Here is a 115,343-nt window from a genome sequence, read left to right as displayed (position 1 = left end):
ATTCGAACAAATAAAAGAAGCTGAGCGAAATGCTGAAAACCAAGATTTTCCTGCAATGGAAAAAGTATGGTCGCGCTTAGAAGAGAAACTAGACAAAAAAGAAGCTAAAAAAACTATCGCTTTATGGAAAAAAATCGCCGTAGCCGCATCGCTTTTATTGGTGCTTTCGATTGGCTTTCAGTTTTTGAATTCGCCCAGACCGAAAAGTATTCAAGAAGCTCCAAAGGTGGTTACTACAACCACAAAAAACAATCCATCGGCGATTGAAACTAACGAAAACATAACCAACAGTACTCCTGTCATCGTACCTAAAGCTGAAGCTGAAGCAATCATCAACAATAGTATTGGGCAAGAAGTTGCGGTTCATAACACGCAATCCAATGACACGATAATGAGTAGTGCAACAAATGCTATTAGTATTCCTGAAATCGCTACAGCAAGGGCAAGTTCGGAAGTAGCGGATGAAAAGGATGCTGAATCGAATGCAATAGAACAAAAATTGGCGGCTCCTGCTTCAGTAGCCAAAGAGAAAGCCAGTTACAAAATGGCTTTTGCTGAAAAAAGTCAAGAGCGTGCTAAAAAAAGTAGTCCATTGGTCGTGATTGACAACACTGCACTTTCAGACAGTAATGCCTCAAAAAGAGAACGCATTATGCAAGAAGAACTTTCTAATTTTAAACCTGAGAACTTAGAATCGGTGATAGTTTTAAATAATCCACTTTATATCATTGATGGGCATTACTTTTCGGAGGATGATTTATTTGGTCCACAGCCTAAAAGTCCTTATGCGCCTCTCAATCATCAAGACATTAAGACCATTGTCATTCTTAAAGACACTGATGCCGTTTCAAAATATGGCGAAAAAGGTAAAAAAGGTGTCGTAATTATCACTACAAAAACAGGAAAACCCGCAGTCCAAAAATAGGAATCCCCTAACACTAATCTTAAAAAAACACGATTATGAAAAACGTAAAACTTATTTCATTAGGTCTTGCTATGCTTATATGTTTCGTAACAAAAGCACAAGAAAAAACGATTACTGGAATCGTTTCTGACGCCTCTGCCCCGCTTCCTGGAGTGACCATTGTCAACAAAAATTCAAAAGCGAATGCTAGTACAAATTTTGATGGCAAGTATACCATTCAAGCGCAAAAAGGAGACCAATTGGTGTTTAGTTACATTGGTTATAAACCGCAAACTAAAAAAGTGGGAGAACAAAACATCATTAATGTAAAACTAGTGGCAGACCAAATGTCACTAAGTGAAGTAGTCGTAGTAGGCTACGGTAGTAACGTCGATTATGAATCGGATAATGCTTTCTATGAAAAAAAGAAAGCCTCGACCGCTGCATCCGTTCAAAAGCTCGAAGGTCGTGTCGCAGGATTGACCATTTCGTCTAACACTAACGCCATTGCCAACGCTCCGCAAAGCATCGTCATTAGAGGTACGAATAGTATTTCTTCTAAAAATGAACCGCTGTATATCATCGATGGTGTGCCTGTAAAATCGAATGCTCTAGCTAAAATCAACCCGAATGATATTCAGGATGTAAAAGTACTCAAAGACAGTGCTGCCACTTCTCTATACGGAGCAAGAGCCGCAAATGGTGTAGTTATCATCAACTCGAAAAATGAAATCTATAAAAACTTAAGCGAGAAAGAAATAAACAAAAGACTACAACAACTCCATCCTTATCAACCAGAACCAATCAATGATGAAGATTACGAAAGTTTTGTAGAAAATGCATTTGAAAGTCCTAAAACAGCACCGCTTTCCACTTTTTCTATTGATGTTGATAATGCCTCTTATACCAATGTAAGACGTATGATTAACAACGGACAAAAAGTACCTAAAGATGCGGTTCGTGTAGAGGAAATGGTTAATTTTTTCAAATACAATTACGCACAACCTAATGACCAAAATCCGTTTGCTATTCAAAATGAATTGAGTCACAGTCCGTGGAATACCGATACTAAAATTTTGAAAATTGGATTGCAAGGAAAAAACATTCCAACCCTTGATTTGCCAGCCTCGAATTTGGTTTTCTTGATTGATGTTTCAGGGTCTATGAGTGCTGCAAATAAGTTACCCTTACTAAAACAATCTATGAAAATTTTGGTAAATGAGTTGAGAGCCAAAGACAAAGTATCGATTGTAGTGTATGCCGGAGCCGCTGGTCTAGTATTACCTCCAACCTCTGGAGATGAAAAAGAAACCATAAATACTGCATTAGAAAAACTCAACGCAGGAGGAAGTACCGCAGGTGGCGAAGGCATTACGCTTGCCTATAAAATTGCAGCAGAAAACTTCATAAAAGGAGGCAACAACAGAGTGATTTTGGCCACTGATGGCGACTTTAATGTAGGAAGTTCTTCTAATGCTGATATGGAAAACCTTATCGAAGAAAAAAGAAAATCTGGTGTATTCTTAACTTGTTTAGGCTACGGAATGGGAAATTACAAAGACAGTAAAATGGAAATATTGGCTAACAAAGGTAACGGCAATTATGCTTACATTGATACCATTCAAGAAGCGAATCGATTTCTGGGTAAAGAATTTAAAGGGTCGATGTTTGCAATTGCTAAAGATGTAAAAATTCAAATTGAATTCAATCCCAACCAAGTGAAAGCCTACCGATTAATTGGGTATGAAAACCGAAAACTAAGACCTGAAGATTTTAAAAATGATGCCATTGATGCGGGAGAATTAGGCAGTAATCATTCGGTGACGGCTTTGTATGAAATTATACCAGCGGGCAGCAAAAGTAAATTTTATACAGAAGCAGATGAACTAAAATACACCACTACTACTCCAACAGAAAATAAATACACTAACGAGTTAGCGACCATAAAATTCCGTTACAAAAAACCAGATGGTGACCAAAGCATCGAAATGGTTCAAACCATAGAAAACAAAAGTATCTTGCTACAAAACACCAGCGATGATTTTAAATTTAGTAATGCCGTAGCTTGGTTTGGTTTAAAATTGAGAGATTCAAAACTGATTGCGAATTCTTCTTCAAAAGACATTATTGCTTTGGCTAAACAAGGCTTAACTAATGACTCAGAAGGATACAAAGCCGAATTCATCCGCTTGGTAGAAGCTGCAAATTAAAAGTTGCTTTTAGTTTCTAATAGCAGTTAGAAATAAAATAAAAAAGCGAGTAAGAATTCAATCTTACTCGCTTAATACTATTATAAATAAGTGTTTAACAATTACACTTCTACATTCAAAAACTCCATACGAACACTCCCGTCTTCGTCAATTCGGGTCAATTGCACCTCGTGTAAAGTATTCACTAAGGCTGGGTCCCAAGGGGTTTTCACTTTTACATAATTTTCGGTAAAGCCATGAATATATCCTTCTTTATTTTCGCCCTCAAACAAAACTGTTCTTTGGGTGCCCAATTGACTTTCGTAAAAAGCACGGCGTTTCTTCACCGATAAACCACGTAACATTTTGCTTCGTTTGGCGCGAACATTATTAGGAACCACGCCGTCCATCACAGCCGCCTCGGTATTATCGCGCTCTGAATAGGTAAAAACGTGTAAATAAGAAATATCCAAATCATTCAAAAAATGATAGGTTTCCAAGAAATGTTCGTCGGTTTCTCCAGGAAATCCTACGATAACATCCACTCCAATACAAGCGTGTGGCATTACTTTACGTATATTGGTTACTCTATCGGTATACACTTCACGTTGGTAACGACGTTTCATTAACTTTAAAATATCGTTACTCCCAGATTGCAAAGGAATATGAAAATGTGGGACAAATGTTCGGCTTTTGGAAACAAAATCAATGGTTTCGTTTTTCAACAAATTAGGTTCGATAGATGAAATACGAAGACGTTCAATACCATCCACTTCGTCAAGCGCTTTTACCAAATCAAGGAAAGTATGTTCGTGTTTTTTGTTCCCGAACTCTCCTTTTCCGTAATCGCCAATATTGACACCCGTAAGTACTATTTCTTTGATTCCTTGTTGCGAAATTTCGGCAGCATTTTGCAATACATTTTCTAAAGCATCACTTCTAGAAATTCCTCTTGCTAGTGGAATCGTACAGTAGGTACACTTGTAATCACAACCATCTTGCACTTTCAAAAAAGCTCTCGTTCTGTCGCCAATAGAATAACTGCCTACATAAAAATCGGCTTCGGCGATTTCACAAGAATGTACTTGACCAAAATCGTTTTTGGATAAATCGTTAATATAATCTGCTAGTTTGAATTTTTCGGTGGCGCCCAGAACCAAATCTACACCGTCAACATCTGCGAGTTCTTCTGGCTTTAATTGTGCATAACAACCCACAGCGGCTACAAAGGCTTTGTCGTTTAGCTTCATTGCTTTACGCACAACTTGCTTGAATTGTTTATCTGCATTTTCTGTAACAGAACACGTATTGATAACATACATATCGGCTACTTCTTCAAAATCCACTCTTTCAAAGCCTTCTTCCTGAAGATTTCTCGCTATGGTTGATGTTTCTGAAAAGTTCAGTTTACAACCTAGCGTATAGAAGGCAACTCGTTTTTTATTTTCCATAAGATAGCTCAATTAATGAAATCGTTGTCAAAAAATTGAGGGTGCAAATTTACATATAAATTCTAAGAATTAAAAATGAAGCAGTTAGATATTTTAAAGGGGATACCACTAAAAATATCCGATTTTTTCATTGTACTAGATGAAAATTATCGGATATTTTTAATTCTAATTAAACTAAAGAGGTTTTCTTAACTCAAAATATAGCGTTCAATCACTTCAGCCACGCCATGATCATTATTCGAAGCTACAATAACATCTCCAAAACCTCTCAATTCAGGAGTTACATTGTCTACCCAAACGCCTAATCCCGCATATTGAATCATAGTCAAATCGTTTCCAGCATTACCTACTGCAATGATTTCTTTTTGATCAATGCCCAATCTTTTGGCCAAAAACTGAATACTAGCCGCTTTATCGATGCCATTTGGTGCGACTTCCAAAAAGAATGGTTTCGACATCGAAACACTCAAATCTGGCATTGCTTGTTTCAAATCACTTTCTACCGTTTTCAAATAAGAAGGGTCTTCAAGTAAAATACATTTTACTGCATTAGAAGTCACAGCCGCTTTAAAATCAGCAACTAGTTCGTGCGGCATACCTGTTATGCTTCGCTCTACTTCAATAAATTCAGAGTGGGTTTCGCTTACAATAGTATCATTAATATACGTAATGATATGCGTTTTCGACTTCAAACTATAATCATGTAGTTCATGAATTTGCTCTTTGGTCAAGGATTGTTCAAAAATTACCGCATCGTTTTTTAAATCGGTAACTACAGCTCCATTAAACGAAATCATGTAATTGTTTTGCAAATCATTCGCAAAATGCGTCATGGCTGGCGTAGGTCTTCCTGATGCCAAAACCACTTCGACTCCTTTTGCTTGTGCCATTGTAATCATGGCTCTATTTTCTTCAGAAATGGTATGATCGTCTGTCAGCAGCGTGTCATCCATATCTAAAACTAGCATTTTATATTTCATTGCTTTTTTTATTTCATTTTTTTTTAAAAAATATTCATTAAAAAAACCGCTCTTAAGAAGCGGTCATTGTACTATTTTTTCAATCTTTTTTTTATTCTTTGAAAACTTTGTTTTTGAGCCAAAACTCCAACAACCACAACTATTCTTAATTCTTCTTCAATTAAATAATAAATCGTGTATGGAAATCTGTCAACAAAGGCTTGTCGTATTTCCTTATATCGTTTCTGGTAATGGGCTGGATATTTTCTGATGTAATCGAACTCTTCGTTTACTTTCAATTTAAAATCTTCACCTAATGATTTATTTATTTCCAAATACCATTTTCTTGCTTTTCTTAAATCCTGATAAACAACGGGTACTAACTTTAATTTATAAATCATTACCAAACTTTCTTAAAATCTTCCCAGTCCAGTAAATCTTGAGGATTTTTTCTGTAAAGTTCTAATCTTAAATCCAACTCTTTTTGATGTTCTGCTGGAATCTCTAATAAACTTAATTTATAGTTTTTCAAAATTCTTTCTACTGCTTTCAAAGTATCGGCTAAACTTTCGAATTCCTCATTTCCTCTACTGTTTTTAAATGCGCTAGATTCACTTGGTTCTTCTAAACTATTGAAGTTATCTACTTTGACAGAGGAATACCCAACGACTTCTTTATCCAACACAGCTTTAAGTGCTAAAAACTCATTTAATTTACTTTCATCAGTACTATGAAGTAACCAATTTATTAGATCTAATTTTTTAGCAGCTATATTCATCTCACAGAAGTATTTGAACAGCAAATATACAAAATCTAAATACTCATTCTAAAATTCTCGATAACTGGATTCGCCTTCGCAAAATCTGTTTCTTGAATAAAAATTTCAATGGCCAAATCGGAACCACCAAATCCACCCAAACGAGCCGATTGAATATTGTCTTTTTTTACGGTATCGATTCCCGCTGTTTCTAATTTTTCTTGTAAGGCTAGTGCTAATATTTCACTGCCTGAAAACACTTTCATTAATCCCATACTGTTTTATGTTTGTTGTTGAACTTAACCGCAAAGTCCCCAAGGAATTACGGAAAGAAGCGCAACGATTTTAATGTTTATTATCAATTCAAAATCTAACTTCAAAAATCTACTCTCTAAATTTCTTCTTCATCGTCCCCTTCTTCTTCTTCATCAAAATCAAATTCAAAAGGCTCGATTAACATTTTTTCGATCAAAACATCAACTCTATCCGTTAATTGTTCAGCAAAAACGATGCGTTGCGTTTTGGCAATACTGTTTGAAATACGCATGATCTTAGTTTCGTGACGCAATTTCAATATAGGATCCGTGTCATCAATGATGAACATTTTTAAACGATTCACATTGTAACCTGCAGAAGAAAACATTTCACTCAAACGGTTAGGCGTGCCAATCAGAACATCGATTCCAGTTGATATATAATTTTTGTCATAATCCATATCGCCTTTATCGTGTACACCATACACCTCTAACTTGGTGTATCGATTGTATTTATCAAAAAGCTCTTCCATTGCTAACACCTTAGCTTTGTCTTCTACTACGATAAGTGCTCTTGGAGATTCTTCATTGGAACCCGCCAAACGCTGAATTACATTGATTACAATAGTCGTTGTTTTTCCGCTTGCCTTTGGTGAAATAATCAAACAATCTGCACCACTTTTTAGCGTAGAAAAAGTCTCCTGTTGCATAGCATTGGCCTCTACTAAATCATTTTCTATCAATGCCTTTTGAAGATTCTCGTTTATTTTTTTTAATTTCATATGCCTATTTAAATTTTAGGTTTTAGGCTTTTTAATTCAAAAACCTATTAAATCAAAACTATTTATTTTGATTTATGCCAATTTATAATTCACCCTTCGGGCGGTTAGATTCGCTATTTACTAGCAAATAACTTCACATCCGTTTCAGATATTTCACTTCCTCCCAGAATTATTAAGCGTTCCACTACATTGCGTAATTCTCGTATGTTTCCAGTCCAATCGTATTCTTGCAGTAAGCTAATGGCAGCTTCCGAGAATTTTTTCACAGCATTTCCTTGTTCTGAAGCAATTTTCTCTGCGAAATGTGTAACCAACATCGGAATATCGGTGCGACGTTCATTCAACGCAGGAACTTTGATTAAAATAACGGCCAAACGGTGGTACAAATCTTCTCTAAAACGACCTTCGGTAATCTCTTGTTTCAAATCTTTGTTAGTTGCAGCAACCACACGAACATCCACTTTAATGTCTTTATCTGCTCCCACTCTCGTAATCATACTTTCTTGCAACGCACGCAACACTTTGGCTTGAGCCGAAAGACTCATATCGCCAATCTCGTCCAAGAAAATAGTGCCTTTATCTGCTGCTTCAAACTTGCCTGCACGGTCTTTTACAGCCGAGGTAAAGGCGCCTTTGACGTGTCCAAACAACTCACTTTCTATCAATTCTGATGGAATAGCAGCACAGTTCACTTCGATTAAAGGAAAACTTGCGCGTTCGCTTTTCTCGTGCAATTGATGGGCTACTAATTCTTTTCCAGTTCCGTTAGGTCCCGTGATTAATACTCTGGCTTCGGTAGGAGCGACTTTATCAATCATCATTTTTATATGATTAATGGCTTCGCTCTCTCCAATCATTTCGTAGTTTTTGCTGACTTTTTTCTTTAGAATTTTATTTTCAACTACTAATTTTTTTCGGTCTAAGGCATTGCGAACCGTATTCAACAATCGGTTCAAATCGGGTGGTTTTGAGATGTAATCAAAAGCTCCCAAACGCATTGTATTGATGGCTGTTTCCATATCGCCGTGTCCTGAAATCATCACCATTGGAATCTCAGGTTTGATTTTTTTGACAGCTTCTAATACTTCAACCCCGTCTAATTTTGGCATTTTGATATCGCAAAGCACCAAATCGTAATCGGTATTTTTTATTTTCTCTAAACCTACAGCGCCGTCTTCTGCTTCGTCTACCTGATAGGTATCATTCTCTTCTGAAAGAATCTTGACCAAAACTCTACGAATCGCTGCTTCGTCTTCTATAATTAATATTTTACTCATTCTTAACAATTTTCAAATTTTAAAAATTCCAAATTCCAATAGTTGGATTTTGGGATTTACTTTTTGGAATTTAATACTTCAACCACTTATACAATTCTTTCCAACTTGTTTTTTTGCCGTACATCAAAATGCCCACGCGATAAATTTTGGAAGCAAACCAAACCACCAACAAAAACGTTCCGAATAAAAGTACCATCGAAAGCAAAATTTGCCACAAAGGTACGCCAAAAGGAATACGCATTAGCATCACGATTGGCGATGTCAAAGGCACAATCGAGAAAATGGTAGCTACCGTGCCGTGAGGGTCATTGATTACCGTAAAAAATCCGATGTAAACGCCCAAAATCAAAGGCATAATAATCGGTAGCAAAAACTGTTGCGAATCGGTTTCATTGTCAACAGCTGCACCTATGGCAGCATAAAAGGAACTGTACAAAAAATAGCCTCCAATGAAATAAATCACAAAACAAGTCAGTAAAGTTCCAATCGGAAGATTCCATAATTCGGCTATATACAATTGGGCCGTACTAGCTATTTCGTGTTGCGCTGCTTGCATTACTTCGGGTGGAACTTTAGAAGTAGGTCCTAAATTGACACCGAAAAACAGCGAAGCACCCAAAAACAACCCTAAACCTATAATCGCCCAAATTAAAAACTGAAGAATACCTGCCAACGAAGTTCCAATAATTTTACCCATCATCAACTGAAAAGGTTTTACCGATGAAATAATGATTTCGATGATACGATTAGTTTTTTCTTCGATTACGCTTCGCATCACCATATTGCCATAAATCACAATAAACATCATAATCAAATACCCAAAGGCACCGCCAATGGCAATTTTAATTTCATTCAATCCTTTCAAACTTTCCTCTCCCGAGGCTTTACTTAAACTGATGTTGATATTGGACTGCGCTTTATGTATTGCCACCGTATCTAATTTTGCGGATTGAAAATTGAGTTGGGTAATTTTTTTATCCAAAATATCCTGAACTTCCTCAATAAAAGTAATACTTGGACTATCATTGGAAATGAATTGAATCTTCTTATCTAACTCGGCAATAGATGCCGTTTTAGGAATTTGCAACACACCTTCAAAACGCTCTTGCGTGATGCTATCTTTGAGGGCTTTCACGTCCAAAACCGACAAATCCAAATACTGATATTCGCTATCCTTTTTATTTTTAGCCATAAAATCGGCAACAAACAAACCTGTTTCGTCGTGAACCGCAATTTGCTTGGTATCGGCTTTCATAGACGCCAAATAGCTAACAAAAACAGCAATTCCAACAAACAATAACGGACTCAAAAAAGTCATTACGATAAAGGATTTGTTGCGCACCTTGGCGATAAATTCTCTTTTTATAATCAACGAGATCATACTCATATTATTTAGTTTTATAGGTCTTACTCTCAATCGTGTGGTTTTAAAATTAAAATTTTTATTTTCTTTGAACCATTAAGTAATTAAGTTTCATTAAGCAATCGTAACCTTAATTTTCTTAATCTCTTAATGGTAAAAAAACTTTTTCCTTACCCACACAATTCATGGTAGTACTTGTTTAAAAATTTAAAACTTAAATTCCAATATTTTTGATATTTGGAATTTTAAAATTTCAAAAGATTATTTTTCAGTTACAGTTTTAATAAAGATATCGTTCACACTTGGAATTTTTTCCACAAAATGCGTCACTTGACCACGTTGCGTAAGGACTTGCAACAACTCATTTGGTGTACCTGTACCTAGCTGAATTTCTAATTTTAGTTCTTGGTTCAAAGACTTGAAATGGGCTGGACCCACGGTAAACTTTTGTGTCAAATCATACATCAAGCCTTCGACATTATCCGTCAAAATGCCAACTTCAAAACTATTTGAGCGGTATTGTCGTTTTACTTCTTCCAATTTGCCCTCAATGAGTTTATTCGATTTATGAATCAAAGCGATATGATCACATAATTCCTCCACACTTTCCATTCTATGGGTTGAGAAAATAATGGTCGTACCTTTTTCCTTTAAGCCTAAAATTTCATCTTTGATAATATTCGCATTCACAGGGTCAAAACCTGAAAACGGCTCATCAAAAATCAACAATTTGGGTTGGTGCAACACACACACCACAAACTGAATCTTTTGCGCCATTCCTTTGGACAACTCCTCGATTTTCTTGTTCCACCAGCCTTTGATGTCTAATTTTTCAAACCAATAGTCCAACTGAATTTTAGCCTCTTTTTTAGAAAGCCCTTTCAGTTGTGCCAAATACAAACACTGCTCGCCCACTTTCATCGATTTGTACAAACCTCTCTCTTCGGGTAGATAGCCGATTTGCTGAATGTGATGGGGTTGTAATTTTTCGCCATCCAAAAGCACTTCGCCACTATCGGGCAACGTAATCTGATTGATGATACGAATTAAAGAGGTTTTTCCGGCACCATTAGGCCCTAATAAACCATAAATACTGCCTTTGGGTATCGAAAGCGAAACGGAATTAAGGGCAACATAATCGCCATATTGCTTCACTACATTTTTTACCTCGAGAATACTACTCATAGCTTGATTTTTAGAATTGCAAAAATAGGTAATTAGTAGTCAACAACGCCCAATTGTTAAAGAAAATGCGGCTTTTTACAGCAATAAAACTAGACGAACTTCAACTCTAAACTTGAAGTCGTTTCCTATTTTTTGGGAGCAGCACGAGTCGATATTTCAATCACGAGTCGTCCCGCTTTCCGCTACAATCTTTGCTGCCGAACCCCGGCATCAAAGGATTTCCACTGCAATCGGGGCTAAAAAGTACGTTTTACTATTTCAATTACCTTTTTAATGCCAACCAGATTTGAACCGCAAATTCGCAAATTATCACAACTGTAAACACTTTCAAAATTTGCGAATCTGCGGTAATCAAAAAATACACTTTAAAAAAAATAATTTGCGAATTTGCGGTAATCCAATTTTCAAAAACTAAACGAAAAAAAAATCCCCGTGCTACAAAAAACACAGGGATAAATATAAAATGAGATTAAAAAAATTAAGAAAACATATCTTTAACTTTCTCAAAGAATGATTTGTCTGATTTTTCAGGATGTGGCGTGAAATTATCGTCGTTCAACGCATTTTCAAAGAATTGTTTTTGTTCTTTGTTTAATGTTTTTGGTGTCCAAACATTCACGTGAACCAATAAATCGCCACTTCCGTAACCATTGATACTTGGAATTCCTTTTCCTTTCAAACGCAATATTTTTCCAGATTGGATTCCTTCTTCTAATTTGATACGCACTTTACCGTTTACTGCTTCGATATCTTTGGAAACACCTAAAACCGCTTCAGCAAAACTAATGTACAAATCGTAGTGTAAATTTTCACCTTCACGTTTCAAGAACTCGTGCTCTAACTCTTCAATCGCAACGATCAAATCGCCAGGAATACTATTTCCTGGAGCGTCGTTTCCTTTTCCTGAAACTTTTAATTGCATCCCATCTACAACACCTGCTGGAATTTTGATAGAAACGGTTTCGTCTTCCAAAATCATTCCTTGTGCATCGGCATTATTTGGTTTTTTATCCAAAATTTGCCCTGAACCACCACAAGACGGACAAGTAGACGCCGATTGCATACGACCCAAAATAGTATTGGTCACACGCATCACTTGACCTTGACCATTACAAGTAGAACACGTTTTGTAAGAAACGCCAGGCGCTTGTACCTTACGTTTTACTTTTACTTTTTTCTCAACACCATTGGCAATTTCTTCGAGTGTCAATTTGACCTTAATTCGCATATTGCTTCCTTTGGCACGACGAGCACCTCCGCCTCCGCCTCCAAAACCACCAAAGCCACCTCCGAAAATATCTCCAAATTGACTAAAAATATCATCCATATTCATACCGCCGTGACCACCACCGAATCCGCCAGCTCCATCAAAAGCTTGGTGACCGTATTGATCGTATTTGGCTTTCTTTTGAGGATCGCTTAATACTTCATACGCTTCGGCAGCCAATTTGAATTGCTCCTCGGCTGCAGGATTGTCAGGGTTTTTGTCAGGGTGAAATTCTATGGCTTTTTTTCGGTAAGCCTTTTTGATTTCAGCCTCCGAAGCACTTTTAGATACGCCTAATATTTCGTAAAAATCTTTTTTCATTTTTAAATTGTGCTATTATATTCAGCTACAAATGTGCTAACTTGAATGTTGATTTATTGTCCTATAACCACTTTTGGAAAACGAATAATTTTATCGCCTAATTTGTATCCTTTTTCCAATACATCCACGATTTTTCCTTTTAAATCGTCAGATGGTGCTGGGATTTGAGTAATAGCCTCAGCAAAATCAGCGTTAAAAGCGTCACCTGCATTTACATCCACTACTTCTAATCCTTTGGTCACCAAAGTTCCTTTCAACTTCTCGTGAATCAATTCCACTCCTTTAGCTAATAATTCATCCTCAGATTTGTTGATTTCTACCATAGCACGATCAAAATCGTCCAAAACAGGCAACAAAGCCAATAAAACTTCTTGATTAGCCGTCTTGAATAACTCAATACGCTCCTTTGTAGTACGTCTTTTGTAGTTTTCAAACTCAGCGAACAAGCGCAAAAATTTATCTTTTTCTTTGGCTAAATCTTGTGCCAATTGTTCTTCAACACTTAATTCTTCAATGATAAGTTGCTCTCCATTTGCATTATTCTCTAACGTTGCGTCATCTATTTCTTGATCGAACTCTGTATTTTCAGTAGTCATATTGCTTTTATTTTTAAAAAATTTTTTAAACATCCTTTTTGATTCTCTTCATTCATTCTCAAAAGTATTGCCAAAACTGGCAAAATGTCAAATTGTCATACTCAAGAACATTATGAAAGATAGAGAAATGGAAAATATTATGTTATTGATGTTATGAATACCTATACCTTATGCCAAGACCTGAAATTGAACTGCAAAAACTCAAAAGTACTAAGAATACAAACCATAATGCTTAAAAAAAATCGACAACAAATTTGTTGTTCAAAATGGTACAAATAAAAACAGTTACACCGTACATTATGAACTTGATAAAAATTTAATATAATTTTAAGACAATCACGAAATAGTTTGCCTAAATTTGCCAATCTATTATTTTACATATAATTTATATATACCAGTATTATATCCGTTTTTAGTTAATTATTAATTCAGCATTGTTTATAATAAAAAAAGCTTCGTTTATCAAAACGAAGCTTTTTTTTGTAATGACTATCAACTATTGTAGTCGTTGTTGTAAGCCATTATAATCCAAAACGACTTGTTCTCCTGTGACGAGGTTCTTCAAAGCAAAAGTGCTCGATTCCAGTTCTTGTGTTCCAATAATGACCGCAAACGGAATGCCTCTCTTATCAGCATATTGCAATTGTTTTCCCATTTTGACAGCATCAGGATATAATTCTACTTTAATGCCTTCGGCTCTAAGTTTTTGAATAGTCTGCATAGCAACAAAAGCTTCGGTTTCGCCATAGTTCACAAACAATGCTTTCGAAGTCGCCGCCACGGTATCTGGGAACAATCCCAATTCTTCGATTACCAAATAAATACGATCCAAGCCGAAAGAAATCCCCACACCACTCATGTTTTTCAAACCAAAAATACCCGTTAAGTCGTCATATCTTCCTCCGCCGCCAATGGAGCCCATAGCAACAGTTTTAGGTGGGGCAATTTCAAAAATAGCTCCGGTATAATAATTCAATCCTCTTGCCAAAGTCACGTCCAAATCCAACTGTGCAGTAGCTAGTCCGAGTTGGGTTACTTTTTCGCAAATGAATTGCAATTCTTCAACACCTTTCATCCCTTCTACTGAAACAGAAAGCAATTGCGACAATTGATTGATTTTCTCAGCAATCGTTCCTGTAAAACTAAACAAAGGTTGCACTTTAGCAATCGCTTCTTCAGAAATGCCTTTTTCAATCATTTCTTTCTTCACACCGTCTTCGCCAATTTTATCTAGTTTATCCAATGCCACGGTAAAATCAATCAACTTATCCGAAGCGCCAATTACCTCAGCAATTCCTGATAAAATTTTACGATTATTGATTTTGATAGTCACTCCTGCTAATCCTAAAGCAGTAAAAACGGTGTCATACAATTGTACCAACTCTACTTCTTGCCACAATGATTTGGAACCAACTACATCAGCATCGCATTGAAAAAACTCTCTGAAACGTCCTTTTTGCGGACGGTCAGCGCGCCACACGGGCTGAATTTGATATCTTTTGAATGGAAACTCGATTTCACTTTGATGCTGTACCACGTAACGCGCAAAAGGCACGGTCAAATCATAACGCAAGGCTTTCTCTGAAATGCTAGCGGTCAATTTTAAACTGTCTTTGTTCTCTAAATGCGTCGCATTGGCTTTTGATAAATAATCGCCCGAATTCAAGATTTTAAAAATCAAGCGGTCGCCTTCCTCACCATATTTTCCCATCAAAGTATCTGAATTCTCGAAGGATGGAGTTTCTATAGGTTGAAAGCCAAATTTTTCAAAATTGCTTTTTATCGTTTGAATAATGTATTGTCTTTTGGCCACTTCGGCTGGCGAAAAATCGCGCGTTCCTTTGGGTATACTGGGTTTTGAAGCCATTGTAAAATGAATTTTCAATTAGGTTTGCAAATATCTTACTTTTTAAAAGAAATCCTATCCAAAAAAAGTGGGTTTTATTATTATACAACAAACCAATCTTATTTTTGAACCATATAAGGCATTTAAGCTCATATAAGTTTGTTTAATTGCTGAACTTATTTCTTATATACCTTTTTATTATCATTACCGTTTGGGTGAAATTATTTTTTACCACATAGGATAAACATAGAATTTATAGTCTTTAAAAGAAAAAGATAGACGTTTTACTATTCACATAGCGATACTATGTGTAAAATAGGGCTATTTCTATTTATTCTTTGCCTAGTTAGTGTAATCTATGATGCTCCTATGTGGTTGCTTTTAATGTGATTACCAAAACAGTTGAAGGTAGAACTTAAATCAAAGAATGCGTTTTCTTTTGAACCAAAAATAGATGACCAACGCAATTACCACCATCACGCCCAAGGTCATAAAATAACCCAAAGGCCATTGTAGTTCGGGCATGTTTTCAAAGTTCATTCCATAGATACCTGCAATAAATGTTAAGGGTAAAAAGAAAGCCGAAAAGATGGTCAACAATTTCATCACATCATTGCTTTTTTGTGCGTTGACCGAAAGATAGGTATTCAGTAAATTGTTGGCATTTTCAAGCACTTCGTCATAATTGAGCAGCAAACTCAGCAGCTTGTCTTTGATGTCTTGCAAAGCGGTTTTGGAGGACTCGCTCACTTCGAGTTGATGAATGACATTTTGAAAAATCTGCAATAGTTTTTTGGTGATACGGGTTTGCGCTTTCAAGAAATACAGTTCTTCCAGTGATATTTTGGAATAGTCTTGCAGGAAAATCGTCTTTTCGATTTGAATGATTTTTTCATCTAAGTCGTTTAAAGGCACTTGATAAGTTTCTACCATTTTGTGGATGAGATAAATCAAAATCTCCTCCGGCGTTTTGTGGTCTTTTTTTACGGTTTCCAAAAACGCAAACGGACTGCGATGAATCGTGATGATTTTGTGTCCGTTGTAAAAAAAGGCGATTTTATGCGACAATTCATTGATGGTAGTCGCTTTACTGGCCATTCTCGGCGTAAAAGCTCTCAGAATTAAAAAATTATAATTGGGCTGTTTTTCAAATTTAGGCAAATGGCCTCGCTCCAAACTATCTTTAATTTGAAAATAATCCAACTGGTATTCTTGGGCGATTTTATCTAGATTTTCCTTGTTGGGTTGGCAAATGTCTATCCAAACAAAGTTGTCGAATTGTATTTTTGTGAGGGTTGGTTGTGTCATTATAATTGGGTGTGAATAGATGCGCTCATCGATAAATCCACTTTTTGAGCATTTATATTTGACTTTTAAAAATGTAAATCTAATAAATGATGGGAGTTCTTAAAAATCTCAATTAGCTTTTAATTATCTAAATAAATGCCTGTAGAGTTGGGATTATCAACTTTAATTTCCTCAAAAAGCAACTTTAAATTATCATATTGAGAGTCTAGACTTTTTATGTAGTCTTTAACAGAATTTTCGTGAATTTCTACAACTTTTACAGCTTCACATTGCGCATCTGAATACTCTTCCTCGGAAACCTTTTTAATTGTTTCATAATACTGTCTATTTGTAATACTTGAATCCGCAAATGCAGGAGAATTCCATTTATTGTTTATGTCACAGTAATTTTTATAAATCTTTTTGAAATTTTCTACTAATTCTAAATTTCTAAAAAACTTTTCAGTAAGAATTTCACGTTCTGAATTAGTTTCACAAGAACTTTTCGGTACAGAAAGCACTTTGTTATTCGATTCTTTCAAAAACATTTTTTTTATGAATTTTATCATTAGGTAGGATTAAAAATTATCTTTTGATTAATAACTTATTGGAAGATTATTTTACTCTTGATTTAAGACAATTACTCAAATGAATAGTAGTGTAAGTAACCATTAGTTTATTACATTCTACTAAGTATTGTAAAAGTAAAATCTCTCTCTTTCATTCTATTTTGAACTTCTTCAATCGTTGCAGCGATATCTTTATAGGTATCAACACTAGGCATCTCAATAATTTTTTTTTCATAGATATCAATCTCCTTATTAAATTCTTCTAATACTTCTTTAAGTTCTTTAGCAAAACGTTTTTTAAATATGTCGTGAATACATTTTATCGTACTAAATAACATTCTGTCTTCTTGAATTGTTGTTGAAAATCTTTTCCCATGTAATGCTTTCCACCAAGGATTAAAAGTTTTACTTTGGTCTCTATTTAGATGTGCCAATAGTTTATTTCTTTTAACCTTTAAGGAATCAAATTGTTTTAGGTAATCAATCAAAGGAACTATTACATATAAGGTATCTGATAAGTAAAAGTTATCTTGTTTATGTACAAATTTTTCAAAAACAACAAGCTCATCTAATAATGAACATACATAAATAGTTAACAATCTTTCAATATCAGTATAAATCTGTTTATGTTCACCAAAATCAATTTTTTTAATTTGTGTTCTTGAGCAAGAAATATGTGAACATAAATGATTTACGTTAAATAAAATTTGTTTTAGTTTTTCAATCTCCATTTATATTTGATATATTATTTCTTTACTTTTTGTTCTAAATCGTTCGAAAACAAATCCCTTCTTCATCTTTTAGCAATATTCACTGCAAATAAACAAGCCTAATTTTTGCAGTAAGAATCCAAATATAACACTAATCCCTTACAAAAAAAGCTAAAAGTAGTTTCTTTTCAACTTACAACTCCAACCAAACGTTTTGGTGTTCCTACTGCCCTAGCCCCGATTGTAATGGAAAGCCCGGAGCGCCAAAAGCCAATTTTTCTTGACCTAAAAGAGCGACCAACGGAAGCTCCTTTTGGGGCGTAGAAAAATGGCTTGGGGTGCGAGGACTTGTAATGAAAAGCGGGAATAGCTTCTGAAAATTAAAACATATAAGTCATTGGAGTTTTTTTGAAGATTTTTTGTGAACCATATAACACATAAGGCTGTACAATTTAACCGCAAGGAACGCAAAGTTTTACGCAAGGTTCGCAAAACTGTTAAAAATATAAGTCATTGGAGTTTTTTGAAGATTTTTTGTGAACCCTATAAGGAATAAGGCTGTACAATTTAACCGCAATGAACGCTAAGTTTTACGCAAGGTTCGCAAAGCTATCAAACATATAATCATAGAAGTTTTTATTGAAGCTGTGAAATTCAACTGCAAAAGACACAAAGATGTCAGCCAAGTTCAAAAAGAAAAACTTAAATGTCCTTGTATGGTTTTAAAAAAAATAGAAGGTTTGTGGATTTGAAATTTAGTGTTTTTTGAAAACCAAACTTGTAACAAAAATTGTATTTTCGTGACAAACTTATATGATGCTAAAATTATTCAAAGAAAATATTAAAATTGCGTTGGGTTCAATCAAAACGCAATTGCTTCGTACCATTCTTACGGTACTGATTATTGCTATTGGAATCACAGCTTTGGTGGGGATTTTGACCGTGGTGGCGGCCTTAGAAAATCAAATTTCGTCTGATTTTGCCTCGATGGGTGCCAATACTTTCAACATCAATCAATACGAAAATACAACGCGAAACCGCGGCGGCGGCGAACGAGAAATCATCAACCCGATTATCTCCTACCCAGATGCCGTGGCGTTTAGAAACAAATACAAATATCCTTTTACCGAGACTTCGATTTCGTTTACCGCAAGCTCTGCTGCCGAAGTGAAATACCTGAACACCAAAACAGACCCCGAAAACAAAATCGTGGGCGTGGACGAAATGTATGCGGTGAATTCGGGATTGGATTTTAGTGCGGGACGAAATTTTACAAGTTTTGACATTGCCAACAATGCCTTTGTGTGTATCGTTGGTTCGGATTTTGAGAAAGGACTTTTGAAAGACGTCAATCCTATCGACAAAATCATTTCGATTCGCGGAGCCAAATTTAGAGTCATTGGCGTGCTCAAAGAAAAGGGTTCCACTTTTGGCAACAGTCAGGATTTGCGCGTGTTGATTCCGATTCAAGTAGCGCGTTCGCTCTTTAGTGCCCCGAACATCAATTACAGTTTGAGCGTAATGGTGGGCAAAAAAGAATTACTAGACCAAGCCGTAGACAACGCCACTAGCGTAATGCGTCGCGTGCGAAAATTAAGCCCAGTAAAAGACAACAACTTTGGCGTAGTGCGCAGCGATGATTTAATCAACCGTATTTTAGGCATCACTCAGTATTTAGGTTTAGCAGCTTGGCTCATTGGGGTGATTACCATTTTTGGTTCCTCGATTGCTTTGATGAATATTATGATAGTTTCGGTAACCGAAAGAACCCGAGAAATTGGCGTTCGAAAAGCCTTAGGCGCCAAGAAATCGACCGTGGCGATTCAGTTTTTTATCGAAACCTTACTCATTGGTCAAATCGGCGGACTCGTCGGAATCTTTTTCGGAATCTTAATCGGTTTTGGTATCGCGAGCGCAATGGATTTTGCTTTCGTTATTCCGTGGGGCGCCATCTTAGCCGCTTTTGCTACTAGTTTTATGGTGGCCATTGTTTCTGGATTATATCCTGCTGTAAAAGCTTCGAAACTCGACCCAATTGAAGCATTGCGATACGAATAAATATTTGGGCGTGACCCCATAAAAAAAAAGGGACCTACTCAGCAATCGTGCTAGTCGGTCCCTTTTTTTTATGCGGTCGGGCTATACGCACTACTTCGGTAGTTAGCTCCTATCCCTCACGCAAAACAACGAGTTAAGATTTCAGATTTGATACCAAAAACCATCAATCAACAATCAAATCCGTATTTCTTTTTGTACAAAAACTAGATTAAAATACTCTAGAAGTACTGTCAAATCGAGCGCAGTCGAGATTCACGAACTGTTCTCGACTGCGCTCGAACTGACAAAGGACAATAGATTGAAAATTAGTTCAACAACTCCCTTACAAAGAAGCCAAAATCATCCTGTCATTCCCGTAAATGTCTTTTCGTAATTCAACATTTTGAAAACCTAAATCTTTTAATAAATCAACCGTTTCTTTACCGAGATACTGATTGATTTCAAAAAACAATTTCCCGTTGGGACGCAAACTTTTCAATGCCAACTCACCTATTTTTCTATAAAAAATCAAAGCATTATCATCGGCTACAAACAAAGCCAAATGCGGTTCATATTCCAATACATTGTTCTTGATTTCTTGCTTTTCTAAATTGCGAACATAGGGCGGATTCGAAACAATGACGTCATAACTTTCCAACAAATCGGTTGTTTCCAAAATGTTTTGCAATATAAAATGCACTTCCACTCCATTTAACTTCGCATTGCCTTTAGCCACTTCCAAAGCCTTTTCCGAAACATCAATAGCCGAAACTTTGGCCATTGGCAACTGTTGTTTCAAACTAATCGGAATGCAGCCACTTCCCGTTCCGATATCGAGAATAGAGAAGTTATTTGTCATTTCTCTTTTGGAACAATCTTGCAGCATCCATTCGACCAACTCTTCGGTTTCGGGTCTTGGAATCAACACGTTTTCATTGACTTCAAAATCCAATCCATAAAAACTGGTTTTTCCTAAAAGATACTGAATCGGGATTTCTTTTTTTAAATCTTCTAAAATACTGTTCCAAACCACGAGTTCCACCTCCGAAAAGGTCAAATCGGGTTGTAACGCCAAATCGATTCTTTTGAGCTGGTGCTTGGCTTCTAAAATCAAATAGAAAAAACTTTCGGCCTCGCCCTCTCCATAAAGCGAAGAAAGTTCTTGAATAAAAAAAGTTCTGTATGTTTTTATAGTCATGATTATTAGTAATATTTATCGACTCCCATCGAATTAATTGGAGAGCTTACAAATCTTTCAACATCCAAACTGGACAACTGCTATGACCTGTATTTCCCATAGCACTGCACAAATACTCAAAGCCCGTTTTCTTATACAACTTTTGAGCGGAATGCATAAACGGCATCGTTTCGAGGTAACATTGCTCAAACCCAAATTCTTTGGCAGCTTGCAAACAAATAGCCATCATTTCACTACCAATTCCTTTTCCGCGAGTGGCTGGTAAAAAGTACATTTTTTGCAATTCACAAATGGTTTCTTTTTCATTGGCCAAAGGCGCAATACCTGCACAACCAACTACTTCGCCCTCTTGCTCCACCACAAAATAAACAGAACGTGGCTTGCTGTATTCCTCGAACATCAAATCCAAATAGGGGTCTTCATAGGCGGTGCCTACTTTTGGAATTTCCAATTCATCAAAAACAGCTCTAATTAGCTTTGCTACGGCTGGATTGTCCTTCTTTTCAATTTTTCTAATAGTCCAAGGTGTCATTCTATTTTATCTAATTTGGTTAGTCTGACAAAAATAGCATTGTTAATTGACAAATTAGCGAAATCTAACGCCCAAAAAATAGTACTTTTGCACAGTGAACACACATGAAACTTATATAAAACGTTGCATCGAACTAGCCAAAAATGGCTTAGGCACTACGTATCCTAACCCTATGGTGGGCAGCGTGATTGTAGCTAACGGAAAAATAATTGGTGAAGGTTGGCACAAAAAAGCAGGAGAACCTCACGCTGAAGTGCACGCCATTAATTCGGTAAAAGACAAATCACAATTAAAAGAAGCTACTATATATGTAAGTCTTGAACCTTGCAGTCATTTTGGGAAAACACCACCTTGTGCCGACTTGATTGTCCGAAGTAAAATTCCAAAAGTAGTTATCGGAACGGTTGATCCCAACATTCAAGTGGCGGGTAAAGGCATAGAACGTTTGCAAAAGTCTAGTATTCAAGTAACTATTGGTGTCCTCGAAAAAGAATGTCAAGAACTCAACAAACGCTTTTTTACATTTCACAACCAAAAACGTCCCTACATTATCCTAAAATGGGCCGAAAGTCAAGATGGTTTTATCGCTCCATCACCAAATCCAACTTACGAACGATCCCCGATTTGGATTACCAATCCCTACTCTCGACAATTGGTACATAAATGGCGTAGCGAAGAACAGGCAATTTTGGTGGGAACACAAACGGTACTTTCTGATAATCCAAAGTTAGACACTAGAGATTGGTACGGACAAAATCCTACTCGCGTAATAATAGACCGAGAAGGACGCATACCCGAAGAAAGTTTTGTTTTGGATCAAAATGTTCCTACACTGATTTTTACCTCAAAAAAACACAATGAAAACAAGAAGAATTGTTATTTTGAAGCGATTGATTTTGAAAAAAATACAGTATCTCAACTTTTAGATAAGTTATACGAGCACCGTCTTCAATCTGTTATTATTGAAGGTGGCACCACTACCATTCAGCATTTTATCGATTTGAATATGTGGGATGAAGCACGGATTTTTATTGGAGCAATTTCTTTTCATTCTGGAATAAAAGCACCGATACTTCCCAAAAAGAATCCAAATAAATCAACTATTGCAACTGACGAACTTTTACTACTTAGCAATTATGATTAATGCCATCATTTTTGATTTTGGAGATGTATTTATCAATCTAGACAAGCAAGCCACACAAGACAAGTTACAAGCATTGGGTCTCAAGGCTTGGAATGAAGAATTGGACGCTCTAAACATAGCTTTTGAAAAAGGCGATTGTACACGAGAGGCTTTTTTAAACGGTTTTCAAAAACAAATACCCAATGCGAGTCACGAAGAAATTCTTGCAGCTTGGAATGCGGTTTTACTTGATTTTCCCTTGTATCGTTTAGAATTTTTGCAATTATTGTCACAAAAATACCGCTTGTTCTTGTTGAGCAATACTGATGCGATTCATATTGACACTTTTGAGCAAAAAACAGGAAGTTCGTTTTATGGGGCTTTTTACCAATGTTTTGAAAAAGTGTATTTTTCTTTTGAAGTAGGCATGCGAAAACCCAATGCAGAAATTTATTTACACGTTTTGCAACAAAATGAGTTGTCACCCAAAAGAACCTTGTTTGTAGACGATAAAAAAGAAAACACGGATGCGGCACAAGCTCTCGGACTTCAGGTCTGGAACCTGCAAGTCGGTAAAGAGGATGTAGTGGATTTATTTGAAAAGAACAACTTGGGGTAAAACTTTTAAAATGTATCCAAAAAAGCCAACTGCTGATCCTTTAGCCCCGATTGCTTCGCCAGTTCGCTTCGCTCGTGTGCAGCGGCATCCTTTGCCTCCTGAAAATGCCTTGGGTTGGGCTCCAAAAAAAACTACTTTTGCATCAAAAAACATCCCTTTTGGAGAAGTACACCTAATGAAAGACACCTATCAAACCATTGCTGCACCTAACGAACCCATACTGTTTAAGGAGAAAAACAGTAAGTTTTTTGGCTACACTTTTCCGATTAGCAGCGAGGAAGAAGTAAAACCCATTATTGAAATACTCAAAAAAGAACATCCGCATGCGGTGCATTATTGCTATGCGTATCAAATTGGGACCGAATCGGTGGTTTTTAGAGCTAATGACGATGGGGAACCGAGCAATACGGCCGGGACGCCAATTTATGGACAAATTCAATCGTTTGGTCTAACGAATATATTGATTGTGGTGGTTCGCATCTTTGGCGGCACCAAATTAGGAGTGGGCGGATTGATTGCGGCCTACAAAACCACAGCTCAATTAGCGATAGAAGCGAGTGAAATTGTAGAGAAAACCATTGATGTTTTTTTCGAAATCACTTTCGATTATAAAAACATGAACAAAGTCATGCGCGTTATTAAAGAAAAGCAACTTCAAATTGTAAATCAAGAAATGGAAATCGATGCCGAAACAAATTTACCGATTGGCAAAATTGAGTGTTGTATTCGAAAAAAAAATGCCGAAATGGTATTCGACATTTTTGAAAATATGTTTGAAATACAAATCGTAAAAAAAGAATAAAATAATGCTTTTAATCGATGATTTTTGTCGTTAATCGATGGTTTTCAATAATTCCAAAATATAATCTGGAGGAGCGACTGGACGGCCCGTTTTTAAGGACACAAAAACCAACACAAATTCGGCAGTTGTTAATAACTCTTGTGCTTCGTTATAAATTGCGCAATCAAATTCTATCTTCACAGACGTCTGACTTTTGAAACGAGTGTGTACCGTCAGCAAATCATCATAGCGCGCCGATTTTTTATAATTAATATTCATAGAAACAATGGGAAGCGCAATTCCGTTTTCTTCCATCACTTTATACGAAACCCCTTTATTTCTAAGCCATTCCACGCGTCCTATCTCAAAATAAGGGATGTAATTGCCGTGATAAACGACTCCCATTTGGTCGGTTTCTGAATAACGAACACGTACTTCTACTTGGTGATCTTTCATTAGTTATGCTTTAAAAAATTTAAATTTTGAAATGCCCCTTACGACATTTTTTTCTAAAATAATTGTTCAATATATTTTTTTATACAAAAAATTATTCACACTTTTGTTAACCTGAAAAATGCAAAAAATAGACACGTTTTTTTGCTCAAAATTACAACTAAAGTTAAAATAATTTCGCCAAATCTATGAATAAAACTGCACAATCGGTATGGGAAAACTGTTTATCTTTTATAAAGGACAACATCCAAGAGCAAGCATACAAAACTTGGTTTGAGCCTATTAAATCAGTTGAGCTAACCGACAATGCTTTATACATTCAGGTACCTAGTAAATTTTTCTACGAATGGCTAGAAGAACACTATGTGAAATTGCTAAAAGTTGCCCTTACCAAAGAACTTGGTAAGAACGCCAAATTGCTTTACAAAATCAAAATGGAGAACACTTATGGTAACAAACAACCGTTTACAGAACAGTTACCAAGTGCCAATCGAGTGGTCATGAAACCACAGGAAGTGGACGCTCCTATCAAAAATTTGAATCCAGAATTAAAAAATCCTTTTGTGATTCCTGGTATTCGTAATTTAAAAATCGAATCTCAATTAAATCCAAACTACAGCTTCGACAATTTCCTAGAAGGAGACTCTAATAGATTGGCTCGTTCTGCGGGTATGGCTGTTGCCAACAAACCGGGCGGAACATCTTTCAATCCGTTATTAATTTTTGGTGGCGTTGGATTAGGAAAAACGCACTTAGCTCACGCTATTGGCGTAGAGATTAAAGACAAATATCCTGAAAAAACGGTTTTATACATTTCAGCTGAAATTTTCACACAACAATACATCGACTCGGTTAAGAAAAACAACCGTAACGATTTCATTCACTTCTATCAATTAATCGATGTGTTAATTATAGATGATGTTCAGTTTTTATCTGGAAAATCAGGAACTCAGGATGTGTTTTTCCACATCTTCAATTATTTGCACCAAAACGGTAAGCAAGTAATTTTGACCTCGGACAAAGCTCCTGTAGACATGCAAGATATTGAGCAACGTTTGTTGTCTCGTTTCAAATGGGGATTATCTGCAGAATTACACCAACCAGATTACGAAACTAGAATTTCAATTCTTAAAAATATTTTGTATCGTGACGGTGTTGACATTCCTGATGACATCATTGAGTATGTTGCTAGAAATATCAAATCAAACGTTCGTGAATTAGAAGGCGCTATCATTTCGTTAATCGCACAATCTTCTTTCAACAAAAAAGAAGTAACCATCGAGTTGGCTAAAAGTGTGGTAGAGAAATTTGTCAAAAACGTCAAAAGAGAAATCTCTATCGATTACATACAAAAAATTGTTTCGGATTATTTCCAACTGGATCTAGAAACCCTACAATCTAAAACCAGAAAAAGACACGTGGTTCAAGCCCGCCAATTAGCAATGTTTTTTGCCAAAAAATTCACTAAAGCCTCACTAGCGAATATTGGTTCACAAATAGGCGATCGCGATCACGCTACAGTTTTACACGCTTGTAAAACAGTAGACAACTTAGTAGCGACAGACAAACAATTCAAAAAATTTGTTGACGATATCAATTCAAAATTAACGCTATAAACGCGGATTATGCCTGTAAAGATTTTAATGGTATGTCTAGGCAATATTTGCCGTTCTCCCTTGGCAGAAGGAATATTAGCCTCAAAACTACCAGAGGATCAATTCCTTGTTGATTCTGCCGGAACAGGCTCTTGGCACATAGGCCATTCGCCAGACAAACGCTCCATTGCAGTAGCAGAGCACCATAATCTTTCGATTGCTCACCAAAAAGGGAGACAATTTAGCACAAAAGATTTCGACACCTTCGATTATATCTACGTAATGGATGCCTCCAATTATGATACTGTGATTGAAATGGCCAAAAACGACACCCAGAAAAACAAAGTTCAAATGATTTTGAACGAACTATTTCCAGGAGAAAATGTCGATGTACCGGATCCTTACTACGGATTAGCCAATGGTTTTGAAAATGTATACCAAATGCTAGACGAAGCTTGTGAAGTAATTGCCAAAAAAGTCATTGAGAAGCATTCTTAAATACAACAAGAATTCCTGCTTATCTATAAAGTATAAAACTTCACATATTTATTGAACATAAGAGGTTAAAAACACAATTGTTATTATTGCTCAATTGCAAAAAACCATAGACAAGTTCAGATAGTTTTATAACTTTGTGAAAAACACAGCATATGTCAGTAGTAAAAAATTTTTCAGACTTAGATTTGACAAAAACCTACACCTATTCCGATTACTTGCTATGGCAATTTTCAGAGCGAGTGGAGCTAATCAAAGGATTTATCCGTAAAATGAGCCCTGCCCCAAGCCGAAAACATCAAACAATAAGTTATAATTTAACATTGAGCATAGGGAAGTTTTTTCAAAATCATCCTTGCAGTGTTTTTGTAGCCCCTTTTGACGTTAGACTTCCGATTGCATCTTCAAAAAAAGACACTACTGTGGTACAACCTGATTTGTGTATTATTTGTGATGAAAACAAATTAGACGACAAAGGCTGCAACGGTGCACCAGATTTAATTGTAGAAATATTATCACCCAACAACAGCAAGCATGATGTAGATACCAAATTCAATTTATACCAAGAAAGTGGCGTAAAAGAATATTGGATAGTAGAACCCGAAGAACGTTTTGTTTTAGTGTACACCTTACAAAACGAAGAATACATCGGATTAAAACCCTTTTCTGAAGGGCAAATAATTAAAAGTCCACTGTTTTCAGAAATGCAAATTACAGTTGACGAGGTATTCAAAAGAATAAACAAAGAAAACCACTAAATGAAACCAACTCTTTCGCTAGGAAAATTATACTTAATTCCAACCACCATGGGCGATTGCGACCCAATGGATGTTTTGCCGCAAACCATCAAAAGAAGCATCGATTTTATTGACCATTACATCGTAGAAAACGAAAAAACGGCCAGAAAATCAATCAAAATAGTACAGCCTGAAAAAAAGCAATCCGAGTTGGTGCTTTTTACCCTAAACAAGCATACCGAAAACAAAGAGCATTTGGCCATGATTCAACCCTTGCTTGAGGGAAAAAATATGGGATTAATGAGCGAAGCCGGTTGCCCTGGCGTAGCCGATCCCGGAGCGGTCATTGTAAAAATCGCACACGACAAAGGCATACAAGTCATTCCGTTGGTTGGCCCTTCCTCTATTCTCTTAGCCCTTATGGCTTCTGGGATGAACGGACAAAGCTTTACCTTCAACGGCTACTTACCTATCGAAAAAGAAGAAAAAAAATCGGCTTTGAAGTTTTTAGAAAAATTATCTTTCGACAAAAACCAATCGCAAATTTTTATCGAAACCCCGTATCGTAACAACAAACTACTCGAAGATTTAATTCATATCCTGCATCCCGAAACCCATCTTTGTGTAGCCACCGATATCACTTTGCCCACCGAATACATCAAAACAAAAAAAATAGCCGCTTGGAAAAAAGAAAAAGTAGACTTACACAAGCGTCCTACCATTTTTATTTTGCATAAAATGTAACATTATTTGTTTTTTTATTATATTAGCAACATTAACTAATACAATAACTAATGAAAATTACCAAGCGCGATGTGTTCGTATTTATCTTCGGAATGTTAACATGGATGGCAGTTGAAATCATTTATGACTGGGAAGGCTTCAAAACGGATGTTCAAAAAGGCTATCAAGACGCCAAAAATACTGCGGAGTAAATTAAAAATACAAAACCTGTAATTACAACTTACAGGTTTTTTTATTGCCAAAAATAGAAGCAGGAACAATTGGCTATTCAGGCTACATCGTCCCGTGATCCGCTCTATCTTTACTGCCGAACCCCGGCAGCAAAGGATGCCACTCCTCCCGGGGCTAAAAGTCAAAAAAAGGCATTCTTGCAAGCAGTAAAAAAACACTCTTTCACAATTTATTTCCTAATCATTTAATTAGCAAGTCTTTCAAAAATAGTCCGCAAAAACAAATAGGTATCTCTTTTAATTCTTATTTTTGTAACAAAATTTAAAAGTAAAGTTAGTATGCTCATCATAGGAATTGCGGGAGGAACCGGAAGTGGAAAAACAACAGTAGTACATCAAATCATGAATGAACTACCCGATGCCGAAGTAGGCATCATCTCTCAAGATTCTTATTACAAAGAAAACAAAAACTTGAGCTATGAAGAACGTTCCAATATCAATTTTGACCATCCTAGAGCCATCGATTTCGAACTCTTAGTAGCACATTTAAAAGAACTAAAACAAGGCAACATCATTGATCAACCTGTTTACTCTTTCATCAAACACAACAGAACCGACGATGTAATCATCACACACCCTAGAAAAGTGATGATTGTAGAAGGTATTTTAATATTTACCAATCCTGAATTACGTGATTTATTTGACATCAAAGTCTATGTACACGCAGATTCTGACGAACGACTAATTCGTAGATTGCGCAGAGATATTTCTGAGAGAGGTCGTGATATGGAAGAAGTTTTGACCCGTTATCAACACACGCTCAAACCTATGCACGAACAATTTATCGAACCAACCAAAGCCTATGCCGACATCATTATCCCAAATGACAAGTTCAACACAGTAGCCATTGATGTGGTTCGTGCCGTAATTAACCAACGCATTTTGTAAACCTACAATTTCTTATTCCTACTATCTAGCAATGAAAAATCCCTATAAAGATAAAAAGTGGTTCAAATTACTCAGTAACAAATACATCTGGGTATCCTTGTCTTTTATCGTTTGGATGACTTTCCTAGACAATTATTCTTATTTCGATCACCGAATTCTAAACAAGGACATTGAGGAATTGAAAGAAAATAAAAAATACTACGAAGAAGAAATAAAAAAGGATAAACAACATATCCAACAATTACATAATTCCGAACAAATAGAAAAATATGCTCGCGAGAAATACTATATGAAAAAAGATAGCGAAGACATCTATATCATAGAATTTGAAGGAGATAGCATTTCTAAAAACGACCCAAACTAACACAAATACAATGGCGCAAAATCTATTTGAAGATTTCAATGCTGTTTCGGCTAAACAGTGGAAGCAAAAAATCCAATTTGAACTCAAAGGTGCCGATTATAACGAAACGGTAATTTGGAATTCCCCAGAGGAAATAAAAGTAAAACCATTCTACGACAAAGAAGATTTAAAAGCTAAAGTAGGTAGCAACACCCAAGCAACAGCGTTTACTATTTGTCAAAACATCTTTGTACACGACATAGATAAATCTATAGAAAGAGCTTTAGATACCATTCAACGTGGTGCAACTAGCCTCCGCTTTACAATTCCAAATGAAAACATCGCTATAGAAAAATTACTTGCAGCACTTCCTTTAGCTACAACAACCCTATATTTTCATTTCCAATTCCTTTCAATCGATTTCGTTAAAAAAATCGACCAAATTGCCAAAGAAAAAGAGGCCACTATTTTTTGTTTATTGGATCCTATAGGTCAATTGGCCCAAGATGGCAATTGGTTCTCAACCCCTGAAAAAGACAATTTCGAAACCCTCAAATCGCTTTTTGAAAGTACCCAAAATTGTTCTTTATTGAGTATCAATATGGGCTTGTATCAAAATGCAGGAGCCAATATGGTTCAGGAAATCGCTTATGGTTTAGCCCAAGCCAACGAATACTTCAACCATATTCCAAATTGTAAAAAAAGTGTAGTGTTTCAAGTCGCTGTAGGAAGCAACTACTTTTTTGAAATTGCAAAATTAAGAGCTATTCGCCAACTTTTTGAAATCGTATCCACTGCCTATGAATTGGATATCGATTGTCATATTCTAGCCACTCCAACTAAAAGAAACAAAACGATTTACGACTACAATGTCAATATGCTACGAACCACAACAGAATGCATGAGCGCCATTTTGGGAGGAGCTGATGCAGTGGCTAATTTACCTTATGACGCCTTGTACCACAAAGACAACGAATTTGGAGACCGTATTGCTAGAAATCAATTGTTGATTCTGAAAAACGAATCGTATTTCGACAAAGTCAACAATCCAGCTGACGGAAGTTATTATATAGAAAGCATCACACAACAATTAGCGGAAAAAGCACTTCAATTGTTTAAAGACATCGAAAAAAATGGTGGTTTCTTAAAGCAATTGAAAGATGGCATTGTCAAAAGAAAAATCCAAGAAAGCGCCGACAAGGAACAAGCTTTATTTGATGCTGGTAAAAAAATATTATTGGGAACCAACAAACACCCCAACCCAACCGATCGGATGAAACACGATTTGGAATTATTTCCTTTTGTAAAAATCAATCCACGAAAAACACTGATTACCCCGATAATTGAAAAACGTTTGGCCGAAAAAATCGAACAAGAACGACTCGCCACAGAGTAAACTTATTCCATCCAAAACGTTTCACCATTACTATTCAGACATGAAAAGAAAAGACCTTCAAAATATTACCATAAATCATTCCGCAAAAAGTGCTAGTATTCCTAGTCCCGAACCTTTCCTAACAGCGGAAGGCATTACGATTCCGCCTACCTATTCTGAAAAAGATATTGAAACCTTAGAGCATTTGGACTTTGGCGCTGGTTTTGCACCCAACCTGCGTGGACCATATGCGACGATGTATGTTCGTAGACCGTGGACGATTCGCCAATATGCGGGCTTTTCTACTGCCGAAGAGAGCAATGCTTTCTACCGACGCAATTTAGCCGCGGGTCAAAAAGGACTTTCAATTGCTTTTGATCTTCCAACGCACAGAGGCTATGATTCCGATCACGAACGTGTGGTTGGAGACGTTGGAAAAGCGGGTGTAGCCATTGACTCCGTGGAAGATATGAAGGTGTTATTTGACCAAATTCCACTACAAGAAATGTCGGTATCCATGACTATGAATGGAGCCGTTTTGCCTATTATGGCTTTTTATATTGTAGCAGCAGAAGAACAAGGCGTAGCTCCAGAGCAACTTTCGGGAACGATACAAAATGATATTTTAAAGGAGTTCATGGTACGAAATACCTACATCTATCCTCCTACTCCTTCTATGAAAATTATTGCTGATATTTTTGAATTTACCAGCAAGAAAATGCCAAAGTTTAACTCGATTTCCATCTCTGGTTACCACATGCAAGAAGCGGGAGCTACCGCAGATATTGAGTTGGCTTACACCCTAGCCGATGGGTTAGAGTACATTCGAACGGGTTTAGCAACCGGAATGAAAATCGATGAATTTGCGCCAAGATTATCTTTTTTCTGGGCCATTGGAATGAATCATTTTATGGAAATTGCTAAAATGCGTGCGGGCAGAATGCTCTGGGCCAAATTACTCAAAGAATTCAACCCTGCAGATGAAAAATCATTGGCCTTGAGAACGCATTGTCAAACTTCTGGCTGGAGTTTAACCGAACAAGATCCTTTTAATAACGTAGCACGAACCGTAGTCGAAGCGGCTGCAGCTGCTTTTGGAGGAACTCAATCGCTACATACTAACGCACTAGATGAAGCCATTGCATTACCAACCGATTTCTCAGCGAGAATTGCAAGAAATACCCAGATCTATTTACAAGAAGAAACCCAAATTACCAAGACTGTTGACCCTTGGGGAGGCAGTTATTATGTAGAAAGTCTTACGAATGAAATTGCCGAAAAAGCTTGGCAATTGATTCAAGAAGTAGAAGCCTTAGGCGGAATGACCAAAGCCATTGAAGCTGGTATTCCAAAGTTAAGAATTGAAGAAGCTGCCGCTAGAAAACAAGCGCGAATCGACAGCGGACAAGATATTATTGTAGGGGTCAATCAATACCGATTAGAGAAAGAAGATCCTTTGCAGATTTTGGATGTAGACAACCAAATGGTTCGTAAACAACAATTGGCGCAATTGGAAAAAATCAAAGCCAACAGAGACTCCCAAAAAGTAAAAAACAGTCTCGAAAAATTGATTCATTGTGCCAAAACCAATGAAGGCAATTTGTTAGAAATAGCCGTAGAAGCCGCAAGAAACCGAGCAACCCTTGGCGAAATAAGCGATGCCTTAGAAACGGTTTTTGGACGTTACAAAGCACAAATTAAATCCTTTAGTGGCGTGTATAGCAAAGAAATTAAAGACGACAAAAGTTTTGAAAAAGCCAAGCAACTAGCTGATGCTTTTGCCAAACAAGACGGAAGAAGACCCCGAATCATGATTGCCAAAATGGGGCAAGATGGACACGACCGTGGAGCCAAAGTAGTAGCCACAGGTTATGCTGATGTAGGTTTTGACGTAGACATTGGCCCCTTATTTCAAACACCAGAAGAAGCGGCCAAACAAGCTGTAGAAAACGATGTGCATGTTCTTGGTGTCTCTTCTTTGGCGGCAGGTCACAAAACCTTAGTTCCACAAGTGATTGAAGAACTCAAAAAATACGGTCGCGAAGATATTATGGTCGTAGTAGGTGGCGTCATCCCAGTGCAAGACTACCAATTCCTGTTTGATGCTGGAGCCGTTGCCGTTTTTGGTCCTGGTACCAAAATTAGCGAGGCGGCAATTAGTATTTTGGAGGTATTGATGGAGGAATAGATATACAACACATTTTGTAAATAAACACCAGCAGCAATGTTGGTGTTTTTTGTTACCAAAAGAAATAATAGAAATAATTAATTTACTAAATTTGTAAAAATCGATTTATAAAAAAATGCCTGAAAGTTTAAATTTTATTGACTTATTTGCAGGAGCATCAGGTATGTCCGAAGGCTTTGTTAAGGCTGGCTTCTCTCCAATTTCTCACATTGAGATGAACAAAGAAGCTTGCGATACAATTTCAACAAGGTCTGCTTACCATTTCCTGAAATCCGAAAACTACATTGAATTATATTACAGATACATACAAGGTAAAATAACAAAAGAAAAATTCTTTTCTAATTTGCCACCAGAAATTTCAAAATCTACTATCAATATTGAAATTAATGATAAAACTATAAAACCACTTTTTGAAGAAATTAAAAAATCAAAAAAAGAAATAGATTTAATCATAGGCGGACCACCATGCCAAGCGTACTCATTACTGGGAAGACATCAAGACGATATTGAACAAGACCCTAGAAATAAATTATACATACAATACGGTAGATTTTTAAAAGAATTTCAACCTAAAGCATTTGTTTTTGAAAATGTCCCAGGTATGCTAAGTGCAAACAAAGGACAACATTTTAAAAACTTAAAAACCTATTTTAAAAAATTAGGTTATGAAGTATATCACGATACTTTAAATGCTTCCGATTATGGTGTAGTACAAGCAAGAAAAAGAATAATTATTGTAGGCTGGAAAAAAGAAAATGATTTTGGATTTCCTGATTTTGAAAAAACAGATTTAAAATTTACAGTTAATGATGCTTTTGCTGATTTAAAAAAATTAACTCCAGGTGAAGTACATCAAGTTAGTTCTTACACTAAAAGAAAGAATAGTTATTTAGAACAATTTGAATTGAGAAATGGAGTAAATTTTGTAACACAACATATCTCAAGACCTCATAATGATAGAGATTTAGCAATTTACAAAACAGCTATTGAAAAATGGAATAAAGACCAAGAAAGGTTAAAATATCCTGATTTACCAGAAGAATTAAAAACACATAAAAACGAATCTTCATTCATTGACCGATATAAAGTTGTGAACGGAAAAGGAGTATCGCACACTGTTGTTGCGCACATTGCAAAAGACGGTCATTATTACATTCATCCTGATATTGAACAATGCCGCTCTATCTCAGTAAGAGAAGCTGCAAGATTGCAATCATTTCCAGATGATTTTTATTTTGAAGGCTCTCGCTCCGCAGCATTTAAACAAATAGGCAACGCAGTACCTCCATTAATGGCTAATGCGATTGCTAAAAAAATGAAAGAATTATTATGTCAATAACTAAACATAATATTAAAGCTAAAAGTCATATTTTAACTTTATTAGGTGAAGAACTTATAGGAAACGATGGTTTAGCAATCTTTGAATTAGTAAAAAATTCTTACGATGCTGATGCAACAGAAATAAAAGTAACTTTTGTTGACTTAAACACTCCAAATCAAAAAATTATTATTGAAGATGATGGTCATGGAATGTCGCCAAACATTATTGAAAATGTTTGGTTAACAATAGGTACTGATTTTAAAAGAGGAAAAAACAGAAAAGTAAGTAAAAAATTTAATCGAGTTTCTCTTGGAAACAAAGGTGTTGGTAGATTAGCTGTACACAAATTAGCAAAAGAAATAAATGTTGAAACTCAAGTTGAAGGAGATTTGTTTTCTAGCCAATTTTACATTAACTGGAATAATTTAATAAAATCAAAAGAATATATACAGGATTTAGAAGTTGAAATTGAAAATGTTCCAAATACACTTTTTGAAAAAGGTCATGGAACAAGAATAATTTTATCTGGTTTAGTAAATAAAAATTGGACAAAGTTATTACTAAGAGATTTAGTAAGAAAAATTGAAAACATTAAAAATCCATTTGTTAAATTTCCTAATTTTAATATTGAAATTACAGCAAATGACCACCATCAAAATTGGTTAGAAGGAATCAAAACTTCATCAGAAATATTAAAAGATAGTCTTTATCAATTTGATTTTGAAATAAAAAAATGGACTCCAAATAGTAATGATTTACCTAATGATGATCATTTAGCAGAATATCTATGGTCTTATAATTTCAATTCTCATCCACATATGAAAATTGAAGAAAAAGAAATAAAATCTAGACCAATAATGAGAAAAGAGCATTTCAAAAGTTATGATGAACATATCATAAATAATGTTTTAGAAATAGGAGATAAACTAGATTTCATTGATGAGAAAGGAAGAAAAAAGCTTCTTCTTAACTCTGACTTAAATAATATTGGAACAATCAAAGGAAAATTTTATGTTTTTAATTTAACAAAAGATATTTCAAATTTATTTTTTGGAGGTCAAATAAATGCTGTAAAGGAGTTTATTCGTCTTAATTATGGAATAAAAATCTTTAGAGACGGTATAAGGGTATATAATTACGGAGAACAAACTGATGATTGGTTAGAATTAGATTACAGTAAAATTCAACATGCTGGTAGTCACTTTGCAAGAAAAATAACAATTGGAGCTATCGAGTTAAATTTAGATGAAAGTGAAAATGGTATAACAGAAAAAACAAATAGAGAAGGTTTTAATGAAAACTATTATTTTTTTAAGTTAAAAGCAATTGTAAAAGAAGTCTTTTCAAAATTCGAAAATGAATCTAAATCTGACAAAGAAAAAGTACAAGAGTATATAGACAAATTTAAACCCGTTAAACACTCAGGACTATCAGAAACTATTAAAGAACTAAGCTTAAGTATAAAAGATAAAAATCTTGAAAAAGAACTTTCACCCTTAATTAAAAGGGTTGAAAAAGATTATACAGAAATGCGTGATGTGATGGTTAGTTCTGGGATGACAGGATTGAATCTTGGAGTTGTTTTTCACGAGATTGACAGAGAAATGAGATTCATCAATGTTGACATAAACAAGAATGAATTTGATATAGAAAATGTTAGAATAAGAGTTAAAAATTTAATCCAAGTATTAGAAAATTTTTCACCAATACTTAAGCAAAATCAAAAAATTAATATTAAAGCCAGTGAACTCGTAAATAAAGCCAAAAATATAAATATAAATAGATTTGGGTTTCATAATGTTGTTTTTTCTTCTCCTCTTTTGTCTAATGAAAATCCAGATTTTAATATTTTTGGAGAAGGTAACTTATTGATTAGTGCTATTTCAAATATCATTGACAATTCCATTTACTGGGTAGGTAATCAAAAAGATATTAATGATAAAAATTTTAAAGGAGGAATATATATAGGAACCGACTTAAAAAGTTTTAATGGTAATGCAATAATAATAGCTGATAATGGATCTGGATTTAAACTTGAAACAGAAGAATTAATTAGAGCATTCGTCACATCTAAACCAGGTGGGATGGGTTTAGGACTTTATTATGTAAATTTGGTTATGGAAATGTTAGGTGGTAAAATAATTTTTCCAGACAATAGTGATTTGGATATACCACAAGTTTATAATGGAGCGTGTATTGCTTTAGTTTTTCCAAAAAAATAATATTATGTTTAGAAGTAATAGTAATGTAATTATTGTGGACAATAACCCAGATCACATTAAAATATTGAACCAAGTTTTTATAGATAATTATATTAATTGTAAAACATTTGTATATGATTATTATAATAAAAATGAAGAGCCATTAAAAGATGTAAAAATTGCTTTTTTTGATGTTAATCTTCCTGATACATCTACATCAAATAAAAAAGTAATATTTAATGATTTAGCAAATGCATTAAACGAGTTTATTTCTCAAGAAAATGGTTTATACGCATTAGTTTTTTGGACACAAAACAAAGATTTAGTTCATGAATTTATTGCCTACATTAATGAAAGAAGACCAGAAACACCAAAGCCTTTTAATGTTTCAGTAATTGATAAACATGAATTCCTTGTTGAGGCAGGTAATGATTTGTTTGGAGTTTTAAATACTATTTTAAATCAACCTTGTATTAATCTTTTGTTTGATTTTGAAAACCACGTGAAAAATACTGCCACTAAAACTATAAATGAATTATATAACATTATTCCAAATAATTCATGGGGAGATAATCAAACTTTTAATGAAAACTTTGATTCAATTTTTTCAAAAATTGCAATTGGATCTTTAGGATATGAACATGCAAAAGAGAAACCTGATAATGCAATTTATGAAGCTTTAATGCCTTTGGTATCAAATAACGCTATTAACTCAAACGATTCAAAGTTATGGGAGCAGACTTTAACAAAATTAAAGAATTCTAATAAAAATTCTCAACCTAGTTATCCGTTAAATTTTGAACATTCGATATTGAACTCAATTTTTCATGTTGATAAACTAAACATATTACAAAAAGATAAAAGAGGATTAGTTTTGGAATACTGTTTTATGCCTAATGACATAAAAAACACTTTGAATTATTTTAACCATTTAGAAGAAGAATGTATAAATCTGTTTAATAAATTCATCGTTTTTAATAATGATATAACAACAGCTGAACAAAGAGGAAATATTAGAGGAAAATCAAAGTTTGTTGCTATTGAGATTAGTGCTTCATGTGATTATTCGCAAAAAAAACCTAGAAACAACAAATATATTTTAGGTTTAATGACTCCAAAAATAAATCAATCTTTTATCCAATTTAATTCTATTTCAGAATCTATTTTTCACAAAGATATCCCAACTATTAATTTTGAAAAAGAAAATTATCAATTTTGGTTAAACTTAAATTATTCTTTTAGTGATTTTGAAATCAGTAGAAATATAGGAAAACCACTTTTCTCGTTTAAAAAAGAAATGACAGATATGATTGGTAATCGATATGCAAACCATATCTCAAGAATTGGAATAACTAGTTTTTAAGTTCAAAAAAACAGCCCAGCTTAGTTTTTTTTATTTACAATTTCTCACTAAAACAAAAACAACCTTATTCCCAACTCAAACCCACTCTTTAGCTTCGACATGCGATTCACTAATATAACTTAGGTATTGCACCATACGTGATGAAGTACCGTAATTTGGAGTTGCACAATGTGGCAGGGCTTGATGCCAAATCACCATGTCGCCAGCAGAAGCCGCAATCGCTTGTGGTTGCAATGTTGCTAAAGCATGAGCTCTTGGATGCACACCATCAGGAACATGTTCCATCCATTCAGTAATTTTATTATGAAAACCAGGCACACAATGAAAAGCGCCATCTTGTGGTCCACAATCAGATAAATAAATCAAGCCTTGCAATCGGAACGGAATGGGCAATTGCAAACTCACATCCCAATGTAAATCACTACCCTTAAAAGAATAATTCTGAGTCACTGGTGGATTAAAACTTACTTTATCTATGGTTTTATAAATAGCTTCGGACTGATACAGCTGTTCGAAAGCTTTCTTGATTTTGGACGAAGCTCTGTTTTTTTCTAACAAGGGATGGTCAAAAAAATTAACCATCATTCCACGTTGTTCGGGATGGCTTTGGTACCAAGTTTCGGGTTGTTCTGGATGCATTCCCAAAAACTCCCAAATGACCTGTTGAGTCGCAGCACAATCCGCCTTTGAAATCGCATTTGGCAAAATAAGATACCCATTGGTTTCAAAAAAAGTAAGTTCCTCATCATTTAAAACGCTACCAACTTCTGCAACTGATGGAACTAGTTTAGTTTCTTTTTCACTGACCCAATGCTCAAATTCTTCAATAGATGGTTTTTCAAAGTACAAATAATGCAAGGCTTCATCAATTCCGACTCCTCTTTTGTACAAAAATTCTATTTCATGTGTCCAGTTTGAGGTCGTTTCTTTGACTCCTAAAGCTCTATTTCTGAAAGTAACAAGTAAGCGATTGGTGTTCATAAGTAAATCATTAACGGTATATCAAATATAACAAATGCAAAAAGCATTATAATCTAAGATGCTCTAAAGTCCCAGTTTTTAGTTATGAAATCTGATTTTACTGTTTGAATCATAAAAAAACCAGCTCTAAAGCTGGTTCTCTCATTTCTTCTTGACAATTTTATCCGATTTCTTCTTCTTCGATTTTTTCTTTGGCTTTTGCAAGTCCTTTTTGGCTTTTAACCGCTTAGTTACTTCATCAATTTCGAAAGAATCGTTTGCAAAAGAAACTAATCTTACTTCCTTCATTACTTTTATCGCCTCTTTTATCTTGTGTTGACGTTCCAACAATTGCACTTTTTTTAATAAAATTGCCATTTTGTTAATCCCTTTAATCGTTAAGGCAAAATCAATTAATTTAGAAGCCTCTTCATAATCTTCATTCAAAAGCAAAGTTTCTATATAATACGGATAAACTGCTACAGCATCTATATTAATGGCCAATGCTTCTTGAAAATAGGTTTTTGCTTCTTCATAATTTTGCAATTGCTCCGTTTGAATTCTTCCATACAAACACAAAGCTGTTGTGTTTTTCTCATCGTAAGACAAGGCATAATCCAAAGCTTCTGAAGTTCCTTCCAACCAATACGGATAATTATCCAAGGCTTGAAATAAGTATTTATCAGTATTTTTCATTTTTTAATTCGTTTTTTAATTGCTGTCGTACAGCTTTAAATTTCTTCTCTTTTTTGAGTTTTTTAAAATCAGAACCTTCAAACGTACGAATTGGATTCCCTCGTTCCACGGCTAATTGATTCGTCCATTGACTTTGAAATTGTTGTTTCAAAAGATGCAATTGGGCTTCATTTAGTTTAAGCAACAAACGCTCCGTAGCCAATTTTTTATTCTGATGTTGTGAACGTGAATCCATGCTTACCACACTAATTCCCGTTGGTACATGTGTCGCTCGAATAGCCGAACTCACTTTATTCACATGTTGACCGCCTGCTCCCGAGCTTCGCATGGCTTGGTACTGAATGTCTTTTTCAGAAAAATTACGAGATGGAATTGCGTCTACTTCGAAAATTCCAATAAACCAATTGCTGCGTTTGTGAAATTTTCTAAACGTACTTTTTCCAATCCATTGAATGGTGCCTACCCATGAATCCGAAAATTCAGTCGCATCTTTTCCAATAATTTGGACCATTGCCGAAGCTACTGTTCCATTTTCGGAACCTGCTTCGTGTTGCAAAACAGTTGCTTTCATTTGTAAAGCTTCCGCTTCTTGCAACACTTTTTTCAGTACTTGAGCCACAACCCAAGTACATTCTGCTGGTCCTCTTCCCGATGTTATTTGTATAATCTTTTCCATGTTATCGGTCCATTCTAACAATTTTTGGTGTAAAAGTGCCTAACACATCCACCAATTCCGTTTGTAAATTCATCACCGTATGAATGTTTTTATACGCCATTGGTGCTTCGTCAATATTGCCTCCGATTAAAGAAACATCGTTGTCAGCCAAAACTTTTTTAATCTGACTTTGTGTAAAAGTAGCTTTGCATTTCGCTCTCGAAAACAAACGTCCCGCTCCGTGCGAAGCCGATTGCAAACTTTCTTCGTTACCTTTACCCATTACAATAAATCCTGGCGCCGTCATCGAACCTGGAATAATTCCCAATTGTCCTTTAGCAGCTGGCGTGGCTCCTTTTCGGTGCACAATACATTCTTTCCCATCCACCATTTCTTTCCAAGCAAAATTGTGATGATTTTCGATGGTTACCACAATGCGTTTCCCTAGCGCTTTAGCCAATCTTCTGTGAATATCTTCATGACAAGCTTTCGCATAATCGCCTGCTAAATTCATAGCCAACCAATATTCTTGTCCGTCGTGTGTATTCAAATCCAACCAAGCCAAATGCTGAACATTTTTAGGTAACGGACATTGTTTACTTGCCAAATAGGTGTAATGTTTAGCGATATTGGCGCCCAAGCCGCGTGAACCGCTATGCGATAAAACCGCCACGTATTCTTTGGCTTCCAACTTCCATTCAGGTAAGGGATTGTCTAATTTTACAATTCCGAATTCCACAAAGTGATTTCCTCCACCAGATGAACCTAATTGCTTGTAGGCTTTGTCTAACAACTGTTTCACAACTGGAATGGTTTTGAATTCGTCTCGGTAAAAGACTTCGTGATCGGCTTTAATTTTATGCGTTTCACTCATTCCAAATTTGGTGTTGTCTTTCAAAATGGCTTGCAATTGATGGTCTTTCCCTTTTAGAAAAGACGCAGGCAAATCGAAAATCGATAAGCTCATTCTGCAACCAATATCTACTCCTACACCATACGGAATTACCGCATTATCTGTGGCTAATACACCACCTATTGGCAATCCGTAACCAGAATGGGCATCGGGCATTAAAGCCCCTTTTACCGAAATAGGCAATTTTAAAGCGTCGTACAATTGAAACTTTGCTTGTTCGTCAATTTCGTTTTCCCCAAAGATGGAAAAAGGGGCTCGAGTCGTTTTCAATTGATTGAATTTTACTTGAACGGGATTGACTAAACCTTCAGCTACTTTTCCCCAAGTACCGTCTCCTTTGAATTTTTCTGGATATAGCAACACTTGTTTAGCTTCGGTTAAAATACTTTCCTTTTTCTCTTTTTTTCGATATCTGTTAATTTGCCCTAAGGCAATATTTATGGCATTATTTTTTGGGAAGCCTAACTTAATTAAGTCTTTCCCGGATAGTTTATTTCCCATGATTATTTTAAAAATGATTCATAACAATGCGCAAAAACTTACCAAGAAGGCAGAGCAATAGCACATTGCATTTTTTTTGAATACGTTTCGGGAAAATTTTTGAAGGTTCTAGAATAAACAAAAAAAAGCCCGAAACTAAATATCTTCGGGCTTTTTCATATATGTTATTTTATCTATGATTGTGTGAAGCCGCGAAGAAAAGCCACACCAGTTCCAACTGATGCAATGCTTTGAGGTAATGATTTAAATACAAACATTTTCTTCGCTGTTAAAAGGTTACTAATTTTCTGCCACAAAGATTTATTTTAATTTTTTAATTTTCCTAATTAATTTTACATTTTTTTTAAATAAATCGTGCAAAAAACTAATAATCAACACTTTAAATTTATAAAATAAATTATAAATATTGTTTAAAAATGGTTCTAAACAAAAAAAGCTATGAATTAAATCACAGCTTTTTTAAAAAATAATAGTAAAATTTTTAAATAGAATGCACTGTTGCATTATTGTTTGCCACAATAATTGAAGTGTCATAACCTCCAAAAGCTTTTAAATAACTTCGCAATGAAGTTCCATAAGCATCCCGGAAATACTTTTTACCATTATACCTAAAAAATTTCTTTACAGATCCTGCACCAGCTAAATGAGCTGCTGCCAATATGCCCGACTCGGTAATTAGGATTCCATCGATAACACTTCCTTCGTGTTTTTCGATAACATCTTCAAGAAGATGTTTGTTTTTGGATAGAAGTGCAACAAAAGCTTTCTCTTGTAATTCTGGGCTGTTTAAAAACTTTTTAGGGCTTTTAACTCCGACTGCTTTTAGGGTTTGCACTCCAAATTGATATTTTCCCAAATATCCCAAAGAATTTACTTTTTTATATTTACCTCGAGATTCTTTGTGAGCTACTGCTTCTTTAAAGCCAATGAACTCATATTTGGTAAAGGCAATGTCTGAAATAGACGTTTCGGTGGAAGGAAAAGCTGTTGTTGTAGTTTCCTTTTCTACAGGTTGAGCCACTGGACTGAGGCTCTTTTTTTCGTTTTTGAAACTTAAGCTTAAAAATGTTATAATACCTATTAAACCTAAGAAAAAATACCATCTCTTTATCATAAATTGAATTTCTTCACACGCTGTCACCCTGTGAAATTTCTATGCGCAAAGATACCACTTAAAAAAACGAGACTGAAAAACAGCGAGTTAAAAAATGTTAAAAGTAAAAGGAGTGTGCCTTAAAACCAGTGTGAGTGCTATATGACAAAGTTGGAGCAGGTACTTTTATGGTGTTAAAAACCGAAAAAATGGTCTTCAAAAAACGATATTTAGTAGGTATTTTCGTTAAATCAACATCAACACTGAGATAAAACTGTCGTTGTCGCTGATCTTTTGCATCAATTCCAGATAACATTCCATCACCACCATATCCTAAAGCTAGATTGAGCCATTTTGGTATTTTAGATCCTTTAAAAAAAGAATGCATATTAATCGATAACCAGTATGTCTGTCCGTTATAATCTTTCAGTAGTTGTTCTGAAAAAGTACTTCCCAATTTATTGGGATTTTGTTCAGCAAATGAAGTAGTATGAAAAGAAAATTTAGGTGTAATTCGTTGTTCTTTCCAAAGCAATTCTTGCGAAACATAAAGCCCTGTTCCAATCCCATTGGCTAAAATATCACCAGAAGAAGCTCCCCATTCAGCAGAAAAGCCATCCATTACCTCTACTATAGACAAAAAGGCAAATCCTAAAGTAGCGCCATAAATCAGTTGATCTTGTTTCCGAACGCCACTCCAATGTAAAGCTTCGGCACCAAAACGCCCCAAATGATAAGCAGAATACAAATGCCCTATTTTGTCCATCTGCAACCACTCGGCATTATCATTAATAAAATGAAAATTTGATTTAGGATAATCCGCATACCAAAGTTGATTCAAGCCTAACAAAGTCGCTCCACCCAATACTGATTCGGTAATGATAACGGCGTTTCTTCTTTGAATATTTAAAGAATCGGATGGGGTAAAAAAAAAGTTTGGAGCCTCTTGTGCAAAAAGCCCAAAAGTGCTCCAAAAAAAAAGTAGCAATCGAAACATAGTATTTCGAAAGGAGATAATTATCGTTTCACACCTTGATTGTTGATCCAATCTGAATATCTTTTGGCATTAATATTATGTTCTGGTAAAGTAGCTGCAAACTCGTGGTACCCAAAACGATCAACACTAGCACAAAAATAAAGGTAATTGTGTTTTTCGGGTGCCAAAACTGCTTCGAGTGCCGTGATATCAGGCATAGCAATTGGACCTGGAGGCAAGCCAATATTCTTATAGGTATTGTAAGGCGAATTCAAGAACAAATCGTTGTAAAACACGCGTTTTATTACTTGATTAAAATCATTGCTTTTCTTTTTTAAGGCAAAAATCACTGTAGGATCTGCTTGTAGAGGCATCTCTTGTTTCAAACGGTTCAAATACACACCTGCAATTCGAGGTCTTTCGTCTTTTTTTACGGATTCTTTGTGCACAATAGAAGCCAAAATAGTGGCTGTAACAGGCGTCAAACCTTGTTGAGCCGCTTGTTGTATTCTTTTTTCGTTCCAAAAAGTTCGGTATTCTTTGATCATTTTATCACGGAACTTTTCGGCTGTAATGTTCCAATATACTTCATAAGTATTGGCAATAAACATGACAAAAACATTATCCTCTGTAAAACCATTTTCCTTAAGAAAAGTCGAATCTTTGAAGGTTGTCAATAACGACAAGCTATCTGGCTCGATTTGAGATCCTACACGTCCGGCTAAATTTTCTAAACGCTCTTGGTTGTTGAATGCCAATTTTACGGGATCATTACTACGCATGGTTTTTACCAAATCATAACTGCTCATTCCTTTTTTTAGCAAAAAACGACCTGACTTCACATTTTCCGGATAACTTGTTTTTCCAGCTACCATTTCAAATCGCTGCATGTCTTCAACATAAGGCTCAATCAGCTTTTTTATTGCTTCATAATCAGAACCAGTAGGAACATATACATATACTTTTTCCTCATTAAATTTGGTATTGGCACTAAAGATTTGACGAATTAATACGAAACCGTACACTAATAATACAGAAGCTACAACGACAGCTCCGATTGAAATGATTTTTTTTACGTTCAAAATAAAAATTTTAAAATTTATGATTAATTAACTGAAAGATAGCCTCGTCTTTGTACGTACCATTTACTAAAATCCAATCTTTTTTTGTTCCAATTTTTTCGAAGCCAAATTTAGTAAAAAGAGCAATACTAGCGTTGTTTTCTGTACCAATATTTGCGTAGAGCTGGTGCAAATTCAAGTCATAAAATGAATACCGAATCAAAAGTTCTAGCGCTTCGGAACCAATTTGTTGGTTACGATTGGAGCTATTTTGAATAACAATCCCCACTCCTGCTTTATTGTTTTTTGGATCGAACTCAAATAAATCGATTAAACCGATTGCTGGAAAATCTTTTTCCTGGCAAATGGCCAAACGCAATTGCTTAGCTTCGTAAATATCTTGCTGCGCATTTTCTAAATATTGCTTCACCAAGAAGCGACTGTAGGGTGTTTGCGTATTGCTTACTTCCCAGATGCTTTGGTCATTTTCCATAGCATATACAAACTCCAAGTCATTGGGTTCTAAAGCACGGAGATAAATGGTTTTCCCTTTTAATGTATTCATCAAGATTTTAGAATAATTAGATTTCGATTTGACCTTTGAAAACGAATTGAGCAGGTCCTTTTAAGAATACATTGGTATACTGACTTCCTAATTTATCAAAAGATACTTCTAATTTCCCTCCTTCAACATTCAAATGAAGGGCTTTGGCAGAGGTCACTCCCGTTGCATTCATTGCGATTGCAACTGCTGTCACGCCTGTACCACAAGCCAAGGTTTCGTCTTCTACGCCACGTTCGTAGGTACGAACTGCAAACGTATCTTCGTTTATTTGAGACACAAAATTGATGTTGCTTCCCGCTTTGCCATACAATTCACTATATCGGATTGCCGCACCCTTTTCTTTGACATTATAATGTTCAAGATCATTTACAATCTGCACATGATGTGGTGAACCCGTATTCAAAAAAGTGTATTCAGGAGTAATTGTAAGTTTATCAACATCTATCATCTGCAAAGAAACCAAACCATTTGCCCCAACAGTTGCATGATGCAAACCATCTGTAGCAATAAAAGTTGTAGTTTTATCAATAACGTTCAATTGTTTAGCAAATGCCACCAAGCAACGCCCTCCATTACCACACATCGAACTTTCATTTCCATCAGAATTATAATAAACCATACGAAAATCCGTATCCTTATCATTTTCAAGTAAAATCAAACCATCGGCACCAATTCCAAATCGTCTATCGCATAACCGTTCAATTAGCGCGACATCATCTTTTGGAAAAAAAAGAGAGCGATTATCAATCATTACAAAATCGTTCCCTGTTCCTTGGTATTTATAAAAATCTATCACCATTTTTCATACTTTTAGAACACAAAAGTACAATTAATAATGAAAAGTTAAACACTGTTAAAGTGCGTTAAACTACTTTTTGGAAATTATATTATCTATTAAATTTGTGACCAATTAACTAATAAAACTAAATTGTATCATGAAAAAATTTTCATCCTTATTTTTGGTGTCATTGTTAAGTGGTGCTACCACTTTGGGTGCTTACAAGCTTTTGTTTGAGAGCAATGGGTATTTTTCAAATGACAAAAAAGGTATTGTAACAGTCGCCTCAGAAAATTACGGAAGAAATGTAGGCCTTTCGGCAGAAGCAGTAGATTTTACCGAAGCAGCTGATAAAGCCGTTCATTCAGTGGTTCACGTAAAAAATGTATCGCGTAGAACGGTAAGTAATCCTATCATGGAATTCTTTTACGGTTATGGAGGCGGACAATTACAAGAACAAGTAGGTACCGGTTCGGGAGTAATTATCTCTGAAGATGGCTATATCGTAACGAATAATCACGTAATAAAAGACGCTTCCGAAATCGAAATCACACTGAACAATAAAAAAACCTATCCTGCCAAATTAATCGGAACCGATTCAAAAATGGATATCGCTTTGTTGAAAATCAATGCCGATGAAAAATTGCCCTATACTGTTTTTGCTAACTCCGATAACGTAAAAGTTGGCGAGTGGGTTTTGGCTGTGGGTAACCCTTACAACTTAAACTCGACAGTAACCGCAGGAATTGTTTCGGCAAAAGCTAGAAATTTAGATGCAAGAGGCATACAATCGTTTATTCAAACGGATGCCGCGGTAAACCCAGGAAACTCTGGTGGCGCGCTGGTAAATGCTAGAGGAGAATTAATCGGAATCAATACGATGATTTCTTCTCCAACAGGAAGTTATACAGGATATTCTTTTGCAGTACCTTCTAATAATGCTAGAAAAATCATTGAAGATTTAATGGAATTTGGAAACGTTCAGCGAGGCATTCTTGGAGTAGAAGGTAGAGAATTGAATAGTCCTGCTTCTAAAGATTTAGGAATAAAGGAAACGGAAGGTTTTTACATCAATAAAGTAAGTAAAAATTCTGGAGCTGAAAAAGCAGGTTTACAAAAAGGAGACATCATCGTAAAAATTGATAATCAAAACATAGCTTCTTTTGCAGACTTGTCGGGATACATTAGTACCAAACGTCCTAACGACAAAGTAGAAGTCAATTACATTCGCGAAGGTAAAAACAAAGCAACAACAGTAACCTTGAGTAAAAATGATTATTTCAGTTCAGAATTCAAAGGAATTGAAGTAGAAAATATTGATGCTGCAGACAAAAAGAAATTCAAAATTGACTATGGTGTAAAAATCAAAGCCATAACGAATGAACGTTATTTACAATATGCTGATGAATTACAAGGCAATATCATTTTGAGTATTGACAATGTCAAAGCTACCAATGTAGAAACTGTTTCAAAAATCATGAAAAACAAGGAAGAGCAACAAAGCATCCGAATTGAAATGATTAACCGAAATGGAGAAATTTTTAGAATAATCATTTAACGAGACATCAGAAGAAACTAATAGCCATCATGCTTTAATGCGTGATGGCTTTTTTTTTATAAAAAAAATCACAAAACAGTTTACGAAATCGATTGAAATAAGATACTTTTGCAAAAAATTTAAAAAAACACAACTTTATTTTTTACAAAATTTCAACATGAGTACAACCCATTTATACGAAAAAGAAGTTACGTTACAAGCCGACAGAAGACGATCGGGAGTAGAATTAATCAAAATTATTAGCGATTTGTGGTATGACAAATCCATCGAATTGGTTTTATTCAGAAACCATTTGATTGACAGAAATGTAAGCGAAATTCTAAACTTGCATGAGTACGCAGGAGAATTTGTGGGTAAACCCATTTCGATTTCTGATTCTGTAGAAATCGCAAGTGTAATTCTTTCTTTAGACTTACCGCCTTCTAAATTAGATATTGGGAAACTGACCTACGAATACGGTCTTTTGGACGAAAAATATCCAGATGCTAGACATTTTGTCATTGACAAATTAAAAGAAGCCAAAACAAGTGATGAAATTCAACCAAAAGATGTGGTATTATATGGTTTTGGAAGAATTGGACGTTTATTGGCTCGTGAGTTGATGTCTAAAACAGGTAAAGGTGACCAAATGCGTTTAAGAGCGATTGTAACTCGAGATAAAAACGATGCTTCTAGCTTAGAAAAAAGAGCTTCTTTATTGCGTTACGATTCCATTCATGGCGATTTTAATGGTTCTGTTATTGCAGATCCAGCCAACAATGCATTAATCATCAACGGGACTACCGTTCATATGATTACTGCCAACACTCCAGAAGAAATTGATTATACTGCTTACAATATTGACAATGCCTTAGTAATCGACAATACTGGAGCATTCACTACTCAAGAAGCTTTGAGTCGTCACTTAACTTCAAAAGGAACCGATAAAGTATTGCTTACTGCTCCAGGAAAAGGCGTTCCAAACATCGTACACGGGGTAAACCAAAACGAATACAATCCAGACGAAGTATCTATTTTCTCAGCGGCTTCTTGTACAACTAATGCCATCACTCCAATTTTGAAAGCTATCGAAGATACTTTGGGTGTTGTAAAAGGACATTTAGAAACCATCCACGCTTACACCAACGATCAGAATTTGGTCGACAACATGCATAAAAAATACCGTCGTGGTAGAGCTGCTGCTCTAAATATGGTAATTACCGAAACAGGTGCTGGAAGTGCGGTTGCCAAAGCCTTACCGTCATTAGAAGGAAAACTAACTTCAAACGCGATTCGTGTTCCTGTTCCAAATGGTTCATTAGTGGTTTTGAATCTTGAAGTGAACAAAGCAACTTCTGTCGAAGGCATTAACAACATTATGAAAAAATACGCTTTAGAAGGCGAATTGGTAGAGCAAATCAAATATTCTTTGAACAACGAATTGGTTTCTTCAGATATTGTGGGAACTACAGCTCCTTCAATCTATGATAGCAACGCTACTATTGTTTCTAAAGACGGAAAAAACATAGTATTGTACATTTGGTACGACAACGAATACGGCTACAGTCATCAAGTTATTCGTTTGGCCAAATACATTTCGAAAGTAAGACGCTATACTTACTATTAGTAGATAGTATTCATACTAATCCGTTGATTAAAATCAAACAGTAAAAAAAATTTAACCATATACAAGATAATAGATTGTAAAGAACATAAAAAAATGAATAGAAATAGCACTATTTTACACATAGTATAACTATGTGAATAGTAAAACGTCTATTGTACTCTTTTAAAAACTAAAACTCTATGATTCTCCTATGTGGTAAAAAAAACAACGGATAATGTTAATTATAATTCAACAAACCATCAAGAGGCAACTTTTGATGGTTTTTTTTAAATCGGTAACACCGTTGTGCTTTTCACTTCAGAAATAATAAAGAAACTATTGATCAAACTAACCTCGGGCAAGACCGATAACTTCTTTTGATGAAAATGGTGGTAACTTTCCATATCAGGCAAAACCACTTTTAGCAAATAATCAAAACTCCCCGAAACAAAATCACATTCCACTACTTCAGGCAAATTCAGAATCGCTTCATTAAAAGCCTCAGAAATATCAAAAGTTTGTTTTACCAAAGTAACTTGGCAAAAAACGGTTAAGTTCTTGCCTAACTTTTTCTTATTGAGCACTGTGACATATCTATCTATAACTCCTTCTTTTTCAAGACGTTTCACTCGATCATGAACAGGTGTCAAGGATAAATTGATTTGATTCGCAATGTCTTTTAGCGTCAAATGCGCGTTCGCTTGCAAAAGCCGTAAGATTTTTTTGTCGGTTTCATCTATATTCATAATGAAGGTATTTTTTCTAGATGGGATTCTTTAGATAATTTTTCTTTTTCAATCCAAAAAAACGATTTCGTAAAGAAATATTTTAGGCTAATTTACTTAAATAAATTAATTTTTACCTATTTAATGATACTATGTAAAAACTTTTTCTTTTTAAATTACTTTTATCCTTTCAAACAAGTAGTAACTTAAAACTCTCTCATATGATTATTGGTGTTCCAAAAGAAATCAAAAATAACGAAAACCGAGTAGCTCTTACACCTGCTGGTGTAGCCGAATTCAAAAAACAAGGGCATACTGTATATGTACAAACCAATGCTGGAATCAACAGTGGTTTTGGGGATCAATCTTATATAGATGCAGGAGCATCCATTCTTCCAACTATCGAAGCAGTGTATGACATTGCCGAAATGATCATTAAAGTAAAAGAGCCAATCGCTTCTGAATATCCTTTGATTAAAAAAGACCAATTATTATTCACCTATTTCCACTTTGCTTCTTCTGAGCCATTAACACACGCAATGTTAGAGCGCGGAGCCGTTTGTTTGGCTTACGAAACGGTAGAAAAAGCAGATCGTAGCTTGCCTTTATTGGTGCCAATGTCTGAAGTAGCGGGACGTATGTCTATCCAAGAAGGAGCTAAATATTTAGAAAAACCAATGAAAGGAAAAGGAATCCTTTTAGGTGGTGTACCAGGTGTTCCTCCAGCAAACGTAGTAGTTTTAGGTGGTGGAATCGTAGGAACACAAGCAGCTAGAATGGCCGCTGGATTCGGAGCTAGAGTAACCATTATGGACGTAAGCTTACCACGTTTGAGATATTTGTCTGATGTAATGCCAGCTAACGTAGTAACTCAAATGTCAAATCATTACAACATTTGCGAAGCGATCAAAACTGCCGATTTAGTAATTGGTGGTGTGTTGATTCCTGGAGCCAAAGCGCCTCACTTAATCACTCGCGATATGCTAAAATTAATGAGCCCTGGAACCGTAGTAGTAGACGTAGCCGTTGACCAAGGAGGTTGTATCGAAACTTGTAAACCAACCACTCACGAAGATCCAACGTTCATCATTGATGATATTGTTCACTATTGTGTGGCCAATATGCCGGGTGCGGTGCCTTACACTTCAACTTTGGCGTTGACCAATGCGACTTTGCCATACGCATTACAATTGGCCAACAAAGGATGGAGAAAAGCCTGCGAAGAAAACAAAGAATTAAAATTAGGATTGAACGTAGCCAACGGAAAAGTTGTATACCGTGGCGTTGCCGAAGCTTGGGATTTACCTTTGCACGAAGTAGAAAGCGTTCTAGCAGAAGAAGCTGTTTGCTAATTCTTAGAGTTAATACCAATAACTTATTTAAAATAGTCCATTTTGTCAGTTCGAGCGCAGTCGAGAACCCTCGTCACATCTCGACTGCGCTCGATATGACAAGAATACAATTGGACTATATTGAAATAGTGTTTGTTATAACATACAAAATCCGTCTCGTTGCAAAACCAGACGGATTTTTTTATGCTTTTTTGGAGCGGAAAGAATGGGCACTTTTGTGAGCATCGTCCTGCTCTCCGCTCTATCTTTGCTTTTTAACCCAAAAAGCAAAGGATGCCGCTGCGATCAGGGCTAAAAGCTGAGAAATGGCTTTCTTGGAGGTATTGAAAAAAATTAGCTTTTATTATCTAGATACTTTACTACTTTCTTATAAAGTTTTACGACAAAATATACAATTGTAATTAGCAAAACTAAAACAAACAATTGCCATAAAAACAAACCTATACTTAAATCATTTATAGTTTTTTCCATTTTTTTAATCTACTTTTAGAACAGATAGTACTGCTCATTTTTAATATTGTTCTTTGTTCGACGATAATAAAAAAAATGTTGATTCATTTTTTCCTAGATCTCCTGAACTAGTCCATTACTACTCCTTCAACACTTTACGCTGCGTAACATAATACACTGGAATACCCGTAAGCATAATCAGTACGCCCCAACCACAAGTAGAAAATTTGGTAAACAATAACGAGATACAAATTGCCGAAGCAATTACGATATACAAACCTGGCAAAAATGGATAGCCAAACGCTTTGTATGGACGCTCGGCATCGGGCATTTTTTTACGTAAAATAAAAATGCCGTAAATGGTCAAAATGTAAAAAATCAATACAATGATGATTACAAAATCCAATAAATCGCCGTACTTACCCGTCAAACACAAAGCTGAAGCCCAAAAACACTGTGCCCAAAGCGCCCATCCTGGTACGCTTTTTTGATTCAATTGTGCGGCTTGTTTGAAGAACAAACCATCTTTGGCCATTGTATAATACACTCGGGAGCCCGCCATAATCAATCCGTTGTTGCACGCAAAAGTCGAAATCATAATCATTACTGCAATAATCACCGTCCCGTAATCGCCAAACGTATATTGAGAAGCGACCACCGCTACCCTATCGGATTTGGCTGTAGCAATTTCCTCTAACGGAATAACTGCCAAATACATCAAATTGGTCAAAACATAAATAATAGTTACAATGAAAGTCCCTAGAAACAAACTCAAGCCCACATTGCGTTTTGGATTTTTCAATTCGGCTGCAATAAAAGTAACTCCGTTCCAAGCATCACTCGAGAACAACGACCCCACCATAGCAGCAGAAATCCCAGCTAATAATGCCGTTCCAGCAATTGGTGTCCATTGTTTTGTATCTAAATTATAGGATTTGGTTTCCCATACGTCTGTCCAGTTCACGTCCCAAACTTCAGCTTTTGCTGCGAGGATGAATCCAAAAACAATCAATCCAAAAAGCGACAAAATTTTGATAATCGTTAGCACGGTTTGCAACGTTTTGCTGTCTTTTACGCCGCGACTGTTGAGATAGGTTAAGAAAACAATGGTAATAATAGACACAATTTGAGCCGCGTTAAGTTGAAAAGCACCCAAATCGAGCAAAATGTTTTCATCACTCAACGATGGAATCAAATAGGCGGCAAACTTAGAAAAACCTACCCCCACCGCAGCAATAGTCCCGGTTTGAATGACGGCAAAAAAACTCCATCCGAATAGAAACGCAATCAATTTGCTATACGCTTCCTTAAGATACACATATTGTCCGCCTGCATTGGGCATCATGGCACTCAATTCGCCATAACTTACCGCAGCAATCATGGTAATTAGTCCTGAGATTAACCAAATTAAAGTAAGCCAAGCGGCAGAACCCACTTGTCGTGCAATATCGGCACTTACAATAAATATTCCTGAGCCAATCATGGAACCTACTACGAGCATGGTACCGTCTAAAAGTCCGAGTTCGCGTTTAAAATCTTCGGGTTTGTTTTCTTGCATGGGTTGTTTTTTTTGATTTTAGTTGGCTAAAGATATACTTTTTTGTTAAAATTTGAACTTCTTACAAAAAAGAAAAGAACATAATTTACAACTCATCCAATAGAAAGGAAACTGAAAAATTATGCTCGTATAACGAAAGAAAATGCAAATACTGATTTTTTAAAGAACTACCTCAACACGTGACCGTCGAGAGGAAAAGCAACTGTTTTTTTCAGTATTTTTGACTATGTTTACAAAAGGGCACTATGATAATCTTTAGCCCCGGGAGGAGCGGCATCCTTTGTCTTTTTTCTTTAAAAAGACAAAGATATAGCGGATCACGGGACTTTGATGGCCAAAAAGCCGATTGTTACTGCTCCTAAAATTCACCATCGTAAAATGTAACTATGTTAGAACGCATCGACATCATCAATAATTTTAATCCCTTAAAAGGAGATTCAGACGCTGACACTTTTGTGAGGTACAGAAAGAGTAAATGGCTCTTACTTGTGAATGGAGTTTTGGCAGGAATTTGTTTTTTGTTTGTTTTCTTGGCAATTATAAATGAATACTTAGAGCTTGAACATCTGCCAAAATGGAGCAAAAGCGGAACAATGTTTCTGGTTTCATTTTCATTTTTTATTAATTTACAAAGTGAAATTTACAAAACCGTTTTGCTGCAACATTTGATTAGAATCGAAAATAAAAACAGTAACCAAATTGAAGAAACAAACTCGAAATTGGAGGCTATTCTTAGTAATATCACCAATACAAAAAGAGCATTACCTATCATTCTGCTTGCAATTTTACTGATTATCGGAAGTGTAATCCAAGTGCTTTCTGATGGAGCCTTTGAATATTGGAATTATTTCATACTACCCTTAATCGTCTTGTTATTGTTAAGTATTTATAGAACGTTTTCCAATTATACTGCCTTAAAAGAAAACATTGCTGCATTTGAAAATCAAACACTTTACGCCTAATTCCCCAATGAAAAAACTACTCCTATCCCTATTATTTTTAGTTTTCAGTGTTTCGGCTGCCACAGCACAAACACAGTTAGAGATGAACGAAAAAGCCTCGCTAGATTACAAGAAAGCCGATGCAGAACTCAACAAAACCTACAAAAAGTTGGTTTCGCTTTTGGACAAAAATGAAAAAGCGTTGCTCATTCAAGCGCAAAAAGATTGGATAAAATACAGGGATTCGCATTGTAAATTTGAGGCTGATCCTTATACTGGAGGAAGTATAAAACCTTTAATTTGGCTGACTTGTTTAGAGGAAATTACCAAAGAAAGGACCAAACATTTAAATGAGAGTCTCAAAAATTTAAACCGATAAGACATGGAAACGGTGGACTCTTATTTCGCAAAATTTCCCGAAGCCTGTCGGATCAGAATGCAGCAAATTAGAACGCTCATTTTAGAAAAAGCGCCCGAGGCACAAGAGAGCATTAGCTACGGAATGCCCGCCTACAAAACGAATGGAAAACCGTTGATTTACTATGCGGCTTTCAAAAATCACATTGGTTTGTATGCCACCCCTTCTGGTCATACGCATTTTGCAGAGGCGCTTTCGAACTACAAACAAGGAAAAGGCTCCGTGCAGTTTCCGAATGAACAGCCGCTTCCACTTGATTTAATCGCTGATATTATTACATTTAGAGTAGAAGAAAACGCCTCTAAAACGCAATAAAAAAACCTCATTTCGCTATGGCGGCAAAATGAGGTTTTAAAAACAAACCATCTACAAGTATAAATAAAACTAGTTTAACAAATGCTACTACTTTTTTAAGCAATCGCGCAAAGCAAAATCAAGATTCTTATATTGAAATCGGAATCCCAAATGCAATAATTTATCATTGGATATTCGTCTTCCGGTAAGGACTAGAACCGACATTTCCCCGAGAACCCATTGCAATACAAAAGCTGGAACATTAGGCAACCAAACCGAATAACCGTAATTATATGCTAGGGTTTTGGAAAAAATAGTATTTGTGGTACTATCTTCTATTGCCGCATTGTAAGCGCCTTCCATTGCTTCATTTTCTATCGCTTCAAGATAAATAGCACACAAATCGTGAATATGAATCCAAGGCATATATTGATTACCAGAACCCAATGCTGAACCAAATCCGTATCGAAAAATTGGAACCATTTTTTGCAAAAATCCTTCATTTTTTCCCAAAACCAAGCCTGTTCTCACTTTTACAGTGCGAATACCAAGTGAGGCTATGGCATCAGCGGCTTTTTCCCACTCTTGACAAACTTTTCCCAAAAAATCATGAGCCACTGGTGACTCTTCGGTGCAGATTCCTTCGCCATTCAACGCACCATACACTCCAATACCAGAGGCAGAAATAAAGGCTTTCACTTTTTTATTATTGGATTGTAAAACTGACGCCAGCAAGCCTGCTGATTGCACTCTACTGTCTAAAATTGCTTTTTTACGTGCTAACGTCCAACGCTTATCGCCAATGGATTCTCCGGCCAAATGGATGATATAGTCAGCTTCCAAAACGGCTATTTCTTCGATGTTGCCGACAGAAACATCCCAAGTATAATAAGAAATATCTTCAGTATTCTCCTTTGGTTTTCGCGTCAATACATTGACTGCATATCCCTTGTTGAGTAACATTTGAATCAAATATTTCCCAACAAAACCAGTCCCTCCTGTCAACAATACCCTTTTTTTCATCTTATTATTTTTTGAGTTATCAAAATAACTTATACAAACATAGGTTAATATTTTGTTTAACATTATTAAAAATAAGTTAAACAATAGTATCTTTATACTCTAATTTAAACGCAACAACAATGGCAACTAAAAAAGCAGTACTATCTAAAGACTTAATAGTATCCTATTACATGAATCATGTGTTAGAACACAACGAAAAACCAAAATCAATTTATCAATTTGCGCAGCAGAACGGATTTAGCGAAGCGGAATTTTACACCTTCTTCGGGACACTTGACGCTATCGAGAAAGAAATCTTCATTCAATTCTTTGACAAAACCATCGAATTACTAGAAAAAAATCCAGCATATGCTAGTTATGACATGAGGGCTAAACTGTTGAGCTTTTATTTTACGTTATTCGAATTAATTACTGCGAACCGAAGTTATGTTTTATATGCCTTGCAACAGCATAAAAATCAGTTAAAAAACGTAATGCTTTTGACTGATATTCGTAAAAAATTCAAAAATTATATAGGCGAGATTACCACCGATGATTTCCGCATTCAAATAGAGCGTTTTCAAGAATACCAAGAAAAAGCGACAAAAGAATCGTTGTGGATTCAGTTTTTACTCACCTTAAAGTTTTGGATGGACGACAGTTCCGCTGGATTTGAAAAGACAGACATTTATATAGAAAAATCGGTTAAAGCAGCTTTCGAATTAATGAACATCACGCCTATTGACAGTTTAATCGATTTTGGAAAATTCCTATTCAAAGAAAAAATACAAAAAAACTAATGAAAACTATAGACTATATTCCTACTTCAAAGATTGAACGAGCGACCAAATTGGTACAAACAGGGGCAAAAGTAGGCGTGAATTACCTAAAATATTACGGCGAAAAAATAGTCAACTCCGACTTGACGAGAGACAAACTCAACGAAGACAATGCCGAAGATATTTATGATGGCCTAAAAAGTTTAAAAGGAAGTGCGCTAAAAGTGGCACAAATGCTGAGTATGGACAAAAATTTTCTACCACAAGCCTATGTAGAAAAGTTTTCATTGTCGCAGTTTTCTGTTCCGCCTCTATCAGCTCCTTTGGTGCTGAAAACCTTCAAAACCAATTTTGGCAAAACCCCTTATGAAATTTTTGACGAATTCAATGCCGAATCGGTAAACGCAGCAAGTATTGGTCAAGTACATTTGGCCAAGAAAAACGGAAAAAAATTGGCGGTAAAAATTCAATATCCAGGCGTAGCCAATAGCATTTCGTCGGATTTGGCTTTGGTTAAACCAATGGCGATTCGAATGTTTAATCTACAAGGTAAAGATTCTGATAAATACTTTAAAGAAGTAGAAGACAAATTGATTGAAGAAACCAATTATACGCTTGAACTTAAACAAAGTCAAGAAGTAGTGGCAGCTTGCCAAAAAATAGAAAACTTGGTTTTTCCCGCCTACTATCCAGAATTTTCATCCGAAAAAATCCTAACGATGGATTGGATGACAGGAAAACATCTATCTGAGTTCACTGCCGAAAATACCAACCAAGAAACCGCCAACAAAGTTGGACAAGCACTTTGGGATTTTTATATGTACCAAATTCACGTTTTACGAAAAGTACACGCCGACCCACATCCTGGGAACTTTTTGGTAGATAACAACCAGCAATTGGTTGCATTGGATTTTGGTTGTATGAAAAGCATTCCGAATGACTTTTATGTGCCGTACTTTGAATTAATAAACAAAGAAATCATTGACAATAAACAACTCTTTAATGCCAAATTATTTGAGCTTGAGATTTTAAGAAAAGAAGATACTCCAGAAGAAATTGCGTATTTCACCAGTATGTTTTATGATTTGCTATCGCTATTCACTTTGCCGTTTCAAAACACGCATTTTGATTTTTCAGATGAAGTCTTCTTTAACAATATTGCGCAATTGGGTGAGCGTTTCGCCAAAGACACCAACCTGCGCAAGATGAATGGTAATCGAGGTTCCAAGCATTTTATTTATATGAATAGAACCTTTTTTGGTTTGTATAATTTGATGTTTGACCTTAAGACTTCCATTGCGGTAAATCAATACCAAAACTATTTGTAGATAGAATTTAGGTTTCAGGTGCGAGTAACGATTCTCGTGATAGAAAATTCAATGTCGCCTTACAAGCGCAAAACTATGACAAACAGTCCAAATTCCAGCAACGCTGGCTACAACAACAACTTTTTTAAAAGATGAATTCGAATAAAAAACATATCAATATCGTTTGGTTCAAAAGAGACCTTCGTTTGCAGGACAACGAGGCAATCCATTCTGCAATCCATTCTGGTCAGCCCACACTTTTACTGTATGTTTTTGAAAAATCATTGCAAAACGATGGACATTATAGCGACAGACATTGGAATTTCATCAAGCAATCTATCGTAGCGCTCAACACCCAACTAGAACCTTATAATACAAAAGTTTTAGCGGTAAATGGTGAAGTCATTAGTGCCATTAATAGTATTCAAGAACTATACGCCATCAAAAATGTCTATTCACATCAAGAAACTGGAGTAAGAATAACGTACGAAAGAGACAAAGCATTCAAAAGATTTTGCAAAAACAACCAAATCAATTGGATAGAAAACATCAACAATGGCATTTTTAGAGGGCTAAAAAACCGAAGCAATTGGGTGGTGCAATGGGAAAAATATATGAATGAACCGAAATTTTCTTTTTTACCAAATGACGATACCTTTCTGAGATTGAACCAAATTGAAAAATTAGAGCGCTTACTAGAAAAAACAAATTTGACCACCATTCCCGATGCCATTTTTCAAAAAGGAGGCACTGAAATGGGAGAAAAATATTTAGACTCCTTTTTTAAAAATCGTTATTTCAATTATAGCGATCATATTTCAAAACCCTTGTTGGCTAGAAAAAGTTGCAGTCGCCTTTCCCCATATATTGCTTGGGGAAATTTATCTGCCCGAGAAGTATTGCAGCGAGCCGCTACTTTTCGGTTGATTTGTACCAACAAAAAACAAATTGATTCCTTTGTGTCGAGACTTACTTGGCAAGCCCATTTTATTCAAAAATTTGAAATGGAAGAAATTATGGAGTTTGAAAGCATCAACAAAGGCTATCACGATTTAAAAAAGAAAATCAATTCCAATTATGTCGAGGCTTGGAAAAAAGGACAAACTGGTGTACCTCTCGTTGATGCTTGTATGCGCTGCTTGAACGAAACAGGCTACCTCAACTTTAGAATGCGAGCATTATTGGTATCATTTTTTACCCATAACCTATGGCAACCTTGGCAAGAAGCTACGCAACATTTATCGCAAATGTTTTTGGATTTTGAGCCGGGCATTCACTACCCGCAATTGCAAATGCAAGCAGGTGAAACGGGTGTCAACTTATTACGAATTTACAACCCGATAAAAAATAGTTTGGAACACGACCCGCAAGGAGAATTCATAAAACAATGGGTACCCGAGTTACGAAATTTGCCCTTGCCTTTCGTTCATCAACCAAGTAAAATGACCTTTTTGGACCAAAAATTCAACAATTTCGAATTGGGAAAAGACTATCCAAAACCGATTGTCAATATTGATCGAACAAGAAAATTTGCTTCGGATTTTTTATGGAAAATGAAGAAAAATCCATTGGTTAAAGAAGAAAGCAATCGTATTTTGAAATTACATACCCTAGCCGATATTGGCGATAGCGATTAAAAATACTATTCATAAAATAAACAAACATTTAATACCAAACATATAAGCCAACTAAGTTTTTTAAAAAAGCCTATTCATCCAATTAGTTAAAAGTAAAAATAAGATACTAGTAGTTTCAACTACTTATTTGAACTATAAATTTCACTTTAGGAATTCAAACTAAAACTTATTTGACTTATATGTTTTGAATAATTTTTTTGATAAAAGGGATTCATATATAACCCCAAAAAAAAGCTTTAGCTATGCCCAACAAAATAGCCCTTACCGAATTAGAAATCGACCGAATTATAGAAATGGCGTGGGAAGACCGAACCACTTTCGAAGCCATCCAATTGCAATTTGGATTAAAAGAACAAGAAGTCATCGACTTGATGCGTGCCGAAATGAAGCCTTCGAGTTTCAGACTTTGGCGTGCCAGAGTACAAGGTCGGAAAACCAAGCACGAGAAACTTCGAAATTTTACCGAAGGAAGATTCAAATGTACTTTACAGCGACAAATCACGCATAACAAAATATCAAAACGATAAACCAAACTCAAAACGTATATGAAAAACATCGTAATCATTGGCGGTAGCAAAGGAATTGGTAGCGCGATACTAATACAACAATTGCAATCGAATCAAGTATACAACCTCAGTAGAACAGCACCAGATGTATCGCATCCTAATCTGACGCATTATTCCGTTGATGTTTTACAAGATGAACTTCCAGAGATCGAGAATATAGATACTTTGATTTATTGTCCGGGTAGTATTAATTTAAAACCAATCGGGAACCTCAGCATATCCGATTTCAAAAACGATTTTGAAATCAATGTTATTGGCGCTGTAAAAGCCATCCAGAAATATTTACCAGCCTTGCGAAAAGGACAAAACCCCTCCATTCTTTTGTTTAGTACAGTTGCAGCAAAATTAGGAATGCCCTTTCACGCTAGTATCGCAACTGCCAAAGCAGGTGTAGAAGGATTGGTAAAATCTTTGGGAGCTGAATTGGCTTCTGTGATCCGAATTAATGCCATTGCGCCCACAATTACAGAAACTTCATTAGCAGCGGGTATCTTAAGAAATGACAGAATGAAAGAAAACATGATCGAACGCCATCCGATGAAAGGGTATTTAAAACCAAATGAAGTAGCACATATGGCAAATTTTCTAATTTCGGATGAAGCCAAATCCATTTCAGGACAAGTTTTTGCCATGGATTATGGTATGGTTAGTTTTAAAATCTAAAATCACTCTTTCCGAACGATAAAAAACATTCTAAATCCTCTTTTGTAGGCAAAACCCACAAAAAAATCAATTTTATTTACTTATAAATCAATATTTTAACTACATTTAAAAGAAAACAAAAAACCACAACATGAATATTCTATTAACAGGAGCCACAGGATATATTGGAAAGCGACTATTGCCCTTGCTAGTAGCTCAAGGACATCATGTGATTTGCTGTGTAAGAGATAAAGACCGTTTTTATTTACCCGAAAATTTAGTTGATGAAGTACAAGTTATAGAAGTCGATTTTTTGAATCAAGAAAGTTTAAGTGCTATTCCCAACGAAATTGATGCCGCTTATTATTTGATTCATTCCATGTCGGGTTCGGCCAAGAATTATGATGAGTTGGAGTATGCCTCGGCTATGAATTTTGTTGACCGAATGAACCTCACCCAAGTCAAACAAGTCATTTACTTGAGTGGCATTGTCAATGACACTATTTTATCCAAACATTTGGCCTCTCGTAAAGCCGTTGAAGATGTTCTAAAAACAGGTCTTTTTGCCATCACAACTTTAAGAGCAGGGATTATTGTAGGCTCAGGAAGTGCTTCTTTTGAAATCATCCGCGATTTGGTCAACAAGCTTCCAATCATGATTACTCCAAAATGGCTCAATACCAAATGCCAACCGATTGCTATTTCGGATGTGTTGGACTTTTTGATAGGAAGTTTACATAATGAATTAACTTATGATCAGAATTTTGACATTGGCGGCCCAGATATTTTAACTTACAAAGAAATGCTTTTGGGTTTTGCCAAAGCTGCTGGATTGAAACGCTATATTTATACAGTGCCCGTAATGACGCCAAAATTGTCGTCGTATTGGCTGTATTTTGTTACTTCAACTACCTACAAACTCGCAGCTGCATTGGTCAGCAGTATGAAAGTAGAAGTAGTTTGCAAAGACAACCGTATTAATAAACTACTAGGAGTTTCTCCAATGAGGTATAGCGAAGCTGTTTCGAGAGCGTTGATCAAAATAGACAAAGACGACATCGCTTCGAGCTGGAAAGATGCTATGATTAGTGGCCAATTCACAGGTAGTGTTGCCGATTACCTTAAAGTTCCCAGAAAAAATTGCTTTATCGATCGTCGCAAAAAAGAAATTCTCAACCGTAACTATACCACCGAACGCATTTGGTCTATTGGTGGCGAAACCGGTTGGTATTATGGCGACTGGCTCTGGGAAATCAGAGGATTTGTAGACAAATTAGTGGGAGGCGTTGGTTTACGCAGAGGACGCACCAACCAACACGACATTCATTCTGGTGACGTTTTGGATTTTTGGCGGGTATTGTATGCCAACAAAAAAGAAGGCAAACTCGTTTTGTATGCCGAAATGAAACTCCCCGGTGAAGCTTGGCTGGAATTCAAAATCATACACAATACACTTTACCAAGCAGCCACTTTCAAACCGCATGGTTTTTGGGGCAAATTGTATTGGTACTCCGTTCTCCCTTTTCATGGCTTTATCTTTGAAGGTATGATAAATAAATTGATTAAAAAATAAATTACAAATTCCAAGAGTACAACTACTTCTTGGAATATGGAATTTGTTGCTTCAGGGATGTTAGCTCCGATAAAATAATTTCCACAAAAAAAACTTTAGTTTTATTTAACAAGGTGGAAAAAATCAAAAAATTGATTTTGTCATTTGTAAAAATTGAAACTTGAGTTAAAACTTTAGGTTGAAGACTTGGTGAAATTATCCATTTTATTTGTAGTTTCGTTTAGAAAAAAATAATCCGCTAAAAAACACCAAACTCAAACAAGCAATTAGAATTAATTAGATTGAACAAAAACATAAAATATCTTCTTTCTCTCATTCTAGTTTTTGGACTAGTTGTTAATGATTGTACTTTACATTCTCAAACAAATTCAGCAGCTTATTATCAATTTTCGAACATAATTCTCAAAACAGAATTAAACACGAAAGATTCCGAATTGTACTTCTTCAAGCAAGTAAATTCATCTAAAATTACCTCCTTTCCAATTCTATTTTTATGCCTAGACATCAAAGATTTTATTAATCTTCAAGTCAAGGTTCTTTTAAAAATTCAAACACTACTTTATCAAGAAGTAAGTGCTATGATGTCCCAAAACATTTTTATAAATGAATTGATTACTTCAAAAAACGAATACAAAAGTTTATACATAGCATAAATTAATTTTTAAGCTTTTATGCCAATCAGCGCATAAGAATATAAATATGTATAATCTTTTATCATTTACTAAATGTATAAACATAATAACAAAACACGTTTAGAGAAATCTAAACGACCTCTTCTTTGGATAAAAAGAAAAATTATTCTAATTATTACAGCATTTATGGTCGGAATGTCAAACGGACTAAACGAGGGAGACACAATGCTTAATGGAAATCAAAATCATACCGAACAACAACATAAAAAAGATTGATTTGAAATTGACAAATCCCAATCCCGAAGTTTCGAGATAAATCCCAAATTCCAAGGGTGCAACTACTTCTTGGAATTTGGATTTTTTTTTTTTGGAATTTAATTTTACCTATAACTTTTTCAATTTCAATCGCAAACTATTACTTACCACACTCACGCTACTCAGTGCCATAGCTGCACCCGCGAGCATTGGGTTAAGTAAAAATCCATTAAACGGAAATAAAATACCTGCCGCGATAGGAATCCCAATCACATTATAGATAAAAGCCCAAAATAAGTTTTGGTGAATCGTAGCAACAGTAGCTTTAGACAAACGAATCGCTTGTGGAATCTTATGCAAATCCGAGGTCATTAGCGTCATATTGGCGACTTCCATTGCAATGGCGCTTCCTTTTCCCATAGCAATACTGACATCGGCTTGGGCCAATGCGGTGCTGTCATTTATCCCATCACCCACCATAGCTACTGTTTTGCCTTGAGCTTGTAATTCCTTGATGAAATCAGCTTTTTGCTGAGGCAACACTCCCCCTTTGTAATGAGTAATTCCCGTTTGGGCGGCCATCGCTTGGGCGGCTTTTTCAGCATCGCCGGTTAGCATATAGACCGCAATGCCCATTTCTTCCAACTCACGAATCGCAGCCACCGAAGTTGGTTTTACCGCATCCGAAATGGCCAAAAGGGCTAAAACACTAGTTGCATTAGCAAAGCCAATTACGGTTTTGGCTTCGGCTTCCCAAGCGGTACTTTTCTGAAGGAAGTTATCGTTTATTTTGATTTGGTTGGCTTTTAAAAAAGAGGGATTCCCTATAAAATAATCTTTACCTTCTACTTTGGCTCGAACACCTTGACCTGTAACACTCACGAAATTCGTAATTGGAACCATTGGAACTCCTTGCAAATAATGGACAACGCCTTCGGCCAAAGGATGCTCTGATTGCGATTCTATACTCAACAAAATAGAACGTAAATTGGAATCGTTGCTACTCCACAATTCCTCGGCTACTTTAGGTTTTCCTTCGGTGATGGTTCCTGTTTTATCTAGAACGATGGTGTCTATCTTTTGTGCCAATTCTAAACTCAGTGCATCTTTGATGAGTATTCCATTTTCGGCTCCCTTGCCTACTCCAACCATAATGGCGGTAGGAGTTGCCAATCCCAAGGCGCACGGACAGGCAATCACCAAAACGGTAACTAAAGCCATAATCCCTTGTGTAAAACCATTTTCTCCTCCTAAAATCCACCACAAAACAAAAGCGACAACCGCAATCGCCATAACCACAGGCACAAAAATACTAGCGATAAAATCGACCTTTTTTTGAACTGGAGCTTTACTTCCTTGCGCTTCTTGTACCGTTTTGATAATATGAGCCAAAAGCGTTTCGGAGCCAATTTGGACAGCTTTGAACACCAAACTACCTTTTTGATTCAACGTACCTGCCCAAACCTTTTCGTTTGCCTTTTTGAGTACAGGAATGGGTTCACCACTCAACATACTTTCATCCACATAAGAATCGCCACTTATCACAACCCCATCGACTGCAATACGCTCGCCAGGTTTTACCAGCAATCGATCGCCTACTTTGACTTGCTCGATGGAAATTACTTTTTGCTCCTCGTTGTCTAACCACAAAGTAACCGTATTGGGTTGTAACTGTATTAACTTTTTTATGGCGGTGGAGGTATTGGATTTGGCATTTTCCTCTAACCATTTGCCTAATAAGATAAAAGCTACTACTACTGCTGCTGCTTCAAAATAGACGTGTCCGTGCAATCCTTTTTGATGCCAATAGTGAGGGAACAATGTATTGAAAACACTAAAGAGATAAGCCACGCCAGTACTCAAAGCCACCAAAGTATCCATATTGGCCGTACGATGACGCGCTTGCTTCCAAGCATTAATAAAAAAACGGTTTCCTAAACCAAAAACAATGGGAGTTGCTAACACCCACATAATTTCGTTGGCATAGGGCATTTCCATAAAAAACATTCCAATAATTACAATTGGCAAAGCCAAAATAGAAGCCCAAATGGTCTTATTTTTTAAAGTCGTGAATTTTTTTTCTTGAATAGTCGCTAAAGTCGTTTCTTCGTTTGTATCCTCTTCAATAAACAAATCATATCCTGCGGCTTGAACTGCTTTTTGTATCTCGGAGAGGGAAATGGTTTCGGGAAAAAATGCTACAGAAAGCATCGCCGAGGCATAATTAACATTTGCCGAAACGACACCTTTTAGAGGTTTTATCGCGGATTCTATTTTGCCGGCACAAGAAGCACATCCCATTTGTAAAACAGGAATTTGTCTCTTTATAGTAGTTTTCATAGTATACTGTTTTAAATTACAGTACAAAATTAGACGTATTCTAAATGAGAAGTATTACACAATTATCCGAAAGAATTACAACAATTTCGGAAGATAAACAGTGAATACTTTTTCAAGCATCCGTCATCTAAAAAAGAGCCACGAATGCACCAATTACAGCTAGAATGCTATAATAATTGTGGTGCAATTTGCTTTGGTTCTTCAATTCACAAATAACATGAATTTTAAATTTGCGCCATTAAAAACACCTTATAATCAAGAAAATTTCCACCAAAAAAAACAAGAATAAACACTAATTTATAACCGTTTTTTATTCCACGAATTCTTAAGGATCTATAAAATTAGTGCAATTCAATTTTAATATTTATAAAAATTAGTGTCAATTTGTGCATTCGTGGCTAACTTTTTTAAGGGAAACGAACTACTTTGCTTGGACTTGATCTAAAGGAATGCGTCGCTCAGAGCGAAGGTTTTTGAAATAACTTGGAGTTAATCCCGTTACACTTTTGAATTGATTGCTCAAATGTGCCACGCTGGAATACTGCAACTGGAAGGCGATTTCACTCAAAGTCAATTCGTTGTATACTAATAACTCTTTTACTTTCTCAATCTTTTGTGCGATGAAATATTTCTCAATCGTAGTGCCTTCGAGTTCGGTAAACAAAGTAGTAATGTATTTATAATCACAATCCAATTGTGTGCTCAAATAGTCGGAAAGGGTGTTTTTGAGTGCCGAATTTTGATTTTGAACCAAATCAATAATCAAGTTTTTCACTTTTTCAACCCCTTGTTTTTTTTGGTCTTCGATGATTTCAAAACCAACATTTTGAAGTGTTTTAGCAATAATTTGCTGGTCACTTACAGCAAGTTCCTTTTCAAAAACTACTTCACCAAGAGATACGGAAAGTGGCGTAAATCCGCTCTTTTCCAACTCGGATTGCACCACCATAATGCAACGATGGCACACCATATTTTTGATATAGATTTTCATTTTTGAAGTTTTTTGTAAAAGTACAAAATATGCAATTGCTTATTTCAAAATCCCTGCTTTGTACGTAGCGATGGCGCGGTCTCTTGCCATAGCGTGTTCCACCATGGGTGAACCGTAACCTAAGTCAAATTCAGGTATCCATTTTCGGATGTAGTGTCCTTTGGCATCAAATTTTTGCAATTGAATATCGGGGTTGAACACTCTAAAATAAGGAGCGGCATCATAGCCTGTCCCAGCAGCCCACTGCCAATTACCTACATTGGCAGACAAATCATAGTCTAAAAGCTTTTGAGCGAAATAGGCTTCGCCCCATTGCCACGGCAATAACAAATGTTTGCACAAAAAACTAGCCACCACCATACGCACTCGATTGTGCATATAACCTGTAGCATTGAGTTCGCGCATACCTGCATCCACCATAGGATAGCCTGTAGTTCCTGAACACCAACGTTGAAAATCAGCTTCGTCATTGCGCCATTCTATGCCGTCGTAAGCCGATTTGAAATTGTGTTGCACTACTTTGGGGAAATGATACAGGATTTGCATAAAAAATTCTCTCCAGATGAGTTCACTTAAGAAAACATCATTTTTACGCGCAGCCCAATTCACTAATTTTCGAACACTAACAGTACCAAATCGCAAATGTGGCGACAAATAAGAGGTTGTATCTAATGCTGGAAAATCACGGGTTTCGTGATAGTTGGCAATTTTAGTCAAATTGTGGGGTTTGACTTTGATGGTACTCGTTTCAAAACCAATAGCTGACAAGGAAGGAAATTCGAAGGAACTAGAAAACCAATTCTTAGAAAAAACAGTAGTATCATGCTCCGCAACGGGCGCCATGATTCGGTATTTCTCTAGCCATTTGTTTTTATAGGGTGTGTAAACAGTGTAAGGCAAACCATCGGCCTTGGTGATTTCGGCTTCTTCAAAAATGACTTGGTCTTTAAATGCCTGAACTTTTACGCCATTTTGAGCTAACAATTCAGTAATCTGTTGGTCTCTGTTTATGGCATAGGGTTCGTAATCTTTATTGAAAAAAAGCGCTTTGACCTCAAATTCGGTTATTAATTGTTGCCAAACATCTTGGGTTTTTCCTTTTTTTACCAAAAGAGAACTCCCAAATTCTGCTAACTTTTGATTGATTTTCGATAGTGATTCGTAGATAAAAGTGACTCTAGCATCGTCTTTGGGCAAATGTTCCAAAATGGCGTCATCAAAAATGAAAACAGCAAGTACTGGATAGCCACTTTGTAACGCCTGATACAAGCCTACATTATCTTCTAACCGCAAATCGCGACGAAACCAAAAAAAAGTAATAGGCTGTGCAGTCATTATTTGGTATTAAAAAGTTCATCTACGGCTTTTTCTCGATAAGAGAATATTTCTTTTAACTTGCTTTTGACTACAAGTGTGTTCATAATGCGACCCAAGAAACCTAAAGGAAGGGCGTAATGAACAACATCCGTCATTTTTACTCCGTTTTCGGTGGCTTCAAAGAAATGTTTGTGATGCCACAACGTATAGGGACCAAAACGCTGCTCGTCTATAAAATAGCTTTTGTCTTTTACGGCTGTAATAATGGTCATCCAACTGAGTTTTATTCCTGCCAATGGCGACACTTTGTATTGTATCACTTGACCAGGATAGGCAGTTCTACCGTCGAAATCTACGATTTGAAACCCCATATCTAGAGGCGTTATTTTTTGCAGATTTTGTGGACTAGAGAAAAAAGCCCAACATTCGTCAAGTGTAGCATTTACGTATTGAACGGTTTCTAATTTATATACTTTCATAATGTATGCGATAAATGATGTTGATTTCCCTGAGTGAGGGGTAGTAATGGAGCTCTTGTTGTAGTGGCGATAAAGGCCACTACAACAAAGCGGGAATGGATGACCCGACCCCCGATTGGAGAATCGTGTCGTTAGTATATTCGTGTTTCGGGGGGCACGCCCAAAAACTACATTTTATAATATTTGAACGGAACGAATAGCATTCCGAAACATTCGCCGTGTTCTTTACCTAAATGTTTATGGTGTACTTTGTGTGCTTTTCGTAGCCCAATAAGATATTTGTTGTTGGTGTTTTTGAACCATTTGAAGCGTTGATGAATCAATACATCGTGGATTAGAAAGTAACACAATCCATAAAAAAAGATACCCAATCCGATAAAAAACAAATAATTAATACCACCTTCTACACCAAAATAAAAAAGGAGAATACTAGGAATGGCAAAAATGACAAAGAAAATATCGTTACGCTCAAAGATATGTGCATATTTTGGCTGATGGTGGTCGGCGTGAAAATACCACATAAAACCGTGCATCACGAACTTATGTGTACACCAAGTGACGCACTCCATAAAAAGAAAAACTCCTAGAAATATGAAAAAATTAAGCATTTTGAATGAATTTGAAATGAAATATTAAACTAATCGCAACTTGTAGGTTACGAAAGATTGCGCCAACAATCCCGCTTTGGAATAATTGGAAACGCGTATTCTAGATGTGCCGATTTTGTGTGAAGGAGTACGCTCTAACTTATTCAAAAGTTTTTTGTAATAGACATAGGCTGTAAAAACACCAAATTTAGCTTCAAGCGGTAATTTCTTAATGCCTTCTCTTGCTACTTTAAAGTCTTCATCAATTTCAGCAATAATGGCTTTTTTTGCTTCATCATCAAAAGAACGAAGGTCTACTCCTGGAAAATAATTGCGATTCAAAACCAGATTGTCGTCTTTTAAATCTCTCAAGAAATTCACTTTTTGAAAAGCAGAACCTAAGCGCATCGCTTCGTCTTTGAGGGCATCGTATTTTTCTTGATTGCCTTGTACAAAAACCTTAAGACACATTAAACCCACCACATCCGCTGAACCGTAAATATAATCATCGTATTCCGCCTTGGTGTTATACTCTGATTTTATCAAGTCCATTTTCATGCTTTTTAGAAAAGCTTGTACCAAATCATCAGAAATATTGTTCTTTTTTACAGTGATTTGAAAGGCATTCAGGATAGGATTCAAACTAATTCCAGAAACCAATGCCTTGTAATAATCGGTTTCAAAATCTTGAATCAATTGTTCCTTTTGATATCCGTGAAAAGAGTCTACGATTTCGTCAGCAAAGCGGACAAAACCATATATATTATAGATATCTTCTCGAATACTTGGCGCTAGCATTTTTACGGCTAAAGAGAAAGAAGTACTATAGCTTTTGGTCACTAACTTACTACACTTAAAAGATACATCATCAAATAATTGCTTCATAATTTACGCTTCTGAAAATTTTTTATTAATTAACTCTGATACTAACTTTCCTGAAATTAATGCAGGTGGAACGCCTGGTCCTGGCACTGTTAATTGTCCAGTGAAATATAAATTGTATACTTTTTTACTTTTCAATTTTGGTCTCAAAAAAGCCGTTTGGAGTAGCGTATTGGCCATACCATAAGCATTTCCTTTGTATGAATTATATTCAGAAACAAAATCATTTTTACAGAATGATTGTTTAAATATAATATTATTTTTTACAGTTTGTTGTGTAAGTTGCTCAAAACGAGCAATTATTTTATCAAAATACTGTTCTCTCAACGCTTCGCTATCATTAATTCCTGGCGCTAAAGGCACCAAAAAGAAAGCAGACTCCATACCTTCAGGAGCTGCAGTAGGATCGGTTAGCGAAGGGAAATTAGCATAAAACAAGGGTTCTTTTGGCCATTGTGGTGCATCATAAATATCTTTGGCATGTTGGTAAAAATCAACATCAAAGAATAAAGCGTGATGCGAAATATTTTCTATTTTTTTATCAAAACCAACATAAAAAAGTAATGAGGAAGGGGCAAAAACACGACTTTCCCAATAGGCTTCTGAATAAGCTCGATGCTCTTTATCCAATAAAGTTTCTGTATGATGATAATCGGCACCGCTCAACACTACATCAGAGGTGATAGTTTGTCCATTGATAACAACAGCTTTAGCCGTTTTGTTTTCGACTACAATTTTTTCGATAGCTGCATTAGTGACAAATTTAACTCCCAACTCCCTAGCCAAACTTTCCATTGCCAAAACTACATCAAACATTCCTGTTTTGGGATGCCAAGTTCCTAAACCAAAGTCTGCATAATTCATAAAGCTATAAAACGAAGGCGTATCCGAAGGTTTGGCTCCAAGAAACAAGACCGGAAATTCAAGAATCTGAATCAATCTTGGATTGGTAAACTTTTTGCGAACATCACGACTGATATTGCTAAAAAATTGACCAACTTTTTGAGCTGTTTTTGTAGTAACCAATTCTAAAGGAGAAACACCAGGTCGATATACCAAATCTTTAATAGCAATATCATAATTACTTTGCGCTTCGGCCATAAAAGCTCTAAGAACTTTGCCACTTCCTTTTTCTATCGCTTCAAAAGTTTGGGCTATTTCGTCTAAATTATCAGCAATAGCAATAAAATCATCAATTCCAAAATATACTCTGTAGGCTGGAGAAAGTTTAATTAACTCGTAATAATCACTTGGTTTTTTATTAAAATCAGCAAAAAAACGTTCAAAAATATCGGGCATCCAGTACCAACTCGGCCCCATATCAAAAGTAAAACCAGCGGATTTCATCTGCCTTGCTCTTCCGCCAATTGTTGGATTTTTCTCAAAAATAGTAACATCGTGGCCGCTTTTGGCCAAATAACAAGAGGCGGATAAAGCAGAAAAACCTGAGCCAATAATTGTGATTTTTTTCATTATAGAAGGGGCGTATTTTTGGGTATTTTAGATTGCGTCAACTAATTCTGTTATAGATTGAAAAATATGCGTTTCAGAGGCTATTTTTTCTCTATCAATGTTCTCAACCAATCGACCAATAAACCACAATTGCGTACCATCGCCTAATAACTCCGACTCCATTGTTGACACATAATTGTCTATTGCCTCACGATCGGGCTGAACCGTCATGTAAGTAATGAAGACAATTGACCCAAAATTATTTTTCAACACTTTTAAGTTATCAATTGGCATGCTTTCGCCCAAATAAACCGTTTTGTAGCCTTGCAACAAAATTTCATAATGCAAATACATCAAACCTAGCTCATGAATTTCATTCATCGGCAAAGACAATACAAACACTTTATCATGATGTTGTACTGGCTGCGTTTGTAATTGCTCAATATTAATTAGTAATTTTTGCTTTATCAGATAGCTTATAAAATGCTCATGCGCTGGCGTGATTGTATCGGTTTGCCATAACAATCCCAATTCATTCATCAATGGGACAAAAACCTGCATAAAAACCTCTTTGAACGTTTTCTTGGCAATTAACCAATCATAAGTTCTAAAAAACAAATCCTGATCAAAGTTCATCATCGCCATTTTAAAATCGCTAATGGCATGATTGTTTGCATTTTTAGAAGTGATAATCTCACGAACTAAGGATGGGATTTTTTCTTCTGAATAGGTAGCAATCTTGGATATTTTGTACCCATAATCATGAAGCAAAGTTATGTTTAACAACTTTTGAAGACTATGAAGATCATATAAACGAATATTAGTGTCCGTTCGCATGGGTTGCAAAACATTGTATCTTTTTTCCCAAATGCGAATCGTATGTGCTTTAATCCCTGAGAGGTTCTCTAGGTCTTTGATGCTGAATACGTTTTTAATATTGTTCATTGTTTTTTGAAATTTATTAAACAAAAGTAACGTTTTTTTTTGATTAACAATAAAAAAAATTACAACATCACTTTTTCAAATGTATTAAGATCATCCAAATGAATTAAAGTATGGGTATGTTTCGCACTACTTTCAAACATCGATTTAAATTTCGCTCCATATACGACTTCTGGAAAAATATAAGAAGTTCTTGTGGCTACAGTAGTACTATACATGTCGTCAAATGTTTTTACAAAAACTAAAATCTCTCCTTGTACGTTTGCAAAATCTTCTTCCGTGAATTGATACAATGGACTTTTATCCGTAATTGGGTGCACAATAGTCCAACTCAATACGAGTGTATTTACTTTATTGATTTCTAAATCTAAAGTATAAAATTTATTGGTCAAAACTCCATCTTCTTCTATGCTCAATCCTATAGTCGCGTCAACTTCTGTATCGAGATAGTTCGTGTTTTTGTAGGGTGCCATTCTAAACATCAAAGCCGTCCCATTTTGATAAGGGGCAATAATTGCATTATCAGAAAATTTTAAATAAACCCTAGGCTTACTAAAACGACCGAAAAACAATCCCGTAGCTATTGCAAAACTTAGCAATCCAATTAAAGCTTCAGCTGCAGAGAGTGCACTAGTCATAAAACCAACCGGACTTATATGTCCATATCCAACCGTAGTAAAAGTTTGAGCACTAAAAAAATAAGCTTGACCAAACTGCTCCCATTGGCTTTGAGTAGTGGCTATCCCATTTAAGTGCTCAATTCCGATGGCGAAATACAAACAAGCAAAAACAAAATTAATTCCCATGTAAAACAAAAGCAATACGCCAAGAAATTTCCAGGTAGGCATATCCAATAAGGTATGGTACCAACTATTACTCTCAAAAAAAGAAAGTCCTAATCGTTTTACTCTTGCATTACCGTCTTTATTTAAAAAACGCTTTCCGTTAAGGGTTGCATTTGTTCCAAACCCTGTATTAATTATCGGTGTTAATTTGGAATTTAATCGTTTAAAAAGTGCCATGCCATTTTGCTATTAATTACTAATAAGAGTATTTTGTTGATTTTTAGATCTTAAAAATAAATAAATAACCTTAGAATTCTCAACCACTCCTTAAGTATGAGAAAAAAAAAGTATTTTTATGTGCTAAAATCATCTTCTATGAGAACACTGTTTTTTATTTTTTCCTTAGCAATTTCTCAATTGTATGCTCAAAATCTCAAAATGCCCATTCCTGTAGGATCTTTTCAACCTAAATTGGCGTTTTCAAACTACAAGAGTATTCAATTTACATCTCCGAATTTTAGTTTCAAAACGTATATAACACCCTATTCACTAAATATTTACAATCCCGCCAGTGGCTTGAATGATACATTTTATTTAAAAAACCAAGAGGCAAAATACAGTAAATCGTTTTATATTGCTCAAAACGCTCTTCATGCGAGAGGAACAAAAATAGATTCTTTTAACCCTTATGGAACTAATAACATTGGAGCCGCCTTAGCTCTTGGAGTCATAGATTTATTACTCAACAAATAAAACCTACATAACAAAAAAACAACCATCCATGAAAGAGATTACCAAAGCTGACATTAGCCAAGAAGTTTTTGATTTATATGATGATTATGCCCATAACAAAATTGAAAGAAGGCAATTTATTGAAAAATTATCGCTTTTTGCTGTAGGTAGCTTGACTGTTCCTACGCTACTCAATTTCATAACACCCAATTATAAAGACACTCAAACTATCGCAGTCGATGACCCAAGATTAGAATCAGCCATGATTAGCTACCCTTCCCCAAAAGGAGGTGGAACCATCAAAGGATTACTTTCAAAACCAACCGACAAAAAGAAAAAACTTCCTGGTATTATTGTAGTTCATGAAAACAGAGGCCTAAATCCTTACATTGAAGATGTTGGAAGAAGAGGAGCACTAGAAGGTTTTATCACATTAGCTCCCGATGCTCTGAGTCCGCTTGGTGGCTATCCCGGAAATGATGATGCTGGTCGTGAATTGCAAAAAAAACGTACCCGTGAGGAAATGCTCGAAGATTTTATTGCCGCCTACGAATTTTTACAAGATCATAAAGATTGTAATGGCCATGTAGGAGTGGTAGGATTTTGTTTTGGCGGATGGATTGCCAATATGATGGCCGTTCGAATACCAAAATTAGGGGCAGCAGTTCCGTTTTATGGTGGCCAACCTAGCGCAGAAGATGCTGCTAAAATAAAAGCACCGCTTTTGATACAATATGCAGGCTTAGATACTCGAGTAAACGAAGGTTGGCCCGCCTATGAAACCATTTTAAAACAAAACAAAGTTGATTATACTGCCTTTATCTATCCCGATGTAAATCACGGTTTTCACAACAATACTACGCCAAGATATGATGAAAAAGCAGCCACTCTAGCTTGGACAAGAACCATAGATTTTTTCAAAAAAAATCTAAAATAAAAAGCATTCAGAAAGAGATACCAAAAGAGCACTATGCAATACCCAAATAAAGATCAAAAATTTCCGCTCGAAAACTACACAAGATTATGCTTTTTAAAAAACATAATCACCAATCCGAACATTATCGTTGGAGATTACACCTATTATGATGATTTTGAAGATGTAGCTAATTTTGAAAAAAATGTAAAATATCATTTTGATTTTATAGGAGATCAATTGATTATTGGTAAGTTTTGCATGATTGCTTCTGATGTCACTTTTATAATGAATGGTGCCAATCATTTAACCCAAAGCATTAGTTCGTATCCCTTTGCAATCTTTGGACACGATTGGCAAAATGCTATGAAAGACAAAGCATATCCGAACAAAGGAAACACAATAGTGGGCAATGATGTTTGGATAGGTTACAACGTGACAATTTTACCAGGAATAACAATTGGTGACGGTGCAATAATTGCAGCCAATACAACAGTTACTAAAAACGTTCCACCCTACTCTATTGTGGGCGGTAATCCTTCAAAAGTGATTAAAAAAAGATTCACTGATGAAAAAATCGAAATCCTTTTAGAACTTAAGTGGTGGGATTGGGATATAGAAAAAATTACCAAACATGTCGCTGATCTTACAGGAGATACTAGTATTAACTTGAAAGCTATTGCAAATGAAGAATAGCCTCCTTCTTCTATTTTTTCTCTGTTTTACTCCCTTTTTTTACGCACAAAAAAAGATAATAAATATTGCCCCAGAAGAACTAATTATAGAAGAAGTCACCAATGGAAAAATAGAAAACAACATATTCATTTGTAATCTATTCGATTGGAAAATTGCTATTCCTGAAGGATTTAAAATAACCGAATCCTCAAAAATAGATGAACTCGAAAAAAAAGGATATACTTTTATCAAAAACAATGTTCAAGAAGCTACCTCTATCCATTCCAAACCTCCACTTTTGATTGGTTTTGAAAGGAACAAATACAATTATTTCAGTTCAAGTTACGAATCGCTTAAAGGAGATAAAAAAGTAACTTTGGAAGAGCACAAGAATTTTTCGGTTCAATTATTAACCAATACCTATACTAAAATAAAAGAGCTCAAATCCGAAATAAAAGCTTCAAATTTAAACTTAGGGCCACACCAATTCTACAAAATAACTATAAGATTGTACAATAGCAAGAATGACAGACTCGTATTAACCCAAGAAATCTATAACACTTTTATCAATAATCACTTGTTTAGTGCTTCTATCAATTATACCAATGAAATTACAGGAATGTTATTGTACTATAACTTAAAAAAATCCTTTGAAACCAATTAAAAATTAAACATGTCAGTATCCGCTATAATAAACGCAACAGATTTACTAACTATTTACAAAACCAAAAACATTCTTTTGGTTGATGCCAGCAACGGGCCAAATACTAGACTCAATTACGAAAACAAACATTTGGAAGGAGCCCTTTTTGTAGATGCAAATACACAATTGGCCACTATCGAAACTAATGTTGCTGTTGGAGGAAGACATCCCTTGCCTAGCATTGAAGATTTCTCAAAAACTTTGGGCGATTTAGGGATTACTCCTCAAACTTGGGTAGTAGTTTATGACGATAAAAATGGAGCAAATGCCGCCGCTCGCTTTTGGTGGATGCTACGCGCTATTGGTCACGAAAAAGTACAAGTGCTTAATGGTGGCATTCAAGCAGCAGAGAAAATAGGTTTTCCTATAAATTCAGAACCAGTTTCTTTAGCAAAAAAAGAAAACTATTCTTGTCAAACTTGGCAATGGCCTATAGCTTCAATTGATGAAGTCGAAAAAGTAGCCGAACTTCCTTCACATACCGTAATAGATGTTCGAGAAGCTTTTCGTTATAACGGAGAAAGCGAACCCATTGACTTAATTGCAGGTCATATTCCTGGTGCCATCAATTTTCCTTTTACTGAAAACCTAGATGAGAATGGTTTGTTTTTGCCTCCAGAAGTTTTAAAAGAAAAATACAACACGCTCCTCGGTGAGTCCTCTTCCGAAAACACCATTGTACATTGTGGTTCGGGTATTACCGCTTGCCATACTTTATTAGCCCTACATCATGCAGGTTTTGCTATTCCAAAATTGTATGTAGGCTCTTGGAGCGAATGGAGCCGAAACGACAAACCAATAGCTACAAACAAGTAACAGAACCTTAGTTAGTTTAATACACGAAAAAAGCCCCTAAAAAAGGGGCTCTTCTATAAATTGATTTGAGTTTATTTACTCAAGTACATTTTTCTTCTAGAGTACAATTCATAGAATTGATCATCTTTCAAGTCATCAATAAACAAAATGCTCTCTCCAGTTGATTTCATTTCTGGTCCTAACGCTTTGTTTACATTTTTGAATTTACTAAATGAGAAAACTGGTTGCTTGATGGCATAGCCTTTTAACTGGGGATTGAAATCAAAATCAGTAACTTTACTATGACCTAACATCACTTTGGTTGCGTAATTCACGTAAGGCTCACCATACGCTTTTGCAATGAATGGTACCGTTCTAGAAGCTCTAGGATTCGCTTCGATGATGTAAACCATATCGTCTTTAATTGCAAACTGAATATTAATTAATCCTACCGTTTTCAATGCCAAGGCAATTTTCTTAGTATGATCTTTAATTTGTTGCATTACGAATTCTCCTAAATTAAAAGGAGGCAAAGTAGCATTACTGTCACCAGAGTGTACTCCGCATGGCTCAATGTGTTCCATAATTCCGATGATATACACATTTTCGCCATCACAAATCGCATCCGCTTCAGCTTCAATAGCTCCTGCTAGGTAATGATCTAAGAGTAATTTATTTCCTGGAATGGACTTCAACAAGTTGATTACGTGTTCTTCTAATTCTTGTTTGTTGATCACGATTTTCATTCCTTGACCACCCAATACATAAGATGGACGAATCAACAATGGAAAATCTAATTTATCCGCTAAAGCCGAAGCTTCATCAGCAGTTTCTGCAATTCCAAACTGAGGGAAAGGAATTTCTAATTCAGTCAAAAGGTCAGAAAAACGTCCTCTATCTTCTGCTAAATCTAAAGCTTCAAAACTAGTTCCGATGATTTTCACACCATATTTAGATAGTTTTTCAGCTAATTTCAAGGCAGTTTGCCCACCTAACTGTACGATAACACCTTCTGGTTTTTCGTGTTTGATGATATCATAAATATGTTCCCAGAAAACTGGTTCGAAATACAATTTATCCGCAGTATCAAAATCGGTAGAAACCGTTTCTGGATTACAATTGATCATAATGGTTTCGTAACCACACTCTTTGGCTGCTAAAACACCGTGTACACAAGAGTAATCAAACTCAATTCCTTGACCAATTCGGTTTGGTCCAGATCCAAGAACAACAATTTTCTTTTTATCTGTTACTATGCTTTCGTTATCAACATAACGCTCTCCATTGGCTTTTTCAATTTCAGCCTCAAAAGTTGAGTAGTAATATGGTGTTTGCGCTTTAAACTCAGCCGCACAAGTATCTACTAATTTGAACACACGATTGATGTTCATTTTTTCTCTCAACTCATGCACTTGACTTTCCAAACAACCCATCATATGCGCAATTTGTCTGTCGGCAAATCCTTTTTGTTTGGCTTCAAGTAGCAATTCTCTTGATAAAGTATCTACTTTATAGTTAGAAATTTCTTTTTCTAAGCTATAAAGTTCTTCGTATTGTTTTAAGAACCACATATCGATTTTGGTGATTTCGTGAATACGACTCAATGGAATTCCCATCGCAATAGCGTCATAAATTACAAAAACACGATCCCAACTAGCAAAAGTTAGTTTTTCAATAATTTGCTCGTAATTGGTATACCCTTTTCCGTCAGCACCTAGACCATTACGTTTAATTTCTAATGACTGTGTGGCTTTGTGTAAGGCTTCTTGAAACGAACGTCCAATTCCCATCACCTCACCTACAGATTTCATTTGAAGTCCTAACGTTCTATCAGAACCTTCGAATTTATCAAAATTCCAACGAGGAATTTTCACAATTACATAATCCAAAGTTGGCTCAAATAAAGCTGATGTAGATTTTGTAATTTGATTTTGTAATTCATCTAAATTGTAGCCCAAAGCTAGTTTTGATGCAATTTTAGCAATTGGATATCCAGTAGCTTTTGATGCTAAAGCAGAAGAACGCGATACACGAGGGTTAATCTCGATAGCAACGATATCCTCTTTTTCATCTGGAGAAACCGCAAACTGTACGTTACAACCTCCAGCAAAATTTCCGATAGAACGCATCATTAAGATGGCCATATCACGCATTTTTTGGAAAGTCGTATCCGATAAAGTCATTGCTGGAGCAACTGTAATAGAGTCTCCGGTGTGGATTCCCATTGGATCCATGTTCTCGATGGAACAAATGATCACTACGTTGTCATTTTTATCTCTTAAAAGCTCCAACTCATATTCTTTCCAACCTAGTAGTGCTTTATCGATCAACACTTCGTGAATTGGTGACATTTCTAAACCATAGGTTAGTTTTTCGTCAAATTCTTCTTTAGTATGAACAAAAGCTGCTCCAGTTCCTCCTAAAGTAAACGATGGACGAATCACTAACGGGAAACCAAATTCTTGAGCAATTTCTTTACCCTCAAGGAAAGAAGTTGCTGTTTTAGCTGGCGCTGTTGGTACATTTATTTTTTGAAGTAATTGTTTGAACTGCTCTCTATCTTCGGTGATGTTGATCGCATTTACATCAACACCAATCATTTTTACTCCAAAATCGTCCCATATTCCTTTTTCATCGGCCTCCAAACATAAATTTAAAGCTGTTTGACCTCCCATGGTTGGCAGAACAGCATCAATTTGTGGATGCGCTTTAAGAATTTCAATGATAGATTTTGTAGTTAAAGGTTTTAGATAAACGTGATCCGCCATAGAAGGATCTGTCATAATTGTAGCTGGATTCGAATTGATAAGAATTACTTCAATTCCTTCTTCACGAATGGATCGTGCCGATTGAGATCCTGCATAATCAAATTCGCAAGCTTGACCAATTACAATAGGACCTGAACCTATTATTAAAACGGATTTTATTGAGTTATCTTTTGGCATTTTTTATGAATTGTGAGGTTATTGTATTTATTCCGAGGAAACTAATTAACGCTAGTCGCGTTTGGGTATAAAAAAAGGCGATACTAAAAAAAAGTAACGCCTTATATGATGTTTATACAAACATTATTTTTTGTGTCTAGGTTCGCTAGAAACAGTTAATTTATGTCTTCCTTTAGCTCTTCTACGCGCTAGAACTTTTCTTCCATTCGCAGACGCCATTCTGTCCATAAATCCGTGTTTATTTCTTCTTTTTCTTTTCGATGGTTGAAATGTTCTTTTGCTCATTGCTTTGTATCTTTAAAATCTTGTTTATGTATCTTTATTTTGTTTGGACTAACCCTTATTCCAAAACCGAGTGCAAATATACAAAGACTTTTTTTTCTAGCAAGTAGTTTTATAAAAATATTTTTAATTCCTTTTACTATCTTTGCAATCTAAATTTAACACCTATTATGTTTCACAGAAATATCAAACTTATCCTAGCTGCATTAATCATCATTGCAGGAATTTGGCAATTTACAGAATCTAATATTGGAAACGGAATTTTCTTATTATTCCTAAGTGCTTTCCCTATTTTTCTTTACTACAAAAATGAATTTATTTTATTAGCCTTCTTAAAATTAAGAAAACAAGATTTTCCTGGCGCTCAAAAATGGCTGGCTTACATCAAAAATCCAGAAACTGCACTGGTAAGAAAACAACAAGGTTACTTTAATTATCTTCATGGAATTATGGTTTCACAAACCAATATCAACCAAGCTGAAAAGTTCTTCAAAAAAGCGATTGAATTAGGGCTTTCTATGGATATGGATTTGGCGGTAGCCAAATTAAATTTAGCTGGTGTTGCTATGTCTCGTAGAAGAAAATTGGAAGCTACTACCTTATTAAATGAAGCCAAAAAGCTAGACAAACAAAATATGTTGAAAGAGCAAATTACAATGATGAAAGAGCAAATGAAAAAAATCTAATGCTTAATTTATAAAAAACAAAAGGCGATTAACTTAGTAAAGTTAGTCGCCTTTTTTAATTCCCTTCAAAATTATCTCTGGTAAATGTTCGTTCAGCCATCGGAATCGAAACAAAATCATGGCGTGATTCCCTCCTGGAACAACTATACAATTAGTAATATATTTGATTGGAAAAACATCGTCTTGATTGCCATGAATATGAATTACTGATGAATCTGCGACAGTTCTTTCCCAAAGAATCACCTGTTCAATGGCCCAATCCAAATAATTAATATCCCGAACCGAAAGAAATTTTTCGTACAACTTCAGTCGGCTTTTAATTTTTTCTCCAAAAGAAAATTTAGCTAAATTCTCGACATTCAAGATCAAACTAGTTGGAATCAACTTGTAAGCTTTGGTAGTTTTGGCAACTTTCATTCGTCTAGGAAATTCTAAATTTGTTTTCACACTTGAAATAATAATTATTCGAAATGGTTTTAAAAAAGCAGCCATTTCTTGCACTAAAATCCCCCCGAAAGACACTCCTATTAAGACAGGATTTTCATGAGTAACTTTTAGAGCCATTCGCTGAGCATACTGATAAAGGGATTCTGAAGGCAAAGGGATTTCCCATTCTAACAATATCATTTCGAATTGTTCTTTACACAAATCAACCCGCTCAAATATAGATGAACTTGCCGCTAAACCAGGCATAAAATAAACAGGGATTTTACTCATCAGATTTTACATTCTAAAATAAGCTAAATGTAGTTTATAAATCTAAAAAAACACACTTTTTGAAATGAAAAAAAAATCCGTGTTATATTACTTATTCCTAAAAAGCAACAAGTACTTCTAACAGCTTTGAATAAATAACAACATAACAGCTATTAATTGATTATCAATTTATTACCTTTACACCAAGTTGTTCTTACACCACAAAAAGAATAATTACCTATTAAACACCTCCCATTTCTTACAAAACAAATTTAACAATGGAAATTAAAGACAATATTTTTGCAAGACAATTTGAAACCATTGTTCCCGAAGGACTCTTAATAGTTGAATATTCTTTTCAAGAGAAAAAGATTTTTTTGACAAAATTCAAAGCGCCAGATTCTTATTCAGACGAAGAAACAATTAACACCTTTTTCAAAACTATTTTAGATACAATTACGGAACGTAACTTAAAAGTGGTTCCAATTCTTCCAAAAATTGTACAATTCTTTAAAAAAAATCCTTCCTATAAAGAACTTTTGCCTCCTGGCATTCGATTATAAAAAAAGCTGCCTCTTATAGACAGCTTTTACTTTTACATCATTGTTCTTAATTCCTACCACCTCGATTACCTCCATTATTTCCAGACGCAGGTCGTGTTGTGGGTCGTGTTGCGGGCCTTGTGGATGGCAGCGTTGCAGGTCTCGTCGATGGTCTCATCGAAGGAGCACTAGGTCTTACCGATGGAGAAACAGGGTTAGTTGAAGGTAATTTATTTGTTGGCCTTGTAGATGGACGATTCATACCATTATTGTTGGGTATATTTGGTCTAACCGAAGGTCTTGTATTTGGCCTGTTTACATTACCAGGCCGTACTGTTGGTGATGCTGGTTTATTGTAGGTTCTTCCATCATAAGTCGCTCTATAATTTCCATTAACCCTATTATTTCTTACCACAACCGAAGTAGTTCTTCGATTCGAATAGTACACTCTGTGTCCTGGATTACGGACAATTACCGTTCTGTGATAATAACGATTGCCATAATAATGCCTGTGATATCCCCAATAATTGTGATAAAAAACAGGACGCCAAGGTCTCCAGTATGTCGGATAATAGCCCCAATACCATGGAGAGCGCCAAGGAACAAATAACGGAGAAAACAAATAGACTACTACAGGCCAAGCACTAACTGTTGTTCCACTATTTGTATTATAATTATTGGTCGTATTGTTGTTAATTATTACAGTCCCTTCCCCTTTATACCCAGGGTTTGGAGTACTCGAAATCTTAGCAACTTCAGTGGGTTCTACAATATAATCTTTACCATATAATTCTTCGTCACCAATAATTTGAACTAATACTTGCCCCTTTTTATCTTTGGTTACCTCAACAACAGCAACATCTTGTTTTTCTGATGAATTAACAGCAACCTGCAAGACAACAAAATAAGCATCTCCTTTTTTCTCACTCACTACTTGAATATAATCAATAGTGCCATCATTATTCAAGTCAAGATTGTTGATTTTGCCTTCTTCATCATTAATTGCCTTCTCAAAATCCTCCAATGTTTTTGATTTCTGAAAAACATCCAATACCGCATACAAATTGAGATTATCTCCTGGCAATCCTAATGCTTGTGGCTCATCATTGGATTGAGCATAGGTTGAGCTACTAAAACAACTCATTACAAAAAGCGTCAAATACATCAATACATTTTTCATGCCTTTAATTTTAACGTTACTATACCTCTAAGATAGACAAATTAGCAAAAGGTTTAATCGCAAATAAAAAATTGACGAACAAATAGTTTATTTTTTGTACTTTTAAAAACAAACATCTATATAATTACTTTTCAATTTATTTAACGATTTCACTATGAAAAGAAGCACCCACCATCCTATTCATTGGTTTACAGTTTTTCTTTTACTATCCACTATTTCAATTTCTTGGGGACAAATAAATATCTCAACAACTTTAGACGAGGCTATAAATAAAGCTTTAGAAAAAAGTCTTTCGCTAAAAAACAAAGACCTTGAAATTGAAAAATTGAATTTACAGGAAAAAGGAATTTGGAATAAATACATTCCAACGGTTGAAGCCAGTGCCATCTATTCTTATTTCGACAACAAACTCACTGTAGATTTACCTGCTACTCAAATACCAATTGTCAATTATCCACTTTTTGACGGAAAGACAGTTTTTAATAATTATGGTAATCTTTTCAACGGGAGCATCATGGCAAAAACAGTCCTTTTTAGCGGAATGCAAATCCCTAATGGGGCCAAAGCTGTTAAGGAAAAAACCAAAGGAACTCAATATTTAAGGGATTCGGAGAAAGACCAAATCATCAAGGAAGTCATCAATACTTTTGACCAATTGTCGCTTTTGAAAGCTATCGACACATTAATCAAAGACAGCAATAATCGCCTTCAAACCGAAGCAAAAAGGGTTCAAAAAGCAATCGAACAAGGACTTGCAGTTCCCTATGACCGCGATAAAATAAAACTCGCCACTTTAGAACTGCAATCCAAAAAAGTTGAACTTGACGGAAAAAGAGCTTTAGTTTATAAAAAAATCACTTATTTAACAGGATATTCAATTTCTGAAATAGATAAAGTTTCCTATCAATTAGAACCTTACTTACTCTTGAATGGTCAATTAAAAACAGAAAACAAACAAGAAATCAAAGCGCTTGAATCGTTCAAAACAGCTTATGAGTTTTTATTAAAAAAAGAAAAAGGCACTTATCTCCCAACGGTTGGAGCTTTTGGAGGCGTTGCCTATTCGAGTTTATTTAATGCCAAAGCCACCACTCCAGTAATCACTGGAATAAACCAAGCCCTATACTTAGGACTCAATGAATTAACCATAAGTAACAATTGGATGATCGGAGCAGCAATTAAATGGGAAATTTTTACTGGTTTTGAAAGGCAGCACAAAATTCATGAAGCCAAAATAAATATTCATCAATTGCAAAATCAAATCGATGACACTAAAGAAAAACTTGAGCTTTTACTTGAAAACAATTGGGTAAATTACTCGGTTTTGAATAAAAAATTAGAAATTGCTAATCAACAAGAAAAAATAGCAAAAAACAATTTGAATCTTGCTTCGAAACAATATACCCAAGGGCTTATCTCAGTATCTGAACGATTAGAAGCTGAAAATGATTGCTTTAAGAGCGAGGTAAACAAAATTAATACTGTAATTGACCAACGTTTGGCTGCAATAGAAACTATAATAGCTACAGGTGATTTCACCAAACAACTCAAAATACAATAAACAAATTAAATTCAAAAATAGCACAAAAGATGAAAAACACACTCATACTATTCCTCACCCTACTATTGAGCTCGAGTTGTAACCAATCTAAAGACAAGGAGCTTCTTCAAGGCAAAGTAGAAAATGAACAAATTGCAATTGTCAGCAAAGTACCCGGAAAAATCATTCATTTATTAGTAAAAGAGGGGGATTTTGTTCAAAAAGGCGACACCCTAGCCATCTTGGATATTCCTGAAGTAGATGCTAAAAAAAGTCAAGCTGAAGGAGCCGTTTTTTCTGCGAAAGCCCAATACAATATGGCCGTAAAAGGAGCCACTGATAATCAAATCAAACAATTAGAAGCTAAACTAATGGCCTTAAAAGAACAATATCAATTTGCTCAAAAATCAATTAAACGCTTGAATAACATGTTAAAGGACTCTTTGATCCCACAACAAACCTATGACGAAACTTTTGCTAAGTATCAAGGAGCATTAGCTCAATACAACGCTGTGCAAGCCGAATTAGCTGATGCCCAAAAAGGCGCTAGAAAAGAACAACAAGAAATGGCTCTAGGACAACAAGAACGAGCTTATGGCGCGTTGCAAGAAGTTGAAACAGCCAACAAAGAGCGATTTGTAATTGCGCCTCAAGACATGACTATCGAAACCATAACTTTGAATCTAGGAGAATTGGCTTTGCCGGGCTACACCCTTTTCAATGGTTCACTCAAAAACAGTACGTATTTTAGATTTACCATTGCAGAAAGCAAGTTAAGCCAAATCAAAAAAGGACAAGAAGTCGAGATAAACATTCCCTACAATAAACAATCCATTAAAGGAAAAGTCACCACTATAAAGCAATTAAGCGCCTATGGAAATATAGCTACGGCCTATCCTGACTATGAAATGCAGGAAAGCTTATTCGAAATCAAAATCACACCTATCGAGATTCAAGACACGAAAAATTTGATTCCTAAAACATCAGCAACTTTATCTTTATAACCATGCAAAACTTTTTTTTCCTATTAAAAAGAGAATTCCAATTGTTTTGGCAAAATAGTGTTTTGCGTATGCTCTTTATTGGTGCACCACTCTTGTATGCTGTATTATTAGGATATGTGTACAGCAAAGGAAAAGTAACCGATTTACCCATACTAGTCATTGACTATGACCAAACCGAGATGAGCGCCAAAGCCATCGAAATGTTTAATGACGATGAAGTCATCAATGTGGCTAAGGTTTTATACGATCAAAATGATGTGGCAAAAATCACTATTGACGAAGAAGCCAATGCTGTTGTAATTATTCCAAAAGGTTTTCAAAAAATGGTGTTTACCAAAAAATATCCAGAAATAACCACTATTGTCAATACGGCCAATATTTTAACAGCCAATTATGCCTCGACCGCTATACAAATTTGTTTGGGGACTTTAAAAGTTGGAGTTCAGATGGAAACCCTAAGAAAACAAGGCGTACCCGAAAAACTAATTCCCTCTCAATATGAACCCTTTAAAACAACTTTCATAAAAAAATACAATCGAAGCACCAACTACATGTATTACTTGTGGCCAGGAGTATTATCGGCCGTACTGCAACAAGTTATACTTTTGGCTTTAGCCTTATCTTTTGCCTCAGAATTTGAGAATGGTACTTTTTACTTCTTAGTTAGTAAGGGTAGTTCCATCATTCAAATGATTGGTATAAAAATCATCCCCTATTTGATAATGAGCTTTGGAGTATGGCTTATCTATTGGTTTTTCACTTTTTACTTCCGAATTCCTTTTTTTAAAAATCTTCCCGAACTCACTTTTGTAGCAGGAATATTTATTCTCTCTGTTTCCTTCATCGGCATATTAGTAAGTATTGTGCTTCCTAATCAACTTAAGGCTACCGAAATTTTAATGGTGATTGCAACTCCAAGTTTTATTTTGAGTGGATTTAGTTGGCCTTTAAGCCAAATGCCCAATTGGGTTCAAGGTGTAGCTAATGTCATCCCACTTACTCATTTTTTAAAGGCTTTTCGAATACTAATTATTGAAGAAGGGACTTTATCACAAGTAAAAAACCCTATTTATAATATGATTGTAATTGGAATAGTTTGTGCAATTCTAGCCTTTATCGCACTTTATTTTAAGAAAAAAGAAGCTTTAAAAATAGGTGATACAAAAAATTAAATTTCAAAAATTAAATTTCAAAAATTAGTTTTCATATTAAAAAAACTACGTCATATTTTGTCGTAGTTTTTTTTTTAAACAAAAGTATCCTAAATGGGAAGTGTTTGACTTTGTAGTAAAAAAAAACATATTGTAAATAGTGATGGTGCTATTTCTGGTTTCGACAACTTTCTTTTTTTCAAAAATGAAGATATTCACTCATATTGATTTTTACTAACCATTTATAAAAATAAAAAAAATCAGTAACATTTTCATTACGTATTAAATCACTTACTAAAAGCTATTTTTTCAAAAAAACCAACACAACTACCTATAAATAAGCAATATATCCTCAAAACTTTAACAGTAAGCACAAAGCAAGCAAGCTTGTTTTTGTTAAATTTGGATAAGTAAGCGAATTAAAACATTTATCATCAACAATTTAAAGACATTAGTATGAATTGGATCGTTAGTACATTAAAGCATTATCCCGAATTAGCCGTCTTTCTGACCTTGGCGTTAGGGTATTTTATTGGTAGATTTAAAATTGGAAGTTTTTCTTTGGGCAGTGTTACAAGTGTTTTACTTGTAGGGGTTTTGGTTGGACAATTGGATATTGTTATTTCTCCCGATGTTAAATCCGTTTTTTTTCTAATGTTTTTATTTGCCGTTGGATACGGAGTCGGACCACAATTTTTTGGAGGGTTAAAAAAAGATGGATTGCCTCAAATGTTGTTTGCTGTAGTTGTTTGTGTTCTTTGCCTGATCTGTCCACTTGTAATTGCCAAATTAATGGGATACGACATGGGCTTATCCGCAGGCATGCTCGCGGGATCCCAAACTATATCGGCTGTTATTGGCGTGGCTTCTGACACTATAAATCAACTGGGGATTCCGAAAGCAGAAAAACTAATGTTAATCAATAAAATTCCCGTTGCCTATGCAGTGACGTATATTTTTGGAACTGCTGGTTCAGCTTGGTTATTATCAAGTATTGGTCCTAAATTATTGGGCGGAAATCTTGTCGAAAAAGCAAAAGAACTTGAGGTACAACTAGGCGGTAGTGCAATTGGTAATGATCCAAGTATAACATCTGCGTACGATAGGGTGATTTACAATGCCTATAAATTAACCGCCCAGTCTTATGCCGTTAATAATACTGTAGCTTTTGTTGAGGAAAAACTTGAAAGCTCAGGGCGCCGTCTTTTTATTCAAAGAGTACGAAAAGGCGATAAAATAATTGATGCAACTCCAGATTTAGTACTACAAGAAAATGATGTTATTGCATTAGGAGGAAGAAGAGAATATATGATGAACTATTCTGAGCATCATGAACAAGAAGTCTTAGATGTTGAGCTTTTAAATTTTCCTTTAGAAGTACTTAAGGTTATGGTTGTTAAAAAAGATGTGGTCAACAAGCGGTTGATAGAATTAAAAAACCAAAAGTTTGCACATGGTGTCGTAATAAGATCAATCCAAAGATCTGGAATCGAGATGCCTGTCCTACCAAATACACTACTTAATAAAGGTGATTTAATTACATTAATTGGTACCGTTAGAGATACAGAGTTGGCGGCCAAACAAATTGGATATCCCGATCGAATAACTAATGCATCTGACATGGTTTTTGTTGGTTTAGGAATTGTTTTGGGTGGGTTATTCGGAGCATTGTCATTAACGATAGGCGGTATTCCTCTTAGTTTTACAACTAGCGGTGGTGTATTAATTGCAGGACTTGTTTTCGGTTGGTTAAGAGGTCAACACCCAACTTTTGGTTTGGTACCAGAACCAGCGTTATGGGTCATGAATAATGTTGGTTTGCATATGTTTATTGCTGTCGTCGGAATTAGTGCTGGTCCAAGCTTTGTTGTAGGTTTTCAAGAGGCTGGATGGGGGTTATTTTTAGCTGGAGCTGCTGCAACAGCTATTCCAATAGTAATTTCTATTTTAATTGGTCGGTATGTATTTAAATTCCATCCCATTATCACACTTGGTTGTGTCGCAGGTTCACGTACAACTACTGCGGCTTTAGGTGCTTTGCAAGATGCTGTACAAAGCAAAACACCCGCTTTAGGATATACAGTTACCTACGCAGTGGGAAACACATTACTAATTATTTGGGGTGTTATCATCATAATCATTATGAGTTAAAAAAATATTGCAATAACTAATTAAACAATAACTATGGGAACGGAAATTTCAAAAATTAAAACATCGAGAGAAGCACAAAAAATACTTTCAACCCTAAGTCCTTTTGAGATTAAAGATGAATTAATTTCTTTAGCAAAGGAGCATACGGCACATTCAACATCAATGATGCTAAATGCAGGACGAGGAAATCCGAACTGGATTGCAACCGTACCAAGAGAGGCTTTCTTCTTATTTGGACAATTCGCGTTGAGTGAGTGCCGCAACACAATGGAACGACAGGGTATTTTGGCTGGAATTGTAGAAGACAAAAATGATCTAGCTTCAAGATTTGACGCATTTTTACAAGCCAATAAAAACACACCTGCCTCAGAGCTCCTTGAAAAAACCTATCAGTACGGGATAAACAAACATGGTTTTGATAAAGATGCTTGCATCAGAGAATGGATTGAAGCATTAATGGGGTTTTCTTACCCAGAACCCGATCGCATGTTACGTCACATAGAACCAATTGTAGAAGATTATCTGGTTCAAGAAATGTGTGGAGGGAGAGAAAATGTAAAAGGGAAGTACGATATTTTTGCAGTTGAGGGTGGAACCGCTGCAATGTGTTACATTTTTGATTCATTTATGCAAAATTATCTAACCAAACGAGGTGATAAAATAGCTTTGCTTACCCCTACATTTACGCCCTATATAGAAATGTCAGATTTGGACCGATATAAATTTGATGTGGTGTACGTTCAAGCAAAAGGAATAGGTTATAATGGTTTTCATAACTGGCAATACCCTACTTCTGAGCTAGACAAACTAAAAGACCCCGCCATTAAAGTTGCTTTTATTGTTAATCCAAGTAATCCGCCTTCATTTGCCATGAGCTCAGAAACGCTGGATTACATTGCTGATATCGTTAAAAACTATAATCCAGAATTAATGATTATCACCGATGATGTGTATGGAACATTTGTCAATAACTTCCGCTCTTTAATGGCGATAATTCCTCACAATACAATCACTGTTTATTCTTTTTCAAAATATTTTGGATGTACCGGATGGCGTTTAGGAACTATTGCTATACATGAAGATAATATCTACGACAAGAAGATTGCCAACTTAAATCCAAAATTTAAGAAGGATCTAAATGAGCGATACTCCACAATGACTCTTCATCCTGAAAAGATTAAATTCATAGATCGACTTGTAGCGGATAGCCGTCAAGTAGCCTTAAATCATACTGCAGGATTGTCGTTACCACAACAATTTCAAATGATGTTGTTTTCTGCTTACAGCTTATTGGATACAGAAAATATTTATAAAAAACTAACCCAAGAAATTGTTCGTGAGCGCTACAATTTGTTATGGGAAGGTTTAGAAGTAACTCCTACTGAAGACCCAAATAACGCAGGTTATTATTCTGAAATTGATGTAATGGTTGCGGCAAAACATTTTTATGGCGATGCATTTGCAACTTGGCTAAAAAATAATTTTGAACCAGTAGATATTCTTTTCCGATTAGCCGAAAAAACATCAATTGTGCTTTTAAATGGAGGCGGTTTTGGTGGCCCACCGTGGAGTATACGAGTTTCACTTGCTAATTTATCCACAGAAAGTTATTTGGTCATAGGAAAAAACATTCGTTTGATTATTGAAGAATATGTTGAAAGTTGGGAAGCATCCCAAAAGAAGTAAAACAAGAACATACAGAATTTAAAAAAATTTTAATTTTTATTGATTGAATTATGAAGAAACTTATCTTAGTAGCATTAGTATCATTTGTAGCTTTACAAATGGAGGCACAAGTTAAAACTACCAAAACCTCTCCAAGAATTATTATTTTGGCAACAGGCGGAACCATAGCTGGCTCAGGAGAATCGGCAACAAAAGCTGCATACACCGCAGGCAAAGTCCCCATAGACGACTTGTTAAATGCTGTGCCAGAAATACACAACTACGGTAAAATTACTGGCGAACAAACGGCTTCCATTGGAAGTCAAGATATGAATATAGCCACTTGGTTAGTTCTATCTAATAGAATCAATCAAATTTTTAAAGAAAACTTGGCTGACGCTATAGTAATTACTCATGGAACGGACACAATGGAATCAACAGCATATTTTTTAAAATTGACCGTAATGTACAATAAGCCCGTAGTTATTGTTGGTGCTATGCGCCCGTCAACTGCAATGAGTCAAGATGGAAATCGTAATTTATTGGATGCTGTAATGGTTGCAGCGGACCCTAAAACTCAAGGAAAAGGAGTAATAGTCGCTATGGATGAGAAGGTGTTTGATGCTAGAGATGTAACCAAAGGAAGTTCTACGAATTTAGAAACTTTTGTCTCTCGTAATTTTGGACCGATTGGTTTGATCTACGATGGAAAAGTTAGTTATTACTATCAGTCCTTAAAAAATCCTACTAAAAAATTTGATGTTACAAAATTAACTTCTTTACCACAAGTAGAAATTGTTTATGGATATGCAGATGCAAGTCCAATTTCGGTATCATGTTTAATGAATTCTAACGTAAAAGGTATTGTTTATGACGGAATGGGTAATGGTAATTTTAACGAACCTGTTGGTAAAGAATTAGCAATAGCAGCAAAAAAGGGAATTCAAGTGGTTCGAACTAATAGAACAGGATCAGGTAGAACAACTTTAGAAAATGAAGTTGACGATAAAACATTAGGTTTTATTGTGGCCGATGATTTAAATGCTCAAAAGGCTAGAATTTTATTAATGCTATCACTTACAGAAACAACGGATAGAAGTAAAATCCAACAAAACTTTTTTGAATATTAATCAAAGGGATTTAAACCTAACAAAAACTAACTTCTCCTCCCCAATTATAAGGGTATTATCAAAGTGGGGTAAGTTTATAAAAAAGGGGGATTAACATATTTAGAGCTAATCCCTCTTTTTTTCATAATAACTAATTTATGTGCTCAAAACACGACCTTAATTTAATAGCAATAAATTAATTAATTAAGACAACATATTTTATTTTAGAAATAACCAATAACTCCGAGCCAAACCCAACCTACAATTAAAAAAATTAGCAACATTACTACTCCGGTTATAAATCCATTTATCCACCAACTTTTTAAATCAACGAAACCGCCTCCAAAAAACACAGGTGCTGGACCATGTCCATAATGAGTTATGGTTCCATAAATTGAACCAATAAAACCAAGCATATAAGCCATTAACAACGGAGGTACTCCTATTGAAATTCCAACACCTAACAAGGCAGCATACATAGCAGCAACATGGGCTGTTGCACTAGCAAACAAATAATGGCTAAAAAAATAAACTACAATAATGATAGGAAACCCTACCTGCCAGCTTAATCCTCCTATTTTTGATTTTACAATAGTTCCAAACCAATCTATAAAACCCAATTCGTTAAGTGAACTAGCCATCATTACTAAAACCGAAAACCAAATAATAGTATCCCATGCGCCTTTCTCAGATTTAATATCCTCCCAAGTTAAAACAGAGGACAACAATAAAATTACTAAACCAATAAAGGCTGTAGTGGTAGCATCTATGGAGAACAAATCGCCCGTCATCCAAAGGGTTAACAAAATCACAAAAGTCGATAACATAAGCCATTCATTTCTACTAATGGCTCCCATTTCTTTTAACTTTTGACTTGCCATTTGTGGCGCATCACCTGTTTTCTTTAACTCTGGTGGATAAATTTTGTAAAGCAAAATAGGAATAATTATAAACGACAATAATCCCGGTACTATTGCAGCCTTTGCCCATGACATCCAAGTTATGTCAATTCCAAAATCATGTGCAAATTTTTGACACATCGGATTACTAGCCGTCCCGGTTAAAAACATTGAAGAAGCAATAAGATTCATATTGTAACTACTTAATGTCAAAAACGAACCTAATTTACGGTGTGTTTCAGGTTTATCTGGATCAGAACCAAAACCTATTGCCATTGATTTCATAATTGGATAAATAATACCGCCACCTCTTGCTGTATTACTTGGTACAGCAGGGGCTAAAACTAAGTCGGCAAATCCTAGCCCATATGCTAATCCTAATGAACTTTTCCCAAAAACTTTAATAAATAAAAAGGCAATTCGATTACCTAATCCCGTTTTAATAAAGCCTCTAGCAATAAAAAAAGAAATTCCTATCAACCAAATAACTTTATCTCCAAACCCTTTTAAGGCTAAACTTATTGATTTTCCTGCTTCACCTGGAGCTAAGACTTGAGAAAAGGCAGTAATTGCAATTGCAATCATGCACATAGTGCCCATAGGAGCAGCTTTTAAAATAATTCCCAAAATCGTAGAAACAAAAATAGCAAACAAATGCCATGCTTCTATCTTTACACCATCTGGAGCAGGAAAAATCCAAATTACTACACCGACAAATAGCGTGATCATCAATTGTATAATTTTTACTTCTTTCATAGCATTTAGTTTAGGTTGTTTTTATAAACGACATTGAAATTGAATGATAAATAATTCATCATCATAAGTTGTAGTGTCTGGAATACTATGTTTATACCGATCGATTTCAAATCCAAATTCAATTCTACCTTTATAAGCTTTTCCAAACTCCAAACTCACCATAGGAGTATAAGTTTGCCTGAGATTAGAATTTACTTTATAATTACTATCAAACGATTCATACCTACATGAAAATTCAATTGAAGTTAGTTTTTTATAATTAATGGAATATCTAATATTAGGTAAAAAATAATACCCTTTCATCTCATAATTTGACAAACTACCTACTCTATTAGTTTCTGGTAATGAAAAATACAAATTATGATTCGTTCCTTTTTTGAATTCAAATTGTCCATCAAAAGAAAATTTATCTGTCAATTTTATATCAAAAGTTGCATCAGCGCCTATAGCATAAACATCCTTTTTAAAAACAGATCCCACTCCACCATTCAAGCCTAAATTCACTTTATACTTTTTAGACAAACCAAAAACCCATCTCGAAGAATATTGTTTACCGCTATCTTTGTCTTTTTCTTGATTTCGTCCATTACCATTTACTACTGAAAATGCATAATGAACAGGTACGTTTTTAATATTAAAATCCCCCATCAAAGACGCCCCTATTTGAAAGCTTGTCCAACCATTTTTACCAAATTCGAAATATTGATTTGAAAAATCAAAAGATTTAATAATATCAGCTGGTTCCGATTCCTCAATGCCAAAATTGGGTCGAAACTGGCCTGCAGTCACTGATAAATACTTATTAAAAGTGTATTTAGCATAAGCATTCTCGAGAACTTTCGACTTGGGGTCTGATTTAAAATCAGCAAAATTTACTAAAAAAGCAACTTCTAGATCATCTGTAACTTTTGTTCCTATACTAAGCCGGACTCTTTTTAGATCAAAGGTGTTTTGTGTAAAATCTCCATTTGAATGATGCAAACCAGTAACATCTACATTATCTGTTAATGCATTCAAATATCTTGCTTGAAACAACCCTTTAAATTGAAATTGTGGATAAAAATTACCCTTATTGGTATTCTGATTAGAATCATTAGCAGATTGAGCATGTAGCACAAAAGGAGCAAAAACTAGAACTACTAATTTTTTAAAAAATAAAAAAACTTTATTCATAAAACTATTCATTTATTTAGGCATGTTTAAACAAAAAAAAACATAATCCATTAACTATCAATAGTAAACATACTAAATTTAAACACAAAAAAAAAGTCACTTCAAAATATACTTTAAAGTGACTTTTAATTGTAAATAAATACTTTTATTTCTTCTCGATTTCTCGCATGCTATCCATTTTCTTATGAGCAAGGAAACCTTTGATGTCTTCAAAATGTTCTACGACACGTTTGTTTCCAAACTCGAAAACTTTTGTTGCCAATCCATCAAGGAAATCCCTGTCGTGAGAAACTAGAATTAAAGTTCCGTCAAAATCACGCAACGCATCTTTAATAATATCCTTAGTTTTCATATCCAAGTGATTGGACGGCTCATCCAGAATTAGAAGATTTACGGGTTCCAATAACAATTTAATCATGGCCAAACGCGTTTTTTCTCCCCCAGAAAGCACTTTTACTTTCTTTTGAATATCATCTCCTTGAAACATGAATGCTCCAAGAATATTCTTTATTTGTGTTCGAACATCGCCAACAGCAATTCTGTCAATGGTTTCAAATATGGTGGCGTTCTCATCTAACATGGCTGCTTGATTTTGAGCAAAATAACCAATTTGTGCATTGTGCCCAACTTCAACAGAACCTCCATTAATTTCAATTTCTTTCATGATGGCTTTAATCATAGTAGATTTACCTTCACCATTTTTACCAACGAAAGCCACTTTTTGGCCGCGCTCAATTACCAAATTAGCATCTTTAAAAATTAATTTATCGCCATAGGATTTTTCCAAATCTTTCACAATAACGGGGTATTGACCCGAACGAGCCGATGGTGGAAATTTCAATCGTAAAGCCGAGGTGTCAATTTCATCCACTTCGATAGGAACAATTTTTTCTAACATTCTTACACGAGATTGAACGGCATCGGTTTTAGAAAAAGTACCACGAAAACGCTCAATAAATGCTTGATTATCTGCAATAAATTTTTGTTGTTCATCGTAAGCTTTTTGCTGATGAACGCGTCTGTCTTTACGCAATTCTAAATAGTGTGAATATTTGGCTTTGTAATCATAAATTCGTCCCATGGTCACTTCGATAGTTCGATTGGTAATATTATCTACAAAAGCTCTATCGTGAGAAATTACCATAACGGCTTTGGCTTGATTGATTAAAAAGTCTTCCAACCATTCGATACTATCCATATCCAAGTGATTGGTTGGCTCATCGAGTAGAATCAAATCAGGTTTTGTTAAAAGGATTTTCGCCAATTCAATTCGCATTCTCCAACCACCAGAAAATTCTTTAGTCGGACGATTGAAATCTTCTCTTTCAAAACCTAAACCTTTTAATATTTTTTCGACTTCAGCTTCATAGTTAACCTCTTCGATAGAATAATACTTCTCTGAAAGTTCTGAAACTCTTTCAATCAATTTCATGTACTCGTCACTTTCATAATCCGTACGAATCGTTAATTGCTCATTGATTTCGTCGATTTCTTTTTTCATATTCAAAACACCCGCAAAAGCTTTGGATGTTTCTTCCATAACGGTACAATTATCTTCCGTCAATAAATGCTGTGGCAAATAAGCTACCACCGCATCACTTGGAGCCGAAATAACACCGCGAGTGGGTTTGTTTGCACCTGCAACGATTTTTAACAAAGTAGATTTTCCAGCTCCATTTTTACCCATAAGGGCAATTTTATCTGTTTCGTTGATAGCAAAGGTAACTTCGCTAAACAGCGTTGTGCCACCAAATTCAACGGCAATATCGTTTACTGTAATCATTAATTTAAAAATAAAAGGTTAGAGGTTAAAAATCAGATGATTTCGAACGCCAAAATTTTGAAGGTGCAAAGATAGTTTAAATAAAGAATTGCGCAATTGGTAACCAGATTAAGTGCAATAAAAAATGCCTCTCCAAAACGGAAGAGGCATTCTCTATAAATAACTGGAAGACCAACTATTCTTTGCGATATTTTTTAGTAACTTCAAAAACGTGCTCTAAAATTGCTGCTTCTTTTTCGTCAAAAACAATATTTCTTCGAGCCATTACCAAACGTGCTGTTTCAAAAGCTTTTTTGGTTAAGTAAGTGGTAAATCCAGAAGCTCCTCCCCATGAAAAACTGGGAACAAAATTTCTCGGAAACCCACTTCCAAAAATATTAGCACTCACTCCTACTACAGTTCCGGTATTAAACATGGTATTGATACCACATTTGCTATGGTCTCCCATCATTAAACCACAAAATTGAAGCCCTGTTTTAGCAAAACCTTCTGTTTCGTAGCTCCACAAACGCACTTCTTCGTAATTATTTTTAAGATTCGAATTGTTACTATCGGCTCCAATATTACACCATTCTCCTAAAACAGAGTCACCTAAAAATCCATCATGCCCTTTATTGGAATTAGCAAACAAAACAGAATTTTTAACCTCACCTCCTATCCTAGATGCAGGTCCTACAGTTGTTGCACCATATACTTTTGCTCCCATTTTAACTTGAGCCTTTTCGCATAAAGCAAAGGGACCACGAATTATGGATCCTTCCATGATCTCAGCATCTTTACCAATATAAATAGGGCCTGAGGAAGCATTTAAGGTAACATACTCCAACTTAGCACCTTCCTCAATAAATACATTTTCAGGAGCAATTACGTTAACACTCTTAGGAATCGGTTGAGATTTTCTGTCTTGTGTTATCAATTCAAAATCTTCTCTAATGGCAGCATCATTTTTAGAAAAAATATCCCATGTGTTTTCAATAGTAATACAATCGTCGTTGTATTCTATAATTTCATAAGTGTCGAAATTTACTTCTTCTTGATTATCAGAAGTATAAAAAGCAATGATTTCATCTTTTTTGAAAATGGCTTGATTGGGTTCTAAGTTACTCACCAATTCTGCCAAAATTTCATTCGGCAAAAAAGAAGCGTTGATCATAACATTGCCTTCCAACTCAACCATTGGGAATTTATCAGACAAATATTCTTCGGTTAAAGTAGTGGTAGTCGACCCGAGGTACAATTCCCATTTTTGGCGAATGGTCATGATTCCCACCAAAATATCAGCAACGGGACGAGTAAAGGTAAACGGCAACAAAGCATTTCGAGCGGGACCGTCAAAAAGAATGTAATTCATAAAAAAATTGATTTGGCTATTGTTTCTTTTTCGATTTGGTTATCACGGACAAAGTTAATTCATTTTCCGGTATAAATTCTATGCAAACAAGGCGCAAATAAAAAAGCCTCTCTAAAAAAGAAAGGCTTCATTGTATTTAAAAACGAGTTAAAATTATTTAACGTGTTTTGCGTATTTAGTTTTGAATTTATCAATACGTCCTGCAGTATCGATAAGTTTAGATTTACCTGTGTAAAAAGGGTGAGAAGTTCTAGAAATCTCCATTTTTACTACTGGATATTCAACGCCTTCGTGAATAATTGTTTCTTTAGTTTCAGCTGTAGATTTAGTAATAAAAACATCATCATTTGACATGTCTTTGAAAGCAACTAATCTGTAATTCTCTGGGTGAATACCTTTTTTCATCTTAAATCTTTTTTTTATTAGTTCAATTATAATTTGTTTTGCAGCTTTTCTTCTGAGTGAAAAGGTATAAACATCTTATAACTTTTTATTTACACTATTATTTTTGAGTGTGCAAATTTACACTTATTTTTAGAATTACAAACCTTTACTTTGTTTTTTTTAGCTTTTCCTTCAAAACATTTTTTAGCCTCCATAAAAGCAGAATTGCTATATTTGTGGACTAATTAAAAAACTAACCAATTATGATCAACGAAATTATTAAAAAAAATGGAGTTACTTTTGGAGTAATTACAGGAATCATCTCTTGTTTGTTGACTTCTTCAATTTACGCGATTGACCTAAACTTATTTATCAAACCATGGATTGGAGCAATTAGCATCATAATTTATCTAATAATTGGTATTGTTCTTCTTTCGAAAACAAAAAAAGAAATCAATGGTGATTTTACCTTTAAAGACGCATTTACGACTTACTTTATTTCGGCTGTAGTCGGAATTTTAATTTCTACCATTTTTAATATTTTACTTTTTAATTTTATTGATCCTTCTGCAAAAGATACTTTAAATGAAATTACCATAAAATATACCATCAATATGATGCAAAAATTTGGGGCTCCTTCCTCTTCAATTAATGAAGCTATTAAAGGAATGAAAGAAAGCAGTCCTTACGATATCGATTCATTACTAAAAGGAATGATAACAAGCATAGTTTTCAGTTCAATCTTTGGACTAATTATGGCCGCCTTTTTCAAAACAAGAAAAACACATCAAGAATAAAACAATTAAATGAATTTATCTATCTTAATACCACTTCTGAACGAAGAGGAATCCTTACAAGAATTGTACACTTGGATTCTAAAAGTGATGCAATCTAATAATTACTCCTATGAAATCCTTTTTTTGGATGATGGAAGTACCGACAATTCTTGGTCCATTATTGAAAATTTTGCCGCAACAAATCCCTTTGTAAAAGGGATTCGTTTTATGAAAAACTTTGGTAAATCGCAAGCGTTACATGCTGGATTTGCTCAAGCCAAAGGTGACGTAATCATCACAATGGATGCCGATTTACAAGATAGTCCTGATGAAATACCCGGATTATACAACATGATTACCGATCAAAAATACGATTTGGTATCAGGATGGAAAAAGAAACGCTACGACTCGGTTGTAGCCAAAAATCTTCCTTCGAAATTATTCAATTGGGCGGCGAGAAAAACCTCAGGTGTTGAACTAAATGATTTCAACTGCGGATTAAAAGCTTATAAAAATGTAGTAGTCAAAAACATTGAGGTTTCTGGCGAAATGCATCGATACATTCCAGTTTTAGCAAAAAATGCTGGATTTGGAAAAATTGGTGAAAAAGTAGTACAACATCAAGCTAGAAAATACGGAGAAACCAAATTTGGAATGGACCGTTTCATTAATGGATTCTTAGATTTGATTACCATTTGGTTTTTGTCGCGTTTTGGCAAAAGACCGATGCATCTTTTTGGAGCAATAGGCTCTTTAATGTTTATTATCGGCTTTTTGGCAGCAGCTTACATCGGAGTTTCCAAACTGTACCACATGTATAACGACATGAAATACACTTTGGTCACCAACAACCCTTGGTTTTACATCGCTTTAACTACAATGGTTCTAGGAACACAACTATTTTTGGCAGGTTTTTTAGGGGAAATTATCCTCAGAACCAAAAACAATGAAGCGCGATATAAAATTGCCAATCAAATCAATTTATAACTATATCTCAATACAATCTAAACACAATTTATTGTTTCATATAACATCACTATAAAATGCACATTCCTCAAAATATCCTAGACGCACTAAATGTTTGGCTTACCCCAACCTTTGACCCCGCTACACAAGACGCTGTAAGAGAACTTATGACTTCTGCTCCAAAAGATTTAGAAGAAAGTTTTTATAAGAATTTGGAATTTGGAACCGGAGGAATGCGTGGTGTAATGGGCGTTGGTGACAACCGAATCAACAAATACACTTTAGGAAAAAGTACCCAAGGATTATCTAATTACTTAAAAAGCGTTTTTCCAGGCGAGCAAATTAAAGCAGCAATAGCTTTCGATTGTCGCCATAACAGTAAATCTCTTGCCAAAGTGGTAGCCGATGTTTTCTCTGCTAACGGTATTGAGGTATTTCTTTTTTCGGATTTAAGACCAACACCTGAATTGTCTTTTGCCTTAAAACACTTGAACTGTCATTCTGGAATTGTACTAACCGCCTCTCACAATCCGCCAGAATACAATGGGTACAAAGTATATTGGCAAGACGGAGGACAAATCGTTCCTCCACAAGATGGCGCCATCATCAAGGTGATTGAAGATTTAAAATACGATGAAATTAATTTTTCTGCAAATGAAGATTTGATTCATTATATAGATACTGAGTTAGACCAAGCCTTCATTCAATCCTCTATTGAAAACGCTAGTTTTAATACTCCCGCAGCCGCCAAAGAAAACTTAAATATTGTATTCACTTCCTTGCACGGAACATCAATCACGATCATCCCAGAAACGTTAAGTAAAGCAGGCTACACTAACGTTAATATAGTTGAAGAGCAAGCAGTTCCCAACGGAGATTTCCCAACGGTAAAATCACCTAATCCAGAAGAACCAGAAGCACTAACCATAGCGTTGGCACTAGCAGAAAAAACTAATGCTGATATTGTGGTGGGAACGGATCCAGACTGTGACCGTTTAGGAGTTGCTGTTCGAAATAACGAAGGAAAAATGGTGTTGTTAAACGGAAATCAAACGATGATTTTGATGACCGCCTTTTTGTTAGAAAAATGGAAACAAGCTGAAAAAATCAACGGTAAACAATTTGTAGGTTCTACCATAGTTTCCACTCCAATGATGATGGAATTAGCCACTGCTTATGAAGTAGAATGCAAAATTGGCTTGACAGGATTCAAATGGATTGCCAAAATGATCAAAGATTTCCCAGAATTAGAGTTTATCGGTGGAGGTGAAGAAAGCTTTGGATTTATGGTTGGAGACGCTGTAAGAGACAAAGATGCCGTTGCCGCTACCTTATTAATTTGTGAAGTTGCTGCACAAGCCAAAGCCAAAGAAAGCTCGGTTTACAAAGAATTGATTCAACTTTATGTGGATCACGGTTTTTACAAAGAACATTTGGTTTCGTTAACCAAAAAAGGAATGGACGGTTTACAAGCCATTAATCAAATGATGATTGATTTGCGTGAAAATCCAGTAAAAGAAATCAACGGTCAACGTGTCATCATGGTAGAAGATTACCAATCCTCAATTGCTAAAAACTTATTATCTGGTGAAGAACTGACCATGGATATTCCAAAATCGAATGTACTTATTTACTATACAGAAGATGGTTCTAAAATTTGTGCAAGACCAAGCGGAACCGAACCTAAAATCAAATTCTATATCAGTGTGAACACCACATTAGATACGGTTGCTGATTTTGAGGAAGTCGAAGATATTTTAGATCAAAAAATAAAAAATATTATTGCTGCAATGCAATTGAACTAATGGATAAAAATTTAATAAAACTAATTCCTTATACAAAAAAATACCAATCAAACATTGTTTGGAATGTGACGTATAATATTTTGTATGCCCTATTTAGCACCATTTCAATGCTGACTTTATTACCAATGCTGGAAGTATTGTTTGGCAAAAACAAAGCAATTGAAAAAGCTCCAGTTTATGAAGGAATAGGAAATATAATGGCTTATGGAAAAAACCTATTGTATTATCAAATTTCAGAAATTACCAAAGATAGTGGTAAACAATTTGCTTTACTATTAGTAGTTGCTTTAGTAATTACTACATTTTTGTTAAAAAATGTTTTTAATTACCTAGCCTCATATCACATTATGCACCTTAAAAATGGAGTATTAAAAGATTTGAGAAAAAAAATGTTTGACAAAATAATCGAATTACCAATCTCCTATTATTCTGAAAAAAGAAAAGGCGACGTAATGGCTAGAATGCTTGGAGACGTTAATGAAGTACAAAATTCTTTTTTTTCTATTTTAGAATTAGTTGTAAAAGAACCGCTAACCATCGTTTTTGCATTAATAACCATGTTTGCTATTAGTGCTAAACTAACCTTATTCGTTTTGGTTTTCATCCCTCTTTCTGGACTAATCATATCCAAAATTGGAAAAAACCTTAAGTCAAAATCTTTGAAAGTACAAAACGAAAACGGATTGCTAATTTCAATTGTTGAAGAAAGTCTAAGCGGTTTGAAAGTAGTGAAAAGCTATAACGCAGAAGCTAGTCTAAAAAACAAATTCAACAATTCTATCACAAGATTACTCCATTTATCAAATAGCATAGGAAACAAAAACAACCTAGCCTCACCTTTGAGTGAGTTCATGGGCATCACTACTATTGCCGTATTACTATGGTATGGAGGAAACTTAGTATTAGTTGACAAAACGCTAGATGGCGCCTCTTTTATCGTATACCTTACTTTAGCCTACAACATCCTAACCCCTGCAAAAGCAATCTCAAAAGCATCATATCAAGTAAAAAATGGTTTAGCAGCAGCACAACGTGTTTTTGAAGTATTGGAAGTTGAAAATGAAATCACTTCAAAAGAAAACGCTATTCAAAAACAAACTTTTGAAAGCAGTATCGCAATCAAAAACATCAACTTTAAATATGAAGACGAAAATGTCCTAAAAGATTTTTCTTTAGAAGTAAAAAAAGGACAAACTGTTGCTCTCGTCGGACAATCTGGCAGTGGAAAAAGCACGATTGCCAATTTATTAACGCGCTTTTACGATGTGAATGAAGGAATGATTTCGATTGACAATCATAACATTAAAGATTTCGATTTGCATTCATTAAGAAGCCTAATAGGGCTAGTTACCCAAGATAGTATTTTATTTAACGACACTATTAAAGAAAACATAGCGCTTGGTAAACCCAACGCCACCGACGAAGAAATCATAGACGCATTAAAAATTGCCAATGCCTATGAATTCGTGTCTACGCTTCCAAACGGAATTTACACCAATATTGGCGACAGCGGAAACAAACTTTCAGGTGGACAAAAACAACGCTTATCTATCGCGAGAGCGGTCTTGAAAAATCCGCCGATTATGATTTTGGATGAAGCCACATCAGCTTTAGATACCGAAAGTGAAAAATTCGTTCAAGTAGCTCTCGAAAACATGATGCAAAACAGAACATCTATCGTTATTGCCCATCGCCTTTCCACCATTCAAAAAGCAGATAAGATTGTGGTAATGAAAAAAGGAAAAATTGTAGAGCAAGGCACTCATGAAGAATTGATTGCACTTGATGGTACTTATAACAAATTAGTAACCATGCAATCCCTTGAGTAGTCTCAAATTATTTGTATCTTTAAACTAGATTTTTTCTTTTTTAAATTTCACAAATGTACTTAGACAACCCCAATATAAAATTACCCGAAGATCCTGAAACCATTGTCTGGAAATACCTAGACTTGTCTAAATTTTTAGATTTATTATTATCTAAAAAATTATTCATGTCTAGGTCAGACAAATTTGAAGACCAATACGAAGGCACCTTTAGTGAACCCACTTTTGAGGAAATCAGAAAATTATCTATTGACAACCCTGACTTTTTAAATTACTACAAAACACATAGAGAAAAAGTAGCCATCAGCAGTTGGCATATCAATGAATATGAATCTTTTGCGATGTGGCAAATTTTCACACAAAACAGCGAAGGATTAGCCATACAATCCACCATAGGAAGACTACAAAAAGCTTTGAGTACAGAAGATCATTTTCAACAATACATTGGGGAAGTAAATTATATTGACTACAAAAAAGAATACATTCCTTTTGACGACTTATTTTTTCCTTTTTTATACAAAAGAAAAAGTTTTCAATACGAACGAGAAGTTCGCATTATTAGCGATGTGACCCAAAACAACTTAACGTTGAATGATGGATTAAAAATTAATGTAGACGTGAATCAACTAATAGAAAAAATATACATTCACCCAAAGTCTGAGAATTGGTATAAAAATCTTGTGATTCAACTAGTAGCAAAATTAGGATTTAATATCGCTATAGAAAAATCAGACTTGGAAAGTGACATCTTGATTTAAACTATATTGGAGAATACCGAATCGCTTTCCACTCGTTTTTATTCAAATCGATATAATTATAATGCACCACATCTTTTTGATCAAACTGTCCATTTTTATTCGTATCTTCAATGGTCCTAAAATACAATCGATTAGAAGATTCGATTAAACTCCAATCGATCAACTCTTCTAAATCTGCAGAAATTTTTGTTAATTTTTCACCACTAATAGCACTCAAATATAAGGTATTAATGTCATTGGTATCCAGCTTACCATCTTTATTGGTGTCTACATCAACCATAGTGTAGACCATAATTTGCTTTTTGATTCGATCAGAAACTGATTTCAAATAGGTCGCTGTTTCAATTAAAATAGGTTCGGTAGTCAAAGGACGAATAGAATCAGAACTTGTTTTTTGAAACTTTAAGTTTTGCAAAAAACCAGTAATTTCAAATTGAGCTACATTGCTTATAGTAAAGCTAACATCATTTACCGCAGAAGAACCGTAACGCGATTTTGCCCCTCTTTCGTAAATGCGTAAATCACCTACGGGATGTATCAAATAATCGGTTCCTTCCATTTGAACTGGCAAATCGGCAATTTCAACTTTTGAGGAATCTAGTTTTGCAACCACTGTACTTTTAGACGAATTGTCATATATCACTTTGGGTTTTTCTACATCTTTTTGACAACTCGCCATAAAAAAAACGACAAACAAACCATTGATTATTGATTTATACTCCATGCTGAACATTATTTATTTTCAAAAGTAAACAATTCTAACAAAACCTTACACTTAATGTTTTGAATTTGGCGGTAAAAATGAAAGGAAGAGTGATTAAAAACGTGCATTTAACTTGATGTTAAAAACTCTAGTCGTCATATAATTAGGAATCCCATATTGAACTTTGGTATAAACATCACGCACCCAAGTATTAGTAATAGCATTTTGATTGTTAAAAATATTAAATACTTCAACACCAATAGCCAGTTCTTGAAAACCATCAGCCCATTTCCCATAGTGCCTAGAAGCGCTTCTATCGACTAAAAGTTTCGAAAACCCAACATCGGCACGACGGTAATCTCTAAGTCTGTTTTGATACAAATAAGGATCAGCATAAGACGGAGAACCGCCCGGTAAGCCCGTATTGTAAACCAAATTGAGATACAATTTCACACTCGGAATATTAGGCATATAATCTTGAAACAGCATCGCAAACTTTAATCGTTGATCTGTGGGGCGAGCAATAAATCCTTTTCCATTACTACTTTCCTCGGTTTTCAAATATCCGAAACTTATCCAAGATTCTGTACCTGGCACAAACTCTCCATTCCACCTCACATCTATTCCTTTGGCATAAGCTTTTGCATCATTGTTGGCTTGATAACGAATTCTAACATTGTCGATGGTATAAGTATTGACATCCGACAATGATTTATAATAAAGTTCAGTGATTAATTTAAAAGGACGACTCCATAAATTAAAGCTATAATCATTGCCAAGAACTACGTGTATTGATTGTTGTGCCTTAACGTTGGGCTGAACCACCCCATCCCTATCCCGAAGCTCTCTATAAGAAGGCGGTTGATGGTACATTCCTCCTGACAATCGAAACAAAAGATTCGCTTTAGCATTGGGCTTAATGGTAAACTGAGCTCTTGGACTAACCGTAAATTGCTGCTCTCCTGAAATATAGCCCCCTAAAACTTGCCAACTATGCATTCTAACCCCCAAATTATACCAAACCAAACTAGTACCTAAATTGGCTTTTCGACTCCATTGCAAATAGCCCGAAAAACGATTGATCGTATTAAAGTTAATAGCTCTTACATCTTGATAAGGAACCAAAGGACCATTATAAGTAGTGTAGGGTTCGTCTTTTTTGGGTAGAAAACGCGGTGGATTCAACGAAAACCCAGCAGAATCAATCACTTCCCATTCATTAATTCTATCTCGAATAGATTCTCGAGTGTATTTTACTCCCCACTCGACAAGATTATTTTTCCAATCATGAATACCTTTAAACTCAGCATTAGCAATTAAGGCATCCAAATCATTGCGAGCATGATTCAATTGCGAACCTATTCCTCTTGAAAAAGTTACATCGCCCAAGGTTTCAGAGCCAATATTCGTATCTATTTCAGCCAAACGATAGGCTGCCAAAATATCAAAATGTTCTTTTTCCAAAGTATGAAAAACAGCACCAACAAATTTATACGTTGATACATCGGAAGCCTTAAAAGTAGTTTTTAGCGCTCCAAAAAAAGTTTGATACTGATCGCGTTCTTGCCCTTCATAAAAAACCAACAATGCTTGCGGCTTATCTATTGTACCAAAATTAGTTTGACGAGTAAGTGGTTTATAATTGTACTTGTTTTGAGAAATATTTCCTAAAAAACTCCACTGCCATTTTGAAGAAGCTTGGAAGTTAATGGCAGTTTGAACGTCAACAAAAGATGGCGTATAATTGGTTTGTGTTTCTTGACTTTTTACCAATAAACTGTTATTTCTATAACGAACCCCTGTAATAGCTGTCCAGCGTTTATCTTTTGAAATCAAATCCAAAGAGGCGCTTCCTCCTAAAAAACTAGCTTCAACAGTTGCCCCAAATTGAGTCGGTTTTCTATACGTTATATCTAAAACAGAAGATAACTTATCTCCAAATTTAGCTTGAAATCCACCTGCTGAGAAATCAATATTTTGAATCAAATCTGTATTAGTAAAACTCAAGCCTTCTTGTTGTCCTGATCGAATCAAAAAAGGACGATACACTTCTACTTCGTTGACATAAACTAAATTTTCATCGTAATTACCTCCGCGAACCGCGTATTGGGAACTTAATTCGTTATTAGAATTTACACCTGCCAAAGATTTTAAAACATTTTCTATTCCGGGATTGGCTCCAGGAATATTCTTAAGAGTAGCTGGATCTATAGTCAAAATCCCTTGAATCCTTTTTTTGTTGTTGGCATTTACAAACACTTCCCCCATTTGTTCTTCTTTCTGGTTCAATACCAAATTAAAATCAACCACTTCGTTGGGTGCTACCGTTAAAACTAATGTCGCTTTCTTGAATGAAATATGACTAAAAACGACCGTTACTTTTTCATTTGAAGGAATCAATAAGGAGTAAAAGCCTTTGGTGTTGGTTTGTGAAGTTAGTCCTTGAATAGCAACATTTACATCATTAATAGGTTGCTTTTTATCGTCTAAAATAAATCCTTGCAATTTTCCTTTTTGAGAAAACACAGGAAACCCAATAAAAAAAAGGGTAAAAAAAATGCAGATTTGAACTATTTTCAAGCGAAAAACTATTTAATGATTTGACTTCTAAAAAAACGTGTTTCAAAGGTAGTAGAATTACCCATTTGGTCCACCACAATTACTTTAAGAATGTTCGCCCCTTCAGCTACAATTCCATCACTAAAATCATGGGTAAGTTGTCTAGTTTTATTGTCATATTCCATCAAAATCCATTGATCATTCAAATAAGCATTGTACGATTTAATTCCAGATAAAGCATCATAAATAGCGAGTTTTAACTCTTTTTGAGCAGTAATCCATTTCCCTTCTATAGGTTTGCTAATGCTAATTATAGGATTTACATTATCCAAAACAAGACCATATTTTCCTAAAGTTTTTACCTTAGTAGTAAAGGTATTCTCTTTTATAGTGGTTAGATTATAAGAAATACGCCCACCTTCTATCCTACCTAAAAACATTTTTTCTTTTTCTAATGTTGTATGAGTAGAATCCTGAACTTGAATCGAAAAATTAGAATGTACAGGAACACTATCATCATGCAATGTCAAAACTTTATTAGCTACAGAAAGATTCAAATCAAAATCATCATAAAAAGTATGGGCAGGAAAAGTCACAGTCCAATTATCCTTTTCAAAAATATATTCTTTTTTTGCTTTAATAAAATAATTTGAAGGAGTCGCTTCTTTTGGAATTATAGCAGCCTTTACATCATAAGCTATTGGGATAGAAATTACTGTTTTATTATTAAAAAAATCAGCGACCTCAATACGATAAGTACCCGACAAATTAGGAACTATTGATATTACACCATTATTGTCATCGGTTTTTATAATGCTCAAATCGAAAGGTGCATTTCGAAACAATCGTTGAATACGCTGTTGCGATTTTTTGTATTTCGGATAATCTATCAAAACATTCACATAACGCATTTCATCAAACGAATACGTCCCAAATTGATACCCATAAATAGGGCTACCATTGTAAAAAGCTTGTACGTCAAAAACACCATTTTTATTAAAAGAAACATCATCCATATCAGTGGCAATGATTCCAAAACCAATTTTCCCTTGGGCTAAAACAGGATCTGCAAGATAAGTCCCATCTTTTTGCAAGGTTAAATTAATAGGTATTGGTCGTAAAGACTGATTCACGCTAGTTTGGCTATCCAAAGGAAAAGCATAAACCGCGGCAACTTGTGGTTTTTTGGTATCCTTTAAAAAAGAATCAAATCCAAAAAACAAAGGATTAATAATAAATTCAGTTTTAGAATCTCTTATTTCAAAATGAAGATGTGGCCCTTCTGAAGCACCTGTATTTCCAGAAAGAGCAATCAATTGTCCTTTGGAAATTGATAATTCATTAGGTTTTAAAAAAATCTCTACTTCGAATGATTTTTCCTCATACTGTCTTCTTTTTATTAACTCTTGAATTGATCCAACTGCTTTTTGCAAATGCGCATATACGGTGGTATATCCATTAGGATGAGTAATATATATCGTCTTTCCATTTCCAAAAGTTGAGATTTTGATTCTAGAAACATAACCATCAGCAGCAGCATAAACCGGCAATCCTTCACGCTGTTGGGTTTTATAATCAAACCCTGCATGAAAATGGTTCGGGCGTAATTCACCAAAATTTCCCGATAATTGCATCGGTATATCTAATGGTGGTCTAAAATAATCTTTAGGATACTTCTCTTGAGCCACTAAGGCATGACAAAAAAACAACAAAAAACAGAATTTCTTCATTTTAATATTTTTGCTAAGATAACCAAAAGAAACAAAACTCAAAACAAAACAAATTGTTTAGATTATAAATTGATTATCAACTATTTAATTATTTTAGCACAAAAAAACACCTAAAATATTGCAATAATAAAAAGGAATACTAACTTTGTAAGATTAAGAAATGAATTGGTTATAAAATGAGTGTAATTGCAGAAATAATTGATACTCTTGAAAATAAGATTGTAAAACTTTTTTCTAAAATAAAAAATCTAGAAAAAAACAATCTAGAGTTGAGAGGAAGATTAACAGAAGCAACACAAATCATATCCCAGCAGTCTGAAGAGATTGAAGTGCTAAAAAAACACTATGAAACACTCAAAATTGCCAATTCATTACTAGGCAGTGACGATAATAAAAGAGATACAAAGCTTAAAATAAATTCATTAATTCGTGAAATTGATTACTGTATAGCTCAGTTATCAGATTAAAACATGGAAGAAAAGCTTAAAATAAAAATATCAATTGCAGATAGAGTTTACCCGCTAACGGTAGACGCCTCTCAAGAAGAAGGGTTGCGAAGCGCTTCGAAAAAAATAGATATGATGATTAAGCAATTTGAAGAAAATTATGCCGTTCGAGACAAACAAGATGTTTTAGCCATGTGTGCTTTACAGTTTGCCTCACAAGTTGAACAAAAACAAATTGACAACGCAATGAATGGTAGCGAAACCATTGATAGATTGCAAAAAATCAATGCAGTTTTAGATCAATATCTCGATTAAAACGTTCTTACAAAAGATTAAGATACTGCCTACATTAGTTCTTATTTGATAAACTCAACACTAACAATTTAGAATGAGCGAATCATCGTTACTATAGCAAGCCAATTCAGTTTGGAAGCTTGAACAACGAGTTAGCTCAAAACTTGTCTTTTCGAGTTTATACAATCCCGCTAATGTAGGTTTTTTTTTATATATAATTTAAACACAGATGGATAGTACATTATTAATAATTGTTTCAGGAATTATAGGCATTGCAGCTGGTTTTGGTATAGCCAAAATCATCGAAAAAAGCAATATTTCCAATTTGATAAAAAATGCTAAAAAAGAGGCCTCTTCCATTTTAAAAGACGCCAATTTAGAAGCTGAAAACATTAAAAAAGACAAAATTCTTCAAGCTAAAGAGAAATTTATTGAATTGAAATCAGAACACGAGCAAGTGATTTTGGCTAGAGACAAAAAAGTAGCCGAAGTAGAAAAAAGAGTTCGTGATAAAGAATCTCAAGTTTCAAGCGAATTGTCTAAAGCTAAAAAAATCAATGACGATTTCGAAGCCAAAAAAGCAGAATTCCAAGCTAAAATCGAAGTTCTTGATAAAAAACAAGTAGAAGTTGAAAAACTACACAAAAGCCAATTACAACAGCTAGAAGTAATCTCTGGATTGTCAGCCGAAGAAGCAAAAGAACAATTAGTTGAAGGATTAAAAGCTGAAGCGAAATCTAAAGCAATGTCTCATATTCAAGAAACAATTGAAGAGGCAAAACTTACTGCGCAACAAGAAGCTAAAAAAATCATCATCAATACCATTCAACGTGTAGGTACTGAAGAAGCTGTAGAAAATTGCGTTTCAGTATTCAATATTGAATCTGACGATGTTAAAGGAAGAATCATTGGACGTGAAGGTAGAAACATTAGAGCGCTCGAAGCTGCTACCGGTGTAGAAATCATTGTTGACGATACTCCAGAAGCGATTATTCTTTCTTGTTTTGACCCTGTTCGTAGAGAAATTGCTCGTCTATCCTTACACAAATTAGTTACTGACGGACGTATTCACCCAGCAAGAATTGAAGAAGTTGTAGCAAAAACAACAAAACAAATTGATGACGAAATCATTGAAGTTGGTAAACGCACAGTTATCGATTTAGGAATCCACGGATTACACCCTGAATTAATTAAAGTAGTAGGTCGTATGAAATATCGTTCTTCATACGGACAAAACTTACTACAACACTCACGTGAAGTATCTAAGTTGTGTGGTATCATGGCTGCCGAACTAGGCTTAAATGTTAAACTAGCGAAAAGAGCTGGTTTACTGCACGATATCGGAAAAGTACCAGATGCTGAAAGCGATTTACCTCACGCCTTATTAGGAATGCAATGGGCTGAGAAATACGGCGAAAAAGAAGAAGTATGCAACGCCATTGGTGCCCACCACGATGAAATTGAAATGAAATCTTTGCTATCACCAATCATTCAGGTTTGTGATGCTATTTCAGGTGCTAGACCAGGAGCTAGAAGACAAGTATTAGATTCTTATATACAACGTTTAAAAGATTTAGAAGAGGTAGCCTATGGCTTTACTGGTGTAAAAAATGCTTACGCTATTCAAGCCGGTAGAGAATTACGTGTAATCGTAGAAAGTGAAAAAGTTTCTGATGACAACGCAGCATCTTTGTCTTTTGAAATTTCACAAAAAATTCAAACGGAAATGACCTATCCAGGACAAGTAAAAGTTACTGTGATTAGGGAAACTAGAGCTGTTAATATTGCTAAATAAAATATATTTATCTCAAGAAAAAAGGCAATTATATATAAATTGCCTTTTTTTTATGCTTGTTTCTATCCTCTTATTAAATTTATAAAAACACTAAAAAAAGAATCCCTCATCTCGATTCTTGTAAAAAAAACCGTTTATTTTTCAGATAAAGCACAATCGCCCAGTTCTTGAAACTAGTGTGATAAAGATACACTTACGTTTTCGTTTCTTCTACATAATGAATACTTTATCTAACTAAATATCAGTCAATTTCGGGCAATTTTTAACCTTTCCTACTTCAGATTAGTCTTAAAAGCTTCATTTTCATAAATATAAAACAAACAATCCTTTTGGATTTAATAAAGGAATACCCCTTAATGATTAATCTTTAAGGGGTATTTTTTCAAAAAATAATATAAAAAATAAAGGGCAAAAAAACTACAATTTACTTAGAAAGAGAAAATGTTACTCCCGCAACTAGGAACTGATGATTTAAAAAACCAAGGTTTTCTCTAGCCTCAGTGGCATTGTAAGTGTAACTTAACCAAATTGGCATTACTACGCTTTCTGATAATTTTATTTCCTTAGATATTTTACCACCAAGATTAACAAAAGAAGGTTTGTCATAATCTCCTGCATTATAATATTGCGCTTTGTTATTCCAAACTACACCTACGACAGGAGCTATGTTAATCCCAAAAGGAGCCTCATAATTATAGCCAACTTCCATGTAGGTGGTGTAATTTTGTTTTCCTTTTTCATCAAATTCATCTTTATATTTAAAGTCATTCCCTGCTAGAAAAGTACTAGAAGTGAACCAGAGTGGCAAACCGTGTTCCGAAAAATCAAACATAAGTATCAAATCAAGAGTATTCGAACTGCTGTTTCCCCAATCAAAAAATTTGTTGGACGTACCCTCTTGTCGATCTGTAGAAGGCCAATAATATTGTTGCAATGAAACCGTCAGAAAATCACTCACTGTATAATTTAAAATAAGATCTAACTCACGATACCCCTTAGTGGTGCCATTTTCATCAAAATATTCTTTTTTAAAGTTATGCGTTCCCCAAAAGCCTACTGAAAAACGATCGGTCACATTATAGGTTCCATATATTTGCGCAACAGGGTAGTTCCCACCCCAGGATTGTCCACGCCATATATATCTTGAAGCTAGATCTAAATTTAGATCCCAAGTTCCTTTTATAGGTTCTACAACAGCTTTTGTTGAATCGGTCGCTTGCGTTTGAGCAAAAACGACCCCAGTAAGTAGCATTGCTACAATAACACTTAATTTTTTCATTTGGTTTATAGTTTGGTTAAAATATGATTAAAATAGTACTCTAGAGAGGATAGCTTAAAATAAATAGTTCGGTAAAAAACTATGAGTATGTTTTCAGAATAATTATAATTTCAATGCCCATAAAAGCCAGAAAAATAAATAGTTCCCTAAGCTAATTTCAAAACTAACTTTTCATTTTAGCAACAATAGAATCAGCAGCTTTTCGACCCGTTTCCGCAGCTCCATTCATGAATCCTTGAAAATCTTTACTACAATGTTCTCCTGCAAAAAATACGTTTCCAATAGGTTCTGCTGTATGTAGCATAGCCGTATTCCATTGTCCTGCTTTTGGGCAAGTATAGCTCGCTTTTACCCAAGGATAAGTAGACCAAGCAGCAAAAACATGTTTATTCGCATACACTTTTTTAGATCCTGGAAACACTTCGTCTAATTCATTAATATATCGGTTAATTTCAATTTTTGGCAAATCCGTTTTCCAAATGTGATTGGCTGGAGCATATTTATTATTTATGGCTATTTTAGAAAGACGAATGGACTCATCACCTCCAAAGAAACAGCAATAAACGCCTTTGTTACTGTTCACACTTTTTATACTACTAGAATCCCAGCCATCATGGATATCCTTATGAAATAAGTAGCCATAGAATTTGTTTTTGCCTTCGCGCCAAGGTCTATTCTCATATCCAATGAACAATTTATTATTTTGACCATATCCTAATTCTTGAATCGAATTCAGTTTTTCAGGAGTCAACTCAGGCAAATCAATTTTTACGTCCCTCAACATCGTGAACGGGATAGTAACAATAACGAAATCAGCCTCAACCTCTTTATTATCTTTAAAAGTCAAAATATATTTTTGTTCCTTTTTGGAAATTGCACTAAGCATTGCATTCAAAACAACAGGTTCTGGTAATTTAGAAGCAATACTTTCAATCAACTTTGAATTCCCTTCCTTAATTCTATACTTTTCATCACTATCGCCAAATATTTTGAACCCTTTAGAAGTATCAGTATCAATCATATCCAACATATTTATAGCGGATTGTTCTGAAGTATCCAAACCAAATTCAGCCATATAAGCTGCTGTGAAAGCCTCTTTTAACCAATTTGAACATTTCAAAGATTTGATGTACGCTGACAAAGTCATTTTATCAAAAGCCAAAGCGGAGGGAGTATTATAATTTTCTCCAAGACTTTCGGCATCTTTGAGTATTTTAGGTGCTATTTTTTTAAATTCTTTTATTATTTCTTCATCTGAAATATGTCTTCCATCAAAAAAATAGGTTTCATGAACCAATCCTGCGGCTTTAGATTCGGCATACATATCCACCAATTCTAAGTTAAATTCCTTAGCCAGCTCAATCATATCTGTATGAATAGAATCTATGAAATCACCCCCAAATTCAGGATGAATCCCCATTTGTAAGGCATCATTATAATGTGTCAAAATACGGCCACCTAAACGAAAACTTCCTTCATAAACCGTAGCATTAATACCTGATTTACTTAATTGATAAGCTGCATTCAAGCCAGCCATACCTGCTCCAATAATAACCACTTTTTTATCATTTTTTGGTGCTGTATTTCCATCAGAAATTGGTTTAACATTGGACCCATTCTCTTTTTTACAACCAATCATTGAGGTTCCAATTAGTCCCGTTAGCAAACTAAACTTCGTTACATCTCCTACAAATTTTCGACGGGTAACCGCATCAGCATTTTTAAACGCAATGATTTTATCCACTTCAATTTCAGGGTTTTCATTTGAAAATTGAGCTAATTTTAAATTAGCCAAAATTGTTTTCAATACTGTTGATTTTGGATTTCTCATGGTTTTTTGGTTTTTTTATTTGACGTAACTACACCTTATTTTACTCAATAATCACAGATTTCATATTCATAAATTCTTTGATTCCTATTTCGGATAATTCTCTTCCGTAACCAGATTTTTTGATTCCTCCAAAAGGAATTCTAGAATCCGAACGCACTAGCGAATTCACAAAAACATTACCTGCTTCTACGGTTCTCGCTAATGTATAAGCTTTTTCCCTGTCTTCTGTCCAAATGGCAGCTGCCAAACCATATCGATGATTATTAGCAATCG

The 115,343-nt window shown here is 35.2% G+C and carries 105 protein-coding genes and 1 other RNA gene (2 of these 106 running past the window's edge); 52 read left to right on the top strand and 54 right to left on the bottom strand.

The annotated features are described in order from the left end of the window. A protein-coding gene (locus FLB_RS03495; RefSeq protein ID WP_064714569.1) for a hypothetical protein crosses the window boundary here: on the top strand, window positions 1-925 show its 3' portion. Its footprint begins 20 nt before the window's first position; the window shows 925 of its 945 coding nt (coding positions 21-945); the start codon falls outside the window, past its left edge; it ends in the stop codon at window positions 923-925. A 35-nt stretch (window positions 926-960) separates the two neighbouring features. After that, on the top strand, window positions 961-3,114 hold the full coding sequence (locus tag FLB_RS03490) for a vWA domain-containing protein (protein ID WP_064714568.1): 2,154 nt from the start codon (window positions 961-963) through the stop codon (window positions 3,112-3,114). Between the two features lie 101 nt (window positions 3,115-3,215). Here FLB_RS03490 and mtaB read toward each other — a convergent pair whose 3' ends face one another. The 15 genes from mtaB to FLB_RS03410 form a co-directional block, all read right to left on the bottom strand. Continuing rightward, complete coding sequence (mtaB, locus tag FLB_RS03485) at window positions 3,216-4,544, bottom strand: tRNA (N(6)-L-threonylcarbamoyladenosine(37)-C(2))-methylthiotransferase MtaB (protein ID WP_064714567.1); 1,329 nt, start codon at window positions 4,542-4,544, stop codon at window positions 3,216-3,218. A gap of 188 nt (window positions 4,545-4,732) precedes the next feature. Next, window positions 4,733-5,524, bottom strand: coding sequence for a Cof-type HAD-IIB family hydrolase (locus FLB_RS03480; protein WP_064714566.1), 792 nt, complete (start codon window positions 5,522-5,524; stop codon window positions 4,733-4,735). Between the two features lie 71 nt (window positions 5,525-5,595). Next, on the bottom strand, window positions 5,596-5,904 hold the full coding sequence (locus FLB_RS03475; RefSeq protein WP_082923199.1) for a type II toxin-antitoxin system RelE/ParE family toxin: 309 nt from the start codon (window positions 5,902-5,904) through the stop codon (window positions 5,596-5,598). Next, on the bottom strand, window positions 5,904-6,281 hold the full coding sequence (locus tag FLB_RS03470; protein WP_064714564.1) for an addiction module protein: 378 nt from the start codon (window positions 6,279-6,281) through the stop codon (window positions 5,904-5,906). Before FLB_RS03470 ends, FLB_RS03475 begins: the two co-directional genes overlap by 1 nt. A 35-nt stretch (window positions 6,282-6,316) precedes the next feature. Then, window positions 6,317-6,535 carry a putative signal transducing protein gene (locus tag FLB_RS03465; protein WP_064714563.1) on the bottom strand — a complete coding sequence of 73 codons (219 nt, stop codon included), beginning with the start codon at window positions 6,533-6,535 and terminating at the stop codon, window positions 6,317-6,319. 116 nt (window positions 6,536-6,651) lie between these two features. Next, window positions 6,652-7,296, bottom strand: coding sequence for a DEAD/DEAH box helicase (locus FLB_RS03460; RefSeq protein WP_064714562.1), 645 nt, complete (start codon window positions 7,294-7,296; stop codon window positions 6,652-6,654). A 113-nt stretch (window positions 7,297-7,409) separates the two neighbouring features. Beyond that, window positions 7,410-8,573, bottom strand: a complete 1,164-nt coding sequence (locus FLB_RS03455; protein WP_064714561.1) for a sigma-54-dependent transcriptional regulator — start codon at window positions 8,571-8,573, stop codon at window positions 7,410-7,412. 70 nt (window positions 8,574-8,643) lie between these two features. After that, window positions 8,644-9,960, bottom strand: a complete 1,317-nt coding sequence (locus tag FLB_RS03450) for an ABC transporter permease (protein WP_064714560.1) — start codon at window positions 9,958-9,960, stop codon at window positions 8,644-8,646. Between the two features lie 237 nt (window positions 9,961-10,197). Next, window positions 10,198-11,121 carry an ABC transporter ATP-binding protein gene (locus tag FLB_RS03445; RefSeq protein ID WP_064714559.1) on the bottom strand — a complete coding sequence of 308 codons (924 nt, stop codon included), beginning with the start codon at window positions 11,119-11,121 and terminating at the stop codon, window positions 10,198-10,200. A 478-nt stretch (window positions 11,122-11,599) separates the two neighbouring features. After that, window positions 11,600-12,709 (bottom strand): molecular chaperone DnaJ, encoded by a 1,110-nt coding sequence (gene dnaJ / locus FLB_RS03435; protein WP_064714557.1) that lies wholly within the window; start codon window positions 12,707-12,709, stop codon window positions 11,600-11,602. A gap of 53 nt (window positions 12,710-12,762) precedes the next feature. Next, window positions 12,763-13,338, bottom strand: coding sequence for a nucleotide exchange factor GrpE (locus tag FLB_RS03430; protein ID WP_064714556.1), 576 nt, complete (start codon window positions 13,336-13,338; stop codon window positions 12,763-12,765). A gap of 463 nt (window positions 13,339-13,801) precedes the next feature. Next, window positions 13,802-15,172: a histidine--tRNA ligase gene (gene hisS / locus FLB_RS03425; protein ID WP_064714555.1), complete on the bottom strand. Its 1,371-nt coding sequence runs from the start codon at window positions 15,170-15,172 to the stop codon at window positions 13,802-13,804. 399 nt (window positions 15,173-15,571) lie between these two features. Beyond that, on the bottom strand, window positions 15,572-16,459 hold the full coding sequence (locus FLB_RS03420) for a CorA family divalent cation transporter (RefSeq protein WP_064714554.1): 888 nt from the start codon (window positions 16,457-16,459) through the stop codon (window positions 15,572-15,574). A gap of 119 nt (window positions 16,460-16,578) precedes the next feature. Further along, a complete protein-coding gene (locus tag FLB_RS03415) occupies window positions 16,579-16,980 on the bottom strand; it encodes a hypothetical protein (RefSeq protein WP_157490522.1) in 402 nt (133 codons plus the stop codon). A 137-nt stretch (window positions 16,981-17,117) separates the two neighbouring features. Further along, window positions 17,118-17,738 (bottom strand): hypothetical protein, encoded by a 621-nt coding sequence (locus FLB_RS03410; RefSeq protein WP_064714552.1) that lies wholly within the window; start codon window positions 17,736-17,738, stop codon window positions 17,118-17,120. A gap of 792 nt (window positions 17,739-18,530) precedes the next feature. Between FLB_RS03410 and FLB_RS03405 the strand changes: the two genes are divergently transcribed. Beyond that, complete coding sequence (locus FLB_RS03405) at window positions 18,531-19,775, top strand: ABC transporter permease (RefSeq protein WP_064714551.1); 1,245 nt, start codon at window positions 18,531-18,533, stop codon at window positions 19,773-19,775. Between the two features lie 322 nt (window positions 19,776-20,097). Here FLB_RS03405 and prmC read toward each other — a convergent pair whose 3' ends face one another. Both prmC and FLB_RS03395 read right to left on the bottom strand, forming a co-directional pair. Beyond that, window positions 20,098-20,952, bottom strand: coding sequence for a peptide chain release factor N(5)-glutamine methyltransferase (gene prmC, locus FLB_RS03400; RefSeq protein ID WP_064714550.1), 855 nt, complete (start codon window positions 20,950-20,952; stop codon window positions 20,098-20,100). A gap of 46 nt (window positions 20,953-20,998) precedes the next feature. Then, window positions 20,999-21,484 carry a GNAT family N-acetyltransferase gene (locus FLB_RS03395; protein WP_064714549.1) on the bottom strand — a complete coding sequence of 162 codons (486 nt, stop codon included), beginning with the start codon at window positions 21,482-21,484 and terminating at the stop codon, window positions 20,999-21,001. A 94-nt stretch (window positions 21,485-21,578) separates the two neighbouring features. Between FLB_RS03395 and ribD the strand changes: the two genes are divergently transcribed. The 3 genes from ribD to FLB_RS03380 all read left to right on the top strand — a co-directional run bounded on the left by ribD (window position 21,579) and on the right by FLB_RS03380 (window position 24,028). Beyond that, on the top strand, window positions 21,579-22,628 hold the full coding sequence (gene ribD, locus FLB_RS03390) for a bifunctional diaminohydroxyphosphoribosylaminopyrimidine deaminase/5-amino-6-(5-phosphoribosylamino)uracil reductase RibD (protein WP_064714548.1): 1,050 nt from the start codon (window positions 21,579-21,581) through the stop codon (window positions 22,626-22,628). Beyond that, complete coding sequence (locus tag FLB_RS03385; protein ID WP_064714547.1) at window positions 22,621-23,226, top strand: HAD family hydrolase; 606 nt, start codon at window positions 22,621-22,623, stop codon at window positions 23,224-23,226. Before ribD ends, FLB_RS03385 begins: the two co-directional genes overlap by 8 nt. A gap of 175 nt (window positions 23,227-23,401) precedes the next feature. Then, the gene (locus FLB_RS03380) at window positions 23,402-24,028 is read left to right on the top strand and encodes an IMPACT family protein (RefSeq protein WP_064714867.1); all 627 of its coding nucleotides are present in this window, start codon (window positions 23,402-23,404) and stop codon (window positions 24,026-24,028) included. 30 nt (window positions 24,029-24,058) lie between these two features. Here the strand turns inward: FLB_RS03380 and FLB_RS03375 are convergent, their stop codons facing one another. Beyond that, a complete protein-coding gene (locus tag FLB_RS03375) occupies window positions 24,059-24,463 on the bottom strand; it encodes an acyl-CoA thioesterase (RefSeq protein ID WP_064714546.1) in 405 nt (134 codons plus the stop codon). A gap of 185 nt (window positions 24,464-24,648) precedes the next feature. Between FLB_RS03375 and dnaA the strand changes: the two genes are divergently transcribed. The 12 genes from dnaA to FLB_RS03320 all read left to right on the top strand — a co-directional run bounded on the left by dnaA (window position 24,649) and on the right by FLB_RS03320 (window position 37,940). Further along, the gene (gene dnaA / locus FLB_RS03370) at window positions 24,649-26,076 is read left to right on the top strand and encodes a chromosomal replication initiator protein DnaA (protein ID WP_064714545.1); all 1,428 of its coding nucleotides are present in this window, start codon (window positions 24,649-24,651) and stop codon (window positions 26,074-26,076) included. 9 nt (window positions 26,077-26,085) lie between these two features. Beyond that, on the top strand, window positions 26,086-26,553 hold the full coding sequence (locus tag FLB_RS03365; RefSeq protein WP_064714544.1) for a low molecular weight protein-tyrosine-phosphatase: 468 nt from the start codon (window positions 26,086-26,088) through the stop codon (window positions 26,551-26,553). Window positions 26,554-26,705: 152 nt separating this feature from the next. Then, the gene (locus FLB_RS03360) at window positions 26,706-27,308 is read left to right on the top strand and encodes a Uma2 family endonuclease (RefSeq protein ID WP_064714543.1); all 603 of its coding nucleotides are present in this window, start codon (window positions 26,706-26,708) and stop codon (window positions 27,306-27,308) included. Beyond that, complete coding sequence (locus FLB_RS03355) at window positions 27,309-28,031, top strand: SAM-dependent methyltransferase (RefSeq protein WP_064714542.1); 723 nt, start codon at window positions 27,309-27,311, stop codon at window positions 28,029-28,031. Between the two features lie 50 nt (window positions 28,032-28,081). After that, the gene (locus tag FLB_RS14225) at window positions 28,082-28,222 is read left to right on the top strand and encodes a hypothetical protein (RefSeq protein WP_157490521.1); all 141 of its coding nucleotides are present in this window, start codon (window positions 28,082-28,084) and stop codon (window positions 28,220-28,222) included. A gap of 318 nt (window positions 28,223-28,540) precedes the next feature. Beyond that, window positions 28,541-29,149 (top strand): uridine kinase, encoded by a 609-nt coding sequence (gene udk / locus FLB_RS03350; protein ID WP_064714541.1) that lies wholly within the window; start codon window positions 28,541-28,543, stop codon window positions 29,147-29,149. 31 nt (window positions 29,150-29,180) lie between these two features. After that, window positions 29,181-29,513, top strand: a complete 333-nt coding sequence (locus FLB_RS03345; RefSeq protein WP_064714540.1) for an FtsB family cell division protein — start codon at window positions 29,181-29,183, stop codon at window positions 29,511-29,513. A gap of 10 nt (window positions 29,514-29,523) precedes the next feature. Beyond that, window positions 29,524-30,888, top strand: coding sequence for a methylmalonyl-CoA mutase subunit beta (locus FLB_RS03340; RefSeq protein WP_064714539.1), 1,365 nt, complete (start codon window positions 29,524-29,526; stop codon window positions 30,886-30,888). Window positions 30,889-30,928: 40 nt separating this feature from the next. Next, window positions 30,929-33,055: a methylmalonyl-CoA mutase gene (gene scpA / locus FLB_RS03335; RefSeq protein ID WP_064714538.1), complete on the top strand. Its 2,127-nt coding sequence runs from the start codon at window positions 30,929-30,931 to the stop codon at window positions 33,053-33,055. A 115-nt stretch (window positions 33,056-33,170) separates the two neighbouring features. Continuing rightward, window positions 33,171-34,394: a DNA cytosine methyltransferase gene (locus FLB_RS03330; protein ID WP_064714537.1), complete on the top strand. Its 1,224-nt coding sequence runs from the start codon at window positions 33,171-33,173 to the stop codon at window positions 34,392-34,394. Further along, a complete protein-coding gene (locus tag FLB_RS03325; protein ID WP_064714536.1) occupies window positions 34,385-36,598 on the top strand; it encodes an ATP-binding protein in 2,214 nt (737 codons plus the stop codon). Before FLB_RS03330 ends, FLB_RS03325 begins: the two co-directional genes overlap by 10 nt. A gap of 4 nt (window positions 36,599-36,602) precedes the next feature. After that, the gene (locus FLB_RS03320) at window positions 36,603-37,940 is read left to right on the top strand and encodes a hypothetical protein (RefSeq protein WP_064714535.1); all 1,338 of its coding nucleotides are present in this window, start codon (window positions 36,603-36,605) and stop codon (window positions 37,938-37,940) included. A gap of 75 nt (window positions 37,941-38,015) precedes the next feature. Here FLB_RS03320 and FLB_RS03315 read toward each other — a convergent pair whose 3' ends face one another. From FLB_RS03315 to dapF, 9 genes are all read right to left on the bottom strand, one after another. Then, window positions 38,016-38,921 (bottom strand): phytanoyl-CoA dioxygenase family protein, encoded by a 906-nt coding sequence (locus FLB_RS03315; protein WP_064714534.1) that lies wholly within the window; start codon window positions 38,919-38,921, stop codon window positions 38,016-38,018. Window positions 38,922-39,062: 141 nt separating this feature from the next. Continuing rightward, window positions 39,063-39,596: a hypothetical protein gene (locus FLB_RS03310; protein ID WP_064714533.1), complete on the bottom strand. Its 534-nt coding sequence runs from the start codon at window positions 39,594-39,596 to the stop codon at window positions 39,063-39,065. Next, complete coding sequence (gene prfH, locus FLB_RS03305) at window positions 39,583-40,272, bottom strand: peptide chain release factor H (RefSeq protein WP_064714532.1); 690 nt, start codon at window positions 40,270-40,272, stop codon at window positions 39,583-39,585. The genes FLB_RS03310 and prfH overlap by 14 nt, the downstream gene beginning before the upstream one ends. A gap of 1 nt (window position 40,273) precedes the next feature. Further along, window positions 40,274-41,665, bottom strand: a complete 1,392-nt coding sequence (locus FLB_RS03300) for an RtcB family protein (RefSeq protein ID WP_064714531.1) — start codon at window positions 41,663-41,665, stop codon at window positions 40,274-40,276. 481 nt (window positions 41,666-42,146) lie between these two features. Next, window positions 42,147-42,686, bottom strand: coding sequence for a peptidoglycan-binding protein LysM (locus FLB_RS03295; protein ID WP_317038983.1), 540 nt, complete (start codon window positions 42,684-42,686; stop codon window positions 42,147-42,149). A gap of 190 nt (window positions 42,687-42,876) precedes the next feature. Continuing rightward, window positions 42,877-43,755, bottom strand: coding sequence for a DUF2279 domain-containing protein (locus FLB_RS03290; protein ID WP_064714530.1), 879 nt, complete (start codon window positions 43,753-43,755; stop codon window positions 42,877-42,879). Between the two features lie 20 nt (window positions 43,756-43,775). Beyond that, window positions 43,776-44,816: an endolytic transglycosylase MltG gene (mltG, locus tag FLB_RS03285; protein ID WP_064714529.1), complete on the bottom strand. Its 1,041-nt coding sequence runs from the start codon at window positions 44,814-44,816 to the stop codon at window positions 43,776-43,778. A gap of 10 nt (window positions 44,817-44,826) precedes the next feature. After that, window positions 44,827-45,360 carry a GNAT family N-acetyltransferase gene (locus FLB_RS03280; protein WP_064714528.1) on the bottom strand — a complete coding sequence of 178 codons (534 nt, stop codon included), beginning with the start codon at window positions 45,358-45,360 and terminating at the stop codon, window positions 44,827-44,829. 16 nt (window positions 45,361-45,376) lie between these two features. Next, entirely contained in the window at window positions 45,377-46,159 is a 783-nt protein-coding gene (gene dapF / locus FLB_RS03275; RefSeq protein ID WP_064714527.1) for a diaminopimelate epimerase, read from the bottom strand. Window positions 46,160-46,295: 136 nt separating this feature from the next. On the opposite strand from dapF, the gene FLB_RS03270 reads away from it, so the two are divergent. Together FLB_RS03270 and FLB_RS03265 are read left to right on the top strand one after the other, a co-directional pair. Further along, on the top strand, window positions 46,296-47,696 hold the full coding sequence (locus FLB_RS03270) for a Do family serine endopeptidase (protein WP_064714526.1): 1,401 nt from the start codon (window positions 46,296-46,298) through the stop codon (window positions 47,694-47,696). Between the two features lie 157 nt (window positions 47,697-47,853). Further along, on the top strand, window positions 47,854-49,302 hold the full coding sequence (locus FLB_RS03265) for a glyceraldehyde-3-phosphate dehydrogenase (protein WP_064714865.1): 1,449 nt from the start codon (window positions 47,854-47,856) through the stop codon (window positions 49,300-49,302). Between the two features lie 266 nt (window positions 49,303-49,568). Here FLB_RS03265 and FLB_RS03260 read toward each other — a convergent pair whose 3' ends face one another. Then, window positions 49,569-50,027, bottom strand: a complete 459-nt coding sequence (locus FLB_RS03260) for an Lrp/AsnC family transcriptional regulator (protein WP_064714525.1) — start codon at window positions 50,025-50,027, stop codon at window positions 49,569-49,571. 200 nt (window positions 50,028-50,227) lie between these two features. On the opposite strand from FLB_RS03260, the gene ald reads away from it, so the two are divergent. Further along, window positions 50,228-51,358 (top strand): alanine dehydrogenase, encoded by a 1,131-nt coding sequence (gene ald, locus FLB_RS03255; RefSeq protein WP_064714524.1) that lies wholly within the window; start codon window positions 50,228-50,230, stop codon window positions 51,356-51,358. Between the two features lie 589 nt (window positions 51,359-51,947). On the opposite strand, the gene FLB_RS03245 is transcribed toward ald, so the two are convergent. Continuing rightward, a complete protein-coding gene (locus FLB_RS03245) occupies window positions 51,948-53,366 on the bottom strand; it encodes an APC family permease (RefSeq protein ID WP_064714522.1) in 1,419 nt (472 codons plus the stop codon). Between the two features lie 386 nt (window positions 53,367-53,752). On the opposite strand from FLB_RS03245, the gene FLB_RS03240 reads away from it, so the two are divergent. Genes FLB_RS03240 through FLB_RS03230 form a run of 3 tightly spaced genes read left to right on the top strand, consistent with a single transcriptional unit; the run spans window position 53,753 to window position 55,040 of the window. Then, window positions 53,753-54,328, top strand: coding sequence for a hypothetical protein (locus FLB_RS03240; protein WP_064714521.1), 576 nt, complete (start codon window positions 53,753-53,755; stop codon window positions 54,326-54,328). A 7-nt stretch (window positions 54,329-54,335) separates the two neighbouring features. After that, window positions 54,336-54,686 carry a lysozyme inhibitor LprI family protein gene (locus tag FLB_RS03235; protein WP_064714520.1) on the top strand — a complete coding sequence of 117 codons (351 nt, stop codon included), beginning with the start codon at window positions 54,336-54,338 and terminating at the stop codon, window positions 54,684-54,686. Between the two features lie 3 nt (window positions 54,687-54,689). After that, entirely contained in the window at window positions 54,690-55,040 is a 351-nt protein-coding gene (locus FLB_RS03230; RefSeq protein WP_064714519.1) for an iron chaperone, read from the top strand. A gap of 87 nt (window positions 55,041-55,127) precedes the next feature. On the opposite strand, the gene FLB_RS03225 is transcribed toward FLB_RS03230, so the two are convergent. Further along, window positions 55,128-56,042: a TIGR01777 family oxidoreductase gene (locus tag FLB_RS03225; RefSeq protein WP_064714518.1), complete on the bottom strand. Its 915-nt coding sequence runs from the start codon at window positions 56,040-56,042 to the stop codon at window positions 55,128-55,130. Window positions 56,043-56,161: 119 nt separating this feature from the next. On the opposite strand from FLB_RS03225, the gene FLB_RS03220 reads away from it, so the two are divergent. From FLB_RS03220 to FLB_RS03195, 6 genes are all read left to right on the top strand, one after another. Then, window positions 56,162-56,821, top strand: coding sequence for a TetR family transcriptional regulator C-terminal domain-containing protein (locus FLB_RS03220; protein WP_064714517.1), 660 nt, complete (start codon window positions 56,162-56,164; stop codon window positions 56,819-56,821). Next, window positions 56,821-58,128: an ABC1 kinase family protein gene (locus tag FLB_RS03215; RefSeq protein ID WP_064714516.1), complete on the top strand. Its 1,308-nt coding sequence runs from the start codon at window positions 56,821-56,823 to the stop codon at window positions 58,126-58,128. The genes FLB_RS03220 and FLB_RS03215 overlap by 1 nt, the downstream gene beginning before the upstream one ends. Before the next feature lie 131 nt (window positions 58,129-58,259). Then, complete coding sequence (locus FLB_RS03210) at window positions 58,260-59,744, top strand: cryptochrome/deoxyribodipyrimidine photo-lyase family protein (protein ID WP_064714515.1); 1,485 nt, start codon at window positions 58,260-58,262, stop codon at window positions 59,742-59,744. 242 nt (window positions 59,745-59,986) lie between these two features. Beyond that, window positions 59,987-60,271 (top strand): TIGR03643 family protein, encoded by a 285-nt coding sequence (locus FLB_RS03205; RefSeq protein WP_064714514.1) that lies wholly within the window; start codon window positions 59,987-59,989, stop codon window positions 60,269-60,271. Between the two features lie 18 nt (window positions 60,272-60,289). Continuing rightward, window positions 60,290-60,973 (top strand): SDR family NAD(P)-dependent oxidoreductase, encoded by a 684-nt coding sequence (locus FLB_RS03200; RefSeq protein WP_064714513.1) that lies wholly within the window; start codon window positions 60,290-60,292, stop codon window positions 60,971-60,973. A 130-nt stretch (window positions 60,974-61,103) separates the two neighbouring features. Next, the gene (locus FLB_RS03195; RefSeq protein ID WP_064714512.1) at window positions 61,104-62,525 is read left to right on the top strand and encodes an SDR family oxidoreductase; all 1,422 of its coding nucleotides are present in this window, start codon (window positions 61,104-61,106) and stop codon (window positions 62,523-62,525) included. A gap of 1,016 nt (window positions 62,526-63,541) precedes the next feature. Here FLB_RS03195 and FLB_RS03180 read toward each other — a convergent pair. The 9 genes from FLB_RS03180 to FLB_RS03140 all read right to left on the bottom strand — a co-directional run bounded on the left by FLB_RS03180 (window position 63,542) and on the right by FLB_RS03140 (window position 73,424). Next, the gene (locus FLB_RS03180) at window positions 63,542-65,752 is read right to left on the bottom strand and encodes a heavy metal translocating P-type ATPase (protein ID WP_064714510.1); all 2,211 of its coding nucleotides are present in this window, start codon (window positions 65,750-65,752) and stop codon (window positions 63,542-63,544) included. Window positions 65,753-66,173: 421 nt separating this feature from the next. Next, window positions 66,174-66,743, bottom strand: coding sequence for a helix-turn-helix domain-containing protein (locus FLB_RS03175; RefSeq protein ID WP_064714509.1), 570 nt, complete (start codon window positions 66,741-66,743; stop codon window positions 66,174-66,176). A gap of 39 nt (window positions 66,744-66,782) precedes the next feature. Further along, complete coding sequence (locus tag FLB_RS03170) at window positions 66,783-68,078, bottom strand: cryptochrome/photolyase family protein (protein WP_064714508.1); 1,296 nt, start codon at window positions 68,076-68,078, stop codon at window positions 66,783-66,785. After that, window positions 68,078-68,539: an SRPBCC family protein gene (locus FLB_RS03165; RefSeq protein ID WP_064714507.1), complete on the bottom strand. Its 462-nt coding sequence runs from the start codon at window positions 68,537-68,539 to the stop codon at window positions 68,078-68,080. Before FLB_RS03165 ends, FLB_RS03170 begins: the two co-directional genes overlap by 1 nt. Before the next feature lie 167 nt (window positions 68,540-68,706). After that, entirely contained in the window at window positions 68,707-69,147 is a 441-nt protein-coding gene (locus FLB_RS03160) for a sterol desaturase family protein (RefSeq protein ID WP_064714506.1), read from the bottom strand. Window positions 69,148-69,171: 24 nt separating this feature from the next. Continuing rightward, complete coding sequence (locus FLB_RS03155) at window positions 69,172-70,011, bottom strand: phytoene/squalene synthase family protein (RefSeq protein WP_064714505.1); 840 nt, start codon at window positions 70,009-70,011, stop codon at window positions 69,172-69,174. Between the two features lie 3 nt (window positions 70,012-70,014). After that, window positions 70,015-71,484: a phytoene desaturase family protein gene (locus FLB_RS03150; protein WP_064714504.1), complete on the bottom strand. Its 1,470-nt coding sequence runs from the start codon at window positions 71,482-71,484 to the stop codon at window positions 70,015-70,017. A 24-nt stretch (window positions 71,485-71,508) separates the two neighbouring features. Next, window positions 71,509-72,405 carry a MerR family transcriptional regulator gene (locus FLB_RS03145; RefSeq protein WP_064714503.1) on the bottom strand — a complete coding sequence of 299 codons (897 nt, stop codon included), beginning with the start codon at window positions 72,403-72,405 and terminating at the stop codon, window positions 71,509-71,511. A 59-nt stretch (window positions 72,406-72,464) separates the two neighbouring features. Next, on the bottom strand, window positions 72,465-73,424 hold the full coding sequence (locus FLB_RS03140; protein ID WP_064714502.1) for an ion channel: 960 nt from the start codon (window positions 73,422-73,424) through the stop codon (window positions 72,465-72,467). Window positions 73,425-73,562: 138 nt separating this feature from the next. Here FLB_RS03140 and FLB_RS03135 point away from each other — a divergent pair, with 138 nt between their 5' ends. From FLB_RS03135 to FLB_RS03115, 5 genes are read left to right on the top strand one after another with little or no spacing between them, the layout of a single operon-like run. Beyond that, window positions 73,563-73,940: a hypothetical protein gene (locus FLB_RS03135; RefSeq protein ID WP_157490520.1), complete on the top strand. Its 378-nt coding sequence runs from the start codon at window positions 73,563-73,565 to the stop codon at window positions 73,938-73,940. A gap of 28 nt (window positions 73,941-73,968) precedes the next feature. Then, the gene (locus FLB_RS03130; protein WP_064714500.1) at window positions 73,969-74,856 is read left to right on the top strand and encodes a dienelactone hydrolase family protein; all 888 of its coding nucleotides are present in this window, start codon (window positions 73,969-73,971) and stop codon (window positions 74,854-74,856) included. A 33-nt stretch (window positions 74,857-74,889) separates the two neighbouring features. Continuing rightward, window positions 74,890-75,528 carry a CatB-related O-acetyltransferase gene (locus tag FLB_RS03125; RefSeq protein ID WP_064714499.1) on the top strand — a complete coding sequence of 213 codons (639 nt, stop codon included), beginning with the start codon at window positions 74,890-74,892 and terminating at the stop codon, window positions 75,526-75,528. Beyond that, window positions 75,518-76,171, top strand: a complete 654-nt coding sequence (locus FLB_RS03120) for a hypothetical protein (protein WP_064714498.1) — start codon at window positions 75,518-75,520, stop codon at window positions 76,169-76,171. Before FLB_RS03125 ends, FLB_RS03120 begins: the two co-directional genes overlap by 11 nt. Window positions 76,172-76,180: 9 nt before the next feature. Further along, window positions 76,181-77,026 carry a sulfurtransferase gene (locus FLB_RS03115; RefSeq protein ID WP_064714497.1) on the top strand — a complete coding sequence of 282 codons (846 nt, stop codon included), beginning with the start codon at window positions 76,181-76,183 and terminating at the stop codon, window positions 77,024-77,026. 71 nt (window positions 77,027-77,097) lie between these two features. Here FLB_RS03115 and carB read toward each other — a convergent pair whose 3' ends face one another. Then, window positions 77,098-79,950 (bottom strand): carbamoyl-phosphate synthase large subunit, encoded by a 2,853-nt coding sequence (gene carB, locus FLB_RS03110; RefSeq protein WP_064714496.1) that lies wholly within the window; start codon window positions 79,948-79,950, stop codon window positions 77,098-77,100. 123 nt (window positions 79,951-80,073) lie between these two features. Next, a complete protein-coding gene (gene rpmH / locus FLB_RS03105) occupies window positions 80,074-80,235 on the bottom strand; it encodes a 50S ribosomal protein L34 (RefSeq protein WP_008464848.1) in 162 nt (53 codons plus the stop codon). A gap of 167 nt (window positions 80,236-80,402) precedes the next feature. Between rpmH and FLB_RS03100 the strand changes: the two genes are divergently transcribed. Beyond that, window positions 80,403-80,918: a hypothetical protein gene (locus tag FLB_RS03100; protein WP_064714495.1), complete on the top strand. Its 516-nt coding sequence runs from the start codon at window positions 80,403-80,405 to the stop codon at window positions 80,916-80,918. A gap of 42 nt (window positions 80,919-80,960) precedes the next feature. Here FLB_RS03100 and FLB_RS03095 read toward each other — a convergent pair whose 3' ends face one another. Then, window positions 80,961-81,635, bottom strand: a complete 675-nt coding sequence (locus FLB_RS03095) for an alpha/beta fold hydrolase (RefSeq protein ID WP_064714494.1) — start codon at window positions 81,633-81,635, stop codon at window positions 80,961-80,963. Between the two features lie 257 nt (window positions 81,636-81,892). Here FLB_RS03095 and FLB_RS03090 point away from each other — a divergent pair, with 257 nt between their 5' ends. After that, entirely contained in the window at window positions 81,893-82,177 is a 285-nt protein-coding gene (locus tag FLB_RS03090; protein WP_064714493.1) for a GNAT family N-acetyltransferase, read from the top strand. Between the two features lie 46 nt (window positions 82,178-82,223). On the opposite strand, the gene FLB_RS03085 is transcribed toward FLB_RS03090, so the two are convergent. Then, window positions 82,224-83,336 carry a hypothetical protein gene (locus FLB_RS03085; RefSeq protein ID WP_064714492.1) on the bottom strand — a complete coding sequence of 371 codons (1,113 nt, stop codon included), beginning with the start codon at window positions 83,334-83,336 and terminating at the stop codon, window positions 82,224-82,226. Window positions 83,337-83,490: 154 nt separating this feature from the next. Between FLB_RS03085 and FLB_RS03080 the strand changes: the two genes are divergently transcribed. From FLB_RS03080 to FLB_RS03055, 6 genes are all read left to right on the top strand, one after another. Next, window positions 83,491-84,897 (top strand): TolC family protein, encoded by a 1,407-nt coding sequence (locus FLB_RS03080; protein WP_064714491.1) that lies wholly within the window; start codon window positions 83,491-83,493, stop codon window positions 84,895-84,897. Window positions 84,898-84,926: 29 nt separating this feature from the next. Then, a complete protein-coding gene (locus FLB_RS03075) occupies window positions 84,927-85,880 on the top strand; it encodes an HlyD family secretion protein (RefSeq protein ID WP_064714490.1) in 954 nt (317 codons plus the stop codon). Between the two features lie 2 nt (window positions 85,881-85,882). Continuing rightward, window positions 85,883-87,052 carry an ABC transporter permease gene (locus FLB_RS03070; RefSeq protein ID WP_064714489.1) on the top strand — a complete coding sequence of 390 codons (1,170 nt, stop codon included), beginning with the start codon at window positions 85,883-85,885 and terminating at the stop codon, window positions 87,050-87,052. A gap of 435 nt (window positions 87,053-87,487) precedes the next feature. Further along, window positions 87,488-89,182 carry an aspartate-alanine antiporter gene (aspT, locus tag FLB_RS03065; protein ID WP_064714488.1) on the top strand — a complete coding sequence of 565 codons (1,695 nt, stop codon included), beginning with the start codon at window positions 87,488-87,490 and terminating at the stop codon, window positions 89,180-89,182. A gap of 33 nt (window positions 89,183-89,215) precedes the next feature. After that, on the top strand, window positions 89,216-90,868 hold the full coding sequence (locus FLB_RS03060) for a bifunctional aspartate transaminase/aspartate 4-decarboxylase (protein ID WP_064714487.1): 1,653 nt from the start codon (window positions 89,216-89,218) through the stop codon (window positions 90,866-90,868). Between the two features lie 50 nt (window positions 90,869-90,918). Continuing rightward, window positions 90,919-91,977 (top strand): type II asparaginase, encoded by a 1,059-nt coding sequence (locus FLB_RS03055; RefSeq protein ID WP_064714486.1) that lies wholly within the window; start codon window positions 90,919-90,921, stop codon window positions 91,975-91,977. Window positions 91,978-92,180: 203 nt separating this feature from the next. On the opposite strand, the gene FLB_RS03050 is transcribed toward FLB_RS03055, so the two are convergent. The 5 genes from FLB_RS03050 to FLB_RS03030 form a co-directional block, all read right to left on the bottom strand. Beyond that, window positions 92,181-93,611, bottom strand: a complete 1,431-nt coding sequence (locus FLB_RS03050; RefSeq protein WP_064714485.1) for an anion permease — start codon at window positions 93,609-93,611, stop codon at window positions 92,181-92,183. A 21-nt stretch (window positions 93,612-93,632) separates the two neighbouring features. Continuing rightward, the gene (locus FLB_RS03045; RefSeq protein ID WP_064714864.1) at window positions 93,633-94,784 is read right to left on the bottom strand and encodes a porin; all 1,152 of its coding nucleotides are present in this window, start codon (window positions 94,782-94,784) and stop codon (window positions 93,633-93,635) included. Window positions 94,785-94,929: 145 nt separating this feature from the next. After that, the gene (locus FLB_RS03040; protein ID WP_064714484.1) at window positions 94,930-96,567 is read right to left on the bottom strand and encodes an ABC-F family ATP-binding cassette domain-containing protein; all 1,638 of its coding nucleotides are present in this window, start codon (window positions 96,565-96,567) and stop codon (window positions 94,930-94,932) included. A 175-nt stretch (window positions 96,568-96,742) separates the two neighbouring features. Then, window positions 96,743-97,918: a GlmU family protein gene (locus FLB_RS03035; RefSeq protein WP_064714483.1), complete on the bottom strand. Its 1,176-nt coding sequence runs from the start codon at window positions 97,916-97,918 to the stop codon at window positions 96,743-96,745. A 153-nt stretch (window positions 97,919-98,071) separates the two neighbouring features. After that, entirely contained in the window at window positions 98,072-98,323 is a 252-nt protein-coding gene (locus FLB_RS03030; RefSeq protein ID WP_024981357.1) for a type B 50S ribosomal protein L31, read from the bottom strand. Between the two features lie 242 nt (window positions 98,324-98,565). On the opposite strand from FLB_RS03030, the gene FLB_RS03025 reads away from it, so the two are divergent. Genes FLB_RS03025 through FLB_RS03005 form a run of 5 tightly spaced genes read left to right on the top strand, consistent with a single transcriptional unit; the run spans window position 98,566 to window position 104,433 of the window. Further along, a complete protein-coding gene (locus tag FLB_RS03025) occupies window positions 98,566-99,099 on the top strand; it encodes a DUF4199 domain-containing protein (protein WP_064714482.1) in 534 nt (177 codons plus the stop codon). Window positions 99,100-99,108: 9 nt separating this feature from the next. Further along, entirely contained in the window at window positions 99,109-100,065 is a 957-nt protein-coding gene (locus tag FLB_RS03020) for a glycosyltransferase family 2 protein (protein WP_064714481.1), read from the top strand. Between the two features lie 56 nt (window positions 100,066-100,121). After that, window positions 100,122-101,849, top strand: coding sequence for a phospho-sugar mutase (locus FLB_RS03015; RefSeq protein ID WP_064714480.1), 1,728 nt, complete (start codon window positions 100,122-100,124; stop codon window positions 101,847-101,849). Beyond that, window positions 101,849-103,678, top strand: coding sequence for an ABC transporter ATP-binding protein (locus FLB_RS03010; RefSeq protein ID WP_064714479.1), 1,830 nt, complete (start codon window positions 101,849-101,851; stop codon window positions 103,676-103,678). Before FLB_RS03015 ends, FLB_RS03010 begins: the two co-directional genes overlap by 1 nt. Before the next feature lie 53 nt (window positions 103,679-103,731). Continuing rightward, entirely contained in the window at window positions 103,732-104,433 is a 702-nt protein-coding gene (locus tag FLB_RS03005) for a DUF2971 domain-containing protein (RefSeq protein WP_064714478.1), read from the top strand. Window position 104,434: 1 nt separating this feature from the next. On the opposite strand, the gene FLB_RS03000 is transcribed toward FLB_RS03005, so the two are convergent. The 3 genes from FLB_RS03000 to FLB_RS02990 form a co-directional block, all read right to left on the bottom strand. Further along, on the bottom strand, window positions 104,435-105,157 hold the full coding sequence (locus tag FLB_RS03000; protein ID WP_064714477.1) for a hypothetical protein: 723 nt from the start codon (window positions 105,155-105,157) through the stop codon (window positions 104,435-104,437). 93 nt (window positions 105,158-105,250) lie between these two features. Then, window positions 105,251-107,716, bottom strand: coding sequence for a carboxypeptidase-like regulatory domain-containing protein (locus FLB_RS02995; RefSeq protein ID WP_231891036.1), 2,466 nt, complete (start codon window positions 107,714-107,716; stop codon window positions 105,251-105,253). 8 nt (window positions 107,717-107,724) lie between these two features. After that, on the bottom strand, window positions 107,725-109,425 hold the full coding sequence (locus tag FLB_RS02990; RefSeq protein WP_064714476.1) for a M23 family metallopeptidase: 1,701 nt from the start codon (window positions 109,423-109,425) through the stop codon (window positions 107,725-107,727). 176 nt (window positions 109,426-109,601) lie between these two features. Between FLB_RS02990 and FLB_RS02985 the strand changes: the two genes are divergently transcribed. The 4 genes from FLB_RS02985 to rny all read left to right on the top strand — a co-directional run bounded on the left by FLB_RS02985 (window position 109,602) and on the right by rny (window position 111,960). Continuing rightward, window positions 109,602-109,892, top strand: a complete 291-nt coding sequence (locus tag FLB_RS02985; RefSeq protein ID WP_064714475.1) for a hypothetical protein — start codon at window positions 109,602-109,604, stop codon at window positions 109,890-109,892. Window positions 109,893-109,895: 3 nt separating this feature from the next. Then, complete coding sequence (locus FLB_RS02980) at window positions 109,896-110,186, top strand: cell division protein ZapA (RefSeq protein ID WP_064714474.1); 291 nt, start codon at window positions 109,896-109,898, stop codon at window positions 110,184-110,186. A gap of 52 nt (window positions 110,187-110,238) precedes the next feature. Further along, a non-coding RNA gene (gene ssrS, locus FLB_RS02975) (6S RNA) lies at window positions 110,239-110,345 on the top strand. A 49-nt stretch (window positions 110,346-110,394) separates the two neighbouring features. After that, entirely contained in the window at window positions 110,395-111,960 is a 1,566-nt protein-coding gene (gene rny / locus FLB_RS02970; protein ID WP_064714473.1) for a ribonuclease Y, read from the top strand. Between the two features lie 424 nt (window positions 111,961-112,384). Here rny and FLB_RS02965 read toward each other — a convergent pair whose 3' ends face one another. The 3 genes from FLB_RS02965 to FLB_RS02955 form a co-directional block, all read right to left on the bottom strand. Beyond that, a complete protein-coding gene (locus tag FLB_RS02965) occupies window positions 112,385-113,239 on the bottom strand; it encodes a hypothetical protein (RefSeq protein ID WP_064714472.1) in 855 nt (284 codons plus the stop codon). 163 nt (window positions 113,240-113,402) lie between these two features. Beyond that, window positions 113,403-115,070 carry a flavin monoamine oxidase family protein gene (locus tag FLB_RS02960; RefSeq protein WP_064714471.1) on the bottom strand — a complete coding sequence of 556 codons (1,668 nt, stop codon included), beginning with the start codon at window positions 115,068-115,070 and terminating at the stop codon, window positions 113,403-113,405. A 40-nt stretch (window positions 115,071-115,110) separates the two neighbouring features. After that, window positions 115,111-115,343, bottom strand: the final stretch of a protein-coding gene (locus tag FLB_RS02955) for an NAD-dependent succinate-semialdehyde dehydrogenase (protein ID WP_064714470.1). It continues 1,120 nt past the right edge of the window; 233 of the gene's 1,353 nt are visible here — the last part of the coding sequence; its start codon lies off the right edge, out of view; it ends in the stop codon at window positions 115,111-115,113.

The organism is Flavobacterium succinicans (assembly GCF_001662485.1).
GTDB classification, from domain to species: domain Bacteria; phylum Bacteroidota; class Bacteroidia; order Flavobacteriales; family Flavobacteriaceae; genus Flavobacterium; species Flavobacterium succinicans_A.
This window is presented reverse-complemented; position numbering and strand designations above follow the sequence as displayed.

Coding starts and splice junctions, on each gene's coding strand:
- FLB_RS03060 (WP_064714487.1), top strand. CDS start 89,216: ATGGGAACGGAAATTTCAAAAATTAAAACATCGAGAGAAGCACAAAAA.
- FLB_RS03240 (WP_064714521.1), top strand. CDS start 53,753: ATGTTAGAACGCATCGACATCATCAATAATTTTAATCCCTTAAAAGGA.
- FLB_RS03055 (WP_064714486.1), top strand. CDS start 90,919: ATGAAGAAACTTATCTTAGTAGCATTAGTATCATTTGTAGCTTTACAA.
- FLB_RS03330 (WP_064714537.1), top strand. CDS start 33,171: ATGCCTGAAAGTTTAAATTTTATTGACTTATTTGCAGGAGCATCAGGT.
- FLB_RS02965 (WP_064714472.1), bottom strand. CDS start 113,239: ATGAAAAAATTAAGTGTTATTGTAGCAATGCTACTTACTGGGGTCGTT.
- FLB_RS03345 (WP_064714540.1), top strand. CDS start 29,181: ATGAAAAATCCCTATAAAGATAAAAAGTGGTTCAAATTACTCAGTAAC.
- FLB_RS03395 (WP_064714549.1), bottom strand. CDS start 21,484: ATGACACCTTGGACTATTAGAAAAATTGAAAAGAAGGACAATCCAGCC.
- FLB_RS03080 (WP_064714491.1), top strand. CDS start 83,491: ATGAAAAGAAGCACCCACCATCCTATTCATTGGTTTACAGTTTTTCTT.
- FLB_RS03325 (WP_064714536.1), top strand. CDS start 34,385: ATGTCAATAACTAAACATAATATTAAAGCTAAAAGTCATATTTTAACT.
- FLB_RS03460 (WP_064714562.1), bottom strand. CDS start 7,296: ATGAAATTAAAAAAAATAAACGAGAATCTTCAAAAGGCATTGATAGAA.
- FLB_RS03475 (WP_082923199.1), bottom strand. CDS start 5,904: ATGATTTATAAATTAAAGTTAGTACCCGTTGTTTATCAGGATTTAAGA.
- FLB_RS03205 (WP_064714514.1), top strand. CDS start 59,987: ATGCCCAACAAAATAGCCCTTACCGAATTAGAAATCGACCGAATTATA.
- FLB_RS03245 (WP_064714522.1), bottom strand. CDS start 53,366: ATGCAAGAAAACAAACCCGAAGATTTTAAACGCGAACTCGGACTTTTA.
- FLB_RS03410 (WP_064714552.1), bottom strand. CDS start 17,738: ATGGAGATTGAAAAACTAAAACAAATTTTATTTAACGTAAATCATTTA.
- FLB_RS03155 (WP_064714505.1), bottom strand. CDS start 70,011: ATGAAGCAATTATTTGATGATGTATCTTTTAAGTGTAGTAAGTTAGTG.
- FLB_RS03010 (WP_064714479.1), top strand. CDS start 101,849: ATGGATAAAAATTTAATAAAACTAATTCCTTATACAAAAAAATACCAA.
- FLB_RS03310 (WP_064714533.1), bottom strand. CDS start 39,596: ATGAAAAATACTGATAAATACTTATTTCAAGCCTTGGATAATTATCCG.
- FLB_RS03340 (WP_064714539.1), top strand. CDS start 29,524: ATGGCGCAAAATCTATTTGAAGATTTCAATGCTGTTTCGGCTAAACAG.
- udk (WP_064714541.1), top strand. CDS start 28,541: ATGCTCATCATAGGAATTGCGGGAGGAACCGGAAGTGGAAAAACAACA.
- FLB_RS03180 (WP_064714510.1), bottom strand. CDS start 65,752: ATGAAAACTACTATAAAGAGACAAATTCCTGTTTTACAAATGGGATGT.
- mtaB (WP_064714567.1), bottom strand. CDS start 4,544: ATGGAAAATAAAAAACGAGTTGCCTTCTATACGCTAGGTTGTAAACTG.
- FLB_RS03450 (WP_064714560.1), bottom strand. CDS start 9,960: ATGAGTATGATCTCGTTGATTATAAAAAGAGAATTTATCGCCAAGGTG.
- FLB_RS03490 (WP_064714568.1), top strand. CDS start 961: ATGAAAAACGTAAAACTTATTTCATTAGGTCTTGCTATGCTTATATGT.
- FLB_RS02980 (WP_064714474.1), top strand. CDS start 109,896: ATGGAAGAAAAGCTTAAAATAAAAATATCAATTGCAGATAGAGTTTAC.
- rny (WP_064714473.1), top strand. CDS start 110,395: ATGGATAGTACATTATTAATAATTGTTTCAGGAATTATAGGCATTGCA.
- FLB_RS03200 (WP_064714513.1), top strand. CDS start 60,290: ATGAAAAACATCGTAATCATTGGCGGTAGCAAAGGAATTGGTAGCGCG.
- FLB_RS03090 (WP_064714493.1), top strand. CDS start 81,893: ATGGAAATTAAAGACAATATTTTTGCAAGACAATTTGAAACCATTGTT.
- FLB_RS03095 (WP_064714494.1), bottom strand. CDS start 81,635: ATGAGTAAAATCCCTGTTTATTTTATGCCTGGTTTAGCGGCAAGTTCA.
- FLB_RS03265 (WP_064714865.1), top strand. CDS start 47,854: ATGAGTACAACCCATTTATACGAAAAAGAAGTTACGTTACAAGCCGAC.
- FLB_RS03070 (WP_064714489.1), top strand. CDS start 85,883: ATGCAAAACTTTTTTTTCCTATTAAAAAGAGAATTCCAATTGTTTTGG.
- FLB_RS03195 (WP_064714512.1), top strand. CDS start 61,104: ATGAATATTCTATTAACAGGAGCCACAGGATATATTGGAAAGCGACTA.
- prmC (WP_064714550.1), bottom strand. CDS start 20,952: ATGACTATAAAAACATACAGAACTTTTTTTATTCAAGAACTTTCTTCG.
- FLB_RS03100 (WP_064714495.1), top strand. CDS start 80,403: ATGTTTCACAGAAATATCAAACTTATCCTAGCTGCATTAATCATCATT.
- ald (WP_064714524.1), top strand. CDS start 50,228: ATGATTATTGGTGTTCCAAAAGAAATCAAAAATAACGAAAACCGAGTA.
- FLB_RS03175 (WP_064714509.1), bottom strand. CDS start 66,743: ATGAAAATCTATATCAAAAATATGGTGTGCCATCGTTGCATTATGGTG.
- FLB_RS03165 (WP_064714507.1), bottom strand. CDS start 68,539: ATGAAAGTATATAAATTAGAAACCGTTCAATACGTAAATGCTACACTT.
- FLB_RS03385 (WP_064714547.1), top strand. CDS start 22,621: ATGATTAATGCCATCATTTTTGATTTTGGAGATGTATTTATCAATCTA.
- FLB_RS03220 (WP_064714517.1), top strand. CDS start 56,162: ATGGCAACTAAAAAAGCAGTACTATCTAAAGACTTAATAGTATCCTAT.
- FLB_RS03015 (WP_064714480.1), top strand. CDS start 100,122: ATGCACATTCCTCAAAATATCCTAGACGCACTAAATGTTTGGCTTACC.
- FLB_RS03075 (WP_064714490.1), top strand. CDS start 84,927: ATGAAAAACACACTCATACTATTCCTCACCCTACTATTGAGCTCGAGT.
- FLB_RS02990 (WP_064714476.1), bottom strand. CDS start 109,425: ATGAAGAAATTCTGTTTTTTGTTGTTTTTTTGTCATGCCTTAGTGGCT.
- FLB_RS02960 (WP_064714471.1), bottom strand. CDS start 115,070: ATGAGAAATCCAAAATCAACAGTATTGAAAACAATTTTGGCTAATTTA.
- FLB_RS03000 (WP_064714477.1), bottom strand. CDS start 105,157: ATGGAGTATAAATCAATAATCAATGGTTTGTTTGTCGTTTTTTTTATG.
- FLB_RS03405 (WP_064714551.1), top strand. CDS start 18,531: ATGATGCTAAAATTATTCAAAGAAAATATTAAAATTGCGTTGGGTTCA.
- FLB_RS03445 (WP_064714559.1), bottom strand. CDS start 11,121: ATGAGTAGTATTCTCGAGGTAAAAAATGTAGTGAAGCAATATGGCGAT.
- FLB_RS03480 (WP_064714566.1), bottom strand. CDS start 5,524: ATGAAATATAAAATGCTAGTTTTAGATATGGATGACACGCTGCTGACA.
- FLB_RS03020 (WP_064714481.1), top strand. CDS start 99,109: ATGAATTTATCTATCTTAATACCACTTCTGAACGAAGAGGAATCCTTA.
- FLB_RS03035 (WP_064714483.1), bottom strand. CDS start 97,918: ATGAATTACATTCTTTTTGACGGTCCCGCTCGAAATGCTTTGTTGCCG.
- FLB_RS03315 (WP_064714534.1), bottom strand. CDS start 38,921: ATGAACACCAATCGCTTACTTGTTACTTTCAGAAATAGAGCTTTAGGA.
- FLB_RS03135 (WP_157490520.1), top strand. CDS start 73,563: ATGAGAACACTGTTTTTTATTTTTTCCTTAGCAATTTCTCAATTGTAT.
- aspT (WP_064714488.1), top strand. CDS start 87,488: ATGAATTGGATCGTTAGTACATTAAAGCATTATCCCGAATTAGCCGTC.
- FLB_RS03375 (WP_064714546.1), bottom strand. CDS start 24,463: ATGAAAGATCACCAAGTAGAAGTACGTGTTCGTTATTCAGAAACCGAC.
- FLB_RS03380 (WP_064714867.1), top strand. CDS start 23,402: ATGAAAGACACCTATCAAACCATTGCTGCACCTAACGAACCCATACTG.
- FLB_RS03225 (WP_064714518.1), bottom strand. CDS start 56,042: ATGAAAAAAAGGGTATTGTTGACAGGAGGGACTGGTTTTGTTGGGAAA.
- FLB_RS03290 (WP_064714530.1), bottom strand. CDS start 43,755: ATGTTTCGATTGCTACTTTTTTTTTGGAGCACTTTTGGGCTTTTTGCA.
- FLB_RS03360 (WP_064714543.1), top strand. CDS start 26,706: ATGTCAGTAGTAAAAAATTTTTCAGACTTAGATTTGACAAAAACCTAC.
- dapF (WP_064714527.1), bottom strand. CDS start 46,159: ATGGTGATAGATTTTTATAAATACCAAGGAACAGGGAACGATTTTGTA.
- rpmH (WP_008464848.1), bottom strand. CDS start 80,235: ATGAGCAAAAGAACATTTCAACCATCGAAAAGAAAAAGAAGAAATAAA.
- FLB_RS03145 (WP_064714503.1), bottom strand. CDS start 72,405: ATGAACAATATTAAAAACGTATTCAGCATCAAAGACCTAGAGAACCTC.
- FLB_RS03045 (WP_064714864.1), bottom strand. CDS start 94,784: ATGAATAAAGTTTTTTTATTTTTTAAAAAATTAGTAGTTCTAGTTTTT.
- scpA (WP_064714538.1), top strand. CDS start 30,929: ATGAAAAGAAAAGACCTTCAAAATATTACCATAAATCATTCCGCAAAA.
- FLB_RS03140 (WP_064714502.1), bottom strand. CDS start 73,424: ATGGCACTTTTTAAACGATTAAATTCCAAATTAACACCGATAATTAAT.
- FLB_RS03130 (WP_064714500.1), top strand. CDS start 73,969: ATGAAAGAGATTACCAAAGCTGACATTAGCCAAGAAGTTTTTGATTTA.
- FLB_RS03420 (WP_064714554.1), bottom strand. CDS start 16,459: ATGACACAACCAACCCTCACAAAAATACAATTCGACAACTTTGTTTGG.
- FLB_RS03430 (WP_064714556.1), bottom strand. CDS start 13,338: ATGTTTAAAAAATTTTTTAAAAATAAAAGCAATATGACTACTGAAAAT.
- FLB_RS03230 (WP_064714519.1), top strand. CDS start 54,690: ATGGAAACGGTGGACTCTTATTTCGCAAAATTTCCCGAAGCCTGTCGG.
- FLB_RS03120 (WP_064714498.1), top strand. CDS start 75,518: ATGAAGAATAGCCTCCTTCTTCTATTTTTTCTCTGTTTTACTCCCTTT.
- dnaJ (WP_064714557.1), bottom strand. CDS start 12,709: ATGAAAAAAGATTTTTACGAAATATTAGGCGTATCTAAAAGTGCTTCG.
- FLB_RS03455 (WP_064714561.1), bottom strand. CDS start 8,573: ATGAGTAAAATATTAATTATAGAAGACGAAGCAGCGATTCGTAGAGTT.
- FLB_RS03365 (WP_064714544.1), top strand. CDS start 26,086: ATGCCTGTAAAGATTTTAATGGTATGTCTAGGCAATATTTGCCGTTCT.
- FLB_RS03270 (WP_064714526.1), top strand. CDS start 46,296: ATGAAAAAATTTTCATCCTTATTTTTGGTGTCATTGTTAAGTGGTGCT.
- FLB_RS03210 (WP_064714515.1), top strand. CDS start 58,260: ATGAATTCGAATAAAAAACATATCAATATCGTTTGGTTCAAAAGAGAC.
- FLB_RS03170 (WP_064714508.1), bottom strand. CDS start 68,078: ATGACTGCACAGCCTATTACTTTTTTTTGGTTTCGTCGCGATTTGCGG.
- prfH (WP_064714532.1), bottom strand. CDS start 40,272: ATGGAAAAGATTATACAAATAACATCGGGAAGAGGACCAGCAGAATGT.
- FLB_RS14225 (WP_157490521.1), top strand. CDS start 28,082: ATGAAAATTACCAAGCGCGATGTGTTCGTATTTATCTTCGGAATGTTA.
- hisS (WP_064714555.1), bottom strand. CDS start 15,172: ATGGCTTCAAAACCCAGTATACCCAAAGGAACGCGCGATTTTTCGCCA.
- FLB_RS03005 (WP_064714478.1), top strand. CDS start 103,732: ATGTACTTAGACAACCCCAATATAAAATTACCCGAAGATCCTGAAACC.
- FLB_RS03025 (WP_064714482.1), top strand. CDS start 98,566: ATGATCAACGAAATTATTAAAAAAAATGGAGTTACTTTTGGAGTAATT.
- FLB_RS03085 (WP_064714492.1), bottom strand. CDS start 83,336: ATGAAAAATGTATTGATGTATTTGACGCTTTTTGTAATGAGTTGTTTT.
- FLB_RS03115 (WP_064714497.1), top strand. CDS start 76,181: ATGTCAGTATCCGCTATAATAAACGCAACAGATTTACTAACTATTTAC.
- FLB_RS03030 (WP_024981357.1), bottom strand. CDS start 98,323: ATGAAAAAAGGTATTCACCCAGAGAATTACAGATTAGTTGCTTTCAAA.
- carB (WP_064714496.1), bottom strand. CDS start 79,950: ATGCCAAAAGATAACTCAATAAAATCCGTTTTAATAATAGGTTCAGGT.
- FLB_RS03465 (WP_064714563.1), bottom strand. CDS start 6,535: ATGGGATTAATGAAAGTGTTTTCAGGCAGTGAAATATTAGCACTAGCC.
- FLB_RS02985 (WP_064714475.1), top strand. CDS start 109,602: ATGAGTGTAATTGCAGAAATAATTGATACTCTTGAAAATAAGATTGTA.
- FLB_RS03260 (WP_064714525.1), bottom strand. CDS start 50,027: ATGAATATAGATGAAACCGACAAAAAAATCTTACGGCTTTTGCAAGCG.
- dnaA (WP_064714545.1), top strand. CDS start 24,649: ATGAATAAAACTGCACAATCGGTATGGGAAAACTGTTTATCTTTTATA.
- FLB_RS03355 (WP_064714542.1), top strand. CDS start 27,309: ATGAAACCAACTCTTTCGCTAGGAAAATTATACTTAATTCCAACCACC.
- FLB_RS03125 (WP_064714499.1), top strand. CDS start 74,890: ATGCAATACCCAAATAAAGATCAAAAATTTCCGCTCGAAAACTACACA.
- FLB_RS03215 (WP_064714516.1), top strand. CDS start 56,821: ATGAAAACTATAGACTATATTCCTACTTCAAAGATTGAACGAGCGACC.
- FLB_RS03160 (WP_064714506.1), bottom strand. CDS start 69,147: ATGCTTAATTTTTTCATATTTCTAGGAGTTTTTCTTTTTATGGAGTGC.
- FLB_RS03300 (WP_064714531.1), bottom strand. CDS start 41,665: ATGGGAAATAAACTATCCGGGAAAGACTTAATTAAGTTAGGCTTCCCA.
- FLB_RS03050 (WP_064714485.1), bottom strand. CDS start 93,611: ATGAAAGAAGTAAAAATTATACAATTGATGATCACGCTATTTGTCGGT.
- FLB_RS03280 (WP_064714528.1), bottom strand. CDS start 45,360: ATGAATACATTAAAAGGGAAAACCATTTATCTCCGTGCTTTAGAACCC.
- FLB_RS03040 (WP_064714484.1), bottom strand. CDS start 96,567: ATGATTACAGTAAACGATATTGCCGTTGAATTTGGTGGCACAACGCTG.
- FLB_RS03320 (WP_064714535.1), top strand. CDS start 36,603: ATGTTTAGAAGTAATAGTAATGTAATTATTGTGGACAATAACCCAGAT.
- FLB_RS03235 (WP_064714520.1), top strand. CDS start 54,336: ATGAAAAAACTACTCCTATCCCTATTATTTTTAGTTTTCAGTGTTTCG.
- FLB_RS03470 (WP_064714564.1), bottom strand. CDS start 6,281: ATGAATATAGCTGCTAAAAAATTAGATCTAATAAATTGGTTACTTCAT.